This is a genomic window from Frankia sp. CcI49 (assembly GCF_001983215.1).
Lineage (GTDB): Bacteria > Actinomycetota > Actinomycetes > Frankiales > Frankiaceae > Parafrankia > Parafrankia irregularis.
The window spans coordinates 287,772-403,114 of the sequence record NZ_MOWP01000006.1 but is presented as its reverse complement, the minus strand read 5'-3'; the positions used below and the strand labels follow the sequence as shown (position 1 = coordinate 403,114).

The 115,343-nt window shown below is 71.6% G+C and carries 97 protein-coding genes (2 of these 97 cut by a window edge); 49 read left to right on the top strand and 48 right to left on the bottom strand.

Annotation, left to right across the window (positions count from 1 at the left end; all coding sequences use genetic code 11):
• The 7 genes from CcI49_RS05835 to CcI49_RS05805 form a co-directional block, all read right to left on the bottom strand.
• On the bottom strand, window positions 1-165 hold the 5' end (the start) of the coding sequence (locus CcI49_RS05835) for a hypothetical protein (RefSeq protein ID WP_076824805.1). 1,305 nt of this gene lie to the left of the window's left edge; only the first 165 of its 1,470 coding nucleotides appear in the window; it begins with the start codon at window positions 163-165; its stop codon lies beyond the left edge, outside the window.
• Between the two features lie 107 nt (window positions 166-272).
• Complete coding sequence (locus CcI49_RS05830; protein WP_076824803.1) at window positions 273-1,280, bottom strand: tetratricopeptide repeat protein; 1,008 nt, start codon at window positions 1,278-1,280, stop codon at window positions 273-275.
• On the bottom strand, window positions 1,261-3,762 hold the full coding sequence (locus tag CcI49_RS05825; protein ID WP_076824801.1) for an Hsp70 family protein: 2,502 nt from the start codon (window positions 3,760-3,762) through the stop codon (window positions 1,261-1,263). The genes CcI49_RS05830 and CcI49_RS05825 overlap by 20 nt, the downstream gene beginning before the upstream one ends.
• Entirely contained in the window at window positions 3,759-4,349 is a 591-nt protein-coding gene (locus CcI49_RS05820; RefSeq protein ID WP_076824799.1) for a hypothetical protein, read from the bottom strand. Before CcI49_RS05820 ends, CcI49_RS05825 begins: the two co-directional genes overlap by 4 nt.
• Window positions 4,342-5,967, bottom strand: coding sequence for a hypothetical protein (locus CcI49_RS05815; protein ID WP_076824797.1), 1,626 nt, complete (start codon window positions 5,965-5,967; stop codon window positions 4,342-4,344). Before CcI49_RS05815 ends, CcI49_RS05820 begins: the two co-directional genes overlap by 8 nt.
• Before the next feature lie 4 nt (window positions 5,968-5,971).
• Entirely contained in the window at window positions 5,972-7,051 is a 1,080-nt protein-coding gene (locus CcI49_RS05810) for a serine/threonine-protein kinase (RefSeq protein WP_054567703.1), read from the bottom strand.
• Window positions 7,052-7,268: 217 nt separating this feature from the next.
• Window positions 7,269-7,976 carry a hypothetical protein gene (locus CcI49_RS05805; protein WP_083473385.1) on the bottom strand — a complete coding sequence of 236 codons (708 nt, stop codon included), beginning with the start codon at window positions 7,974-7,976 and terminating at the stop codon, window positions 7,269-7,271.
• Between the two features lie 230 nt (window positions 7,977-8,206).
• Between CcI49_RS05805 and CcI49_RS05800 the strand changes: the two genes are divergently transcribed.
• A complete protein-coding gene (locus CcI49_RS05800) occupies window positions 8,207-10,102 on the top strand; it encodes a serine/threonine-protein kinase (protein WP_076824795.1) in 1,896 nt (631 codons plus the stop codon).
• Window positions 10,103-10,124: 22 nt separating this feature from the next.
• Here the strand turns inward: CcI49_RS05800 and CcI49_RS05795 are convergent, their stop codons facing one another.
• The 3 genes from CcI49_RS05795 to CcI49_RS05785 form a co-directional block, all read right to left on the bottom strand.
• Complete coding sequence (locus CcI49_RS05795; RefSeq protein ID WP_241839913.1) at window positions 10,125-11,123, bottom strand: NAD(P)-dependent oxidoreductase; 999 nt, start codon at window positions 11,121-11,123, stop codon at window positions 10,125-10,127.
• Between the two features lie 152 nt (window positions 11,124-11,275).
• On the bottom strand, window positions 11,276-11,533 hold the full coding sequence (locus CcI49_RS05790) for a phosphopantetheine-binding protein (protein WP_076824793.1): 258 nt from the start codon (window positions 11,531-11,533) through the stop codon (window positions 11,276-11,278).
• A 14-nt stretch (window positions 11,534-11,547) separates the two neighbouring features.
• Window positions 11,548-12,360: a ferritin-like domain-containing protein gene (locus CcI49_RS05785; protein ID WP_054567699.1), complete on the bottom strand. Its 813-nt coding sequence runs from the start codon at window positions 12,358-12,360 to the stop codon at window positions 11,548-11,550.
• 249 nt (window positions 12,361-12,609) lie between these two features.
• On the opposite strand from CcI49_RS05785, the gene CcI49_RS05775 reads away from it, so the two are divergent.
• The gene (locus CcI49_RS05775) at window positions 12,610-14,184 is read left to right on the top strand and encodes a long-chain fatty acid--CoA ligase (protein WP_076824789.1); all 1,575 of its coding nucleotides are present in this window, start codon (window positions 12,610-12,612) and stop codon (window positions 14,182-14,184) included.
• Between the two features lie 151 nt (window positions 14,185-14,335).
• Here the strand turns inward: CcI49_RS05775 and CcI49_RS05770 are convergent, their stop codons facing one another.
• Window positions 14,336-15,982: an esterase-like activity of phytase family protein gene (locus CcI49_RS05770; protein ID WP_054567697.1), complete on the bottom strand. Its 1,647-nt coding sequence runs from the start codon at window positions 15,980-15,982 to the stop codon at window positions 14,336-14,338.
• 748 nt (window positions 15,983-16,730) lie between these two features.
• Between CcI49_RS05770 and CcI49_RS05765 the strand changes: the two genes are divergently transcribed.
• The 5 genes from CcI49_RS05765 to CcI49_RS05745 all read left to right on the top strand — a co-directional run bounded on the left by CcI49_RS05765 (window position 16,731) and on the right by CcI49_RS05745 (window position 23,343).
• A complete protein-coding gene (locus CcI49_RS05765; protein ID WP_054567696.1) occupies window positions 16,731-18,080 on the top strand; it encodes an ABC transporter substrate-binding protein in 1,350 nt (449 codons plus the stop codon).
• A 345-nt stretch (window positions 18,081-18,425) separates the two neighbouring features.
• Window positions 18,426-20,366 carry a PhoX family phosphatase gene (locus CcI49_RS05760; protein WP_076824787.1) on the top strand — a complete coding sequence of 647 codons (1,941 nt, stop codon included), beginning with the start codon at window positions 18,426-18,428 and terminating at the stop codon, window positions 20,364-20,366.
• Between the two features lie 205 nt (window positions 20,367-20,571).
• Window positions 20,572-20,874 carry an antibiotic biosynthesis monooxygenase gene (locus CcI49_RS05755; protein ID WP_054567694.1) on the top strand — a complete coding sequence of 101 codons (303 nt, stop codon included), beginning with the start codon at window positions 20,572-20,574 and terminating at the stop codon, window positions 20,872-20,874.
• 63 nt (window positions 20,875-20,937) lie between these two features.
• Complete coding sequence (locus CcI49_RS05750; RefSeq protein WP_054567693.1) at window positions 20,938-21,690, top strand: AraC family transcriptional regulator; 753 nt, start codon at window positions 20,938-20,940, stop codon at window positions 21,688-21,690.
• 324 nt (window positions 21,691-22,014) lie between these two features.
• Window positions 22,015-23,343: a beta-ketoacyl-[acyl-carrier-protein] synthase family protein gene (locus tag CcI49_RS05745; protein ID WP_241839911.1), complete on the top strand. Its 1,329-nt coding sequence runs from the start codon at window positions 22,015-22,017 to the stop codon at window positions 23,341-23,343.
• A gap of 10 nt (window positions 23,344-23,353) precedes the next feature.
• Here CcI49_RS05745 and CcI49_RS05740 read toward each other — a convergent pair whose 3' ends face one another.
• The 5 genes from CcI49_RS05740 to CcI49_RS05720 form a co-directional block, all read right to left on the bottom strand.
• Window positions 23,354-24,085: a TetR/AcrR family transcriptional regulator C-terminal domain-containing protein gene (locus CcI49_RS05740; RefSeq protein WP_158230711.1), complete on the bottom strand. Its 732-nt coding sequence runs from the start codon at window positions 24,083-24,085 to the stop codon at window positions 23,354-23,356.
• A 73-nt stretch (window positions 24,086-24,158) separates the two neighbouring features.
• Window positions 24,159-25,166 (bottom strand): dipeptide/oligopeptide/nickel ABC transporter ATP-binding protein, encoded by a 1,008-nt coding sequence (locus CcI49_RS05735; protein WP_076824783.1) that lies wholly within the window; start codon window positions 25,164-25,166, stop codon window positions 24,159-24,161.
• Window positions 25,167-25,445: 279 nt separating this feature from the next.
• Window positions 25,446-26,213 (bottom strand): glucose 1-dehydrogenase, encoded by a 768-nt coding sequence (locus tag CcI49_RS05730; RefSeq protein ID WP_076824781.1) that lies wholly within the window; start codon window positions 26,211-26,213, stop codon window positions 25,446-25,448.
• 6 nt (window positions 26,214-26,219) lie between these two features.
• Complete coding sequence (locus tag CcI49_RS05725; protein ID WP_076824779.1) at window positions 26,220-27,251, bottom strand: phosphotransferase family protein; 1,032 nt, start codon at window positions 27,249-27,251, stop codon at window positions 26,220-26,222.
• Entirely contained in the window at window positions 27,248-28,519 is a 1,272-nt protein-coding gene (locus CcI49_RS05720; RefSeq protein WP_076824777.1) for an acyl-CoA dehydrogenase family protein, read from the bottom strand. Before CcI49_RS05720 ends, CcI49_RS05725 begins: the two co-directional genes overlap by 4 nt.
• 792 nt (window positions 28,520-29,311) lie before the next feature.
• Here CcI49_RS05720 and CcI49_RS05715 point away from each other — a divergent pair.
• From CcI49_RS05715 to CcI49_RS05705, 3 genes are all read left to right on the top strand, one after another.
• A complete protein-coding gene (locus tag CcI49_RS05715) occupies window positions 29,312-30,448 on the top strand; it encodes an AMP-binding protein (RefSeq protein ID WP_054567687.1) in 1,137 nt (378 codons plus the stop codon).
• Entirely contained in the window at window positions 30,448-31,863 is a 1,416-nt protein-coding gene (locus tag CcI49_RS05710; protein ID WP_054567686.1) for an aldehyde dehydrogenase family protein, read from the top strand. Before CcI49_RS05715 ends, CcI49_RS05710 begins: the two co-directional genes overlap by 1 nt.
• Window positions 31,864-32,201: 338 nt before the next feature.
• Complete coding sequence (locus CcI49_RS05705; RefSeq protein WP_006538301.1) at window positions 32,202-32,783, top strand: TetR/AcrR family transcriptional regulator; 582 nt, start codon at window positions 32,202-32,204, stop codon at window positions 32,781-32,783.
• Between the two features lie 185 nt (window positions 32,784-32,968).
• On the opposite strand, the gene CcI49_RS05700 is transcribed toward CcI49_RS05705, so the two are convergent.
• On the bottom strand, window positions 32,969-34,183 hold the full coding sequence (locus CcI49_RS05700) for a CoA transferase (protein ID WP_054567685.1): 1,215 nt from the start codon (window positions 34,181-34,183) through the stop codon (window positions 32,969-32,971).
• A gap of 244 nt (window positions 34,184-34,427) precedes the next feature.
• Here CcI49_RS05700 and CcI49_RS05695 point away from each other — a divergent pair, with 244 nt between their 5' ends.
• From CcI49_RS05695 to CcI49_RS05660, 8 genes are all read left to right on the top strand, one after another.
• Window positions 34,428-35,666 carry an acyl-CoA dehydrogenase family protein gene (locus CcI49_RS05695; protein ID WP_054567684.1) on the top strand — a complete coding sequence of 413 codons (1,239 nt, stop codon included), beginning with the start codon at window positions 34,428-34,430 and terminating at the stop codon, window positions 35,664-35,666.
• The gene (locus tag CcI49_RS05690) at window positions 35,663-36,943 is read left to right on the top strand and encodes an acyl-CoA dehydrogenase family protein (protein WP_076824775.1); all 1,281 of its coding nucleotides are present in this window, start codon (window positions 35,663-35,665) and stop codon (window positions 36,941-36,943) included. Before CcI49_RS05695 ends, CcI49_RS05690 begins: the two co-directional genes overlap by 4 nt.
• A 152-nt stretch (window positions 36,944-37,095) precedes the next feature.
• Window positions 37,096-38,322: a cytochrome P450 gene (locus CcI49_RS05685; RefSeq protein WP_054567682.1), complete on the top strand. Its 1,227-nt coding sequence runs from the start codon at window positions 37,096-37,098 to the stop codon at window positions 38,320-38,322.
• Between the two features lie 10 nt (window positions 38,323-38,332).
• Entirely contained in the window at window positions 38,333-38,749 is a 417-nt protein-coding gene (locus tag CcI49_RS05680) for a nuclear transport factor 2 family protein (protein ID WP_054567681.1), read from the top strand.
• Entirely contained in the window at window positions 38,749-39,150 is a 402-nt protein-coding gene (locus CcI49_RS05675) for a nuclear transport factor 2 family protein (protein WP_054567680.1), read from the top strand. Before CcI49_RS05680 ends, CcI49_RS05675 begins: the two co-directional genes overlap by 1 nt.
• 116 nt (window positions 39,151-39,266) lie before the next feature.
• Window positions 39,267-40,133 carry an LLM class flavin-dependent oxidoreductase gene (locus CcI49_RS05670; protein ID WP_054567928.1) on the top strand — a complete coding sequence of 289 codons (867 nt, stop codon included), beginning with the start codon at window positions 39,267-39,269 and terminating at the stop codon, window positions 40,131-40,133.
• A 6-nt stretch (window positions 40,134-40,139) separates the two neighbouring features.
• On the top strand, window positions 40,140-41,063 hold the full coding sequence (locus tag CcI49_RS05665; RefSeq protein WP_054567679.1) for a MaoC/PaaZ C-terminal domain-containing protein: 924 nt from the start codon (window positions 40,140-40,142) through the stop codon (window positions 41,061-41,063).
• Window positions 41,036-41,905: a hypothetical protein gene (locus CcI49_RS05660; protein WP_054567678.1), complete on the top strand. Its 870-nt coding sequence runs from the start codon at window positions 41,036-41,038 to the stop codon at window positions 41,903-41,905. The genes CcI49_RS05665 and CcI49_RS05660 overlap by 28 nt, the downstream gene beginning before the upstream one ends.
• A 113-nt stretch (window positions 41,906-42,018) precedes the next feature.
• Here CcI49_RS05660 and CcI49_RS05655 read toward each other — a convergent pair whose 3' ends face one another.
• From CcI49_RS05655 to CcI49_RS05635, 5 genes are all read right to left on the bottom strand, one after another.
• On the bottom strand, window positions 42,019-42,753 hold the full coding sequence (locus tag CcI49_RS05655; protein WP_054567677.1) for an ATP-binding cassette domain-containing protein: 735 nt from the start codon (window positions 42,751-42,753) through the stop codon (window positions 42,019-42,021).
• A complete protein-coding gene (locus CcI49_RS05650) occupies window positions 42,750-45,806 on the bottom strand; it encodes a branched-chain amino acid ABC transporter permease/ATP-binding protein (protein ID WP_054567676.1) in 3,057 nt (1,018 codons plus the stop codon). The genes CcI49_RS05655 and CcI49_RS05650 overlap by 4 nt, the downstream gene beginning before the upstream one ends.
• Window positions 45,807-45,962: 156 nt before the next feature.
• Window positions 45,963-47,246 carry an ABC transporter substrate-binding protein gene (locus tag CcI49_RS05645; RefSeq protein WP_076824773.1) on the bottom strand — a complete coding sequence of 428 codons (1,284 nt, stop codon included), beginning with the start codon at window positions 47,244-47,246 and terminating at the stop codon, window positions 45,963-45,965.
• Between the two features lie 837 nt (window positions 47,247-48,083).
• Window positions 48,084-49,106, bottom strand: a complete 1,023-nt coding sequence (locus tag CcI49_RS05640; RefSeq protein ID WP_076824771.1) for an aldo/keto reductase — start codon at window positions 49,104-49,106, stop codon at window positions 48,084-48,086.
• A gap of 126 nt (window positions 49,107-49,232) precedes the next feature.
• Entirely contained in the window at window positions 49,233-49,877 is a 645-nt protein-coding gene (locus tag CcI49_RS05635; protein ID WP_054567673.1) for a TetR/AcrR family transcriptional regulator, read from the bottom strand.
• Between the two features lie 201 nt (window positions 49,878-50,078).
• Here CcI49_RS05635 and CcI49_RS05630 point away from each other — a divergent pair, with 201 nt between their 5' ends.
• Window positions 50,079-50,930, top strand: coding sequence for a thioesterase family protein (locus CcI49_RS05630; RefSeq protein WP_083749325.1), 852 nt, complete (start codon window positions 50,079-50,081; stop codon window positions 50,928-50,930).
• 71 nt (window positions 50,931-51,001) lie between these two features.
• On the opposite strand, the gene CcI49_RS05625 is transcribed toward CcI49_RS05630, so the two are convergent.
• The 5 genes from CcI49_RS05625 to CcI49_RS05605 form a co-directional block, all read right to left on the bottom strand.
• A complete protein-coding gene (locus CcI49_RS05625; RefSeq protein ID WP_083749324.1) occupies window positions 51,002-52,801 on the bottom strand; it encodes a cholesterol oxidase substrate-binding domain-containing protein in 1,800 nt (599 codons plus the stop codon).
• Between the two features lie 286 nt (window positions 52,802-53,087).
• Window positions 53,088-53,891 (bottom strand): SGNH/GDSL hydrolase family protein, encoded by an 804-nt coding sequence (locus CcI49_RS05620; protein WP_076824768.1) that lies wholly within the window; start codon window positions 53,889-53,891, stop codon window positions 53,088-53,090.
• A 411-nt stretch (window positions 53,892-54,302) separates the two neighbouring features.
• Window positions 54,303-56,045: a hypothetical protein gene (locus CcI49_RS05615; RefSeq protein ID WP_241839910.1), complete on the bottom strand. Its 1,743-nt coding sequence runs from the start codon at window positions 56,043-56,045 to the stop codon at window positions 54,303-54,305.
• A 418-nt stretch (window positions 56,046-56,463) separates the two neighbouring features.
• Window positions 56,464-57,825, bottom strand: coding sequence for a histidine kinase dimerization/phospho-acceptor domain-containing protein (locus tag CcI49_RS05610; RefSeq protein WP_076824765.1), 1,362 nt, complete (start codon window positions 57,823-57,825; stop codon window positions 56,464-56,466).
• Window positions 57,822-58,478, bottom strand: coding sequence for a response regulator transcription factor (locus CcI49_RS05605; protein ID WP_054567667.1), 657 nt, complete (start codon window positions 58,476-58,478; stop codon window positions 57,822-57,824). Before CcI49_RS05605 ends, CcI49_RS05610 begins: the two co-directional genes overlap by 4 nt.
• Window positions 58,479-58,691: 213 nt before the next feature.
• Between CcI49_RS05605 and CcI49_RS05600 the strand changes: the two genes are divergently transcribed.
• The 3 genes from CcI49_RS05600 (at window position 58,692) to CcI49_RS05590 (ending at window position 61,868) form a co-directional block, all read left to right on the top strand.
• Entirely contained in the window at window positions 58,692-59,096 is a 405-nt protein-coding gene (locus CcI49_RS05600) for a nuclear transport factor 2 family protein (RefSeq protein ID WP_054567666.1), read from the top strand.
• 332 nt (window positions 59,097-59,428) lie between these two features.
• The gene (locus tag CcI49_RS05595; RefSeq protein WP_054567927.1) at window positions 59,429-60,640 is read left to right on the top strand and encodes an amidohydrolase family protein; all 1,212 of its coding nucleotides are present in this window, start codon (window positions 59,429-59,431) and stop codon (window positions 60,638-60,640) included.
• Between the two features lie 229 nt (window positions 60,641-60,869).
• Window positions 60,870-61,868: a 2-hydroxyacid dehydrogenase gene (locus tag CcI49_RS05590; protein ID WP_054567665.1), complete on the top strand. Its 999-nt coding sequence runs from the start codon at window positions 60,870-60,872 to the stop codon at window positions 61,866-61,868.
• Between the two features lie 118 nt (window positions 61,869-61,986).
• Here the strand turns inward: CcI49_RS05590 and CcI49_RS05585 are convergent, their stop codons facing one another.
• From CcI49_RS05585 to CcI49_RS05565, 4 genes are all read right to left on the bottom strand, one after another.
• Window positions 61,987-63,333 carry a maleylpyruvate isomerase N-terminal domain-containing protein gene (locus CcI49_RS05585; protein WP_076824762.1) on the bottom strand — a complete coding sequence of 449 codons (1,347 nt, stop codon included), beginning with the start codon at window positions 63,331-63,333 and terminating at the stop codon, window positions 61,987-61,989.
• On the bottom strand, window positions 63,330-63,962 hold the full coding sequence (locus CcI49_RS05580) for a sigma-70 family RNA polymerase sigma factor (protein WP_235498027.1): 633 nt from the start codon (window positions 63,960-63,962) through the stop codon (window positions 63,330-63,332). Before CcI49_RS05580 ends, CcI49_RS05585 begins: the two co-directional genes overlap by 4 nt.
• A 67-nt stretch (window positions 63,963-64,029) precedes the next feature.
• Window positions 64,030-65,760 (bottom strand): high frequency lysogenization protein HflD, encoded by a 1,731-nt coding sequence (locus tag CcI49_RS05575; RefSeq protein WP_083749322.1) that lies wholly within the window; start codon window positions 65,758-65,760, stop codon window positions 64,030-64,032.
• A complete protein-coding gene (locus tag CcI49_RS05565) occupies window positions 65,757-67,157 on the bottom strand; it encodes a tetratricopeptide repeat protein (protein ID WP_076824758.1) in 1,401 nt (466 codons plus the stop codon). The genes CcI49_RS05575 and CcI49_RS05565 overlap by 4 nt, the downstream gene beginning before the upstream one ends.
• 270 nt (window positions 67,158-67,427) lie before the next feature.
• Between CcI49_RS05565 and CcI49_RS05560 the strand changes: the two genes are divergently transcribed.
• From CcI49_RS05560 to CcI49_RS05550, 3 genes are all read left to right on the top strand, one after another.
• The gene (locus CcI49_RS05560) at window positions 67,428-68,888 is read left to right on the top strand and encodes a DUF4331 domain-containing protein (protein ID WP_054567661.1); all 1,461 of its coding nucleotides are present in this window, start codon (window positions 67,428-67,430) and stop codon (window positions 68,886-68,888) included.
• A gap of 14 nt (window positions 68,889-68,902) precedes the next feature.
• Window positions 68,903-69,334 carry a hypothetical protein gene (locus CcI49_RS05555; RefSeq protein ID WP_076824756.1) on the top strand — a complete coding sequence of 144 codons (432 nt, stop codon included), beginning with the start codon at window positions 68,903-68,905 and terminating at the stop codon, window positions 69,332-69,334.
• A gap of 303 nt (window positions 69,335-69,637) precedes the next feature.
• Entirely contained in the window at window positions 69,638-70,099 is a 462-nt protein-coding gene (locus tag CcI49_RS05550; RefSeq protein ID WP_235498025.1) for a hypothetical protein, read from the top strand.
• Window positions 70,100-70,129: 30 nt separating this feature from the next.
• Here the strand turns inward: CcI49_RS05550 and CcI49_RS05545 are convergent, their stop codons facing one another.
• Together CcI49_RS05545 and CcI49_RS05540 are read right to left on the bottom strand one after the other, a co-directional pair.
• Window positions 70,130-70,798, bottom strand: coding sequence for a histidine phosphatase family protein (locus CcI49_RS05545; protein WP_076824754.1), 669 nt, complete (start codon window positions 70,796-70,798; stop codon window positions 70,130-70,132).
• 111 nt (window positions 70,799-70,909) lie between these two features.
• Entirely contained in the window at window positions 70,910-71,431 is a 522-nt protein-coding gene (locus tag CcI49_RS05540; protein WP_054567658.1) for a helix-turn-helix domain-containing protein, read from the bottom strand.
• A gap of 54 nt (window positions 71,432-71,485) precedes the next feature.
• Here CcI49_RS05540 and CcI49_RS05535 point away from each other — a divergent pair, with 54 nt between their 5' ends.
• The 7 genes from CcI49_RS05535 to CcI49_RS05505 all read left to right on the top strand — a co-directional run bounded on the left by CcI49_RS05535 (window position 71,486) and on the right by CcI49_RS05505 (window position 81,994).
• Complete coding sequence (locus CcI49_RS05535; RefSeq protein ID WP_076824751.1) at window positions 71,486-72,922, top strand: MFS transporter; 1,437 nt, start codon at window positions 71,486-71,488, stop codon at window positions 72,920-72,922.
• A 152-nt stretch (window positions 72,923-73,074) separates the two neighbouring features.
• Window positions 73,075-74,799 carry an amidohydrolase family protein gene (locus CcI49_RS05530; RefSeq protein ID WP_076824749.1) on the top strand — a complete coding sequence of 575 codons (1,725 nt, stop codon included), beginning with the start codon at window positions 73,075-73,077 and terminating at the stop codon, window positions 74,797-74,799.
• A 16-nt stretch (window positions 74,800-74,815) separates the two neighbouring features.
• Window positions 74,816-76,042: an amidohydrolase family protein gene (locus CcI49_RS05525; RefSeq protein WP_076824747.1), complete on the top strand. Its 1,227-nt coding sequence runs from the start codon at window positions 74,816-74,818 to the stop codon at window positions 76,040-76,042.
• Between the two features lie 151 nt (window positions 76,043-76,193).
• The gene (locus tag CcI49_RS05520) at window positions 76,194-76,625 is read left to right on the top strand and encodes a GNAT family N-acetyltransferase (RefSeq protein WP_076824744.1); all 432 of its coding nucleotides are present in this window, start codon (window positions 76,194-76,196) and stop codon (window positions 76,623-76,625) included.
• A 368-nt stretch (window positions 76,626-76,993) separates the two neighbouring features.
• Entirely contained in the window at window positions 76,994-78,301 is a 1,308-nt protein-coding gene (locus tag CcI49_RS05515) for an ABC transporter substrate-binding protein (RefSeq protein ID WP_054567654.1), read from the top strand.
• A 37-nt stretch (window positions 78,302-78,338) separates the two neighbouring features.
• Window positions 78,339-81,275, top strand: coding sequence for a branched-chain amino acid ABC transporter permease/ATP-binding protein (locus tag CcI49_RS05510; RefSeq protein WP_076824742.1), 2,937 nt, complete (start codon window positions 78,339-78,341; stop codon window positions 81,273-81,275).
• 5 nt (window positions 81,276-81,280) lie between these two features.
• Complete coding sequence (locus CcI49_RS05505; RefSeq protein ID WP_054567923.1) at window positions 81,281-81,994, top strand: ATP-binding cassette domain-containing protein; 714 nt, start codon at window positions 81,281-81,283, stop codon at window positions 81,992-81,994.
• Between the two features lie 88 nt (window positions 81,995-82,082).
• Here CcI49_RS05505 and CcI49_RS05500 read toward each other — a convergent pair whose 3' ends face one another.
• Complete coding sequence (locus CcI49_RS05500; RefSeq protein ID WP_054567652.1) at window positions 82,083-82,571, bottom strand: SRPBCC family protein; 489 nt, start codon at window positions 82,569-82,571, stop codon at window positions 82,083-82,085.
• A gap of 156 nt (window positions 82,572-82,727) precedes the next feature.
• Window positions 82,728-83,327 (bottom strand): TetR family transcriptional regulator, encoded by a 600-nt coding sequence (locus CcI49_RS05495; protein WP_076824740.1) that lies wholly within the window; start codon window positions 83,325-83,327, stop codon window positions 82,728-82,730.
• 240 nt (window positions 83,328-83,567) lie between these two features.
• Between CcI49_RS05495 and CcI49_RS05490 the strand changes: the two genes are divergently transcribed.
• On the top strand, window positions 83,568-84,392 hold the full coding sequence (locus tag CcI49_RS05490) for a hotdog domain-containing protein (RefSeq protein ID WP_054567650.1): 825 nt from the start codon (window positions 83,568-83,570) through the stop codon (window positions 84,390-84,392).
• 71 nt (window positions 84,393-84,463) lie between these two features.
• Here the strand turns inward: CcI49_RS05490 and CcI49_RS05485 are convergent, their stop codons facing one another.
• On the bottom strand, window positions 84,464-85,612 hold the full coding sequence (locus tag CcI49_RS05485) for a CapA family protein (protein WP_241839909.1): 1,149 nt from the start codon (window positions 85,610-85,612) through the stop codon (window positions 84,464-84,466).
• 572 nt (window positions 85,613-86,184) lie between these two features.
• Between CcI49_RS05485 and CcI49_RS05480 the strand changes: the two genes are divergently transcribed.
• Both CcI49_RS05480 and CcI49_RS05475 read left to right on the top strand, forming a co-directional pair.
• The gene (locus CcI49_RS05480; protein ID WP_076824738.1) at window positions 86,185-86,940 is read left to right on the top strand and encodes an NPP1 family protein; all 756 of its coding nucleotides are present in this window, start codon (window positions 86,185-86,187) and stop codon (window positions 86,938-86,940) included.
• A gap of 34 nt (window positions 86,941-86,974) precedes the next feature.
• Window positions 86,975-87,640 carry a Maf family protein gene (locus tag CcI49_RS05475; protein ID WP_076824736.1) on the top strand — a complete coding sequence of 222 codons (666 nt, stop codon included), beginning with the start codon at window positions 86,975-86,977 and terminating at the stop codon, window positions 87,638-87,640.
• A 77-nt stretch (window positions 87,641-87,717) separates the two neighbouring features.
• On the opposite strand, the gene CcI49_RS05470 is transcribed toward CcI49_RS05475, so the two are convergent.
• The 4 genes from CcI49_RS05470 to CcI49_RS05455 all read right to left on the bottom strand — a co-directional run bounded on the left by CcI49_RS05470 (window position 87,718) and on the right by CcI49_RS05455 (window position 92,180).
• Entirely contained in the window at window positions 87,718-88,989 is a 1,272-nt protein-coding gene (locus tag CcI49_RS05470) for a patatin-like phospholipase family protein (protein WP_076824734.1), read from the bottom strand.
• Window positions 88,990-89,242: 253 nt separating this feature from the next.
• On the bottom strand, window positions 89,243-89,611 hold the full coding sequence (locus tag CcI49_RS05465; RefSeq protein ID WP_054567922.1) for an FKBP-type peptidyl-prolyl cis-trans isomerase: 369 nt from the start codon (window positions 89,609-89,611) through the stop codon (window positions 89,243-89,245).
• A 10-nt stretch (window positions 89,612-89,621) separates the two neighbouring features.
• A complete protein-coding gene (locus CcI49_RS05460) occupies window positions 89,622-90,362 on the bottom strand; it encodes an HAD family phosphatase (protein WP_235498023.1) in 741 nt (246 codons plus the stop codon).
• A gap of 216 nt (window positions 90,363-90,578) precedes the next feature.
• Window positions 90,579-92,180, bottom strand: coding sequence for a helix-turn-helix domain-containing protein (locus tag CcI49_RS05455; RefSeq protein WP_076824732.1), 1,602 nt, complete (start codon window positions 92,178-92,180; stop codon window positions 90,579-90,581).
• A gap of 596 nt (window positions 92,181-92,776) precedes the next feature.
• Here CcI49_RS05455 and CcI49_RS05450 point away from each other — a divergent pair.
• Entirely contained in the window at window positions 92,777-93,886 is a 1,110-nt protein-coding gene (locus CcI49_RS05450; protein ID WP_076824730.1) for a winged helix DNA-binding domain-containing protein, read from the top strand.
• Window positions 93,887-93,906: 20 nt separating this feature from the next.
• Here CcI49_RS05450 and CcI49_RS05445 read toward each other — a convergent pair whose 3' ends face one another.
• The 5 genes from CcI49_RS05445 to CcI49_RS05425 are packed head-to-tail and all read right to left on the bottom strand — an operon-like array spanning window position 93,907 to window position 99,940.
• On the bottom strand, window positions 93,907-94,410 hold the full coding sequence (locus CcI49_RS05445; protein ID WP_076824728.1) for an SRPBCC family protein: 504 nt from the start codon (window positions 94,408-94,410) through the stop codon (window positions 93,907-93,909).
• Window positions 94,411-94,464: 54 nt separating this feature from the next.
• Window positions 94,465-95,904 (bottom strand): FAD-dependent oxidoreductase, encoded by a 1,440-nt coding sequence (locus CcI49_RS05440; RefSeq protein WP_076824725.1) that lies wholly within the window; start codon window positions 95,902-95,904, stop codon window positions 94,465-94,467.
• Window positions 95,901-96,950 (bottom strand): PfkB family carbohydrate kinase, encoded by a 1,050-nt coding sequence (locus tag CcI49_RS05435; protein ID WP_076824723.1) that lies wholly within the window; start codon window positions 96,948-96,950, stop codon window positions 95,901-95,903. Before CcI49_RS05435 ends, CcI49_RS05440 begins: the two co-directional genes overlap by 4 nt.
• Window positions 96,947-97,672: a class II aldolase/adducin family protein gene (locus CcI49_RS05430; protein WP_076824721.1), complete on the bottom strand. Its 726-nt coding sequence runs from the start codon at window positions 97,670-97,672 to the stop codon at window positions 96,947-96,949. Before CcI49_RS05430 ends, CcI49_RS05435 begins: the two co-directional genes overlap by 4 nt.
• Window positions 97,673-99,940, bottom strand: a complete 2,268-nt coding sequence (locus tag CcI49_RS05425) for an MFS transporter (RefSeq protein ID WP_076824720.1) — start codon at window positions 99,938-99,940, stop codon at window positions 97,673-97,675.
• Window positions 99,941-100,110: 170 nt separating this feature from the next.
• Between CcI49_RS05425 and CcI49_RS05420 the strand changes: the two genes are divergently transcribed.
• The 9 genes from CcI49_RS05420 to CcI49_RS05380 all read left to right on the top strand — a co-directional run bounded on the left by CcI49_RS05420 (window position 100,111) and on the right by CcI49_RS05380 (window position 107,549).
• Window positions 100,111-100,803: a TetR/AcrR family transcriptional regulator gene (locus CcI49_RS05420; RefSeq protein WP_054567642.1), complete on the top strand. Its 693-nt coding sequence runs from the start codon at window positions 100,111-100,113 to the stop codon at window positions 100,801-100,803.
• Between the two features lie 144 nt (window positions 100,804-100,947).
• Entirely contained in the window at window positions 100,948-101,535 is a 588-nt protein-coding gene (locus tag CcI49_RS05415) for a DUF6529 family protein (protein ID WP_054567641.1), read from the top strand.
• Window positions 101,536-101,552: 17 nt separating this feature from the next.
• Window positions 101,553-101,999 carry a Rieske (2Fe-2S) protein gene (locus CcI49_RS05410; protein ID WP_054567640.1) on the top strand — a complete coding sequence of 149 codons (447 nt, stop codon included), beginning with the start codon at window positions 101,553-101,555 and terminating at the stop codon, window positions 101,997-101,999.
• 14 nt (window positions 102,000-102,013) lie between these two features.
• The gene (locus CcI49_RS05405; RefSeq protein ID WP_076824718.1) at window positions 102,014-102,634 is read left to right on the top strand and encodes an FHA domain-containing protein; all 621 of its coding nucleotides are present in this window, start codon (window positions 102,014-102,016) and stop codon (window positions 102,632-102,634) included.
• 130 nt (window positions 102,635-102,764) lie between these two features.
• A complete protein-coding gene (locus CcI49_RS05400; RefSeq protein ID WP_076824717.1) occupies window positions 102,765-104,003 on the top strand; it encodes an MFS transporter in 1,239 nt (412 codons plus the stop codon).
• A 248-nt stretch (window positions 104,004-104,251) separates the two neighbouring features.
• Complete coding sequence (locus tag CcI49_RS42445; RefSeq protein ID WP_198955452.1) at window positions 104,252-104,926, top strand: DUF2510 domain-containing protein; 675 nt, start codon at window positions 104,252-104,254, stop codon at window positions 104,924-104,926.
• A gap of 69 nt (window positions 104,927-104,995) precedes the next feature.
• Window positions 104,996-105,820, top strand: coding sequence for an MBL fold metallo-hydrolase (locus CcI49_RS05390; RefSeq protein ID WP_076824713.1), 825 nt, complete (start codon window positions 104,996-104,998; stop codon window positions 105,818-105,820).
• A gap of 59 nt (window positions 105,821-105,879) precedes the next feature.
• The gene (locus tag CcI49_RS05385) at window positions 105,880-106,464 is read left to right on the top strand and encodes a GNAT family protein (RefSeq protein WP_116437337.1); all 585 of its coding nucleotides are present in this window, start codon (window positions 105,880-105,882) and stop codon (window positions 106,462-106,464) included.
• 176 nt (window positions 106,465-106,640) lie between these two features.
• The gene (locus tag CcI49_RS05380; RefSeq protein ID WP_076824711.1) at window positions 106,641-107,549 is read left to right on the top strand and encodes a nuclease-related domain-containing protein; all 909 of its coding nucleotides are present in this window, start codon (window positions 106,641-106,643) and stop codon (window positions 107,547-107,549) included.
• Between the two features lie 83 nt (window positions 107,550-107,632).
• On the opposite strand, the gene CcI49_RS05375 is transcribed toward CcI49_RS05380, so the two are convergent.
• Window positions 107,633-108,586, bottom strand: coding sequence for a TauD/TfdA family dioxygenase (locus CcI49_RS05375; protein WP_076824709.1), 954 nt, complete (start codon window positions 108,584-108,586; stop codon window positions 107,633-107,635).
• 404 nt (window positions 108,587-108,990) lie between these two features.
• Between CcI49_RS05375 and CcI49_RS05365 the strand changes: the two genes are divergently transcribed.
• The 4 genes from CcI49_RS05365 to CcI49_RS05350 all read left to right on the top strand — a co-directional run bounded on the left by CcI49_RS05365 (window position 108,991) and on the right by CcI49_RS05350 (window position 114,406).
• Window positions 108,991-110,577: an ABC transporter substrate-binding protein gene (locus CcI49_RS05365; RefSeq protein WP_076824704.1), complete on the top strand. Its 1,587-nt coding sequence runs from the start codon at window positions 108,991-108,993 to the stop codon at window positions 110,575-110,577.
• Window positions 110,578-110,664: 87 nt separating this feature from the next.
• Window positions 110,665-111,624, top strand: a complete 960-nt coding sequence (locus tag CcI49_RS05360; protein ID WP_076824701.1) for an ABC transporter permease — start codon at window positions 110,665-110,667, stop codon at window positions 111,622-111,624.
• Window positions 111,621-112,598: an ABC transporter permease gene (locus tag CcI49_RS05355; RefSeq protein WP_083749319.1), complete on the top strand. Its 978-nt coding sequence runs from the start codon at window positions 111,621-111,623 to the stop codon at window positions 112,596-112,598. The genes CcI49_RS05360 and CcI49_RS05355 overlap by 4 nt, the downstream gene beginning before the upstream one ends.
• A 59-nt stretch (window positions 112,599-112,657) precedes the next feature.
• Complete coding sequence (locus tag CcI49_RS05350; protein ID WP_076824958.1) at window positions 112,658-114,406, top strand: ABC transporter ATP-binding protein; 1,749 nt, start codon at window positions 112,658-112,660, stop codon at window positions 114,404-114,406.
• Between the two features lie 16 nt (window positions 114,407-114,422).
• Here the strand turns inward: CcI49_RS05350 and CcI49_RS05345 are convergent, their stop codons facing one another.
• Both CcI49_RS05345 and CcI49_RS44075 read right to left on the bottom strand, forming a co-directional pair.
• On the bottom strand, window positions 114,423-114,983 hold the full coding sequence (locus CcI49_RS05345; RefSeq protein ID WP_054567630.1) for a sigma-70 family RNA polymerase sigma factor: 561 nt from the start codon (window positions 114,981-114,983) through the stop codon (window positions 114,423-114,425).
• A 191-nt stretch (window positions 114,984-115,174) separates the two neighbouring features.
• Window positions 115,175-115,343 carry the 3' end of a right-handed parallel beta-helix repeat-containing protein gene (locus CcI49_RS44075; RefSeq protein ID WP_083749318.1) on the bottom strand. The gene runs 2,717 nt beyond the window's last position, so the window shows 169 of its 2,886 coding nt (coding positions 2,718-2,886); its start codon lies beyond the right edge, outside the window; the stop codon is at window positions 115,175-115,177.

The window sequence follows — 115,343 nt, the reverse complement described above, 5'->3', positions numbered from 1 at the left end:
CAGCTCGGCCGTGACCAGCGTGGTGACGACGGCGAGGTTCCGGCGGCCCAGCATCAGGTAACCACCGCCGAGCAGCGCCGCATTGGCCAGCGCCACGGCGACCGGGTCGTGGGACCTTTCCGCCGGGGCCGGCGCCGGGGCGGGCGTCGGCTTGGCCTGAGGCATGGGTGGACGTCCTTTCTGTGTTTCTGTGCTCGTCGGTGTCTGCTGCTCGTCGGTGTCTGCTGTGCTTCGGTGTCTCGTGATCTCCGGCGTCGGGGGCCGCTGTCGCCTCAGGCCGGTGGGGTGATGCGCAGGATCACCGTTCGGTTGCGGGGATCACCGGTGGCGCCGTCGGCGTAGGGCGCGACCGCGGTGTCCGCCGCGGAGATCGTGAGGGCGGCGGCCGGGACGCCGGACTCGCGCAGGGCCAGCGCGGCGGCGGTGGCGCGAGCCCGCCGCAGCGCGGCGTTGTCGGCGAACGGGCCGCCGGCGCGGACCGGCAGGCCGTCGCTCTGCCCGACGATCTCGACGCCGACGCCGGGTATGGCCGCGAGTCGCGCCCCCAGCCCGGTGAGTGCGGTGCGGCCCTGCGGCCCGAGGCTGTCGCCGGCGGTGAAAAGCGGGTCGTGGAAGACGACGGCCACCTGGCTGCCTGCCCTGATGACGTCGGCCTCGGGGCCGGTGAGGCTCGCGGCCAGCTCTCCCACCGGGCCCATCGGCGCGCCGCCCGTCACGGTGGTGCCGGCTATCGGCACCGGGGCGGGCACGGCCGCGGCCGTGGAGTCCGCGGCGGGTGCGGAGTCGTTCTGCTCGTGGCTGAGCCACCGGCCGCCGCCGAAGGCGAGCACGACCAGCAGCCCGGCGGCGACGCCGTCGCGCAGCCGGTTGCCGCCGCGGCGGCCGCGCAGCCGTTCCAGGCGGTGCAGCCCCGCGACCGCGCCGCCGGCCGTGCCGTCCAGGGCGAGCGCGGCCCGCCAGTGGCGTTCGGCGTCGTCGAAGCGGCCCTGCTGCGCGTGGATCCGCGCGAGCAGGTCGTGTTCCGCCGCGGTGTGGTCACGACCGGCGGCCAGCTCCGTCAGGAGCCGTACGGCGTCGGCGTACCGGCCGGATCGCGCCAGCGCGGCTGCCTGCCCCCGCATGATCTCGCCGAGGAGAGCGGCCGGTTCCGCGACGCTCAGGCCCGCGGCGGCACCATCGAGGGCCACGGCACGGGGGGCCGCGGCACCGGGGGCCACGTCGGTGGTGATGACGTCGGTGGTGATGGCATCGGCGGGCACGTCAGCGGCTCTTGTAGACATTGCTGAAGTCCTCGCTCTCGGATCCCCGGTCGGTGTCCGGAAGCAGCTCGAGGAGCTGGCGGATCACCGCCCGGAGCCGTTCGGTGTCGTTGGCGTCGACGGCGCGCTGCCCCTCGGTGATCAGGCGGTTGGCCAGTGCCTGGTCGCGCAGCTGGGCGCGTCGTTCGACCAGCTGGGAGAACCTGGCCATCACCACGGCGCCCGTCTTGCGGTCGACCATGATGGCCAGGTGGGCGGTCAGCTCGTCGACGAGGATCCGAAGGTGGGCGGCGTCCCGTCCGTCCAGCGCGCGGCGCACCTCGGCGGCGATCCGCTCGTGCCGCTTGCGGTCCTTGGCGTCGCCGTACTCCTCGATCAGGCCGGGAGCGTCGGCCAGCACCCGGTTCGCCAGCTCCACCAGGGACGGCCACTCCAGCGCGTGCTCGACGTCGTCGAGCTTCGCCCGAAGATCCAGCATGCGCTTGCCGGCGGTGCTCGCCGCGTCCGTGTCGCCGTGCTCGGTGGACGCCACGTCGTTCTCGATCTGGTCGACGACCTGCTCGTCGTCCAGTGCGTCAAGGATGGCCTGTGCTGCCGGGTCGCCGGTGCGCCGGGCGTCGGAGCGCAGGTCGGCCAGCCGGCGCCGCTCGGCCTCCAGYGCGCGGCGAAGCTCGGCCGGGTCCGGGGCGCGCTCGGTGGTCAGGTCGTGGACCGTCTCGAAGTCCTCCTCGAGGATCGGGACGAAGGCCCTGGTGGTCACGAGCCGGGACCCGTCGATCTCGATATCCACCTCGATCTCGCTGTTGGGCGGGATGTCCCGCGCCACCTCGGCGGCGAGGATCTCCAGGGAGCCCACCTGCCGGTTGCGGTCGGCCCGGGCGTGCTCTCCCTCCAGGATCGGGATCCGCAGCAGCCCACCCGACTGGCCGCGGACCAGCCGTACGGTGCTGCGCAGGATCTCGTGGCCGCGGGCCGGGATCCGGGTGCCCTTCTCCAGCAGCCAGGCGACCTCGTTGCCGGACAGACCCACCCCGATCGAGTGGGTGAGGGTGGCGGCCGGCGCGACGACACCGAGGGTGTAGGTCAGCTCCGAGGGCTGGATCCGCTCCCCGCCGCCGGTCGGGCTCTCCAGCACGATGCTGTAGACGTTGCGGCGCTCGGGCTCGGCGCGCAGCGTGGTGACGAACGAGCCGGCGGCCGGAAGTGTGATCTTCCCGCTGCGCCACGGCGGGCGGGCGTCGGCGTTGACGAGCTCGATGGTGAAGCCCTCCAGGCTCCGCCCGGCCGGCCCCCGGACGACCCCGCCCACCAGCGGCGTCGGGTCGGAGCCGATCGGCTTGTACTCGAGGTCGACGGTGAAGGAGACGTCGGGGCGGGTCGGCCCGACCGGCAGGCGCTGGGTTCCGGCGAAGATGGCCGCCCCGCGGGCCACCACGGTCATCGGGTCCTGGCTGACGTCCAGCTCGATGCCGAGGCCCTCGGCGAGGCGCCGACGCAGGTACGGCATGAGGGTGGGGCCGCCGACGAGCAGCACCCGGTCGATCTTCTCCGGCGCGAGCTGGCTCTCGGCCAGCGCGGCGTGGCAGATGTTGACCGCACGGGCGACGAAGGGCTCGGTCAGCGCCTCGACCTCCGCGGCCTGCAGCTCGTGGACGAACTCGACCGGGTTCCCGTCCGCGTCGGTGCACAGCGGCGGCTCGCTGATGTCGATCAGTGCCGTGGGTGACGAGGAGAGCTCGATCTTCGCGTTCTCCGCCGCCGCCTTCAGCTTCGCGATCGCCTGGGCCCAGGCCGGCTCACCGCGGCCGAAGCCGGGCAGCGAGTGCTGGCGCAGCAGTGCCGGAATCAGCAGCTGCTCGACGATGGCCCAGTCGATGAGCTTCCCGCCGAGGAAGTTGTCGCCGCGGTGGTTGACGATGTCGAACTCGCCGTCGCGGATATGCACGATGGACGCGTCGAACGTGCCGCCGCCCAGGTCGAAGACGAGCCGGTAGATGTTGTCCTCGTCGCGCTGGAAGCTGTAGGCGAGGGCGGCCGCGGTCGGTTCCTGCAACAGCGGTGACAGCTCCAGGCCGGCCGCCTCGGCGGCCCGCCGGGTGGCGTCGGTCTGGTTCAGCTCGAACGCGGCCGGCACGGTGATGACCGCGGCCCGGATCTCCTCGCCCAGCTGCTGTGTCACGTTCGCCCGCAGCGCGCGCAGCACATGCGCGGAAAGCTCCTCCGGGCTCAGCGCGAGGCCGCTGTTGGCGAAGCTCTTCGCCTGGTCACGCAGCCCCATCCGCAGCTTGAACTCGGCGGCGGCGTTCGCCGGGTCGGACTCGACGCGCTCACGTGCCCGGGCACCCACATGAATGCGCCCGGTGCGGTCGGCGAACACCGCCGACGGTGTCGTGTCATGACCGAAGGCGTTCTTGACGATGCGGGCGTCGGTGCCGTCCAGGACCGCGATCGCGCTGTTGGTGGTGCCCAGGTCTATGCCGAAGTCCATCGTCGAGCGCGTCATCGTTCCTCCGGTCCGCTGGAAGGTTCCTCAACAGGGGTGCCGACGACGACCTCACCGGTCTGCACCCGCTGGCCGTGCAGATAGACGCTGGGCCGCAGGGTTTCCAGGACGGTCTCGCCGGTCAGCCCGGTGGTCCGCTGGAACTCCAGGACCTGCAGGTCGAGCCCGGAGTCGTACGGGATGCGGTCGTGGTCCTGGACCTCGACACCCGCCGCGCCGAGGGTGCTCCACAGGGAGTCGAGCTGCCGTTGCAGCCGGCGGGTGTCCCCCGACCGGGCCCCCGCCGCACCGGCACCGGCACCGGCACCGGTCGCGGCCGGGGTCGCGTCGAGACGGCGGCGCAGCCGCCACAGCCCGGTGGCGAGCTCGGCCACGGCCGACGATCGCAGCGTGCCCGCGGCAGCCGCATTCTCCGACTGCGCCACGGCGGGTGGCTCCGGTGCCGGTTGCTCGGCGGACGCGGGTCCGTCCTGCAGGGAAGCCCACAGGGCGTCGGCCCATTTCTCCGGAATCGACGGCGGGGCGATGCGGAAGGCACGCGGATGGCGCCACTGGCGCAGACCGTCGGGCCACCGGCTGTCAGACATTGCCAATCCCCAGAGGTTTCTCGCCGCGGTTCCAGCCGCGGGCAGTCAGGTCCTTCAGGACGGGAAAGGAGTCCAGCCGCGCCTTCTCCCGGCGCCCGGCGGGCGCGACCGCGGCGAGCACGTCGACGAGGAGCGCGGCGAAGGCGGCGAACACGGCGAGGGCGATGAAGCCGCCGCCGGAGCCGGGGAACAGCATGGTGGGAATGCTGATCGCGACCAGGAGGTAGAGGGCGCAGCGCAGCACGGCCGCACCCTGCCGACGCGAGGTCCGGCTCTCGCAGGACGAGCAGCGCGGCACCGTGACCTTCGTGTTGCGCCAGCTCACCCGGGGATAGGTCCGGGTGATGTCGCCGTGCATCCAGATCTCCATCGCCGCGGAGACGCCCGGCTCCTCCTCGCAGAACCAGCACGTGAACGACTGCGTGGCCGCCTCCAGGATCCGGCGGTTCTCAGCCAGCCGTTCCCGGACCGTCTCCGACGCCGCGACCCCCTCGGCGCGGACGGTCGCTGCGGACATCCGCTGCTGCTCGCGGACAGAGCTCTCCGTCGGGGGCTCCGGCCGGTCCCGGGCCTGGTCGAACGCGAGCAGACAGGTCAGGGTCTCGACGGCCACCCGGTCGCGGGTGCGTACCCGTGTCGACTCGTCGGCGGGCAGCAGCAGGTCCAGGCGCTCGAGCGTGCCCGTGGACTCGGTGAGGATGCGCTCCGCCTGCGCCAGGCCCTCCTTGCGGGTGCCGTTGGCCACCCCCACGGCGCTGTCGCACAGCCGATCGATCTCGTCAGCCCACGGTGCGCCGGCCGTGCGCAGGGCGGCGCCCAGGGTCTCCTCGGCGTCGCTTCCCAGCCGCGCGCCGCGCATGGCCGTCAACTGCCGCTCGGCCCGGTCACGCTCGCCGGCGGCGATGGCCTCCGCCGCCAGCCCGGCACCGATCGACAGCAGCGCGGCGGGCAGCCCGGTGCGGATGGTGTCGGCCAGGTCAGCGTCGAGCCGGGCGTCCGCGGCGCGGCGGATACGCTCCTCAAGACCGCTCCATACCTGGTGGTCGCGCAGGACGTCCCCCCAGCGGCGGTAGACCAGGACCCAGTCCGGTGGTTCCGAGCCCGGGGTCAGCTCGGCGTCCAGCGCCTGCAGGTGACCGAGCACCGCGACGTTGTGCAGCGCGTTCGCGGCGTCCGGCGCGGGTACCTGTCGGTCACTGTTCTCGGCCATGGCGGCCCACAACCTGGCCGCCGCCTGAGTGTCACCGGCGGCCAGGGCGGCCAGCGCCGGGTCCTCGCCGGTGTCGGCGCCGCGGCTGTCGTCGCCGCCGCCGGAGCTGCTGCCGCCGCCGACCGGCCAGAACCAGAAGAACTCGTCGACAAGCCGCTGGCGCGGATCAGCGAGCCGGTCGAGAGCGGCCCGGATGTCCGCACTGGACGGCTCGGGCCGCAACGGCAGAAGGTCCGGTACCGGCAGCGGTGCCCCGGTCTTCTCCAGGATGGCGAGCATGTCCGACTGCCGTCTGATGTCGCGGGCCGTGGCCGACAGCGGGACGCCGGTGAGGCGGAACGCGTTCTGGCGGTAGAGCTGGGCGGACACCCGCCGCAGCGGGGCGAGGTCGGTGCCGTGCGTGGTCAAGGCGTCAGCCCCCTGTGTTCTTGCCGGCGGCGATCTCCCCGGCCGGCCCCGGTTCCCGCCCGCGTTGCCGCGGCCGGTCTGTGCGTGGTGTGTCCGCGCGTCGGCTGTCGCGTCCGGTGCCCGTGGGTCCGGTGCCCGTGGGTCCGGTGCCTGTGGGTCCGGTGTCCGCGGGAGGCGGGTCCTGGGGCGGCACATGCCGAGGTGGCCCGTCCTGGTGGGGCGGGTTCTGGCGCGCTGGCCAGGCCTCGAGGTCGGCGAGCATCTCGGCCGCGGACGGGTAGCGCGTCGCGGTGTCGAAGGACAGCGCCCGGACGATGATCGCGTTGAGCAGGTCGTCGACCGCGTACCGCACCTGGTTCGGCGGCACGAGCGCCGTGGTGTCCCAGGCGGCCGTGATCGGATCGCCGGCGGCGCGCCGCGGGTAGGGGAACTCGTCGGTCAGCAGCAGGTAGAACACCGCGCCGAGGGCCCAGACATCGCCCGGCACCGACGCCAGATGGGGGTGCAGCAGTGTTTCCGGCGCCATGAACGCGATGGTTCCCTGCGAGCTGGCCAGCAGTGTCAGCGCGCTGACCTTCCGGGCGAGCCCGAAATCGCTGATCCGGGCCCGGGGCCCGTCCCGGTCGTAGCCGACCAGAATGTTCTGCGGGGTGATGTCGCGGTGGACGATCGGTGGTGATTCCCGATGGGCGACCGCCAGCCCACGGGCGACCTGGCGCATGACGTCGACCGCGACGGGAATGGGCACGAACGCGTCACCGAACGACTGCCGGAAACCGGTCAGTGTGCCGCCGTTGACATATTCCATGGTGAAGTACGCATGGCCGCCGCTGTCCGCCTCGACGGTGTTCGCCTCAAAGACACGAACGATGTTCGGGTGACCCAGCCTGGAGAGCAGCATTGCCTCACCGAGTGCGTCCCGCACCTGCTCCGCGGACATTCCCTCCTGCCGGAACACCTTCATCGCCTGCCGGCCCAGATACCGGTGCTCGACCCGGTAGACCTCGGCGAAGGCGCCGCGGCCCAGCAGTCGTTCGACGGTGTAGGTATCGCGTATCACCTGCCCGACGCTTAACAGGGCCATACCGCTGTGACCTCCGAGGGCACCACCACGGGTGTTCTTTTCGGCAGGTCGGCGTCGACCGCCGACTCCGGAGAACCTAGATGACGAGCCTGCGGCCGGGTAGTGGAGCGCTACACCCCATGGCCGCACCGGGTCCGGGGGTGGGTCCGTGGGCCTGTCCGTACCCTGCGGGCGGCCGCGTGGACGGGTTCGCCCGGCGTGCGGCCGGCGCTCCTGGCTACTGCTGGGCGGGCGGGCCGAGGTCGTCCTCGGTGACCACCCGGTTGAGGATCATCCAGTGCGCCAGAGACTCCCAGTCCGTCAGCTCGGGGACGCCGCGTCGGCTCAGCTCCTGCCGGATGTCGGTGATGACGTTGCGCACATACCTTGGGCTCAGGTTCAGCCGTGCCCCGATCTCCTGGTAGGTGGCCGGGCGGGCGTCGCTTCCGCAGCGGGTCAGCAGCGGCCGGCACAGCTCGACGATGATGTCCCGCTGCGCCGGGGTGAGCTGCAGTGGCCCGCCGATCGTCGCTCGGCTTTCGGAAAGCGTGCTGGCGCCGAAGAACCGGCGGTCATAGGTGACGGCGGAGGCGTCGACATGGATGGTGGCGGTCGCCCCACCCTGTCGGGCCAGGACGATGTCGAACTCGGAGAACGGCAGGGATGTGACCGCCGCGCCGGGTTCGATGACCCTGTCCGCCCCGACGGGCGGGCGCAGCGAGAACGGCTTGGACTGGGACTTGTTGTACACCAGGACGCAGTCGTCGAGAACCCGCAGCGAGGCCATGTGCCGTGACAGGTAGATGTCATCCGGCAGCTTGATGGTGCAGGCGCTGCTGCGCCCGACCGTGATTTCCGCGCCGCGGCCGGCCCGCCACCGGGTCCCGCCATGTTCGAGTACGACGACGGGCCCTGGCAGCGAACTGCCCATGGCGGCGTTGCTCACCTGCGCGCTCCTGGTCCTCGCCCGGCGGATTCAAATGAAGGAACCGGACCGACTCTAGTCGCCCGCTCGGCCACCCGTCATTGTAACGGGGGCGGTCGACGTGCGTCAGGGTTAGAAGTACCGTGGTCGGCCGGAGTTGCACCCGGACTTTAGGCGGAAAGACAGGCGCTCCGTGGGCCGCGGGTGGGAYGACTGCCGCATGATGTGCTTGTGATGCTCTGGGGCGTTCGATGATGATCGACCGGGCACGGGTGGCCGCTGCCGTGCCCAACTACGTTCTCGGCGAGGATCTCGGTGCGGGCGCGTTCGGGCTGGTGCTGAGGGCGGAGCACCGTCGGATGCGTCGCCCGAGTGCGATCAAGGTGATGCGGGCCCGCGACGCCGGCGGCGAGTGGATCGACTTCGCGGCCGAGGCCCGGCTGCTGGGCAGCCTTGATCATCCGCATGTGGTCCGGGTGTATGACTACGTCGAGGATGACGACCTCCGCCTCGTGGTGATGGAGCTGCTGGGCGGGGGCACGCTGAGCCGGCGCCGCAGCCGGCTGACCCCGGAGCAGGCGTGTGCGGTGGGCCTGGCGGTGGCCGCCGCGCTGAGCCACACCCACGACCACAACGTGCTGCACCGCGATGTCAAGGGCGACAACATCCTGTTCGCCGCGGACGGGACGGTGAAGGTGGTCGACTTCGGCATCGCGCGGGTGTTCGAGGGCGCGGCGACCACCGCCAGCAAGGTTGTCGGCACACCGATGAACATGGCTCCCGAACAGATCGAACGTGGGCGCCTGGGCCCGGCGACCGACCTGTACGCGCTGGGCAGCGTCCTCTACCGGCTGCTGACCGGGCGCCCTCCGTTCGACCCCCGGCAGCCGCTGCACGTCCTGTGGCACCAGCAGCTGTCGGCGCCACCCCCGCCCATGCCGGGGGTGGCCGGGCCGGTCGCCGAGGTCGTCCTGCACGCGCTGGCGAAGGATCCGGCCGCCCGGCCGCCGGACGCCGTCACGTTCGCCACCGCGCTCGCCCACGCCGCGACCGAGGCCTATGGCGCGGGCTGGACCGTGCGGGCCGGCCTGCCGCTGCACCTCGACGACGCCGTCCGCCGCGCGGCGGAGGGGACCTCGCTCGGTGGCATGCGAGCCCCTGGCGCCGTGATCCCCGATGCCGTGATCCCCGAGGCCGTGATCCCTGCGGGGGACGAGCCCCCGGCCGGTAGTGCCGTCGCCATCGGTGGCGCCGTCGCCGCTGGTGACCGTGCCCGCCGTGAGTCCGCTGCTGACGGCGCCGACAGTGATCACGGTGATGACGGTGGTGAGGACCGCGGTGTCGGCGCGACGCGGAAGCTGGCACAGGGCGGGAAGCCGGACCTGTGGGACGGTGCGGAGCCCACCGCCCAGGGGCTCGCCCGGCTGAGGGGGGCCCTCGGCCCGGACCATCCGGACACCCTGGCGGCGGCGAACAGCCTCGCCGTTCGGCTCAGCGCCCGGGGCGACCACCGGGCCGCCCGCGCGCTGGACGAGGACACGCTGGCGCGGCGCGGCCGGGTGCTGGGGCCCGACCACCCCGACACCCTCACCTCGGCCCACAACCTCGCGGTCGACCTCGCCGAGGTCGGCGACCAGGCCGCCGCCCGCGACCTGTATCGCGAGGCGCTTGCCCGGCGCCGCCGGGTGCTCGGGCCCGACCACCCGGACACCCTGGGCACGGCGAACAACCTCGGCATCGTGCTGGGCGCCCTCGGGGACCACCTGGCGGCCTGCGAGCTGGGGGAGGACACCCTCATCCGGCGGCGCCGGGTGCTGGGGGAAAGCCATCCCGACAGCCTGACCTCGGCGTACAACCTCGCTGTCCGGCTCAGCGCCCTCGGGGATCACGAAGCGGCCTGCGAGCTGGGGGAGGACACCTTCACCCGGCGCGTCGCGGTGCTGGGCCCAGGCCACCCGGACACGGTGAGGTCGGCCTACAACCTGGCTGTCTACCTGGGCAGGCTCGGCCGCTACCCGCGGGCACGGGAGATCGGCGCGGACGTCCTGACCAGCCGGCTGCGCGCGCTCGGCCCAGAGCATCCCGAGACCCGCGAGGTCGAGGAGGCGCTGCAGTGGTGGGTCGATCAGGAGGCCGCCGGCGGGTGACGCGGACGACTCCCCCGGAGGCTCAGTAGCCGGCGGTGATGTCGACGAGGCCGTGCAACGGCTCGCCCGCGCGCCAGCGGCGGAGGTTGTCTGAGAAAACATCAAGGCCACGGCTGAAGCCACCGGGAGCCGACCAGGACACGTGCGGCATGATCCGCACCCGCGGGTCGTGGCGCAGCGGGTGGTCGGCCGGCAGCGGCTCCGGGTCGGTGACGTCCAGGCTGGCGCGGGAGACGACCCCGCTCGCCAGCGCCCGGACCAGCGCGTCGGTGTCGACGATCCGCCCCCGGGCGATGTTCACCAGATGCAGGCCGGGCTTCGCGAGGGCGAACGCGGCGTCATCGAGCAGCCGGTTCGTCTGCGGGGTCAGCGCGGCGGCGACCACCAGGTGGTCGGCCTGCCCGAGCAGCTCGGCGAGCGTGTGCACGACCGTCACGCCCGGGACGTCGGAAGGGCGGCCGCTGCGCCGCAGTGCCAGCAGACGGGTCCCGAAGCCGGCCAGGCGGGGTGCCAGTGCCTTGGCGATCGACCCGAAGCCGAGCAGCCCGACGGTGCGGCCAGCCAGCGTGCCCAGCGGCTCGGTGATGTACGGGTCGTTCGTCTCGGCCTCCCAGATGTCCGGGAAGCGCTTCTCGGCGGCGAGGAGCAGGCCGACCGTCATCTCCGCGATCGCGACGCTGTTCGCGCCTCGGCCGCAGGTCACCGTGCGGCCGGCCAGCCGGTCGATGGGGAACCCGTCGACGCCCGTCGATACGAAATGCACCCATTCCGCGCGTTCGACGGCATCCAGCGCGGCCGGCGACGGCGAGTTGTTCAGCGACCAGGGCATGACCAGCGACATCAGCGGCGCGGCCGGTGTGGCGGGCAGGGGGTCGCCGCCCAGGACGTCGAGAACCTCGATGTCGGTGCCGAGCGCCGTGCGCAGCTGGTCGACGAGCGGTTGCGGCAGCAGCGCCGCGACCACGGCGGCCGCGGCCGGCGGCCGGTCGTCGAGGGGCAGGGCGGGGGACGTCTGGGGCACGAAAACACCCAAACACGCTGGCCGCGTGGGAGCCAACGCCGGTATCGCGTGATCTTCTTCACTTTTCTATCGATAAAATGAAGAAAGCCCACGCCGTGCCGTGCGGACCGCACGGCACGGCGTGAGGCGGCCGGGTGTTGGGCGGCCGGGTGTCAGACGGTGGCCGTGGCGACCGTCGCGAGCACGATGCGGACGACGTCGTTGATGGAGGCGAGGGTGAAGACGTCCTCGTCCTCGATCTCGATGTCGTAGGCGCGCTCGATGCGGGAGATCATGACGAGGACCTTCATCGAGTCCGCGCCCTCGGCGTTGCGAAGATCAAGGTCTGGGGTGAGCGTGTCGGCCGGCATCCCGAGCTCGCGGGCGACGATGTCCGTGACGGTGCTCAGAACCTCGGATTCGGACGGCATGATCGTCGCTCCGTTCAGACCGAGAGCTCGGCCATGGCGTGGCGGATGGTCGAGTTGCGGGTGAGGTCCCGGCCCACCGCCGTGCCGAGCATGCGCCGAAGCTTCGCCTGCAGCTTCTCCTGCGCGTCGGGCGGGGAGATCCGCAGGAACACGTCGATCACGTCGTCGACGGTCTCGTGGTCACGCATCTCCTCGACGCGCTGGTGCTTGTAGACGCCGACCGGGTGGTTCAGCCGCGGGCTGGTCACGTAGAAGTGGATCCTCTCCAGGACCGACTTCAGCTCCTCCGGGTGCTGGGCGAGGCGGCGCTTCAGGTAGAAGAGGAACTCGCGGGCGTGGCCCGCCTCGTCGCGGCTGGCGTTCAGGAAGAGGCCGGCGAGGACGGGCTCCTGCACCCATTCCGCCAGTGCCCGGTAGGCCGTGTTGACGATGATCTCCGAGATGACGTTGGTGGTCAGCGTCGCGCTCGGCGTGATCCCGGCCTCGTACGGCTCGCGCAGCGCCTCGATCTTGTCCTGGTCGATGTGGACACCTACGGCCTTGAGCCAGGCGCGGAACGCGTAGTGGTGCTGCAGCTCCTGGTAGGCCCAGATGGCCACGAAGGCCGAGCAGTCGTAGTCGTCGTGGAACTCGCTGAGGAAGCCGTGCAGCCCGGGAAGGGACGTCGCCTCACCCACGACGACGCCCTTGACGAGGGCCAGGTAAGCCGGCTGGACGAGCTCCTGGTCGATGTTCTCGAGCCCCAGCTCGCAAACCTTCCACTGGAGCCGTTCGTAGTGTTCGAAGACCTCGAAGCTGTGGGACTTCTCGGACGTGGCGGTCGGCATGGATGAACCCTTCGGCGAGCTTCCGCGCGAGCCCCGCGCGGGTTCACCATGGAATGCGCGTCCGATCATCACAACCCTGGATTCGATCTCCCAATCGGCTGATCCGCCTGCGGGGCGGTATCCGCGCGGTGTCACGGACAGCCGCCGCGGTGGCATCGTAGGACCGGATACGGACAACACCGACCACTGATCCGTCCGCTGGTGCGGGCCGTGGTTGATCGAGACCGGCGAGAGGGCGAGGACGAGGACATGGCGAACCTGGCGCAGCTGCTGGAGGACACGGCCGCGACCTACCCGGACCGGGAGGCGCTCGTCCTCGGCCCCGCCCGCGTCACCTATGCCCAGCTGGACGCCGCCGCCAGCCAGGTCGCGAACCTGCTGGTGGCCACCGGGATCCAGCCCGGCGACAAGGTCGCGCTCAGCTGCGTGAACGTGCCGCACTTCACGATCGTCTACTTCGGCATCCTCAAGGCGGGTGCGGCGGTCGTGCCCCTCAACGTGCTGCTGCGGAGCCGGGAGATCGCCTACCACCTCGACGATTCCGACGCCCGCGCGTACTTCTGCTTCCAGGGCACTCCCGAGCTGCCCATCGCCGACGAAGGATATGCCGGGTTCGTCGAGACGCCCGGCTGTGAGCACTTCTTCGTCATCACGCTCGACCCGGCCGCCGCCTCGCCGGTGCGGGGAACACCGCAGCGCCCGGTGCGGACCCTCGGGCAGGCCGTCGCCGACCAGCCGGCGACGTTCCGCAGCGTCGAGACCGCGGATGACGACACCGCCGTCATCCTCTACACCTCGGGCACCACCGGCCAGCCCAAGGGAGCGGAGCTGCGCCACCGCAACATGCGTGACAACGCGCTGGTCGCCCGGGATGTGTTCCAGTGTGATCCCGCCCGCCCCGACACCTACCTGTGCGTGCTGCCGCTGTTCCACTCGTTCGGCCAGACGGTCACCCAGAACAGCGCGATCGCGTTCGGGGGGCGCTGCGTGCTGATGCCTCGGTTCGAGCCGGGCGCGGCGATCCAGACCATGCTGGACGAGCGGGTCACCGTCTTCGCCGGGGTTCCGACGATGTACTGGAGCCTGCTCGACGCGCTTGCGCGGGACCCGTCGATCGACGTCGGGACACTGGCCGGCAACCTGCGCATCGCCATCTCCGGTGGCGCGGCACTGCCGGTCGAGGTGCACCGGCAGTTCGAGAAGCAGTTCGGCGTCACGATCATGGAGGGCTACGGGCTGTCCGAGACGTCCCCGGTCGCCGCGTTCTCGCTGTACGGCCAGCCGCCGCGGGTGGGCTCCATAGGCGTTCCGGTCCGCGGGATCGAGATGAGGCTGCTCGACCCGGCGAGCTGGGACGAGATCACCGAGCCCGAGGGCATCGGCGAGGTCGCCATCCGCGGGCACAACGTGATGAAGGGGTACTACAAGCGGCCCGAGGCGACCGAGCAGGCGCTGCGGGACGGCTGGTTCCGCACCGGTGACCTCGCCCGCAGGGACGCCGACGGCTGGTACTACATCGTCGACCGGTCGAAGGACRTGATCCTGCGCAACGGGTTCAACGTCTATCCGCGTGAGGTCGAGGAGGTCCTGCTGACCCATCCCGACGTCTCGCTCGCGGCGGTCATCGGCATCCCGCATCCGAGTCACGGCGAGGAGATCAAGGCGGTCGTCATCCGCGAGAAGGGCGCCACCGTCGACGCCGAGGAACTGATCGCGTGGGCGAAGGAGCAGATGGCCGGCTACAAGTACCCGCGTGTCGTGGAGTTCGTGGACGCGTTGCCCATGACCGCGACCGGCAAGATCCTCAAGCGCGAGCTCTCCTGAACGATCAGCGCGGGACGCCACGCCTGCGCGCAGGCGCGTGGGAGCGCAACCGGGTGGGAGCGCAACCGGGTGGGAGCGCAACCGGGTGGGAGCGGAGGCAGGTGGGAGCGGAGGCCAGGCGCGGGGCGCAGGGCGCCTGACCTCCGCTGGATCAGTGCCGGCCGCCGTTGCGGACGGTGATGGTGACGGTCGCGGTGCTGGTGCCGGCGGGGAGCCTGGTCGTGTCGACCACCAGGAACGCCCCGTCGTCCTGCTGGCCGTTCGGCAGGATCTTGGCCTTCAGCTGGAACGGCGCCGCCGTGTTCGTCACGCCGTTGATGCCGAAGTCGTTGTCGTTGGTGATGACGAGCGTCCGCCCGCCGTCGGTCGTCGCGACGCCCTCGACCTTGTCGTGGCCGAAGAAGCCACCGGTCGGGTCGAGGGTGCTGACCAGGCCCGCGACGTCCACATCCAGCTTCTTGCCAACCGGGCGGATGCCGGCCGCGGCCAGCGTCGCCGTCGCGGTCGCGGTGTCGGAGCTGCCGACCGTGGCCTCGATGGTCTTCTGGGCGCTGCCCAGCAGCAGGCCGCCCTTGGCCGCGGTGTACACCGCGCCCGGCACCGACGCCTGCGGGCCGACGTCGGTCGCGCCGTCCAGGTCGATCGCGAAGATCTTCTTGACCGCACCGGGCTCGAAGACGCCGTCCCGCTCGGTGACCAGGAACCTCGAGTTGCCGACCGCGGTGATCTCACTGACCGCGCCGACGTTGCGCACCGGGTCGTCCAGCAGGTACAGGTACTCGTGGGTGGCCCTCGTCCGCAGGTTGTAGGTGACGATGCGCAGGGTCGTCACGGTCGCCGGCTTCGGCGTCAGGTCCTTCTGCGCCAGCGCGGACTGCATCATCCCGACGAGCGTCGTGCCGTCCGGGGTGATGGTCAGGCCCTCCATTCCCCGGTTCGGCATCCGGTTGGCGAGCTCCGCGGGCAGCGCGCCGTTGAAGGGGGAGAGGCGCTCGATCGCCTTGCCGTCACGGTCGAAGTGCGTGATGTACGGCCCGTACTCGTCGGAGACCCAGAACGTGCCGTCGCGCAGCGCGACCAGGCCCTCGGGGTCGTAGCCGTTCGGATCGGCGGTGAGCACGTTCCCGTTCAGGTCGAGGATCGTCTCGCCGGTGCTCGCCTCGGTGCTGACCCGCCCGTTGTAGGGCGTGCCGTCGGCGGCGCGCAGCGTGATGGTCCGCTCCAGCACCGCCCTGCCGTCGACGAGCCTGAACTTCCCGATCTTCGGGGCGAAGGACGGCAGCGGCTCGATCTTCACCCCGCCCGGGCCGTCGACGTTCGGGCCGCGGTCGGTCAGGCCGTAGAACTCGTTCCTGGAGCCGGGCACGGGGTACACGGACGACCCGTAGGCGCCGCCTTTGATGGTGACACCGCCGATGGTGGCGAGCGGGGCGACCTGTGTCTGGTAGACGCTCACCGCGTCACTGACGGTGTAGCTGAAGCTGTCGGTGCCGGTGAAGCCGGCCTTCGGCGTGTAGCTGAAGGAGCCGTCCGCGGCGAGACTCAGCGTTCCGTTCGTGGGCGCGGTGTTCGAAACCAGGGTGGCGGGCTCGCCGCTGTCGTTACGAAGGATGCCCCCGGCACGTACCGAGAGCGTCTTTCCGGCCGACACGCTGTAGGTGTCGTTACGAGCCTGCAGCCTTTCGCCGGGACGCGATCCGCCCCCGCCGGCCTGGGCGGCGCCGGCGGCGGCACCGGCGCCGAGCAGTGCGACAGCCAGCGCGCCAGCTGTCACGCTGGTCCGGCTCGGTCGATTCATATGTTCCCCCCTTGTGGGTCGCGGGCCCGATGGCACGCGCCGTAGAGCTTCTGCCGCCGTGATGGACGCCGGGCATCCCGCAAATGGACCATCCGTAAACCGCGCCTGACATGTCGATGATCGGCAACGGGTCTGACCTGCGGTGATTCATCTGTTCCGGCGCGCCCGCGGTGATGCTCCGGTGGCGCTCCGATGCGTTCGGGGTGCGGTTCGGCGGGGCCTCGGGGAGGAGTGGGCGTGACGTCGGCCCGGAGGTGCGCTGCGCGGCCGTGCCGGTCGGTTGCGGCCGGTGTGGCGGTGCGCCGGTGCTCCGGTGGCGCGGTGAGGATCCTCGCGGCCTTCCCAGTGGCCGCAGGGAGTCCGCCGGTACCTCTAGATGATTAAGTGTTACTTGCGTCTCATCTAATCCCTCTATAGCCTAAAGCAGTCGACTTGTAGGACTGGTGGGGGTGCGTGCGGGGCAGGCCGTGATCCATTTCCCGCATGATTCCGGCGCGTGACCAGGGGAGCTGTCCCTCGCCTGTCCGTCGTGAACCTCGGGATTCGGGTGTGGAGCCTGCGGCGAGTGAAGTCCGGTTCCGGTCGATGTGCCTGACCGAGCATCGACCCCACTCCGCACGGGTCGCCTCCACCCGGAAATGCGGGCCGGTCGTCGGGCCGGTCGTGCAGTATACGTCGTGACAAATCCATGGGCTGGTTGCGCTCGGCCGCACTGCTTTCGAGCGCCTGGAACCGAAGGACTGACCACGTGCCTGTGAAGAGGCTTGAACTCCACTTAGGGCGGCTGGTGGCACTGGTCGCCGCGCTGGGCGTCCTGCTCGTCGCATGCTCCAATTCGTCGGGATCGGACTCGACGGAGAACAAGGGCGGCAGCGGCGGAGCGGTGGTCTCGAACAGTGCGCCCGGGGTGACCGCGGACGCGATCAACTTCTCCATGCTTGCCACCAAGAGCAACAACCCGACCGGCGCCTGCATCTACGACTGCTACGCCCAGGGTATCGAGGCCTATTTCGCCTTCCGGAACAGCGAGGGCGGGGTTCACGGCCGCAAGCTCGCGCTGACCGAGAAGATCGATGACCAGCTCGGCCAGAACAAGCAGGGCGCACTTAAGATCATCAACGACAACAACACCTTCGGCACCTTCAGCGCCGCCCAGCTTCCCCTGGGATGGGGTGACCTGGCGGAGGCCGGTGTTCCGCAGTACGTGTGGGCCATCCAGCCGGCGGCCATGGCCGGCCACGACGACATCTGGGGTAACGCGGGCATCATCTGCCTGGACTGCACGGCACGCTACTACCCGTACGCCGCCACGCTGGTCGGCGCGAAGAAGATCGCGGCGCTGGGCTACGGAGTCTCGGACAGCTCGAAGCGGTGCACCCAGTCGGTGCGCGACTCGATCGAGCTCTACAAGGCGGACACCGGGCAGGAAGTCGTCTACTACAACGAGGGCCTGGCGTTCGGCCTGCCGAACGGCGTCGGCCCCGAGGTGTCGGCGATAAAGCGCGCCGGGGCCGATATGGTCATCACCTGTTTCGACCTGAACGGTCAGAAGACTCTYGCCCAGGAACTGCAGCGCCAGGGCCTCGCGGACGTCAAGCTCCTGCACCCGAACTCCTACGACCAGAAGTTCGTGGAGGAGGCCGGTGACCTGTTCGAGGGCGACATCGTGCAGGTGCAGTTCCGCCCCTTCGAGGCGGACGCCGGTGACAGCGGCCTCGGCGACTTCAAGAAGTGGATGGAGAAGACCGGCGCGGAGATCTCCGAGGTCGCGATGATCGGCTGGATCGACGCCGACATCGCCTACCAGGGAATCCTCAAGGCCGGCCCGTCCTTCACTCGCCAGAGCGTGATCGACGCGACGAACAAGATCACCGACTACACCGCCGACGGCCTGATCGCGCCCATCGACTGGACCCGGATGCACGAGAGTGCGACCCAGGAGGATCCGACGACGCACGGCGCCAAGCAGGAATGCACGAGTTTCGTCCAGATCAAGGGCGGGAAGTTCCAGATGGTCGGTGCGACGAAGGAGAAGCCCTGGGTCTGCTGGTCCAACGCGAACCGCGACTGGGCCGAGCCGACGAAGACCTCCTTCTGAGATCCGCGGAGTAGTTCCCGTCAGACGGGTTCCTCCCCTGCGCCACGGGCTGGCCGGCAGCGTTGCCGGCCAGCCCGTCCGCGTCTGGGTCGTCGGTGAGCACTTCCCGATGTCGCCGGCGGCGGTCTGGTCCGCCAGGCACCCGCCCGGTCGGCACTCCTCGCGGATCGTGCCGCGACCGGGAAGTAGACCGTGCGCGATCCGACCTGTTTTCGACCAGAATGATCTGTGGACCCCTCAACGTTGGCCTGCGGTTCACCCGCGGTTCGTTCACAGGTTCTTCACAGCAACACGGGGGCTTATTAGCGTCGGCGGAGAGCGAGGAAGACTCACGACGGAGGAATTGTGCGCGACACTGACGACGCCGCTTCAAACCCCACCGATAACCCGAGCCTTTCCGACATCATCGCCACCCGGCTGAACCGTCGGACGCTTGTCGGTGGCGGAATCGCGGCGGTAACCGCGGGATTTCTCGGCGTGGCCGGCGCGGGTGCCGCCGGCGCGAGCGGTCCGGCCGCGGGCCGGCCCGGCGGTGGCAGTGGCGGCAGCGGCCACGGGAGTTCCAGGCTGTTGGGCTTCGCCGAGGTACCGATCAGCACGGCCGACGCCGTCGTGGTGCCGGAGGGCTACACCGTCCAGGTGCTCATTCCCTGGGGAACGCCACTCGCCAAAAACGGCCCGGCCTGGAAGAAGGACGGCTCGAACAGCGCTGCCGACCAGGCGCTCCAGGTCGGAATGCACCATGATGGAATGCATTTCTTCCCGACCGGCCGCGGTTCCGACGCGAACCGTGAGGGCCTGCTGGTCGTGAACCACGAGTATGTCGACCAGAAGCTGCTTTTCCCGGACGGTGACGCGCTGCTCACCCCGGAGAAGGTCGCCAAGGCGCTCGCCGCGCACGGCGTCAGCGTGATCGCCATCCGCCAGCAGGGCGGGAAGTGGACCAACGTCGACTCCCGTTACAACCGTCGGGTCACCGGTGCCACGCCGGTCACCTTCTCCGGCCCGGTCACGCTGCGGCACGCCGAGCTGGCGTCGAACAACGCCGCCCTCGGCACGCTGAACAACTGTGCCAACGGCTACACCCCGTGGGGCACCTACCTCACCTGTGAGGAGAACTGGAACAGCTACTTCGGAACCACCGACACCACCTGGGCGCCGAGCGCGGCCCAGTCCCGGTACGGCGTGAGCGCGGCCGGCGGTGGCTACAAGTGGCACACCGCGGACGCCCGTTTCGACGTGGCGAAGAACCCGAAGGAGCTCAACCGCTTCGGCTGGGTCGTCGAGATCGACCCGTTCGCCCCGAAGTCCACCCCGGTGAAGCGCACGGCGCTCGGGCGCATCAAGCACGAGGGCGCGACCGTCGTCGAGCACGACGAGCGGATCGTCGTCTACACCGGGGATGACGAGAACGGCGAGTACCTCTACAAGTTCGTCGGCTCGCAGTCGTGGAAGAAGCTGCGCCGTGAGGGCCGGAGCCCGCTCGACCACGGCACGCTGTACGTCGCCACGTTCGCGGACAACGGCACGGGCACCTGGGTGCCGCTGGTGTTCGGCCAGGGCAGGCTCACCGCCGCGGCCGGCTTCACCGACCAGGCGGACGTCCTGCTGCGCACCCGCCAGGCGGCGGACGCGGTGGGCGCGACCAAGCTCGACCGGCCCGAATGGGTCACGGTGCACCCGAAGACCGGCGACGTCTTCGTCAGCCTCACCAACGGGTCGTCCGGCTCGACGGCCGTGAACCCGCGCAAGACCAACATCTACGGGCACATCCTGYGCTTCCGTGAGAAGAAGGGCAACTGCACCGAGCTGTCCTTCACCTGGGACATCGCGTTCTACGCCGGTGACCCGTCCTACCTGCCCGAGGGCGAGTTCGTGCCGGCGAACCAGCCGCTGTTCGGCTCCCCGGACGGTCTGTGGGTCGACCCGGACGGCCGGCTGTGGATCGAGACCGACGTCTCGAACAGCTCGCAGAACCTCGCCACCCGCAAGTACGACCACATCGGCAACAACCAGATGCTCGCCGCCGACCCCGGTACGGGCGAGATCCGCCGGTTCCTCACCGGCCCGCGCGGCAGCGAGATCACCGGCATCACCGCGACGCCCGACGGGACGTCGCTGTTCGTCAACATCCAGCACCCGGGTGAGGCCACCGCGTTCTTCGGTGAGCCGACGCCGGCGGACCCGCGTGCGGTCAGCAACTGGCCGGACTTCGACCCGGCCGGCCGCCCCCGCGCGGCGACCGTCGTCATCCGCCGCAAGGACGGCAGGAAGATCGGTTCCTGATCGCCTGAACCGTACTCCGCGCTCAGCACTCCCGCAGGCCCACCGGTCGGTTGTCCGTCCGGTGGGCCTGTTGCTGTCGGACACCCGCCCGGCTGACCGACCGGAGCGTGAACGCGTCCGTTGGGCGGAGGCCGGCAGCGATGGCGGCGGCCGAGAATCGGTTTCGCACACCCGCGGTATCGCCGCCCGGATCAGGAGGACATCCATGTTCATCGCCATCGTCGACTTCAGTACGTCCGTGGATGACCGCCCGGCCGCTCTCGCCGAGCTCGATCACGAGCGGGATGAGGTTCGCGCAATGCCTGGCAACCTGAGCTTCCGGGTGCATGCGTCGCGTGCGGACGAGAACCAGATCACGATCGTGCACGAATGGGATGGGGCGGAGTCGTTCGCGGCCTATCTGGAGTCCGCGTCGTTCGCGCGCATGGGCAACGCGCTACGGCCCATGATGACCGCCGCGCCGGTGAGTCGTCGTTTCGACGCGCGGCTGTTGGAGACGGTCGCCTGACGCGCCCGCCGCCACCGGCGGTTTCCTACGATCAGGCAATGGCAGGCTTCCGGTGACCCGCGAGTGACCCGCGAGGCCTACAGCTTTGTGCGGACGTTCCGGCCGGAGCCGGCGCGTGAGCTCCGGGTGGACCGTCACTATCTGCTCTGCGCCTCCGCCGGCGCCCTGCGGCTCGAGGCGGGTGACCAGTCGTGGCTGCTGCCACCCGCCCGGGCCGCGCTGATCGAGGCGGGGCAGCCGATCACGGTCAGCATCCCGCAGCCGGTCACCAGTGCCTCGGTGCTGTTCGACCGGGGATTCGTCCCGGCACCGGCGGCGCCGCTGGCGGTGTTCGATCTCAGCCCACTGGCGCGGGCGCTCGTCGCCGAGTGCGGTGCCTGGGGCGAGGGCGACGAGCCGCTCGCCGACTACCCCCGGGCGCTGTTCGCGGCGCTCGCCGCGGTGACCTGGCGGCTCGCCACCCAGCCGAGCCCGATGGTCGTGCCGGCCGGGCGTTCGCCGGAGGTACGGCGGGCCCTGCGCCTGACCGGGGAGCGCCTGGCCGACGAGGTGCGTTTCGAGGACGTGGCGCACGAGGTCGGTCTCACCCCGAGGTCGCTGGCCCGGAGGTTCGAGACCGAGATCGGCATGAGCTGGCGCGCGGTGCTCCGGCGGCTTCGGGTGATCCGTGCGATCGAACGGCTTGCCGCCGACGACACCTCGGTCACGGCGATCGGCCTCGGCGTGGGCTACGCGTCGCTCTCGGCGTTCAACGCCGCCTTCCGGGAACTGACCGGCCTCACCCCGACCCAGTACCGGGCCACCTTCCGGCCCTGAACCGAACCGGCCCTGAAGCGAACCGGCTGCGGGCGCCCGGGCCCGTTTCGCGCGTGCCGGTCGGATCGCCCGTTCGAAACATCGAATCGATGGCGGGTAGTAAGGCCGGCCCGCGGATGGAACCGGTGCCCGGCTCCTATTCTGGGCTCTGGTCGGTCAGCGCATTCGTGGGACGGTCTCCGCCGGGCCGGGCCTGGATTCCGGTGGACGGCATTTCCTGACCGAACGCGGACAGCTCGGATCGGCTGGCGTTCCGCCGCGACCGTCGCGGCGCGGGAATGCCCGGATGCGAAACGGTCCGAACGCGGGGAAGGAAACCCGGAGATGACGTCCTACAGCCCGCAGGAAATGACGAGCTCCGACGAATCCGACTACTCCCACGACACTGATTACTCCAACGGCACCGACGGCACCGGGCACCGCGGCCGTGGTGGCGGGGGGCGACAGGTGGTCGTCACCGGGGTCGGGCTGACGACGCCGCTCGGCGGTGACGTGGCCGACTCGTGGGCGGGGGTGCTCGCCGGGCGCAGCGGCGTGCTGGCGCTGACCGTGCCGTGGGCGAGCGAGCTGCCGGTCCGGATCGCCGCGCCGGTCGCCGTCGAGCCTCCGCTTGCCCGGGTCGAGGCCCGCAGCCTGGACCGCGGCCAGCAGCTGGCCGTCGTCGCGGCCCGTGAGGCCTGGGCGGACGCGGGCGATCCGGCACTCGAGCCGGAGCGGCTCGCGGTCGTGATCGGCTCCGGGGTCGGGGGCGTCACCACCCTGCTCTCCCAGAGCGACATCTTCCGCGACCGCGGGCACCGACGGGTCTCCCCGTTCCTGGTTCCGATGATCATGCCGAACGGGCCGGCGTCCGCGGTCGGCCTGGCACTCGGTGCCCGGGCGGGCGTGCACGCGCCGGTCAGCGCCTGCGCGTCCGGTGCCGAGGCGATCGCCTACGGGCTGGACCTCATCCAGCTCGGCCGGGCGGACGTCGTCGTCGCCGGAGGCACCGAGGCGGCGGTCCACCCGCTGCCGCTGACCGGGTTCGCCCAGATGCAGGCGCTGTCGCGGCGCAACGACGATCCGGGGTCGGCGTCACGGCCGTTCGACAAGTCCCGGGACGGCTTCGTACTCGGCGAGGGCGCGGGTGTGCTCGTGCTCGAGGCCGCCGAGCACGCCGCCGCGCGGGGAGCGAGGGTCCTCGCGACCCTCGGCGGTGCCGGTATCAGCTCCGACGCGCATCACGTCGCCGCCCCCGACCCGACCGGCGCCGGTGCCGCCCGGGCCATCCGGCACGCCCTGACCGCCGCCGGGATCGGCCCGGAGGACGTGGTCCACGTGAACGCGCACGCGTCGGCGACACCGGCCGGCGACGTGGCGGAGAGCCGTGGGCTGCGCGCCGCCCTCGGCCCGGCGCTCGACGGCGTCGCGGTGACCTCGACGAAGTCGATGACCGGTCACCTGCTCGGTGCTTCCGGTGCCGTCGAGGCGGTGTTCGCGGTCCTGTCGCTGCGGGACGGGCTCGCCCCGGCCACCCGCAACCTCACCTCGCTGGACGACGAGATCCATCTCGACGTCGTCGCCGTCGACAACCGGCCGCTGCGCCCCGGCGCCGTGCTCTCGACGTCCTTCGGCTTCGGTGGCCACGACGTGTGCCTGGTGTTCCTCCGCTGACCGCGGTGCGTCACCGCCCGCCCGACCGGTGACCTGGCCGGTCCGGCGGGTCGTGGCGGTCGCGGAGATACTGCAGGCCGGCCACGACGAAGTCCAGCTCCAGCTCGAAGGGCTGCGGGACGCCGTCGCGCAGGACCCGGCGCAGGTGCGGCACCTGCTCGGCGGGGAGCTCCGCGAGGGCGCGGCGGACCTCGGTGACCGTCGGATGTTCCCCGAAGTGCCTGGCGACCAGGATGTCCTTGGCGTTGGCGAAGACCATCCGGGTCACCAGGTTGAGGGCGATCATGGCGTCGCCCTCGTCGAAGCCGCCGTCGACGAGTCTGTCGACCAACGCCTCGGCCGGCATCAGGACGCCGGCCCCCGGCAGCCGGGTGATCAGCAGCGACAGCGAGGCCTCACGCAGCAGCACGCGCCGGACGCCCCGTGCGTAGACGCGGACGGCGTCACGCCAGTCGCCTGTGGGCAGGGCCAGGTGCTCGAGCTCGTTCGCCAGGGTCCGGGCGGTGATGAGCTCGAGGAGCTCCTCGCGGCCGGACACGTAGTAGCTGACGGCCTTGCGGTCCACTCCGAGCCGGTCCGCGACGGCCTGGATGGTCACGTTCGCGGGGGTGAGGGCGGCGGCCGCGTCCACGACCATCTGCCGGCTGATCCGTGCCGGTCGACCGGCACGGCGCCGGGAGCTCCCCTCCACGGCCGCCGGGATGACGTTCCGCGACCCGGAGCTGGTGCTGTCGGCCGTCACGATTCTCCCAGGCTGTTCGTTCGAGGGGGCGAGGCGCCCCGTGTGCTCGGTGGGCATGGCGGCCCGGGTGCCTCTAAGGCCTCCGGCGACGGCTGCGGCCGTCGGGCCGGCGACTCTGGGGAGGCCTCGTCCGCCGCGCGCCCGGCCGGTTCCCACCAGCGCCGCCGCCACTGGCTCGGCCGCCGCCGCTGGCACCGCTACCTGCGCTGCCGCTGCCGCTGCCAGCGTGCCGACGCCGCCGTCCCGTGGCCTGCTGGAACTGCTGCCAGCGCGCCGCCTGATGCGAGGCCGGCGCGAACTGGATCGGATCGGGCCCGGGCTCGGGCTCGGGCCACCGCCACTCGCATCCGAACCGGGGGGCGGGGATGTCACGGCCGCCCTCGCCGCGTTCGGTGATCCGCCCCTGCTCCAGGAAGGCGATGCGATGCGAGATGCGGCGCACCGCGGCGAGATCGGGGGAGAAGAAGACGTAGGCGGTCCCGGTGGACTCCTGGACCTTCATGAGCAGTTCGAGCAGGGCGTGCCCGGCGCGCGGGTCGAGGGCCGAGAGCGGGTCATCACAGATGATCAGCTCTGGCGAGAGCGTCAGAGCGCGGGCGATCGCGATGCGCTGGCGTTGGTCGCCGCTGAGCTGGCCGGGTAACCGCTGGCCGGCACCGGCCGGGAGGCCGACCTGGTTGAGCAGCTCCCGGACCCGCCGGGCCGCCGCGCCGGCCGGCACATGCTCGGCACGCAGCGGTTCGGTGAGCGCCGCCTCGACCGTGGCCGCGGGGTCGAGCGAGCCGTGCGCGTCCCGGAACACCGCCTGGATCTTCTCGTCGAGGCGGCGCCGCTGAGGGTGCGAGAGCGCCACGATGTCGCGGCCCTTGAAACGGATGGAGCCGGAGGCGACCGGGGCCTGCCCGAGCACCGCGCGGCCGAGGGTGGTCTTGCCAGCTCCGTGGCCGCCGACGATCCCGAGGCATTCGCCTGGCTGGACCGCGATCGAGACGCCCCGCAGCACCGCTGCTGCCGGGCCGCCGCGATGCTCTTCGGCCGGGTACTCGACGACGAGGTTCTCGATATCGAGCAGTGCGCTCATCCTTCGGCCTTTCAAGGACGCGGGTCCGCGACTGTCGTGGTGGTCTGTCGGGCATGCTGGTGGCCGGTGCCACGGTGGTGCCCGGAGGCTTCGCCGGGATGTTGCCTATTTTTTCCCGTCCGGGAAAAAGTAGAGGACCGGTCGTCGAGGGTCAAGCCCGTCCAGAATCGACGATCGCCGCGGCTCGGTGCGGCCGCGGCGATCGTCGGATGCCCCTCCCCAAGGGGCGTCGTGCTCATCCCCAAGGGGCGTCGTGCTCATCCCCAAGGGGCGTCGTGCTCAGTGACCGGACATGCCTCCGTCGACCGCGAGGGTCGTGCCGGTGATGTAGGAGGCGCCCGGCCCGGCCAGGAAGACCACGGCCGCGTCCAGCTCGCGCTGCTCGCCGAGACGGCCCAGCGGGGTCGTGTTCGTGATGAACGTCATCAGCTGGTCGCGGGGGATCTCGTCCGTCATCTCGCTGGCGAAGTAGCCGGGGGCGATGGCGTTGACCCGGATGCCGCGGCGGCCCGACCACTGCTGGGACAGGTCGCGGGTCAGCCCGATCAGCCCGGCCTTGCTCGCGGAGTAGGCCGCCTGCGGCGCGTACGACTTGACCAGGCCGAGAACACTCGCGATGTTGACGATGCTCGACCCCGGCTTCATGACCCGGGCGCAGGCCTGTGCCGCCCAGTAGGCGCCGTTGAGGTTGATGTCGAGCACCCGGCGGAACTCGTCGGGCTGCTCGCGCAGCGCCGGCACCGCGGTACCGAAGCCGGCGTTGTTGATCAGGATGTCGATCCGGCCGAACTCGGCCGTCGCGGCCTCGGCCATCGCGGTGCACTGCTCCGGGCTGGACACGTCGGTGGCGACGGGGAGCGCCCGCCGGCCGGTCTCCCGCACCGACTTCGCCACCACCTCCAGCCGGTCGGCGCGGCGGGCGGCGAGCACGATGTCGGCGCCGGCCTCGGCCAGCGCGCGGGCGAACCCGGCGCCCAGTCCGGAGCTCGCGCCGGTGACGACGGCCACCCGGCCATCCAACCGGAACAGATCAAGGATTTCGCTCATCGCTCTCTATCGCCTCTCCAGATTGCCACTCAGGGCCCGCAGCCCGGCGGCGGCCAGCGGGGCCGTGGCCGCACCGGCGCCCTCGAAGCCCTCACCTCGGGTCACCCCGGCCAGGAACCGCGCGTAGATGCCCTCGGCGATCACAGCCACCTTGAAATAGCCCAGCGCAAGATAGAACGGGAAGTCGCTCAGATCACGGCCGGTCGACTCGGCGTACCGGCGCGCGGTCGCCTCGGTACCCGGCAGGCGCGGGCTCGTCGACGCCGCCGACCCGGCCAGCACGTGGGCGAAGGCCGGATCCGAGTAGACGATGTGCACGCCCAGGTCGGCGAGCGGGTCGCCGAGCGTGGACATCTCCCAGTCGACGACCGCCCGGATGATCCCGGGGTCCTCCGGGGCCAGGATCACGTTGTCGATGCGGAAGTCGCCGTGCACGATCGACGCGTCGCCCTCCGCCGGCTGGGCGGCGGCGAGCCCGGCGTGCAGGGCGTCGATGTCGGGCAGGTCCCGGGTGTGCACCCGCTGCCACTGGTCGTACCACCGCCGGATCTGGCGTCCCACATAGCCCTGCGGGCGGCCGAAGTCGCCGAGGCCGACCTTCTCCGGTGCGAGGGCGTGCAGTCGGGCCAGGACGTCCACCAGCGCGTGCGCGCAGCGGTCGATGTCGTCCTGCGCCAGCGCGTGCAGCTGCTCCTCGGTGCGGATGACCGGGCCGGCCACATGCTCGACCAGCGAGAACGGAGCACCGATCACCGTGCCGGAGTCGTGGGCGATCGCCCGCGCCACCGGCACCTCGCTGTCGGAGAGAGCCTCGACCACCCGGTGCTCGCGCAGCACATCGTGCGCCGACGGGGTGAGTCCGCCGAGTGGCGGACGGCGCAGCACCCACCGGCCCTGTCCGTCCGTCAGCAGGTAGGTCAGGTTCGACCGGCCGCCCGCGAGCAGGGTGGCGGTGAGCCCGCCTGCGAATCCGGGTACCCGCTCGACGAAGAACCGCTCGAGCGCAGGCAGGTCCAGGCCTTCGATCGGGGTGCTCACTGGGCCGGCGCCCCAGCCGGCGCCTCGGCCTGGGTGGCTGCCTTGCCCTGCGCGGCTGTCGGGGCCTGCGCGCCTGCCTCGGCCTGCGCGGTCGTGTGCCGCCGCAGCGTGCGCCGCGCGATCGCCCAGCGATGCGTCTCCGACGGGCCGTCGTAGATGCGGAAGGGGCGCACCTCCCGCAGGAACCGGCTCAGCGCGATGTCGCCGGAGACACCGAGCGCCCCGCAGATCTGCAGGGAACGGTCGACGACCCGCCACACCGCCTCGGCGCAGAAGGTCTTGGCGATCGCGGTGGACTGCCCGCCCGAGCGGCCCTGGTCGAGCTCCCAGCAGGCCTGCAGGATGAGGCCGCGGGACGCGGCGATGTCGATCTCGCTGTCGGCGATCGCCTGCTGGGTCATGCCGAGGTCGCCGAGTCGGGAGCCGAACAGCTCGCGCTCGGCGGCGCGGCGCACGGCGAGGTCCTGGGCGTGACGGGCGATGCCGAGCCAGCGCATGCAGTGCGTCATCCGGGCCGGGCCGAGCCGGACCTGGGCGTACTGGAAGCCCTGGTCCACCGCGCCGAGAACGGCCTCGTCGGGCACCTCGCAGTTCTCGAAGACCATCTCGACGTGCCCGCCGAACAGGCTCTCGTCCAGCGTCTCGATGTGGCGCACGATCTTCATGCCCGGGTTGTCGGCGCCGACGAGGAACATGGTCGCGCCGCCGGCGTCCCCGGGCGTGCCGGAGGTGCGGGCCATGCAGATCGCGAAGCCGGCGCCGTCGGCGCCGGTGATGAACCACTTGTGCCCCTGGATGCGCCAGCCGCCGTCGATCCGCTCCGCGCGGGTGGCCAGGGCCCGGGGGTCCGACCCGGCGCCGGGGGCGGGCTCGGTCATCGCGAAGCAGGAGCGGATCTCGCCGGTGGCCAGCGGGCGCAGGTAGCGCTCCTTCTGCTCCTCGGTGGCGACCGCCTCCAGCAGGTGCATGTTGCCCTCGTCGGGGGCGGCGATGTTCAGCGCCAACGGGCCGAGCAGCGAGTACCCGGCCTCCTCGAACACCGCGGCCCGGCCGCGCATGTCCAGTCCGTGGCCGCCGTACTCGGCGCTGACGTGCGGGGCGAACACGCCCGCGGCGCGGGCGGCGTCCTGCAGCTCGCGGCGCAGGGCCTCCGAGGGCACCGCGGAACGGTTCCGCTCCTCGGCCGGGAGCACCACCTCGCGGACGAACTGGGCGGTGCGCCGGGCCAGGTCGGCGACGTGGGGCGGATGGGCGAGATCGACAGCCATCGGACCTCCAGGGTCTGGTCGGTGGGTATCCCGGCAGGCCTGTCTGGCAGCCGACCGTCGGTCGTCAGACAGGCCGTCGCCATCGCCACCGCGTTCATGGTCGGCGGGAAGCGTTGGCTAACAGCTATTAGCTGGATCGTAGCGGTGATCTTGTACCTGCTGCAAGACATGCGGACTGCGAGGTGGGATGACCATTGCGGCCCAGACGGATCAGGCTATTGGGTGTTAGCGGGAGGCTGCGTGGCCCCGCTCGGCCTGGCCAGCTCAACCCAACTCGACCCAGCCCAGCCAGCCAGCCCAGCCCAGCCCAGCCCAGCTCAGCCCAGCCCGGCTCGGCTCGGCTCGGCCAAGCTTTCACCAGCTCGGCCCGGGGTCGGCCCGCTCGCGTGGGCCTGGGTGGCCAGGGCGTGCCCCCTGCCCTTGTCTCTGCCGCCGAGCGGGCCTGGCGCCGAGTCGCCTGGCATGGCACGGTCGAGCGCGCTCGATGCCTGCCGACCCGGCCGTCACGCCAAAAGATGCGCGGGTCCGGTCGCGGCTTGTTACGCTGGGGAATCTCGCATTCTCGCCCCGGCCGATTCCTTCCGTGAATGCGGCCCGGTGATTCGCCCGGATTGCGGTGATGTGGCAGCCGGCGACGGGGGGTGTGTCCGCGGCCGTTGTCAAGGTTCCCGGGGTGCGAACGGCTTCATGTGATCGGTCTATTGGATTTCCGGCGCCGGGGTGGCGGGGATTTCGAACACGGAGAGGATTGGTCGTGCCGAGGTTCACGACCGCATGCAGCGGAGGCCACAAATGTTTCCCGCCATTCTCGACCTCACCTCGACACAATTAGCGGCCGCCGAACCCGACGAATACATCCGGGCCCTGATGCGGTGGCATTTCGGAGAGGAGACCGGCAGCCCCTTCTGGCTGCGCCGGGCCCGGTCGCTGGACTTCGACCCGATCGCCGATGTCCGCACCTACGCGGACCTGTCCCTCTTCCCGAACGTCGTCGACGAGTTCCGCGAGGTCGCGGTGGAGGACCTGGTCCCGCGCGGCCTGCGCGGTGAGGACCGGGCCGTCGCCGGCGTCTTCGAGAGCGGCGGGACGACCGGGGCTCCGAAGAGGTTCGTGATGTTCGAGCGCTGGGCCGAGTTCGCGCTGGGCTGGGACGAGTTCCACTACTCCGGCCTCGGAACGGCGAACCTGCTGGCGGTCGCGCCGAGCGGGCCGCACATGTTCGGGGACTTCGCGCAGCGCCGGGCCCGCCGCCAGAACGGCCTGAAGTTCACCGTCGACCTCGACCCCCGCTGGATCAAGCAGCTCATCGCCCGGGGCGCCATGGACGAGGTCGAACGCTACACCGAGCACCTCGTCGACCAGGCGGCGCACATCATGACGACCCAGTCCGTCGGCATTCTCGTCACGACCCCGCCGCTGCTCGAACGGATCGCCCGCCGCGAGGAACTGGTCGAGCGGATCCGCAAGGACGTCCGGTTCATCTGCTGGAGCGGCGCGCACATGGACGCCGACTCGCGGGACATCTTCCGCCGGGAGATCTTCCCCGGCATCCCGCTCAAGGGCCTGTACGGGAGCACCACCGTCCTCGGCATGTCGCGTGAGCGCCCGTGGCAGGACGCGGATGACCCGGACGGTCCGGTTGGCCCGGACCTCGCGGCGGAGCTGGACGCCCCGGCCGTGTTCGACCCGCCGAGCCCCTACATCACCTTCCAGGTGGTGGATCCCGAGACCCGTGCCGAGGTCGCCGTCGGCGAACGCGGCCAGGTCGTGATGAACCACCTCACCAGGTACGCGCTCATCCCCAACAACCTCGAGCGTGACCTGGCGCGGCGGGTCGAGCCGCTGCCGGGCACGCTCGGCTGCGCCGTGTCCGATGTGGCCCCCGTGTCGACCTTCGGCAGCCAGACCGTCATCGAGGGGGTCTACTGATGGGAGCCGTACCCGCCGGCGAGCCGGTGTACATCGACGCGCTCGGCCCCACCGGCCCGGAGCCCTTCCGCTCCCGGGAACGCCGGCCTCTGACCACCCTGGCCGGCGAGCCCGTCGGCGAGATCAGCCAGGTACCGGCGTTGTACGTGCGCCGGGCGATCAGTGCCATGCGCGCCGCCCCGACCACACCGGCCGCCCAGCGGTTCGCCGCGCTGGACAAGGCCGCCGACCTGTTCGAGGGCGCCGCGGTGGCGGGGCTCCATCCCGACGACTACGCCCACCTCGTGTCGCGGGCGTCGGGCGTACCGCTCGGTGTGGTCCGCGCGTCCATCGCCTGGGTCGCGGACGTCCTGCGGACCCAGCGCCGCACGGTGGAGCTGGCGATGCCACGGGGAGTGGTCGCCGACTGGCGGGACCCGGCCACCACGGCGGGCGCGGCGGTCTGGACGCGCCGTGGGGAGGTCTTCGCGGTCCATGCCGCCGGCAACACCCCGGCGGTGCACGGGCTGTGGCCCGAGGCGCTCGCGCTCGGCTACAAGGTGGCGCTGCGGCCGTCGACCCGCGAGCCGTTCACCGCGTTCCGGCTGGTGAGCGCGCTGCGCGACGCCGGGATCCCGCCGGCGACGCTGACCCTGCTGCCCACCGACCACGCCGTCGCGGACGTCATCATCGCGGAGGCCGACCAGGCGATCGTCTACGGCGGGCAGGACGTCGTCGCGAAGTACGAGGCGAACCCGCGCGTCCTCACCCAGGGCCCGGGCCGCTCGAAGATCCTCGTCACCGCCGACGTCGACTGGCGTGAGAAGATCGACATCATCGCCGGTTCCGTCAGCCATCTCGGCGGCACCGCGTGCACCTGCGCCACCGCCGTCCTCGTCGAGGGCGACCCGGAGCCGCTCGCACGGGCGCTCGCCGACCGGCTGAGCCTGATCCCCAGCCTGCCACCGGAGCACCCCGACGCGACCCTGACCGTGCAGCCGACCGACGTGTCCGCCGGGATCGACCGCTACCTGCACACCGTCGCCGGGGACGCCCGGGCGCTGCTCGGCGGCGACACGATCGTGGATGAGCTTCCGTCCGGTGGCTCGGTCCTGCGACCGGCGGTGCACCTCGTCGCATCGAGCACGGCTCCGCAGCTGGGAGTCGAGCTGCCGTTTCCGTGCGTCTGGGTCGGGCCCTGGCACGAGCGGGACGGCATCGCCCCGCTGCGCGACTCCCTCGTCCTCACCGCGATGACGACGCGGGAGACGCTCATCGAAGCGCTGCTGAACGAGCCCTCGATCACGAACCTCTACCTCGGCGACAATCCCACGACGTGGCTGCGCCCGGGAATCCCCCACGACGGCTACCTCGGGGAGTTCCTCATGCGCACCAAGGCGATGATCCGCTCCGTGCCGGCGGCCGGCAGCCCCTGAGTGAGGCGGGCCGGTGGGTTCCGGCGGCCGCGGGACTCCGCGACCTCGCCCCCCACCGGCTCGCTCCGCCGTACCCACCGGGCCCGCTGCTTCGGCCCGCCCTGTCCGGCCCGCCCTGTCCGGCGCACCCTGTCCGGCGCATCCCGTCCGGCGCACCTACACCTCAACCGGCCCGCCTCGCCGGGACGCATCCGTCGCCGAGCCACCGCATCGGCCATCCCGCTAACGACTGTTAGTCCCGCCAGCGGACACTTCCATCCTGGCCGCAGGGAACTCGCGTATCATCCGGCTGAGTCGCAGTCGAGATCGGCTATCAGTTGTTAGCTAGCGGGGGAGATGTGGTCCGGGCCAGTTCGCCGCGTTCCGCGGAGATCCGCGCCGCCGCCCTCGACCTGTTCACCCGCCTCGGCTACGAGGCGACCACGATGGCCGACCTCGGCGCCGCCGTGGGCATGCGCGGGCCCAGCCTCTACAAGCACGTGGCGTCCAAGCAGGACGTGCTGGTGGAGATCATGACAGGAACCATGGAGGCGCTGCTCGCGGCGCACCGGTCCGCGGTGGCCAGCACCGACGACCCGGTGGAGCGGCTGCGGCGGGCGACCGAGGCCCACGTGCGCTACCACGCCCGGCACCGCCAGGAGGCGTTCGTCGGCAACCGCGAGCTGCGCAGCCTCGTCCAGCCGCACCGCGACCGGGTGCTGGGCCTGCGCGCCGAGTACGAGCGGTGCTTCCGGGAGCTGATCGAGGCGGGGGCGCAGGCCGGGCACTTCACGGTCGGCTCCGCGTCGCTGGCCTCGTTCGCCATCCTCGACCTGGGGATGGGCCTCGCCGCCTGGTACCGCGAGGACGGTGAGCTGACGGAGGACGCCGTCGTCTGGCAGTACAGCCAGTTCGCCCTGCGCATCGTGGGCCTGCGGTAGCCCACTCATGCCAATAGGTGCAAATGGGGCATGGGGTCGCATCGTGATCCGCAAGAATTGAGGATTGCGGTCGTTGAAGACAAGCAGCCGAAATCCTCAATTCTTGCGCGAAAGCAGCGGCGGTGACGGAAGCCCGAAGCCCGGGATTCCGCGGTTGTCGCCGCCTCCCGAGATTGCGCCGGTGGCTACGCGACGACGCCCTTGATCTTCAGGTTGAGGATCTCGTCCCAGTCGAGGCCGAGGCTCTGCAGGATCTCGTCGCCGTGCTCGTTCAGGTCGGGGGCGCGGCCGGCGGGCGCGGGCTGCTCGTCGTACTGCACCGGGGCCGCCACCAGCCGGAACGGCGTGCCGGCCGAGGTCTGGACGTCCTGCAGGTAGCCGTTGTCGGTCGCCTGCGGGTCCGTCGTGATCTCCAGCGTGGTCTGGGAGACCGCCCACTGGCCGCTGAAGTCGCGCAGCGTCTCGCGCCACTGCTCCAGCGTCCGCTGGGCGAACACCTCGGCGAGGATGTCGAAGGCCGCGTCGGTGTTCGCGCTGATCGCCGCGTGGTCGACGAAACGGGGGTCGGTGACCAGGTCGGGGCGGCCCACCAGCGTGCAGAGCTCCGGCCAGTAGCGGGCGGCCTGCAGGCAGGAGAAGACCAGGAACCGGTCGTCGCCGGTCCGGTAGGTCCCGACCAGCGGGTTGCCGGATCGGCCGGTCGGCGGCTGCCCGAGGGGGCGCTGGAGCTGGTCGGCGAGTGCGATGCCCTGCCCCATCGACCACATGCCCGCCCCCAGCAGGGAGACGTCGACGATCGTCGCCTCTCCGGTGCGCTCCCGGTGGAACAGAGCGCCCATGAGGCCGCCGGCGATGGTCATCGCGCCGATCGAGTCACCGAAGCCGGGGGCGGGTGGGAAGCGGATCTGCTCGTCGCCCGCGTTCATCAGGGCGGCGGCGATGCCGGCGCGGGCCCAGAAGGCCAGGAAGTCGTACGAACCGCGGTCGGCGTCCGCGCCGCGCTCGCCCTGGCCCGTCCCGCGGGCGTAGATGATGTTCGGGTTGTGGGCGCGGATGTGCTCCACGTCGATCTTCAGCTTCGCCCGTACCCTGGGTAGCTTGTTGGTCAGGAAGATGTCGCAGGTCGCGGCGAGGCGGTAGAGGATGTCGAGCCCATCGTCGCTGGTCAGGTCCAGTGCGAGGCTCTTCTTGTGCCGGTTGGAGTGCTCGAGCAGCACGTGGACCGAGCCGGAGACGGGGCTGGTGCCGGTCGAGGCCAGGCCGCGCATCGCGTCGCCGCGCTCGACGTGCTCGATCTTGATGACCTCGGCGCCCCAGTCGGCCAGCAGCGCCGACGCCGCGGGGACGAAGGTGTGCTCCGCCACCTCGAGGACACGAACACCTTTCATCACTGCGGTCATTTCGGTGCTTCCTCCGACGGTGGACGCTCTGTGCCGGCGAAGTGTCCTGTGCCGACGATGTGGTCTATGCTCACGATGTCCATGTTGACGTCGACATCGATTTTTAGACCCTAGCCGGACGGTGGCGCGGCTGGCAAGATCCGACGATTCTGGACGATGTTCGCCGCTGCTGCCAGGGGGCGACCCCGCGGCCGCGTACCCGGCAGGCTCGCCGTCGCCGAGATGACCCACCCGGAGGGCATGGATGGAAGTGGGACTCAGTGCTGACCAGGAGCTTCTGGTCAGCACGACCCGGAAGTACCTGCGGGCCAGCGTGCCCCCCGAGGTGCTGCGCGAGCTGCGCGACAGCCCCGTCGGCTACCAGCCGGACTTCTGGCGGACCGGCGCCGAGCTGGGCTGGACGTCGCTGCTCGTCGCCGAGGAGCGCGGCGGCGGCAGCGTCAGCGGCGCGGGGCTGCGTGATCTCGCCCTGGTCGCCTACGAGTTCGGCCGCCACGCCGCCCCCGGCCCGCTGCTGACGTCCAACGTTGTCGCGGCGGCCCTGTCGGGCGCGTTGTCGGCGGCCGGCGGCGAGGCGGGCGACGATGTGGCCGGTGGTGTGCTCGAGCGGATCTGTGCGGGGGAGGCGGTCGCGGCCTGGTGCTTCGGCGAGCCGGTGCCGCACGACGGGCTGGGCCAGGTCACCGCGACGGCCCTCGCCGCCGGCTCCGACCTGGTGCTCTCCGGGGTGAAGGCGCCGGTGGAGCACGGCGCCCAGGCGGACTACTTCCTGGTCACGGCACGCGGGGCCGACGGCGGCCTGGCGCAGCTGCTCGTGCCCGCCGACGCGCCCGGTGTGACGGTGACACCGCTGCGCACGCTCGACCTGACCCGCCGGTTCGCGCGGGTGGAGTTCTCCGACGTCCGGCTGCCCGCGGCGGCACTCGTCGGTGACCTGGGCGGGGCGGCCGCGGCCGTCGAGCGGCAGCTGTCGATCGCGCTGGTCATCCAGACCGCCGAGATGGTCGGGGCGATGGACCGGGCGTTCGAGCTGACGGTCGCCTGGGCGGCGGACCGCTACTCGTTCGGCCGGCCACTGGCCTCCTACCAGGCGCTGAAGCACCGCTTCGCCGACCTGAAGATGTGGCTGGAAGCCAGCCACGCCCTCGCCGACGCCGCGGCCGTCGCCGTGCAGGACGACGACGAGCGGGCGGCGGAGCTGGCCAGCGTGGCGAAGGCGTACATCGGGCACTACGGCCCCGAGCTCTGCCAGGACTGCGTCCAGCTGCATGGTGGTATCGGTGTGACCTTCGAGCACGACCTGCACCTCTACCTGCGGCGCACCGTCGTCGGCAGCGCGCTGCTGGGCACGCCGCGCGAACATCGGCTACGGATCGCCGGCATCCTCGAAGGACGGGGCGGCGACGCCGGCGCCGGCAAGACAGGCGCGGGAGAGTCAGGCACGGGTGAGGCCGGCGACGGCGCGCGGGAGGCGGCGGCGTGAGCAGCGACGAGATCGAGTCGGTCGAGGACTTCCGCCTGCGGGCACGCACCTGGCTGCGGGAGCACATGCCGCGCCTCGAAGTGGGCGGCGGCCGGCGGCTCGTTGTGCGGCCCGACGAGGAGGAGCTCGCCGAGGTCGCCGAGGACCGCCGCCTGCAGCGGCTGCTCTTCGACGGCGGTTTCGCCGGGCTGTGCTTCCCGAAGGAGTACGGCGGCCAGGGCCTCACCCCCGCACATGCCGAGGCGTTCAACGCCGAGCTCGTGGGCTACCGGTATCCATCGCGGCTGCAGGTGCCGACCATGACGCCGTGCGCGGCGGTGATCGCGGAGTTCGGGACCGAGGAGCAGAAGCGCCGGCACCTGCCCGCGATCCTGCGCGGCGAGGAGCTGTGGATGCAGTTCCTGTCCGAGCCCGGGGCGGGGTCGGACGTCGCCGGGGCGAAGACGAGTGCCGTGCGCGAGGGCGACGAGTGGGTGCTCAACGGCTCCAAGATCTGGACGACGGGCGCCTGGTGGTCGGACTGGGGGCTGTGCCTGGCGCGCACGAACTGGGATGTGCCCAAGCACCGTGGGCTCACCGTGTTCATGCTGCCGATCCACCAGGAGGGCGTCGAGGTCTCCCGGATCGAGATGCTCGACGGCAACAAGGAGTTCTGCCAGGAGTTCCTGACCGACGTCCGGGTGCCTGACAGTGCCCGGATCGGTGCCGTCGACGACGGCTGGACGGTGGCGACCCGCTGGCTGTTCTACGAGCGGTCGTTCAGCTCGTCCCCGTTCGCGTTGCGGCCCGCCGGTGACGTGGAGACGTTCGGCGACCCGGGCACCGGCCTGCTGCAGATCGCCGAGCGGGCCGGGCGCCTGCACGACCCGGCGGCGCGCGAGCTGGTGGGGGAGGCGCACATGCTCCGGACGGCGATGCGTGAGCTCGACGGACGCCTGCACGCCCTCATCGCGACGGGCCGGTCCTCGGACCAGATCGCCGCGGTCGGCCGGCTCATGCACGGCGTCACGATGGGCCGGCTGGCGACGATCGGGTTCGAGCTGGCCGGCGCGAGCGCGGTGGCCGCCGGCGACGACGAGCAGGCCGGCGCGCTGGGGACGAGCTATCTGCTGCGCCAGATCGGCTCGATCGGCGGCGGGACCACGGAGATCGCCCGCAACGTGATCAGCGAGCGGGTGCTGGGGATGCCGCGGGAGCTGGCCCTGGACCGCAACGTGCCGTACCGGGAGGTGCGCACGGCGCCCTCCTCGGGAGGCGGGACGGCGTCCCGCTCCTGACTGCCGCTGGCCGCACCCGCCCGCACCCCTGTTGTTGAACTCGACATCGATGTTAATGTCCGAGGTGAGGCGCAGCCGGGAGCGGGCGGGCCGGGAGTCGAGGGGTGCTGCCGTGGTCAGCTGGCCCGGTAGAGGATTGCGAAGGGACCAGCATGGACATCGCGGCCGCGGCCAGTGTCTTCACCGATCCACGGGCGTACGCGGATGACGCGCGGTTCCACGCGGCCGCCGCGCTGCTGCGGCGGGAGTCGCCGGTGCACCTCGTCGAGCACGAGAAGTTCCACCCGTTCTACGCGATCACCAAGCACGAGGACGTCATGTCCATCTCGCGGGCGTCCGACATCTGGCTGAACGCCCCCCGCCCGGCGCTCGGCCCCAAGTCGAAGGACGCCGACCGGGAGAACATCCCGATCCGCTCCCTGGTCCAGATGGACGACCCGGACCACACCGTCTACCGCCACGTGAGCGCGGACTGGTTCAAGCCGGCCGGTGTTCGCCGGCTGCGCGACCGCATCGCGGCGCTGGCGAAGCGGTATGTCGACCACATGGCCGACCTGGGCGGTGAATGCGACTTCTTCGTCGACGTCACCTCGCACTATCCGCTTTATGTGATCCTCTCGCTGCTCGGCCTGCCCGAGGAGGACTTCCCGCGGATGCTGAAGCTCACCCAGGAGCTTTTCGGCGCCGACGACGAGGAACTCGCCCGTGACGGCGACAAGCACGCCCAGATGGCCGCGCTGATCGATTTCTTCAACTACTTCCAGGCGCTGATCGCCGAACGCCGCAAGAACCCGACCGACGACCTCGGCTCGGTCATCGCGAACGCGATGATCCGTGACGTGCAGATCGGTGAGCTGGAAGCCGCCGGCTACTACACCCTGATCGCGACGGCGGGGCACGACACCACCAGCGCGGCGCTCGCCGGCGGGCTGCACGCCATGCTGGAGAACCCCGAGCAGTGGCAGCGCCTGGCCGCGGACCCGTCGCTGGTGCCGACCGCGGTCGACGAGGCCATCCGCTGGGTCTCGCCGGTCAAGCAGTTCATGCGCACCACCACCGAGGACACGGTGGTTCGTGGTGTGCCCATCGCCGCCGGCGAATCGGTGCTGCTCTCCTACCCCTCGGCCAACCGCGACGAGGACGTCTTCGACAACCCGAACACCTTCGACGTCGGCCGGTCCCCGAACCGCCACGTCGCCTTCGGTTTCGGCGCGCACTACTGCCTGGGCACCCACCTGGCCCGGCTGGAGGGCCAGGCGCTCTACGCCGAGCTGAGATCGCGAGTGCGCTCGATCGAGCTCGCCGGGACGCCGGAATACATGGAGGCGTTGTTCGTCGGCGGGCCGAAGCGCGTTCCCATCCGCTACGAGATGGCCTGACCGGACTGACATGAGCGAATTTCCCGGGAACATGGCCGCCTTTGTGGACCAGCTCGCGGTCCAGTCCGTACTGGCCCGCTACTGCCACCGCTGCGACGACGGCGACTTCGCCGGCCTCGTCGACCTGTTCACCCCGGACGGCGTCTTCACCTACGGCGACCGGACGGCGCACGGCCGCGCCGAGCTGCTCGCGTTCTTCCAGGGCACCCAGGGGCGGCCCGACCAGCGCGGCAAACACCTGACGTTCAACCTGGACGTCCGCCCGGACGGAGACACCGCCCGCAGCGTCTCGGACTACGTCTTCCTGCGCACCAGCGCGGACGGCCCGGTCCTCAGGCTCGCCGGGCGATACCACGACGAGCTGCGCCGGGTCGACGGCCAGTGGCGCATCGCCCGGCGAGACGTGATCAACCTGGAGGTGCCCTGATGCTTCCCTCTCCGGCGGACCAGGTGGCCATCGGCGACCTGCTGGCCCGGTACTGCCTGACCCTCGACCTCGACGACGTCGAGGGCTGGGTCGCGCTGTTCACCGGGGACGCCAGCTACCAGGTGTACGGGCGTTCCTTCGACGGCCACGCGGGGCTGCGCAAGATGATGGGCGCGGCACCGGGCGGGCTGCACCTCGGCGGCCCGCCCGTCATCGAGATGGACGGTGCCGACACCGCACGCACCCGGCGCAACCTGCTGTTCATCGACCGCACGGACGGAGTGTCGCGCAGCGCGGTGTACACCGACGAGCTCGTCCGCACGGCCGAGGGCTGGCGGATCAGGAACACCCGATGCCAGTTCATCACCGCGGACGGCCTCGCCGACCGGCCAGCCCGCTGAACCACGGGCCCGCGCGGCGGGTCATGGAGCACAGTGTGGAGCGGTGACAGGTCCTCGCCGAGTCCGTGGCCGCAGCCCGGCACCGGTCGGCGGCGGACGACGGAGAGGGGTTTCCTGTGCAGTTCCACCTGTACCTGCCGCAGATGCGGTTAAGTCCCGCCCAGCTGGTCGAGCGCGCCCGGGCGGCCGAGGCCGCCGGCTTCGACGGCATCGCCGGGATGGACCACATGGCGCCACCGCTCGCGGAGAACCAGCCGATGTTCTCCGCGTCCGTCACGAACACCTGGCTGGCGGCACACACGACCCGGATGACCGTCGGATCGCTGGTGCTGTGCGACGTCTTCCGCAACCCGGCGCTGCTCGCCCAGGAGTCCGTGTCACTCGACCACCTCTCGGGCGGGCGTTACGAGCTCGGCCTCGGGACGGGCTCGGTTCCCGGCGAGATCACCTCCTACGGCCTGGCGCTGCCCGAGGGCCGGCTGCGGGTGCGGCGGCTGCGCGAGACGCTGGAGATCCTGCGCGCGCTGTGGACCGGTGAACCGGTCGACTACGACGGGGAGTTCTTCCAGCTGCGCGGCGCCCGGCAGGCGCCGACGCCGCTGGGGAGCATCCCGATCCAGATCGGGGGCGCCGGCCCGAAGACGATGGAGCTGGTCGCCGCGCACGCGGACTGGTGGAACGTCCACATCGGGATCCTCGACAAGCTCGACGAGATGCGTCCACGCGCCGGGCGGGCCCGGGTGTCGATCCAGGAGCGGGTCGCGTTCGTCCCGTCGGAGGACCAGCGTGCGTCGGTGGCGGAGCTGGCACGGCGGCGCTTCGGCCGGACCGGCGTGGTCGTGGGCGACGCCGAACAGCTCGTCGAGCATTTCGGCACGCTCGCCGAACGCGGGATCGAGCGCTCCTACACCTGGTTCTGCGACTTCGCGCAGCCGGAGACACTCGCCGCGTTCGGCGAGTCCGTCATCGCGAAGCTGCGCTGACCGCCGGTGAACCTCGACGCGATCGGAACGGTCGCCGGCCCGGTGGAACGGAGCTGGTCCGCCAGGGACACCATGCTCTACGCGGTCGGGGTGGGCGCCGGGTACCCCGACCCCGGCGAGGAGCTCGCCTTCACCACCGAGAACTCCGCCGGCGTCGAACCGCGGGTGCTGCCGACCTTCGCGCTGCTGTTCACCGCGGAGGGCCCGCTGGACCTGGGCGTGGTCGGGCCGCACGACCCGGGAATGGTCGTGCACGGCGAACAGCGCATCGAGTGGTTCGGGCCGCTGCGACCGGACGGGCGGGTGCTGCTCACCGGGCGGATCGTCGACATCCTCGACAAGCGGTCCGGCGCCCTCGTGGTGACCGAGACGACGGCGAGTGATCCCGAGTCGGGCACCGCCGTCGTGCGCACCCGCACCGGGGTCTTCATCCGCGGCGCCGGCGGCTTCGGCACCCGGACGACCGCCGCCGTGCCGGCCGCACCGGCTGTGCCTGTCACGCCGGATGCGCCTGTCACGCCGGCTGTGCCGCCCGGGCGGGCGCCGGATCACTCGGTGACCTACCGGACCCTGCCCAACCAGGCCCTCCTCTACCGGCTCTCGGGTGACCGCAACCCGCTGCACTCCGATCCGGTGTTCGCGGCCGGCCGCGGCTACGACCGGCCCATCCTGCATGGCCTGTGCACCTACGGATTCACCTGCCGGGCTCTGCTGCACGCGCTCTGCGGCTCCGACCCGAGCCGGCTCCGCTCCATGTACGGCCGGTTCAGCCGGCCCGTCCTCCCCGGCCAGGCGCTCACGATCGACATCTGGGTCGACGGCCCCGATGCCGACGGCGGCCCGGCCACCTCGGCCACCTTCCGGACCAGCGCGGACGGAGTGCCCGTCCTGGAGCGCGGCCGGTGCACGTTCACCGCGGCCGGCGCATGACGGCGCCCGGGCTGACCGGAGCCGAGGCGACGGCGCCGCGCTCGTCGGCGCTGGCGGACCTCGGAATCCTGATCGAGGAGCAGGGCGCGGTCCTGAAGGCCACCATGCCCGCGGTGGCGAACCTGGCGGTGCCCGGCACGACCGCGATGCGGATCTGCGCGCTCTGCGCGCTGGCCGACACCCAGCTGGGCCTGCTTGCGGTGCGGGAGCTCGGCCCCCGCGTCCCGGTGACACTCGCTCTCGACGTCCACCTGTTCCAGCCGGTGCCGATCTCGCCGCCGGCGCGTGCCGAGGGTCCGGCTGGCGCGGCGGGTCCGGCGAGCATGGTGCACGCGACCGGACGGGTGGTGAAGACCGGGCGGGCCGTGCTCGTGACCGCCATCGAGTTCGCCGACGACACCGGCCGCCCCCTGGGCGTCGGGACGGCGCTGTTCATGGCGGCGCCGGACCCGATGCTGCTGATGCCACCAGGCATGCGCCCCCTCGACCTGTTCGCCACGGCGAGTGGGGAGCTGGCTGCGCCGTACGCGGAGCGGCTTGGCTGCCGGCGGGTCGGGGCGGGGGTGGCGTCCCTGCCGTTCACCGACGACGTCGTGAACGCCTCGGGGACGCTCAACGGCGGCATCCTGCCGCTCGCTGTCGAGGAGGCGGTGCTGTCAGCGGCACCCGGGTCGTACCTGACCTCGCTGAGCCTGCAGTACCTTCGCCCGGTGCGCCGCGGCCCGGCGGTGGCGCGGGCCGAGGTCCGCGGCGACGTCGGCACCGTCGAGGTGCACGACGCCGGCACCGGCGCGCTCGCGGTCGTCGCGACGGCACGGACGGCGCCCGCACCCTCTCGCTGACCTCCTCGGACGCGGCCGGCGCCTCCGCGCCGGCATCCGAGGAACGACCACGCGGGTAGCCGGCCGTCCCGGAAGTCAGGACCGGGACGGCCGGCGGCGCCGCGACCGTGGCGTCAGGACGCGGCGGTCGCCGCGACCTCCTCCTGATGAATGCCGAGGTAGGCGCCTTCCAGCAGTTCGGGGGAGGCGGCCAGTTCCTTGGCTGCTCCCCGCAGCACGATGCGGCCGCGGTTGAGCACGGCGGCGCTGTCGGCGACCTCGAGGGCCAGGTTGACGTGCTGCTCGACGAGGATGACCGCGCACTTGTGGTCGGCGGCGATGGCGCTGACGGTCTTGAACAGATCCTCGACGATCAGGGGCGCGAGGCCCATGCTGAGTTCGTCGATGAGCAGCACCTGGGGCTGCTGGACGAGGGCTCGCGCCATCACCAGCATCTGCTGCTCACCGCCGGAGAGGGCCCCCGCGGGCAGGTTCCACCGCTTCTCGAGCGCCGGGAAGGTCTCGAGAAGGCTCTTCGGTTTCGGGCCGTTGCGGCGGGCCGCGACCCGGATGTTCTCCTCGACGGTGAGGGTGGTGAACAGGGCGCGGTTGTCGGGGACGAGAACCACGCCGGCCGCGTTCGCGGCGGCCGGCCGGCCGTTGCGCAGCCGGGTCCCGTCAACGCTGATGGTGCCGGCCTGGGCCGGCAGCAGGCCGGCCAGGGTCAGCAGCAGCGTGGTCTTGCCGGCGCCGTTCGGTCCGAGCAGGGCCAGCACGCTGCCGGCGTCGACGGTGAGATCGACGTTGCGGAACGCGGTGGCGCTGCCGCGGCCGCCGCTGAGGTCGGTGCATTCCAGCCGGGTGCTCACTTCGTCACCGCCGAAGAGGTCGTCACGGTCGCGGGGGTGGTCGTGGCCGCGGCAGCTGCCGCGGACGCTGTCAGCGGCTCGGCGATCGCCGGTGCCGCCGGGTCCTCCGAGGCTGCCGGGTCGGCGGGTGCCGCCGCCTCCACTGGTGTCGCCGGTTCGGCCGCTGCCGCCGGGTCGGCCGCGGGTGCCGGGTCGGTCGGTGCCGTGTCCGTCGCCGCTGCCTCGTCCGCCAGGGCGTCGTGCACGGAGCCGAGGTAGGCGTCGGCGACGGCGCGGTTCGCGCGGATCGCCGCCGGGTCCCCCTCGGCGATGACCTTGCCGAAGTCGAGGACGTAGATGTAGTCGCACACGGACAGCACGAGCGAGACGTCGTGGTCCACGAGGATCACGCCGACTCCGGTGGCGCTGATGGAGCGGATGCGTTCGCCGAGCCAGACCGACTCGGTGGTGTCCAGGCCGGCGGCGGGTTCGTCCAGGAGCAGGGCCTTCGGCCCGGTGGCGCACGCCCGGGCGATCGAGACCAGCTGTCGTTCGCCCTGGCTGAGCTCGCCGGCGTGCCGGCCGGCCCGGTCGGCGAGTCCGACCAGGTCGAGCGCGGACGCCAGGGCGCGGTGGCGTTCGTCGCCGCTGGCGCCGAACAGGGCCGCGCTGACGTTCTCCTCGACGGTGAGGTCGTCGTACAGCTCGAGGGACTGGAACGTGCGGGCCAGGCCGCGGCGCACCCGGCTGTGCGTGGGCAGCCCCTCGATGTGGGTGCCGGCGAGCCGGACGGTGCCGTCGGCCCGGGTGAAACCGGTCGTCGCGTCGATCACGCTGGTCTTGCCCGCGCCGTTCGGCCCGATGAGGCCGACGATCTGGCCGGCGTCCACCCGCATCGAGACCTCGGACACCGCGGTCACACCGCCGTAGCGGACCGTCAGCCCGTCGATCTCGAGCACCGTTCCCGCCGGTGCCACCTGCGTGGTCGGCTTCGCCGGGTCGGCCTCCGCGGCCGCGTCGGGCTTGGCGAGCCCCGCCAGCACCACCGTCTCGGCGGAGGGCTCGGCCGTTTCGGCCGGTGTGCTCAGTGCGCCCGCTGCCGGCGCCGCGACCTGCTTCGCGGGGCTCTTGCCGGCGCGGCGGTGGCGTAGTCGGTCCAGTCGGTCGGCGAGGTCGTGACCACCGCTGGCGAATCCTTCGGGGTGGCCGATGAGGGCGACGAGCAGGAGGACGCCGGTGATGACGGGGAACCAGTCACCGAGGTGGACCCAGCGGTCCATCGCGATGAAGGTGATGCCGGTCGAGGCCATCACACCGGCGAGGATGCCGCCGTAGACCGAGGTGACGCCGGCGAGGTAGGCGGTGGAGAGCAGGGAGAGCCCACCGAGCGCGGTGAACGAGGCGAAGGTGACGGTGTTGAGTCGGTAGGCCAGCAGGCTGCCGCCGAGGCCGGCGATGAACGACGCGATCGCGAAGCTGGCGACCTTCACCGCGACGACGTTGATTCCGATGCCGGCGGCTGACTGCTCGTTGGCCCGGACGGCGAGCATGGCCGAGCCGAGTGCGCTGGTCCGGAGCTTGGCGACGCCGAAGGCCACCGCGACCAGCACGGCCAGGCACAGCAGGCCGAAGGGAAGGCGTGGGAAGGCGTGGCCGGTGCCGACGCTGAGGTCGAGGCCGAACAGCTTCGGCTGGGTGACCTGGGCGCCGTCGCTGTCGACGATGTCGGTGTTGCGGAACCACACGGCCTCGATCGTGTAGGCCAGCGCGAGGGTGACGATGCCGAGCGTCAGGCCTTTGAGTCGCAGGGCGGGCAGCCCGATCACCACACCGAGGACGGTGGCCGCGAGGGCGGCGAGCAGCGGCGCGAACGGGAACGGGACGTGCCAGCTCTGGGTCAGGCCGCTCAGCGTGAACGCGGCACTGCCGGCGAGCGCCAGCTGGGCGAGTGAGACCTGGCCGGCGTAGCCCGTCACGACGACGAGCGACAGGCCGATGATAGCGGCGATGAAGGTGCCGATGACCGCGGCCCGCCAGGTTCCGGTGGTGACCAGCAGGCCGAGCACACCGAGGGCGGTGCCGGACAGTGTCGGCAGCGTCAGGGACCGCGGCCGGGGCGCCCGGCCCAGCGGCTGGCGGAGCAGGCCGCCGCGGACCGTCAGGCCTCGTCCGGTGATCAGGAGGGCGACCAGGATGACCACCAGCGGGATGAGCTCCGACGAGCCGGTCTTCGGCAGCCAGGAGACGTCCTCGGAGACCAGGGACTGGGCTTCGGCCTGGAGCATGCCGATCACGATGCCGGCCGCGACCGTCGGGATGAGGTTCTTGAACCCGCCGACCACGGCGGCGGCCAGCGCCGGCACGACGAACAGCGTGTACGTGGTCGGGGACAGTGGGCTCAGCGGCGCGATGAGGATGCCGGCGGCACCGGCGGTCACCCCGCTGATCATCCAGTTGAACAGGGCGATCCGGTCCGGTGAGACGCCGCTGACGTAGGCGCCGGTCTGGGACTCCGCGACCGCCCTGGTGAGCAGGCCGAAGCGGGTGAAGCGGTAGACCGCGGTCAGCACCAGGGTCAGGACCACCACGGCGACGACCAGGTAGAAGCGGTCCGACAGGAGCTTCGCGTCGCCGAACTCCCATCGCTCCGCGGGGAAGATCGCGCTGACGCTGACGGGAGAGGTACCGAGCCGGATCGCCATCGTCGACTGGATGACGACCAGGACGCCGAGGGAGGCCACCGCCCGGGCGAGTGGGGGTGCCTCACGCAACGGCCGGAAGACCGCCAGGTACAGGATCGCACCCAGCAGGGCCCCGAGCAGCAGGGAGAGCGCGGCCGCCGGGGCCAGCGGCCAGGATCCGCCGATGTCGACCGACTCGGGCAGACCGGGTAACAGGACGAGGAGCTGCCCGTCCCGTAAGAAGGCGTAGGAGTAGGCGACGTAGAGCGCCACGGCTCCGGTCGCGAAGTTGATGACTCCCGAGCTCCGATAGGTGAGCACGAGGGCCAGGCCCAACGCCGCGTACACCCCGCCGTTTCCCAGGCCGAGAAGCAGCGAACCTATATGTTCCATCACGATCTCCCGGCATCTTCCGGATCAGTTCTGCGAGCCGTCAGGCTGGTACGGCCCCGCCCACGTGTCAAACGCCTGACGGAGCGGTCGAACCGGCCGTCGAGGATGCTCCTCGACGGCCGGTTCGTTTGCTGGATCATCTCATCGGTTCGAGATCTAGGAGTTTCCTCGCACCGTGTACGCCGTCGGCTCACCCTTGCCGTCGAGCTCGGTCGTCAGCCCACCCTGCACGCAGGCGGCCGGGGTTTCCGGGTAGGCCTTGCCGTCGCAGTGGAACTTCAGTCCGCCGGCGCCCGGCAGCTCCTTCTCCGGCATCGCCTTGATGGCCGCGGTGACCGTCGCCGGGGTGATCTCACCGGTGATGTCCTCGAGGGACGCCGCAAGGCCGGCGAACGTCACGAACATGCCCCGGCCCGCGGACGAGTCGGGCTCGATGTCCTTCCCGTAGGTCTCGACCACCGAGTTGTAGAGAAGGCTGGACGGATCGTCTCCGCCGACCGGGACGGAGGCACCGATGGTCATCCCCTCCAGCGCGTCTCCCGGCACCGCCTTGCGGGTGGCGTCGGTGATGCACTGCGAGATGGCGCTGACCTTGCCGTCGTACCCGACGGACCGCAGACCGTTGATCGCGCTGATGCAGAACGAGTCGTTGCCGATGATGAACACCAGCCCGGACTTGTTGCTCACGACGCTCTGCATCTGCGGCGTCATGTCGGCGGTGCCCGGAGCGATGCGGATCAGCTGGTACTCGAGACCCGCCTTCTTCATCAGGCCGGGTGCGACCTCCTCCGCGCTGTGCAGCGCGGCCGGCACGTCGATGACCACCGTCGTGACCTTCTTGATGCCCTCGTCCTTCGCCAGGCTGATGGGCAGGTTCAGCACCGCGAAGTTCGGGTCGCCCACGGTGAAGCTGGTGGGGTCGGACAGGATCGACGGGCTGCCGGCGCCGAAGAACATCGTCGGGATGTCCGCGTCGGACAACGGCTTCCAGACAGCCTCGGCGACGGCGGACTCGCCGACCGCGACCGCGACGACGTTCTTCTCGACCAGCTGGTTGCCGCAGTCGGTGCCCTTGGCCGGGTCCGCCTGGGTCTCGCAGGTCACCACCTCGACGGGCCGGCCGCCGATGCCCCCGCGGTGCTCGTTCAGGTACTTGGCGGTGGCGTCCGCGACGGCGAACTGCACGGAGTTGTCGATTCCGGCGGACTTGCCGTCCGAGACGATGCCGATCTTGACGGGCTCGCCCGCGGCCTTGTCGACCGGGCCGAGCGCACCCGCGGCCGCGCTCGCGTCCGCCGGGCTGGGCGTGGCCTCATCGTCCGAGCTGCAGGCGGCGACAAACAGGAGCGCGGCTAAGGGCGCGGCTAAGCCCGCCCGCACCAACCGCCGCCGCGCCGGTCTCGGTGTCGGCCGGCCGCCGGGGGCCACCGTGTGCTGCATATACGTCTCCTCAAAGTCGTCGGAACCGCCGCACCATGGAGCATGAAAAATACATACCTGTGGGGGACCGGCCGGTCTCACAAGCCCGCATTCAGATTGGCTGAACATTGTCCGGGGCGAAGGTGGGCACATGCTCCCAACTTTTGACGTGGGCGTCAACGTGTCGGTCGCTCGCGACGAATACCCAGGTGTCGGACCCGCCCTGGGTGCCTCCGGCAGAGGTCCCGATCGCCTCCATCGGCCCGTAACACCCCGCCCAGGGCTGCCGAGACGGTATCTACACCGGTGGTGTCGACATGGCCGGTCGGGCCGACATCGAGACTTTGCGCGATGAACCCGCCCCCGGTGTGGAACGGGTTTCAGGACTTCCGGCGGGCCGAGGCCTCCCGGCCCAAGAGCGCTTTCCTGTTTTTGGCGGATGCACAGATTTTTGGCGTACGCACGGTCGCGTCCGGGTGCGAAAGACCGGCACCTTTGTGCTCCGGCACAAGGTCCGTCCGCCGTATCCGCCCCCGCCGCGGTTCGCGCGGATCCGCGGATGCACGTGTCACGAGGAGGTCCGGCGAACACGCGGGCACGGCGCGCGGGCGCGGGTGCGGGTGCGGTGCGCGGGCGCGGTGCGTGGGAGGGGAACGCGGGGCGCGGGTGTGGCGTGCAGAGCGCGAGTGACGGCCCGCGTCCTGCCGGGGGGACCTCGGTACCACCGCTGTCCGCCCCGGCAGGAGCACTGCATACCGGCAGGCGTCGCTCTACCGGCAGGCGTCGCTCATCAGCCGCGACGCGGCTCGGTGTCGGTCACATCGGTGTCGGCCAGCGGACTCCGGCCGACGGTGCCGGTCAGCGGCGGCGCAGCGCGGAGTCGGCGAGGGCCGGCGGGACGTAGCCGGCGTCCTCCGGGTTGACGTTGACGCCGGGCGGGACGATCTCGTCGATCCGGTCCAGGGTCGCGGTGTCCAGGGTGATGTCGGCCGCGGTGAGCTGGCTTTCCAGGTGATCCATCGTGCGCGGGCCGATGATCGCCRAGGTCGCCGCCGGATGGCGCAGCACGAACGCCAGCGCCAGCTCGATCAGGCTGATGCCGACCTCGGCGGCGAGGTCCCCGAAGGCGATCGCGGCCTCGACCTTGCGCTGGTTCGCCGGGACGGACAGATCGAACCGGCCCGGCACCCGCGCTGTCCGCGTGCTGGTGACCTCACCGCCGTCGCGGGTGTAGCGCCCGGAGAGGAAGCCGCCGGCGAGCGGGCTCCACGGCAGCACCCCGAGCCCGTACCGCTGCGCCACCGGCAGCAGGTCGGCCTCGATGCCGCGCACCAGCAGCGAGTACGGCGGCTGCTCGGTGACGAACCGCTCGCGGTTGCGGCGCTCGGCGACCCACTGCGCCTCGACGACCTCGTGCGCGGGGAACGTCGAGCTGCCGAAGTAGCGGATCTTGCCGGCGCGGACCAGGTCGGTCAGCGCGCTGAGCGTCTCGTCGATGTCGGTCGACGGGTCGGGGCGGTGCACCTGGTAGAGGTCGATCCAGTCGGTGCCGAGGCGCCGCAGGCTGTTCTCCACCTCGGTGACGATCCAGCGCCGCGACAGCCCGCGCTGGTTGGTGTCCGGCCCCATCGGCATGAACAGCTTGGTCGCGAGCACCACGTCGTCGCGGCGACCGGCGAGTGCCTTGCCGACGATCTGCTCCGACTCGCCGTTCGAGTAGATGTCGGCGGTGTCGATGAAGTTGACCCCGGCGTCCAGCGCCCGGTGGATGATCTTTGTGGAATCGTCATGGTCCTGGTTGCCCCAGGCGCCGAACATCATCGCGCCCAGGCAGAGCGGGGAGACCCGCACGCCGGTGCGGCCAAGTACTCGGTAGTCCATGTCGACGAGCTTTCGCCGTTGATCAACAGGGCGCAATCCCTCTGGTGAAAATTTCACCATGTCGATCGGGAAGTGACGGTTGTTGGAGTTGGTCGCCTTCCGACCCCGCTCGGCGATTCCGCCGAGCTACGGGGCGGCGTTCGGAGTGACCGTGCCGAGCAGGTGGTCGAGGTGATCGAGGATGCCTGCGCGCACGTCCCGGTAGGGCTCGATGCCGCCGGCGGCCCGGCAGAGCAGGACCGCGCCCTCGACCGCCGCCACGGTCATCGCGGCGAAGCGGACGGCACGCGCGGCGTCCACCCCATCGCTGGTGAGGCAGCCGGCGATCGCCGCCCGCCACCGGTCGAAGGCGTCGTTGGCGACAGCGCGCAGCATGCCGTCGGTGTCCTCGGCGCTCAGGGCGACCGCGGCCACCGGGCACCCGGCCGGCCCACCGCCGCCGATCAGGATCTGCTCGGCGAGGTCGAGCACGGCGCGGACGGCGTCGCCGGGCGCGGCGTCGGCGCAGGCGGCCTCGATGCGCTGTGCGACCCGGTCACCAGCCCAGCGCGCGGCGTCCACCCCGATCTGGGTCTTGCCGCCGGGGAAGTGGTGGTAGATCGCACCACGGGCGGCGTGGGCGCGGGCCACGACATCCCGGCACCCGGTGCCGTCGTAGCCGCGTTCGCGGAACAGCTCCGCCGCCGCCACGACCATCCGCGCCCTGGTGTCCCGGCGGCCGGCGGGAGGTGCGCCGCCGCTGCCGACCGGCTTCCCCGTGCGGTCTGCCATCCGTTCCGTCCTCTCCGGTCCGCGAGCGTGCGGCTGGCTGGGCCTGGTCGACGCCGACGATCCGTCGCCTCTCGCGGGTGCCCGGCGGCGCACTGGCGCCGCTCCAGCTTGACTAGGACAGGCGTCCTCGACAAGCTCTAGGACAACTGTCCTAGAATCTGCTTCGTCCTCATCGGACGGACGGGGCTATCGAGGTGATCCGTGAACACGTCGGACCAGGCCTTCTTCCTCCCCGTCGGCACGGTGCCCGCCGGAGCCGGCGCCGGCTCCGCCGACGCGGCGGTCCTGCGCGCGACCCCCACGAGCCATGGCCCCTGGTCGGAGCGGCAGCAGCACGGCGGGGCGACCAGCGCCGTGCTCACCCGGGCCCTCGAACAGGCGGCGGACGAGGCCGGCCTGGTGGGCGGCCACCTGGCCAGGATCGCGGTCGACTTCCTGGCACCCGTCCCCGTCGGGGACGTCCAGGTCAAGGCGGCAGTGGTTCGGCCCGGCCGGAAGGTGGCGCTGCTGCGGGCCGAGGTGGGCGACGGTGAGCGGACCTGGGCGAGCGCCCAGGCCTGGTGGCGACGGGTCGCCCCGGGAACCGTGCCGGATCTCGGCCTCACCCAGCTCGAGCCCCTGCCGGCACCCGAGACGGTGCATTCGGCCATCCCGGACAGTGACATCGCCCGGTTCCTCGCCCGCGGCTACATCGCCGCCGTGGACTGGCGCCCCGTGGACGGGCACGTCGTCGAACCCGGCCCGTGCACGGTCTGGGCTCGTCCGCAGGTCCCGCTGGTGGCCGGGGAGACCATCAGCCCGACCCAGCTGACGATGCTCCTCGCTGACGCGGGCAGCGGGGTGAGCGCCGTGCTCGACCCCCGAACCCACCTGTTCACGAACGTCGACCTCGTCGCCAGCCTGCTGCGCCAGCCCGAGGGCGAGTGGATCAGCATGCGCGCGACGACCATGGTCGACAACGCCGGCGGCGGCACCACCACGACCGTGCTCGGAGACGTGAAAGGAACGTTCGGCCAGACGCTGCACACCCTGTTCGTCGCACCGCACGGCTGAGTACGCCGCACCGTGCGGCCGACGGCCGGATCGCACGGCTGGCTCCCTACCGCACGGCCGGCGTCTTCCCGCTATGGGACGAGGGCGTCGAGCAGGGGGGTGGTGAAGATGCGGTGTGGGTCGAAGGAGTTGAGCGTGCTGCGGGCGGTGTCCCAGTTGTCGGCGGCGGGCTGGCCGGCGCGGTAGGCGTTGGGGATGGTCGTGCCGATCGTCGGGCCGTCGGCCCAGGCGGCCGTGGTGGTGTAGGCCCAGCCCTTCGACCATTCGGGGCGCACGGCGGCGTAGTTCCCGCTGAAGTTGCCGAAGATCCAGGCCTCGACCTCGCGGAAGAACTGGTTTGAGTACGGCGTGCCGGGCACCGTGAGAATGTCGAGCCAGACAGCCACATCCCAGTCGGAGTGGTCCGGCCGTGGCCGGACCGCGGACAGCTGTGGTGAACCGGCCGAGGTGACCCCGACATCGCCGGTGGCGTCCAGCCCGGTGACCCGGATCTCCACCGGGCCGTTCATGGGATAACGCCCCTGATCCTGGTAGGCCGTGAGCCGGGACCGGTAGTACGTACAGAACTCGTTGACCACCCGCTGGATGTTCGCGCGGCTGGTGAGAATGGCGTAGCCGTTCGCGGTGACCCGCAGCGTCGTCGGGCGCACGTACAACAGCAGGTTCTTCGACCAGCCCCAGATGTCATAGGTCGCGGTCGTGATGAGGCCGGTGCCGACGAGCGCGATCTGGGTCTGCCCGAACGTCGGCGTGAGTGACCCGTTTCCGGCGATGATCTGCGCGATCAGGTCGGTGGCCTGCTTCGGCAGGTTGTCGGAGAACCCGTAGTTGTACGGGCTGTTCACCGTACGGGAAAGCAGCGGCCGGGACGGGCTGCGGCTCCAGACCTTGAGCCACGGATTGTCGGTGAACGGGAACCAGATGGCCTCGACCCGGCCGGCGCTCTCCGCGTAGCTGGCGAACGTCCGCGTCGCCCCGGAGCCGGGAGCGGCGAACAGCTGCGTCCACGGAATGTCGAACCAGCTCTGGCAGCGTAACCGCTGGTTGGCGCCGACCTGCAGCACGACCTCGGTGAGGAACGCCCGGCCAAGGTGGGTGAGGAACGCCTTCGACGCCGCCTCGGAGCGGCTGAAGGTGCGCAGCGCGTACGCGTTCGCCGACGAATCCCAGACGACCGCGGTGAACGAGACGATCAGATTGCTCAGCGAGCCGTAGGTCGTGCCCGCCACCGGGGTCTCGCCGGTGGCCGGAATGGCTGTGCCATGGCCACCGATGGCCAGCACGCCGCCGACGGTCAGATCTCCGGGCGCGGGGGTGGCGGTCAGGCCGTAGCCGGCGGTCTCCAGCCGGGTGAGCAGGGTTTCCATGGTCACACCGGTCTGGGTGCGCACAGTGGCGGGGGAACCGGCGGCGACGGTGACGGCGGTGAGATGCTCGGTGGTGTCCACGAGGACGACACCGGCTCCCTGCGAGCCGGCGGGCAGGGTCAGCGGCGACCAGTTGTGGCCGCTGCCCCGGGCGCGGATGCGGTAGCCGTTGGCATGGGCCCAGTTGGCGATCGTGACGACGTCCGCCGGGGAGGCCGGTGCCGCGGTCCACACGTCATCGACGGCGATCTCGCCGGACCAGTTCTCGTAGGCCTGCCGGTAAAGCGGTATCGCGGCGGGGAAGTTCGGCGGGGTCGGGGTCGCCGCGGCGGCGGCGGAGATCCGGGACAGCGGTGTCCAACCCGCGAGGCCGGCCGCCGCGGCGGCGAGCACCGACCGGCGCGACGTCTTCCTGGCCCGCGGGGCTGCCGCGGGCTCCGCCGCCGGCCCGAATTCGGCCACGTGGTCCTCATGGTCCTCGTGCGCAACATGACGCGATTCCATCGCAGGCTCCCTTTGCATGCGGACGAAATGAGGCGTGCCGGTGGGCCGACACGCCGTCCGAATATCTGCTGGCCATGGGAAATGGTCGCGTTGCCAGTGTTCCGAGTGTAAGGAATGTGGTCAAAGGAAACCAGGGCGAAGTGGTGGGTGAGGGTAAATCGACGGCCGCCCGCAGCGGTGTTTCGGTGGTGACCGATCCGGCCGAATTCTTAGCTTGATGTGGAGTGGCAGTAAATGTCTGGTATGCCTGGCTCCGGGCTGGGGAACGGGTTCGCTGCGGCTGTGCTCAGCCGATGAGGGAACGGACCAGCGGGGTGTAGCCGCTGGCGTAGCCCGCACGGGTGGGGTGGTAGGACTCGCCGAGGGCCGAAATCACCAGACCGTTGGTGAAAGGCGTGCTGGCGCATACATCGTGCCCGGCCCAGGCGGGATTCGGGTTTCCGTAGACGAACCCGGCGGCCTGGGCCCGGTCCGCCAGGACTGCGTCGAGGTTGTCCACCAGGTTGTTGAGGGCGGCCTGCTTCGCAACGGTCACCCCGGGCRCCGCGGAGCACGTACGGTCCGCGAACGGCCGTGGATATCCGAGCACGACGACGGTGGCGGACGGCGCCTTCGACCTGATGGCCGCGAACGTGGTGTCGAGCTTCGCCGGAAGTTCGCCGGTGATCCGTGCGTTCGAGGTGTCGACCGTGGACGTGCAGTCGGAAAGCGTGCAGCTGCGCACCAGGTCGCCGAACCCGATGTCGTTTCCGCCGATGGTGATGGTGACGTACTTCGTCTCCGGGGTGAGGGCGTTCACCTGTGAGTCGGTCACGTCCGAGGTGACCGCCCCGCCACACGCGGCGAGGGTGAGCTCGGTGCCGGGCCGCTGACTGGCGACGAGATAGGGGTAGGAATAGGTGCTGCGGGCGCAGTCGGCGTCGAGATCGCTGCTTCCCGCTCCACTGCCCGAGGAGTAGGAGTCCCCGAGGGCCACGTACCGGTCAGGCGTCGCGGCCTGTGCGGGAGCGGTGCTCACGGACCCCGAGAACGCCGCGACGAGGGTGGTGACGGCGGGCGCGAGCACACGACGACGAAAGAAGTTCTCCACGTCTTTCCCTTCGTCCTGGTGATGCCTGGTGGAGCCTGGCGAAAGGAAAATCAGGTGTGCAGGCGCGGGGAGAGGCCCTCGGCGCGAGACCGATGGCCCCGGACCGGCTGTTGTCAGCCCCCGCGGTGGCGGCGTCGAGGCGCCGGTCGGCCGTCTGTTCCGGAGCACGCGACCAGCCCGCTCCGACCGACGGCTCGCCCGGTAGATCGTATGCGAGCGCCATGCCTGCCGGGCCGGTGCCGACGCCGCCGGTCTGATCTTGCCGTGATCGGGCACCACGGCGCGCCGTCGCCGCCGTCGCCGCGGTCGGTGACCCGGCCGGCGGCGCGCCGGTGCCGTGGCGTACCGGCCGCCCACCGGCGCGACGGCGGGGGAGAGGCCCGCCGCCGCGCCTCGTGGTGGGGCCGCCGGCTACGTGCGGTTCGCCGGCTGCCGGTAGGCCTTGCCGTCGATGGTGGTCGTCAGGGTGCCGGTCGCCTCGAAGATGTTGGTCAGGACGTCGATCGTCAGGTGGAACCCGTCCGGGCTGCTCTTCTTCGTGTTCGTCGTCGTGGTCCCGTCCTTCGCCCGGACGGTCTGGGTCAGGTCGGAGAACCAGTCGACCTTCGACGTCGTCAGTGCCGGCACGGTCACCGTCACCTTCTCGGTGCCGTTGAGGGTGCTGACACCGTCGTCGGTGAAGTCGGTGTAGGCCACGGCGACGGTCTCGACCGCGACCTTGTCGGCGCTCTCGGTGACCTCGACCTTCGCCGAGCCGCCCCTGGCGCCGGTGACGGTGTAGGTGCCCGCCGGCACGTGCGGCCGGCTCGGGATCGCGCTGCCCGGGACGTACTTCACGCCCCACGGGACGTCGTCCGGGATCGGCGCCACCTTCGGTGCCGGCGCGGGTTCGCGGCTGGTCAGCTCGGCGATCATCATCCGGTACGTGCGGCCGCCCTGCGCGGTGGACGTCTCGCACGGCAGCGGGTTCTCGCCGCCGCAGGCGGGGGAGGTGGCCAGCGCCTGCCAGTAGACGATGGCCGTGCCGTCGGGTGACCACCTCGGGTCGGCCATGCCGTTCCAGTTCGGGTCGTTGACGCTGCCCGGGCTGCCGTCGCCCGCGGCGTTGATCCGCTGGCCCTGGTAGTCGCCGCGGTCGCCGTAGCGGTCGATGAGGATCGGCTGGAAGAACCGCCGCATCCCGTTGTTGCGGGTCGACGAGGTCGCGCTGGTGGTGACCATGTCGGTGATCGGGGGGACGTCCCGCATGGCCGCCAGGAACATCTGCCGGTCGGAGCCGCGGGTGTCCATCGCGACCGTCCAGTTACCGTCGGGGGAGAGGTCGACCGGGTCGACGTACTCCGGGTTCGCGGTCAGGCGGCGTACCTTGCCCGTGGTCAGGTCGGCGGCGAAGACATCGATGTTGGACGACTCCTCGGGATACCCGATGTAGGTGACCTCCTTCCCGTCGGCGCTGAAACCGCGCAGCTCGCCCACGGACAGCGCGTCGCGGTCGTAGACCAGCGCGGCCGGGTCCGAGGCGTCGACGGACATCGGCTGCGTGTCGGCCGGGTCGAAAAGCCGGGTCACGTTGACGACGTCGTAGCGCGGCGCCAGCGGTGTGCCGGTGGTCGGGGCCGGGTCGAACTCCAGCCGCCCCAGGTAGGCGAACTGGCCGAACCGGCCGTTGCCGATCGTGAAGCTGCTGAACCCGAGGTGGACGTCGTCCGGGTGGATGCGCAGCTCGCGCAGGCTGCCGCCCTTGCCGGAGCCGTCCGCGGTGTTCTCCCACCGGATCGGGTAGATGTGGGTCTCGGCCGGGGTGCACGCCTCGTCGGCGAGCGGATGCTCCCCGCAGTCGAGGATGTTGGTGCCGAACAGCACGCGCTTTCCGTCGCGGAAGGGCTGCGGGTAGTCCATCGCCTGGTTGGTGCTCACCGCGTTCGCCGCCGGCACACCGCAGGTGAGGCATTTCCAGGCGTCACCGCCCGCGAAGGTCTTCCCGTCCGTCCGCACGATGATCAGCTGGCCGCCGCTGTAGACGCTGGCGGGATCGGGCGCGGCGGGCGCGCCGGCGAAGGTGACCCGGGCGGTGACGCTCTTCCCGTCCGGCAGATAGCCGCCGGACTGGAAGCCGCCGCGCCCGGAGAGACAGCCCGTGTGATGCGGGTTCACGGCTGCCGTGCAGGCGCCCGGATCATCGCTGGGCGCGACCGGTGGAAGCGGCAGTTCGCGTACCGAAATCGGCTCGTCCCTGGGCGGAGCGGGAATCCCGCCGGTCGCGTTCCCGGTGGCGGCCGGTTTTCCCGGCTGGTCCGGCTTCGAATCCGAGCAGGCTGGAACGGCCAGCAGGATCGCGGCCAGCCCCAGTGGTAACCACCGCGACCATCGCCTTCGTGGTCCCGGTGATATGGACGTCGCTTTCGGCATCGGTGCGCTCCCTGGAGATAACGCCCTGCGCACCCGGGGAGTCACGGCGGGGATGGCCCACGGACTCCGATGTCGCCAACGCGAGTGGTACGGCCCCCGCCGTCCTCCAGCCGGTCTGGCAGGACTACTGGACGGAATCGGCGGAAACCTACCGAGCGCCGCGTTAGCTGGGCGTTAGCTCGCCGCTCGCCGCGTGGCCGGCCATGGCGAGGGTGGACGGCCGGGCGCTGGCAGCGGACGGGAGCCGGACGAGGGCCGTCACCTCGCCGGGGCCGCGGCTCCAGGTGATGGTCCCGCCGTGTGCCTGCAGGACCGCGTTGACGATGGACAGCCCCGTACCCGCCGGCCCGGGCGCGGCAGCCGGCTCCACGGCGGGGAGGGCAACCGGCGTGCTTGCGCCGTCCAGGGTGGGCCCGGCGTCCAGGGTGGGTTCGCCGTCCTGGGTGGGTGCGGCGACCGAGTTGGCGATGCGAAGGCACACGACGGCGGAGTCGGGACCGCCGGTGMCGGTGCCGGTATCGGGGGCGGCCGCGCCGATGCCGGAGTCCGTGGACTGTGCGCTGTGCGCTGTGCCGACGCTGACCCGGACCCAGCCGTCGGGCCGGTTGTGCCGCGCGCTGTTGTCGAGCAGGTTGCGCACGAGGCTTTCCAGCAGCGCACGGTCGCATTCGACGGCCGCGCTGTGCAGGTCGACGTCCAGGCGCAGCCGGGAGAAGACCGGCGCCTCCACGACCCGGCCCAGGACGTTGCCGACCAGCTCGTCGAGCGCGAACCGTGACGTCTCCAGCGCCTGCGGGTCGGTGCGGGAGAGCACGAGCAGCCGTGACACGAGCCGTTCGCCGCGGTCGACGGCGTCGGAGACGGCCCGCAGCCGGGCGGTGACGTCGGGGTCGGCCGTGTCGTCGAGCAGCATCGCGATCTCGGTCCTGCTGGTGGCCAGCGGTGTGCGCAGCTCATGGGCGACCTGGGAGGCGAACCGGCGTTGCGCGTCGAACGCGACCGCGAGCCGGTCGAGCATCGCGTCGAAGGTGTCGGCCAGCTCCTTGATCTCGTCGTTCGGGCCGGTGGCCGCCACCCTGTCCCCGAGGTCCGACGCGGATGCCGACCGGGCGCGGGCGGTCATCGTCCGGATCGGCCGCAGGATGCCGCCGGCCAGCGCCCAGGCCGCCCCCACCGCGCCGACGAGCACCACCAGCAGGCCCACGAACGACCAGCGCCGCGCGCTCGAGAGTGCCTCGTCGAGCGGGCGCTGTTGGATCGCGCGGCCCACGTCACCGACGGTCCGGCCATCCGGCAGGGGCTGTTCGTCGAACCGGGAGGCGAAAAGGTCCTCGGGATGCTGGCGAATGTACTCGACCACGGTGGGCCGCGAAATGTTCAGTTCCTCCAGCAGGGAACTGTTGAACGAGTACACCGACGGATACCTGACGTTTCTCAGTACGATCGTGTTGACCACCAACGTGAAGGATCCGGCGACGACCAGCGCGATCGAGATCATGACGGTGATACGAATTCTGAACGTCATGAGAGGTGGTACCCCGCTGCCGGAATGGTCATGACGACGGGCGGATCCCCGAGTTTCCGGCGCAGGGTCAGGATGGTGACGCGGACCGCGTTGCTGAACGCGTCGAGCCGGTCGTCCCACACGCTCTCCATCAGCTGCTCCGCGCTGAGCACGGCGCCGTCGGCGAGCATCAGCGTCTCGAGCAGTGCGAACTCGCGGTTTGTCAGCCGCAGGTCGCGGTCCCCGCGCAGAGCTGTTCGCCGGGCGGAGTCCAGGGTGATGTCCCGCCATCGCAGCACCGGTGGTGCGGCACGGTGGGCGCGTCGGCCGAGTGCCCGGATCCGCGCCACCAGCTCCCGCATGTCGAACGGCTTCGGGAGATAGTCATCCGCCCCGAGCATGAGCCCCTCGACCCGCTCGGAGACGTCGTCCGACGCCGTCAGCATGAGGATGCGCGCCGGCCGCCGCTCACCCACGATCCGCTCGCAGACGGTGTCGCCGGGCAGACCGGGGAGGTTGCGGTCGAGAACCACGATCTCGTAGTCGACGAGCGCGATCCGGTCGAGCGCGCCCTCGCCGTCATGGACCACGTCGACGGCGAAACGCTCCCGCCGCAGGCCGCGCGCGACCGCGTCGGCCAGCGGCGCGTCGTCCTCCACGAGCAGTAACCGCATCGTCCCTCCCTGACCTGGCCTCCGTCCGCGTCGCCGTCCCGCGATGCTGCGGATGCTGCGATGGTGCCAGGGCCGACCGTGCCCGGCGCCGATGGGCCGGGCCAGTTCGTGCGCCCATGTCCGTGATGGGCGATCCTGCTCGGTGCCCGGCGCGGCCAGGGGAGGCGATCCGACGGCTCTCCGTGGCCTGTGCCCCCCGACGGAGAGGTGCCCATGGACGACATCGAACAGATCAGGCAGCTCAAGGCCCGGTACTGCCGATTGCTCGACACGAAGAGCTGGGACGAGTTCCGCGCGCTGTTCACCGACGACGCGGTGCTGGACTCGACCGACTCCGGCGGTGACGTCATCACCGGTGCCGACGCGTTCCTGGAGTTCCTGCGGCCGGCGCTGTCGGAGAGTGTGACCGTGCACCACTGCCACACCCCGGAGATCGCGGTGACCGCGCCGTCCACGGCGACCGGCATCTGGGCGATGGAGGACCGCATCCGCTTCCCGGACGGCTCCGAGCTGATCGGCTTCGGGCACTACCACGAGACGTACGAGAAGGCCGACGGAGCCTGGCGGATCAGGTCGCAGAAGCTGACCCGCCTGCGGATGGACTTCACGAAGCCCTGACTCGCCGCGGACCGGGAAGCGGCCGACTCGCCGCGGACCGGGCAGTACCRCCGGAACCCGGGCGACCCGGTGACGGGCCGGGCCCGGGTGGCCCGGTGACCGCCGGCGACGGGGCGCTCGGGCGGCGCTGCTGCCCGGGTGGCCGGGCGCCCCGCCGAGGTAGGACTTTCGTCCGGTGCCAAGGTGTGAAAATCTGATGCTCTCAAGCTGAGAACCTGGTTTCTGCTGGCGGTGGCGCTGTGGCGCGGCCGCGGATCGGCCGGCGACGAGGCGCGACGGCGCTGCGACGAGGCAGCACCGCGACGACGAGGCACTGCGACGAGGAGGACGCGATGTTGACGCTCAAGGCCGCTGGCCTGCTCGATGTCGACACCGGGGAGATCATCCGGCCCGGGATCGTGAAGATCGAGGGCGAGCGGATCGTCGGCCTCGGCGGCAGGCCGGAGGGCGAGGTCCTGGACCTCGGTGACCTGACCCTGCTGCCCGGCCTGATGGACATGGAGCTCAACCTGCTGATGGGCGGGCCTGGCGAGCACCAGCTCACCAGCCAGACGCGGGACGACCCGCCGACCCGGATGATGCGGGCCACCCAGAACGCCCGCCGCACCCTGCGGGCCGGCTTCACCACGGTCCGCAACCTGGGCCTGTTCTGCAAGACCGGCGGCTACCTGCTCGACGTGGCGCTGAAGAACGCGATCGATGTCGGCTGGATCGACGGCCCGCGCATCGTCCCCGCCGGCCACGCCATCACGCCGACCGGTGGCCACCTCGACCCGACGATGTTCGGCAAGTTCGCGCCGCACATTCTGCAGCTGAGCGTCGAGGAGGGCCTGGCGAACGGGGTGGAGGAGGTCCGCAAGGCGGTCCGCCACCAGATCAAGCACGGCGCCGAGGTCATCAAGATGTGCGGTTCCGGTGGGGCGATGTCCCACTCGGGACCATCCGGCGCCCGGCACTACTCCGACGAGGAGGTGCGGGCGATCACCGACGAGGCGCACCGGCGTGGGCTGCGGGTCGCGGCGCACACCCACGGCTCGGTCGCCGTCCGCCAGATGGTCGAGTGCGGCGTCGACTGCATCGAGCACGCCTTCATGATCGACGATGACACGATCAACCTGCTGGTCAAGGAGGGCACCTGGGTCGTCGCGACGCAGGCGCTGATCGACGGCATGCCGGTGCTGCAGAGCGCGGAGCCGGAGATCCAGGCCAAAGCGGCGCTCATCTTCCCGAAGGCCAAGATCTCGATCCGCAACGCGATCGAGGCCGGGGTGAAGATCGCGGTCGGCAGTGACGCGCCGGCGATCCCGCACGGGAAGAACGCCCTGGAGCTGGTCGCGCTGGTCGACCGCGGGATGACCCCGCTGCAGGCGATCCAGGCGGCGACGATCGTGGGCGCGGACCTGATCGACGTCACCGACCGCGGGCGCCTGGCCGAGGGCCTGCTCGCGGACATCATCGGCGTGGCGGGCAACCCGCTGGAGGACATCAACGTGTTCCGGCGCGTGCCGTTCGTGATGAAGGGTGGCAAGCAGTTCATCTATTAAAGGGAGCTACCGGGTCGTCGTAGGGCAGGCTCGGTGCCGGCAGCCGCCAGCGGGTGAGCACTCCCATCTCGCCCGTCACGGACCGTCCGCCGGCCCGTCCCGCTGACCCGTCACCGGGTCGCCACCCGCCGCACAGCCGCCGCCGTCGAGTTGGCCGAACCCGCCTGGACTAGGGTTCGCTGCGGACGAAGGAAGCTGTGGCGGCGGGTGGACAAAGGCGGGATGCCAGGTGCGGGTGGCGGTCTTCTCGGCCAAGGACTACGACCGCCGTTTCCTCGGCGCGGCCCGGCCGGCGGGCATCGACCTGGACTTTCTCGAACACCGCCTCACCGCTCGGACAGCCGGCCTCGCTCGGGGGTTCGACGCGGTCTGCGTGTTCGTCGAGGACGACGTCTCGGCCCCGGTGCTCGACGCGCTGGCCGCGGGCGGAATCCGGCTGGTCGTGCTGCGGTCGGCCGGCTATGACAACGTGGACCTCGCCCGTGCCGGGGCGGTCGGTATCACCGTCGCGCGGGTTCCCGCCTACAGCCCGCACGCGGTGGCGGAACACGCGGTCGCGCTCATCCTGGCCCTGAACCGGCACCTGTGCCGGGCCTACAACCGGGTCCGGGAGTACAACTTCGCGCTGACCGGCCTGCTCGGCTTCGACCTGCACGGCCGCACCGTCGGTGTGGTCGGCACCGGCGAGATCGGCACGGTCTTCACCCGCATCATGACCGGCTTCGGGTGCCGCGTGCTCGCGCACGACCTCCGGGTGAACCCGGTCTGCGCCGAGCTGGGAGCCGAGTACGTCGACCTCGACCGGCTGCTGGCCGACGCGGACATCATCTCGCTGCACTGCCCGCTCACCCAGGACACCCACCACCTCCTGGACTCCGCCGCGCTGGCGCGGACGAAACAGGGCGTGATGGTGATCAACACCAGTCGCGGCGCGCTGCTCGACACCGGCGCGGTCATCGCGGCCCTCAAGAAGGGTCGGATCGGCGCACTCGGCATCGACGTCTACGAGGAGGAGAGCGCGCTGTTCTTCGAGGACCGCTCCGAGCACGGAGCGTTCGACGACGACGTGTTCGCGCGGCTGCTCACCTTTCCGAACGTACTGGTGACCGGCCATCAGGGCTTCTTCACTGTGGACGCCCTCACCCGCATCGCCGAGGTGACGATGGCCAATCTCAGCGGTTTCGCCGGCGGCACCGGCCCTGTACACCCGGTGACCGCCGTCGGCTGACCCGAGCCGTCCCGTTCGGGACCAGTCCTCGGATCGGAGGCGTCTCGGATCGGAGGCGTCTCGGATCAGGGCGCCGTCCCAGACCGGGTGGCGGTCCCAGATGGGGAGGCGGCCCGGATCAGGGGCGGGCGAGGCTGGGAGCCAGCGCGAGCAGGCCGGCGGCGAGCCGCTCGTCGCCCTCGACCCGGGCGGTGACCGCGCTCGCGGGCCTGCGATCGCCGACGAGCAGGCAGAACTCGACGATCTCGACGGTCAGGGTGCCCGAGGCCGGGCGCGGATCGGCTGGTACCGCGCGCGGATCGGATCGGGCCGGGTGTACCTGTGCGCCGTCCGGCCCGAGTGACCAGGTGCCACCGCCTGGCCCCGTCAACGTCACCGTGAGCGTCCCTTCCGGCGCGGGCGCGGTCGCTGCGGCTGTCGCGGCTGCCCAGGGCACGGACAGCAGACGCAGGGCGAGATCGGCCATCGCGTGCAGGTCGTCCGCGCCGGGGTTCGGCACCGTGATTCCCGCAGCCGTGGCGATGTCCCGCGTGTGAATCCACGTCTCGAACGCGCGGGAGGTCAGATGATCGCCGGGCGCGGCCGTCCAGCCATCGACCGTCACGGTGAGGGGTGCCTGGCTCCGTTCGGCCCGTTCGGCGGCGGCGCAGAGCTGTTCCGCCTGCTCGTACCAGCGTCGCCGCACCTCCTCGACCGGCCAGTCCCGAGCGGCGTCCAGGACGATGCCGGTCCGGGTCAGGGCGTCCTCCTGCACGTCCTGCGCGTTTGCGTCCTCCTCGACCTGTTCGTCCCTGCCGCCTGCGGCGTCGTGTGCCCCGGTGGGGGCGGGTCGGGCGCCAGCGGAGATGAGGGCGGGCAGCAGCAGGCCGTCGACGGCGTAGAGGTGCAGGACGAGCTCACGGACCGACCATCCGCACGCGGTGGGCAGGTGCCAGTGCTTCGCCTCGAGCTCGATCAGCAGCCGGTCCAGCGCGCCGACCCGGTTGCCATAGCAGGGGACGCCCGCGGCGCCTGCCAGCCCCGGCCGGTGCCGCGGCGATGCCGAGGCCGTTCCCGGCATACGCGCACCCGGCGCCGCCCGGCGGGCCCCGGGCGCGGCCGGGCGGACCGCGAGCGCCGCGGTGAGGATGGCGGTGAGCGAGCCGGGGCCGTCGGCCGGCCGGGCGAGGTGGCCCTCCGACGCGCCCGGCAGCCCCGGGGCCCGCGGTGCCGGGGCCTGCCGTGCCGGGGCCGGTCGTACCGTGCTCTGCCGTACCGGGGCCTGCTGAACCGGGGCCTGCTGTACCGGAGTCTGCGGGGCTCCCGGGAGGAGGGCCGCGGCGTCGGTGGAGCAGGCCGTGCAGCTGCCGAGGTGCTTCTCGACGGCGTCGGCCTCGGCCGGGGTGCAGCTGCCCAGCAGGTAGGCGCCCAACAGCTCACCCACACAGGTGCCGGACGTCCGCGCGACCGGCGGTTCGATCGTCACGGTGCTACTCCCTGATGGGCGAGGGTACGGGCGAGGGTGGCGAGAGCGGCGCGCATCCGCGACTTCGCGGTTCCCTCGGGGATCGCGAGCTTGGTCGCGATGTCACGGTAGGTCAGCTCTGTGTAGTACGCCAGCTCCACGACCTCACGCTGTTTCGGTGGCAGCGCGGCCACGGCGGCCCGCACCGCGTCCGTGTCCTCGCGAGCGAGCAGGTCGTCGCCGGGCACGGCCTCGTCGACGTGCTGGACGAGGCCACGGGCGACCCGTTCGGTGGTGCGCCGAGAGGACTCCCGGCGCACCCAGTCGACGGCCCGCCGGTGTGCCAGCACGGAAAGCCAGGTGCGCAGCTCACCCCGGTTCGGATCGAACCGGAGCGGATGCTGCCAGAAGGTGACCAGCACCTCCTGCAGGACGTCTCGGGCGGCGTCGGCGTCACCGGTCACCCGTACGGCGACCGCGAGCAGGTAGTGGGCATGCCGCTGGTGCACCTCGGCGAGCGCGGCCGGATCACCGGAGACCACCCGACCGTGCAGGTCGACGATGTCGTGGTCGGAGTGGCGAGTGGGCGTGGGCGCCGAGCCCCTGTGCGGCCGGTCGGCCGCCCTGTCCGGGCTGTGCACGATGGGCATGGTAGCGCACACACTCCGCATCATCCGGTCCCGCTCGCCCGATCTCGTCGCTCGCCGTACCCTCTGGTCACGAGATGACCTGGACGCTGGCGCGCAGGGCCACTGTCGCGCCGACGACGACGATCAGTGCCGCGCTCACCACCGGCGCCCAGTACAGGCCCGCGGCAAGCCCCGGGGCCGCGGCGCGCACCCGGTGCAGCAGGGGGACGAGCGTGCGGTCGAGCAGGAAACCCGCCCCGATCAGGGTCAGCGCCATGCCCGCGCCGTAGGCGAGGACGAGCAGGAGCCCGAACCACGCCCGTCCCAGCGCGACCGCACCGAGCAGTACGACGATCGCCGACGGCGTCGGCACCATCCCGCCGGCGAATCCGGCGGCGAGCAGGCTCCGCAGCTGTGACCCGTCGGCCGCCGGATGTGGATGTGTATGCCAGCGCCCCCCGTGCCCGTGCCCGTGCCCGTGCCCGTGCGTGTGCGTGTGTCCGTGTCCGTGCGTGTGCCCGTGTCCGTTCGCACCGCTGTGGCTGTGGCTGTGGCGATGGTGGGTGTGGGCGGGGGCCAGGGCCTGGAGGTCCAGACCCGCCACCGACGGGCTGAGCAGCCCGGATGCGCCGGCGAGCCTCGATCGCAGCAGGCTCGCGCCGATCCCGGCTATCAGCAGGCCGCTCGCGACGCCGAGCCAGGGATATATCCGCTCCGGAGCGAAGCCACTCGACGCCGACAGCACGATCGCGAGGATCAGCACACCGCAGGTGTGGGTGAGCGTCACCGCCGTCGCGGTGGCGGCCAGCTGCCGCCCGGTCACCGAGCCTCCGATGATCCGGGCCGCCATGACCGTCTTGCCGTGCCCCGGGGCGAACGCATGGGCGGTGCCCAGGACGAATGCGGAGAGCAGAGCGAGCAGGCCCACCCCGACAGTGAGCGAATCCCGCCTGACCAGGCCGTCGACCCAGCCCGTGAGGCCGTCCCCGCCCTGTGCCCGCCGGGCCTGTGCGGCCGCACCGGTTCCGGCCGCACCGGTTCCGGGTGTGCCGGTTCCCTGCGCACCGGCGCCGGCCGCGGGGCCCGTCAGCGGGTCCGTTGCCGCGGGCCCGCCGGGACGCACGGTCAGCGTGGCGCTGGTGACGTCCGACGGCCCGCGCAGAGGATCGTCCGGGTATCGGGTGAGCAGATCGGTGGGCGAGCGGTCGGGCACGTCCGAGGCGAGCAGCGTCGTGCCGTCCCCGACGGCGACCGTCTCCCGCCACCCGATCCGGTCGGTGTAGGCGGCCAGCCGGTACTGCACCGCGCCTACCGGACCACCGGTCTGGGCGGAGAACCGGCAGACCAGTCGCATCGTCGTCAGCCCGCCGGACCCGGGCGGGAACGTCACCGAGCCGCCGGCGCCGACGAGCGGGGTGACCTGGCTGTCCAGCACGAGCCTGGTCTGCCTGGACGTCCGGGCGCATTCGGCCTCCTGCCAGCGTGCGGGGCCCAGTGCGTCCACATCGGGCCGCAGCTGCGCGGTCGGGATCTCGGCGAAGTCGACGATCACGTCGACGTGGACCGTCTCGACGCCGACCCGCAGCACACTGGCGCTGTTGACCGTGAAGTTGCCCAGCGGATGCGCGGACGCGGCGCCGCCGCCCGCCAGCACCAGCGCGACCACAGCCGTGGCGAGGGCGGCCGCCCGGCGCGGCCAGGTCCAGGCCCAGGCCCGGACCCAGGCCCAGGTCCGGGTCCGGGTCCGGGTCCGGGAACGGGGATGGGGATGGGGATGGGGACGGATCCAGGTCCGGGTCGGGGCCTCGGCGCGGGTCATCGGGTGCCGCCTTCGAGGGAGGTGAGCAGGGTGCGTGCCCGGGGCACGTGCAGCGGCGAGAAATGCGGGTCGGTCTCCAGCGCCGTGCGCAGGTCGCTGATCGCGGCTTCGGTCCGCCCGAGCGCCGCCCACACGACGCCACGGTGGTAGAGGAACAGCGCCCGACGCAGGCCGAGTCCGAGCGCCGAGTCCGCGCTGGCCAGGGCCTCGTCGTCCCGCCCGAGCCGGTGCAGCACCCAGCCGCGGGCGTCGTCGACGAACACACCGGCCCGTCGCGGCGTCGTGCCAAGCCCCGTGTCGGGCCCGGTGCTGGGGGCCGGTGGCGCCAGCGCCGTCCACGCGGTGGCCGGCTCGCCGTGGTCGGCCTCGAACAGGGCCAGCTCGACGTCCACCTCGACGCCCTGGGCGCGAAGCAGCGCCGCGGTCGAGCGCACCAGGTCGTACTGGCGGCGCGCCTCGTCCATCCGGCCGACCGCTTCGAGTAGCTCGCCGTGCTCGGCGACGATCCACGGCTGCGGGCTGCGGGTGGTGGCGACGCGGTAGTCGGCCAGCGCGGTCTCGATCTCACCGCGGGCGGCCGCGACCCGGGCACGGCCGACGAGGAGCTGCACCGACGACGGGTCCTGGACGAGCCCGCGCCGGTAGGCGTCGGCCGCGCCGTCGAGATCGCCGCGGTTGCGGGCCAGCTCTCCGAGGTGGAAGTAGGCGAACGCGGCGTCGGCGGGGGATGTCGCGTCGGCGATGACCCGCCGCAGCGTCTCCGCCGCGGGCTCCGGCTGCCCGCGCAGCTCGTACGCGTAGGCGACCCGGGCCAGCGAGGCCACATCGGGACGCAGATCGACCGCGGTCTGTGCCGCCGGCCAGGCCTCGGGGTAGCGCCCGAGCTCGACGAGGGCGTCGAACCGCACCCCGTGAGCTGTCGCGTTGAACGGATTGACGGCGATGGCGGCGTCCGCYGCGCGCAGCGCGCCGAGGAAGTCGTGACGCGCGGCGGCGAGCGCGGCCCGCCCGGTGAGCGCGGTGTCGTTGCCCTCGGGCCGCAGTGCCAGCGAGCGGGCGAAGGCGCTCTCGGCCCGCGGGTAGGACGTCGGGTCGCCGGTGCGTCGGGCCAGCTCGACGTAGGCGAGGCCGAGCTCGGCCCAGGCCGGCCAGTCGCCGGGCACCCGGCCCAGCCGGTCCTGCAAGCGTGCGACGGAGGCGTCCTGCGCACCTGTCACCGCTCGGGCTGTCCCGGGTGCCCCGGCTGCTCGGGGATTCGGCGGTGCGGAGCCGGTGCCTTCGCCCGCCTGGGTGCCCGCCGTCCCGTCGATCGCTGTCAGGGCCCCCGCCGTCAGGACGACCGCCGTCAGGACGACCGCCGTCAGGACGACCGCACAGACCACGCCGGTGGGCGTCAACGCCCTGCTCGGCCCCGCCCTTTTCGCAGCCCTTGTTCCGCGCCACCACCACATGGCCGTCCTCCCCGCGTCCGCGTCCGCCGTCCAGGCGCCCGGCGGTACAGCCAGGCGTCCAGCAGCGGTTCGGCGCCGTCAGGCCCGCGGACCGGTGCGGGCGGCGACCAAAAACGTCGGGTAGCCGACACGATCCGCGCGGTCTTCACCGCCGAACCACCGGCGTTGATCGGACCGGCGCTCAGGACCGGTCCCGCGATCCCCCAGGGGGGAAGCATGAGCAGGCAGAAGGCTGCCCGCGCCGGCGCAGGTGTCCGCCATCCGCGGCGGGCGCGGCTGTTCCGGCGGCGCGGTGGCGTCGTCGGCGTGGCCGCGCTCGTCGTCGGCGCCACGGCCGCCGCGCTGGTGGTCCCACCGATCGCCGCCGAGGCGTCGAGCCACCGGGAGGCCCCGCTGATCAGCGGCGACCCGGCGGTCGACAACACCGACACCTACGCCTTCGTCAGCCCCGACGACCCGAACACGGTGACGCTCGTCGCCAACTGGCTGCCCTTCCAGGAACCGGCTGGCGGGCCGAACTTCTACCCGTTCTCCACCGACGCCCGGTACGACATCAACATCGACAACAACGGTGACGCGAAGCCCGACATCACCTACCGCTGGACCTTCGCCAGCAGCTACCGCAACCAGAACACGTTCCTCTACAACACCGGGCCGGTGACCTCCCTCGACGACCCGGACCTGAACTTCCGCCAGACCTACCGACTGGAACGGATCAGCGACGGGAAGTCCACGGTGGTCGCCGACAAGGTGCCGGTCGCGCCGTCGTACGTCGGCAACGCGTCGATGCCGGACTACCTTGCGCTGCGCACGGCGTCGCTCACCCAGATACCGGGCGGCGGCAAGACGTTCGCCGGGCAGGCCGACGACCCGTTCTTCCTGGACCTGAGGGTGTTCGACCTGCTGTACGGGGGCGATCTCTCCGAGGTCGGCCAGGACAGCCTCGCCGGGTTCAACGTGAACTCGATCGTGCTGCAGGTGCCGAAGGCCGATCTCGCGCTCAGGGGCGACCCGGCGCGGAACCCGGTGATCGGGGTGTGGAGCAGCACCCAGCGGCGCAGCGCCGCCTTGTACGGGCCGACCGACGGCTCCGGCCAGCAGCTGTCCTTCGGCGGCTGGTCGCAGGTCTCGCGGCTCGGCGCGCCGCTGGTCAACGAGGTGGTCGTGCCGCTGGGGCAGAAGGACCGGTTCAACGCCTCCACCCCGGCCCGCGACGCCCAGTTCCTGAAGTTCGTCACCGACCCCGAGCTGCCGAAGCTCATCCAGGCGATCTACAAGATCCCCGCGCCACCGACGCCGCGCAAGGATCTGGTCGCGGTCTTCCTGACCGGTGTCAGCAAGGACAACCTCGGTGTCGACCTGAACGCTCACGCGCTGAACGCCGATGCCGACCGGGCGAAGATCGCACCGTCGGAACAGCTGCGGCTGAACATGTCCATCCCGCCGACCGCGACACCGAACCGGCTTGGCGTCCTCGGCGGTGACACGGCCGGCTACCCGAACGGCCGCCGGCTCGGTGACGACGTCGTCGACATCTCGCTGCAGGCCGTGGAAGGCGCCCTGCTGCCGAAGCCGCCGGCCGCGGTCACCGGCCTCGGTGACGGTGTCGACGGGCCCGACGTGCGCTTCCGGGGCTGGTTCCCCTATGTCGGCCTGCCCACCTCGGGCTCGAGCTGACGGGCGGCGACGACATGCGCGCAACCCTGCGCGGCGGCCACCGCGGCGGCCACGCATCCTTACTCGCCGCCGCCCTCGCTCTCGGCGTCGTCGTCGCCGGAACGACGGCCTGCTCGGATGACGGCCCACCGCCGCTGCCCGAGGCCGGTGCGTTCGCCGCCGGCGTCTGCCGGGACCTGGCTCCGGACCTGATCGAGACGCTGCGGCTCACCCGGTCGGCGCCAGGCGCCGCGGACGGGGTCGCGACGCTCGCCCGTGACCTCGTCCCGTCCCAGGAGAGGCTCTACAACCAGATCGGGGCCGCGGGGGAGTACGCCCGCGATCTGGAGCGGGTCACCACAGCGGTCGGTTTCCTTCGGCTGCGGGTGGACGCCGGAACCTACGAACCAGCCCTGCTCACGGAGGTGACGACGAGCACCCGGCAGCTGGTGGAGCGCTGTACCTGACCGGCKATCACGGGCACTCGGCAGAGCCACTGGTTCCCCGTCCCGCCGCAGCGCGGTGCGGGGAACCAGCCGAGCCGAGGCCCTGGGAACACCGGCCAGGGCGCCGGCGTGTTGTCGAGAAGCGGACAGAAGGCGTGCAAATCCGGCATCCATCCCGTGGTGGTCGCTAGGGTCGTCACTGTGAGTGGTCGGGGATTTCTTGGTCTGTCCAGCAGGCTTGGCCTGGCGGTAGTCGCGTGTGTCGCCTTCGCGGGATGCTCCGGGGAATCCGACCGGGAAACCGCGCCGGACTCCCGCGCGACGGTGTCGAACACGCCCGGCGCGAACGCGACCGGCGAGGCGGCGCCAACGCCGTCGCCGCAGGCTTTTCCACCGTCACCACTGCCGACCACGGCCTACCCGCCGTTGCCCGGCTTCGGTACGGCGCACGATTTCGGCAGCGTGACGGCTGTCTCCGGCACCGACGCCGCCGGTGGTGCCACGCTGACTCTCGACCGGTTGGCCTACATCCACTGCACACCGCAGCCCAACCAGCTGGAGGAGTGCCTCGACGGTTACCGCGTCGAGCCGGTGGACGCGGGCCGGCGCCAGTACCCGGTGGCATCGACCGTCAAGGTCACCCTGGTCGTGCAACCCGAGATGTACCGGGACGGCACGCTCGCCGACCTGCGGACGTTCGTCGCCGAACGGCCGTCCAACCTGATGCTCCTGCGGCTCGACGAGGCGGGCCGGGTCGTCGCCGTCGGCCAGCCCTGGGTGCCCTGACCTGGCCGAGGGCCGAGTACCCGCCGGCGCTCAGCTGCGGAGCTCCCTGCTGGGACGGATCAGGTGGAAGCCGCTGACAGCTCCGTGCAGAACGAGCGACCACCTGGTGTCCCCGGCCGAGGACCACCGAAGGGACCACCAGGTCAGCGAGGCGTGAGCGACGGAGAATCCGAACGGCATGCGCACGCCTGACGGGATACCCAGGCGGAACCGATGGGCCGCCTCCACCGTCTCGCCGTGTGCGATGACGAGGACGCGCTGGCCCTCGTGCCGGCTGACCATCTCCTGCAGGCAACCGCCGGCCCGGGCAAGGAACTGGCCCCAGCTCTCCGACCCCGGGGCGAAGGGTTCCTCGGGCCGGTCGGAGGGATGGCCGCCGAACTCGGCGATGATGTCGGCCCACGGTCGGCCGTCCGCCTCGCCGTGATCGGGCCCCGCCAGCCGTGGCTCGATCCGCACCGGCAGTGTGAGCTCGTCGCTGACGGCCTGCGCGGTCTCCCGGACCCGCAACCGGGGTGATGCGTAGAGAACGTCGATGGGGCGGTCGTCGTGCAGGGGCCGCAGGGCCCTGGCGAGGTCCGCCGCCTGGGCGTGGCCGCGCTGTGTCAGGCCGGTGCAGCCCAGGTCGCCGCCGGCGATCCAGGCGATGTTGCAGTGCGCCTCGCCGTGCCGCACCAGCATCAGATCCGTGTCGGGCACGCCATGCGCTCCTGAAGGCTGCGTCCTGAAAGCTGAGTTCTGAAGGCTGCTCTGAAGGCTGCGGTGACCTCGCGCCCGGACCCTCCGGCCGACGCGACCTGGCTCCTGATCTTATCGGTCGGTGACCGGGCTCGCCGCCGTTTCGGTACCGGCCGTGGCGCGGCGGGTCGAGGCAATGATGCCGTCGTGGTCGCCGGGGCCGGCGATCGCGCGAACATCCCGCAGGCCGACCGGCTCCCCGCACTGTGAGCAGGTCAGGGCGGTGTGCATGATCTCCCCGCAGCCGGTGTGCCGCAGCTGCAGTGGCGGGCCGTCGGGTGCGGCGTAGCGGTCGCCCCACTCCCGCATGGCGGTCAGGACGGGCCACAGCGCGCGGCCCTTGTCGGTCAGCCGGTAGTCGTACCGCACCGGATGGTCCTGGTAGGGCACCCGGGCCAGCACCCCTGCCTCGACGAGCCCCGCGAGGCGTTGGTTGAGCACGTTGCGGGAGATCCCGAGCCGCCGTTGGAACTCGTCGAAGCGGGTCACGCCGAGGAAGGCGTCCCGGACGATCAGCATCGTCCACCACTCGCCGATGACCTCGAGGCACTGCGCGACGGAGCAGTGCATGTCGGCGAAGCTCTTGCGCTCCATGTCCTCACGCTAGTGGGTTGCTTGATAGAACTGCAAACCCCTACGGTGAGTCCTATGACAGAACTCATGGTGGGGCGGCGGCGCGGCGCGTCGCCGGGCCGGATCGCTCCTCGCCGGGGCGCCGCGGCGTCCGGGCTCGAGGTGCTGCTGATCGTGTGCGCCGGCGTGGTCCTGGTGAACCTCGACCTGTTCGTGGTCAATGTGGCCCTGCCGCAGATCGCCCGCGACCTCGGTGAACGGGACCTCGGCACGCTGTCCTGGGTGCTGAACGGGTACGCCGTGGTCTACGCGGCGCTGCTGGTCTTCTTCGGCCGCCTCGCCGACCGGTACCGGCGCGACCTCGGTTTCCTGCTCGGCGTCGCGGTGTTCACGGTGGCCTCCGCCGCCTGCGCCGCGGCCACCAGCGTCGCGATGCTGATCGGTTTCCGGCTGCTGCAGGCCGTCGGCGCCGCGCTGGTCACCCCGACCTCGCTGGGCCTGGTGCTCGCGGCCCATTCCGCCGAGCGCCGCCAGGGCGCGGTGCGCGCCTGGACCGCCATCGGCGGCATGGCGGCGGCGGTCGGCCCGGTGGTCGGCGGCCTGCTCGTCGCCGCGAGCTGGCGCTGGACGTTCCTGGTGAACATCCCGATCGGCGTCGCGGCCCTCGCGGTCGGCTACCGCAGGCTTCCGCACCTGGCCGGCCAGCCGACGGAACGCCCCGACGCGCTCGGCGTGCTGCTGGCGACGGGGGGAGTGGGGCTGCTGACCGCCGGGCTCGTGCGCGGCGGTGACTGGGGCTGGTCGTCGCCGCCGCTGCTCGCCACCCTGCTCGGCGGCGCGGTGCTGGTGGCGCTGTTCGCGGCGCACTGCGCGGTGAGCCGGAACCCGCTGGTCGCGCCGGCGCTGTTCACGAATCGAGCCTTCACCGGTGCATCGGCGGTGGCGGTTCTGTTCTCGGCGTCCTTCGCCGGGATGCTGCTGTCGATCGTGCTCTGGGTGCAGGGGTACTGGGGCTGGTCGGCGCTGCGCGCCGGCCTGGCGATCGCTCCGGGGCCGCTGATGGTCCCGCTGGTGTCCTTCGGTGTCGCCGGTGCCCTGATCGCGCGCTACGGGCCGGCGGTCGTCATGGCTGCCGGCAGCGCCGTGTTCGGCGCGGGACTGGCCTGGTGGGCGCTGGCGATCACCGTTGAGTCGAACTACGTCTCCGGCATGCTGGGAGGCATGATCCTCACCGGGGTCGGCGTCGGCCTGACGCTGCCGACCCTGATGGCCGCCGCGGCCGCGTCGCTGCCTCCGCAGGCGTTCGCGACCGGGTCCGCCGTCGTCAACATGATCCGCCAGATCGGTTTCGTGCTGGGAGTGGCCGTCGTCATCGCCGTGATCGGTGGGTCGTCGGCGGGCGCGGGCGTGCCGCTGGGCGTCTTCCGGAACGCGTGGTGGGTGACCGCCGGGCTCGCGTTCGCCGGCATCGTTCCCACGGTCCTGCTGGCGCGCGTTCGTCCGCGACCATAGCGCCACCATCCGCGCCAGTATTGACACTGATGAGTGCCACATACGACACTCCTCGATGCCCATTGTGTCGGGTGTCACGGAAGGTGGCAGCGGGTTGGTGTTGCCTCCGGCTCGGCCCGGGCGAGATCGCATCCGAGGGAGGCGCTGAGGCAATGTCCTTATACGATCTTGTGATCAAGGGCGGGACCGTCATCGACGGCCTGCAGACCCCGCGTTACCGGGCTGATGTCGCCATCAGGGGCGGCCAGGTCGTGCAGATCGGCCGGGTGAGCGCGTCGGACGGTGCCGAGGTCGTCGACGCGTCCGGCAAGGTCGTGGCGCCCGGGTTCGTCGACCTGCACACCCACTATGACAGCCAGGTCTTCTGGGACCCGTGGTGCACGATGTCCGGCTGGCACGGCGTGACGAGCGTCGTGATCGGCAACTGCGGCTTCGGGTTCGCGCCCTGCAGGCCGGCCGACCGCGAGCGGGCGATGCTGAGCCTGTCGCGCAACGAGGCCGTCCCGATGGAGACGATGCGGGTCGGGATGCCGTGGGACTGGGAGACCTTCCCCGAGTTCCTCGACAGCATCGACCGCACGCCCAAGGGCGTGAACGTGATGTCGTTCGTGCCGCTGTCGCCGCTCTACGGCTACGTCGTCGGCCTGGACGAGGCCAAGTCCCGGACGGTGACCGACGAGGAGCTGGCCCGCATGTGCGCGCTGCTCGTCCAGGCGATGGAGGCCGGCGCCTGCGGCCTGAGCGCCCAGATCCTCGGCGACGTCGGCAACGTCCAGCTCGACTACGACGGCACGCCGATGGTCACCGACCTGATGAGCGAGCGGGACATTCGCGCGTTCTGCCAGGCGCTGGGCTCGCTGGGCCGCGGCGTCGCCCAGGTCACCTCCCCGCTGGAGACGGCGGCCTTCATGGCCCGCGAGAGCGGTCGGCCGATCATCTGGAACGCGTTGCTCGCCGATGGTGCCCTCAACCAGCACGGCGGCCAGATGATCACGCACCGGGACGCGCTGAAGCGCCTCGCCGAGCTCAACGAGGACGAGGGTGTGCGCGTCTTCGCGCAGGCCCTGACCACCAACTTCGCCTCCGAGTTCACGTTCGAGGAGTACAACCTCGCCGACGCCATCCCCTGCTGGAAGGAGGCGCTGCTCGGCACGGTCGAGGAGAAGCGGGCCAAGCTGGCCGACCCGGTCCGCCGCGCGGCGATGAAGGAGGTCCACGAGCAGCGGGGCGGCCTGTTCGGCGCCGGCTACCCGCTCGACGACATCAAGGTGCACTGGATCTCCAGCGACGTCACCCGTGCCCGCTACCTCAAGGACACCTACGAGGGCTACACCATCGGCGAGATCGCCACCCGGGAGGGCAAGCACCCGATCGACGCCATGCTCGACGTCGCCGTCGCCGGTGAGCTGCGGGTCGGGTTCGCGACGCCGCTGCTGGAGACGCCGCCCGAGTCCATGCGGGAGATCGCCAACGCGCCGGTCGCGCTGCCCGGCGTCAGCGACGGCGGCGCGCACACGAAGTTCGTCACCACCGCGCGCTACCCCAGCGAGCTGCTCGGTCTGTGGGTGCGCGAGCACGGGATCATGTCGCTGGAGCAGGCGCACTGGCGGCTGTCCGCCTACCCGGCCGCCGCCGCCGGGCTGAAGGGCCGGGGCTTCCTCGCCGAGGGGGCGCCGGCGGACGTGATCGTCTACGACCCGCAGACCGTGGACAGCCTGCCCGCCGAGCGGGTGTGGGACTACCCGGCCGGCGAATGGCGCCTCATCCAGAAGGCCGTCGGCTACGACCGGATCATCGTCAACGGAAAGACGACGTTCGTCGACGGTGAATGCACCCAGGAAACACCGGGCCGGCTGCTCCGTCACGGCACGGACTGAAAGCGGGATGACAGTCATGTCAGCTGGCACCGGCTCATCGGGTATCGACACGGTTTTCGACGCCGACAACCACTACTGGGAGTCGAGCGACGCCTTCACCCGCCACCGCGACCCGCGGTTCGCCGACCGTGGYCTACGTGTGGTCGAGATCGACGGCATCCCACGCTATTTTCTCGGTGATCGCGCGCACCCCATCCTGCCCGGCCCGGGAGACGCGCATCCTCGGCCGCGCCCGGGCGCGTTGTTCGACTACTTCAGCGGGCGTTCGGACAAGGGCTCGATCGGCCACGAGCTTTCCTGCGAGGTGCCGGCCGAGCATCCGGAGTGGTTCGACCGTGACGCCAGGCTGGCCTGCATGGACGCCCAGGGCGTCGAGGCGGTCTGGATGTTCCCGTCGCACGCCGTGTGCATCGAGGGGCCGATGCAGCCGGACATCGAGGGTGCGCTGGAGGTGCTGCGCGCCTTCAACCGCTGGGTTGACGACGACTGGGGCTTCGCATACACGAACCGGATCTTCGGCGCGCCCTTCCTGTCGCTGTCCGATCCGGATGGCGCCGTCGCCGAGCTGGAATGGGCGCTGGAACGCGGCGCGCGGGTGGTCAGCATTCGCAACGGCCCGGCCTTCACCCCGGACGGCACGATCTCGCCGGCGGATCCCGTCTTCGACCCGTTCTGGGCCCGGGTGCAGGAGGCGGGCATCGTCGTAGCGCCGCACCTCGGCTATGACGAGGGCTATCGCGAGGTGGAGATGGCCGTCGCGCGGGCCTGGGGCTACCGGGCCGCCGAGCGAACCGGGGACACCAACGCGCTCACCGTGAGCGAGCCGTTCGTGCAGATGCTGATGAAGCACCGTCTCGTGCACGACTTCGCCGCGGCACTGGTCACCCATGGGCTTTTCGAGCGCCATCCCGGGCTTCGTTTCGCCTTCATCGAAAGCGGCGGAACCTGGGTGGGCCCGCTGCTGCACGGGCTGGAACTGCTCGCCGCGCAGCACCCCGGTACGTTCCGCACCTCGCCGGTCGACCAGTTCATCGAGCACTGCTGGGTCGCTCCGTTCGTGGAGGACCGGGTCGAGGATCTGGCCGCCCACCTTCCGGTCGAGCGGATCCTGTTCGGCTCGGACTGGCCGCATGCCGAGGGCCTGCGCGAGCCCAGGGACTTCCTCGCCGGACTGGCCGGGTTCTCTCCGCAGGCGCAGCGGCGAATCATGGTGGACAACGCCCGCGAGCTGACCTTGCCCTGAGCCTGCGTGAACGTCACCGGACGGTCGTCGCGTCGCGCCCGCAGGCGCGCCCGGGCCGGTGTTCCCCGGATGCGCGGCGGCCGGCCGCCGCGCATCCGCGCGACCTACGCTGCTGGATGGGACCGAATCGCGTTCAGGACGGGTGGGATCGGTGAGGATAGAACCGGCGGACGATGCCATGTTCCGTGAACGCGATGCCTGGAGTTATGACCCGCCCTACGACTTCTATGACAGCGACGGACTGCCGGTGAAGAATCCGGAGCTGTTCTTCGCCGTGCGCGAGGAGCGGGGAGGCCTCGCCGGCTTCTACTTCTTCGAGCCGTGCGGCGACGCGTTGTTCTATGGGCTCGGCCTGCGGCCGGACCTCACCGGTCGCGGGCTTGGTGAGCGGTTCGTCCGTGCTGGGCTGGCGTTCGCCCAGCCCATCCACGGCCGGCGCCGCGTCGTGCTCCACGTCGCGGCCTTCAACGAACGCGCCGTCCGCGTGTACCGGCGCGTCGGTTTCGCCGAGACGGGTCGGCATACCGAGGCCTTCGACGGTTACGGGTCCGTCGAGTTCGTCGACATGGAGAAGCCTGGCTGATCACCCGCCGGGCTCGGGGCTGCGCCGGGCAGGGCTGTCGCCGGGCGGGGGTGACCCGCCCGGCGTGAACGGCCTGGGGTGAACGACCGGGGTCCGTCGCATCCCTGGATTGCTCATGGGCAAAAAGTCAATATCGAACTCGATATTGACTTTGATGAAACCCGCTGTCACGATCGGTCTCCCAGGCGGCGGGGACGACGTTCGATGTCGCTGACCTGGGTCTTCTGGAGATCCGAGGCCGGCCACGCGGCTGTGTCGACGCCGGTGTCGATGCGTGGGCCGAGTGCATCCCGACGTCCCGACGTCCCGACCGACCCTGCGCATCTCGACCGACTGCGCGCAATTCGACCGACAGTGGAGTGGCGACCATGCAGCGAACCCAGCACCCGTCCGAACCGAGCCCGCGTCGGCGGCGCCGAAGCCGTGGGGTCCACGCACGGGGGGCCGTCGCGGCCCTGTCGGCCCTGACGCTGCTGCTGGTCGCCGGCTGCGGCGGCGGCGACAGCGACAAGCCCGCCGCTGCCGACACCGCCGGCAGCAGCACCGCCGCCGGGTTACTCGGGCCGGTGGATCCGGCCTCCGGCGCACCGGTGCGCATCGGGCTCATCTCCGACGGCAAGGGCCCCGTCTCCGACCTGTCCATCGAAGGCGCCGTCGCCAACGCGACCGTGAAGTACCTCAACGAGCACCGAGGCGGGCTCGCCGGCCGGCCGATCGAGCTCGTCGAGTGCGACGCGCTGGCCGACCCGGCCAAGGGCACCGACTGCGCGAACCGGATGGTCGAGGAGGACGTCGCCGCCGTGCTGGTCGGCTCCTCGTCCGTCGCCGAGGCCATCTGGGAGCCCCTGCACGAGGCCCGCATGCCGGTGATGCTCGCCTACGCGGCCGGAGCACCGCTCAAGGACACCGAGTCGACGTTCGCGCTGACCGACACGTCCTACACGATCAACGCGCTCGTCCAGCTGGCGAAGAGCCAGGGCGTGAAGAAGGTGACGATCGTCGCCATCGACGTGCCGTCCACGATGGTCGTCCTGCGCGCGTCCGAGCCGAAGTTCAATGCCGTGGGCATCGAGTTGGAGTCCGTCCCGGTCCCGCCGGGAACCGCCGACATGACACCCCAGATGCAGGGCGTCGCCGACGGCAAGCCCGGGCTCGTGCAGATCGTCGGGAACGACGCGTTCTGCATCGCGGCGCTGAACGGCCTGCGTGCGGTCGCCTACGACGGAGCCATCACCCCGATCTCCAACTGCATGTCCGACAAGACCCGTAAGGCCGTGCCGGGCGACTTCCTCGAGGGCGCGGTCGTCCCGGCGATGGCGCCGATCGGAGCCGACAACCCGTCCACCCAGCTGTACAACACGGTCGCGACGACCTACGGCAAGGGCATCGACACCGGACGCATCGCCGGGATGAACATGTTCATGGAGGTCGCCGCGTTCGAGGCCGCGGCCGACGGCGTCACCGGCGACATCACCGGCGAGTCGATCATCAAGGCCATCCGGGCGATGCCGGAGACGGAGCTGCCCGCCGGCGGCGGCCTGAAGTTCCGGTGCAACAGCAAGGCCTTCCCCTCGCTGCCCGCGGTGTGCGTGCGCGGCTGGTTGACCACGACGCTGGACGGCTCGGGCAACGCCACCGAGTACAGGTCCGTCAACGCCACGCCGATCGAGAGCTGAGCCGACCCGCGCCCAGGACGCCGATCAGGAGATCGCCATGGATCATCTCGGTTCACTGCTGCTCGGGCTCGGTAACGGAGGGGTGTACGCGGCGCTCGCCCTGGCGCTGGTCCTCACCTACCGCAGCTCCGGGGTCATCAACTTCGCGACCGGGGCGGTGGCCTCCTACGTCGCCTACTCGTACGCGGCCCTGCGGGACGGGCAGCTGCTGGTGCTGCTGCCCGGCCTGCCGACGTACGCCGAACTGGGCGGGCCGCTGGGGCTGGCCCCGGCGCTGGTGATCGCGCTGCTCATCGGCGGGCTGCTGGGCGCGGTGCTCTACGTGCTGGTGTTCCGGCCGCTGCGGGAGGCGCCGCCGCTGGCCCGGGCGGTGGCCTCGCTCGGCGTCCTGGTGGTCCTCCAGTCGCTGCTGGCGATCCGGGTCGGCACCGCGCCGGTGTCGGTGGGCAACATCTTCCCGTCCGAGCGGTGGGAGATCGGGTCGCTGCTGATCCTGTCCGACCGGCTGTACCTCGCGGTGACGGTGGTGGCGCTCGCCGTCGTCCTGTGGGCTGCCTTTCGCTTCACCCGGTTCGGCCTGCTGACCAGGGCCGCCGCTGAGTCGCAGACCGGTGCGTTCGTCAGCGGGGTGAAGCCGGACCAGCTGGCACTGTACAACTGGATGATCAGCGGTGTGGTCGCCGGAGCCGCCGGGATCCTGATCGCCCCGCTGAGCCCGCTGGCACCGAGCACGTACACCCTGTTCGTCGTGCCGGCACTGGCGGCGGCCGTGGTCGGCGGCTTCCAGAACCTGCTGCCCACGGTGGCCGCCGGGCTGGCGGTGGGGATGCTGCAGTCCGAGGCGACCAGTCTGGCCGGCGACCACTCCTGGCTGCCGAGGACCGGCTCCTCGGAGCTGGTGCCGCTGATCGTGATCATGGTGGCGTTGCTGGCCACCGGCCGGGCGATGCCGATCCGCGGCGGGCTCGTCCGCCAGTCGCTCGGCCGGGCACCACGGCCACGCTCGCTGACCATGCCCACCGTGGTCGGCACCGCGATCGCGGTGGTCGCGCTGCTGGCGACCGACGGCACCTGGCGGGCCGCGGTGATCGGCACCTTCATCGCCGCGATCATCGGCCTGTCACTGGTCGTGGTGACCGGCTACGCCGGGCAGGTCTCCCTCGCCCAGCTGGCGCTCGCCGGCGCCGCCGCGTTCACGCTGTCCGGGCTGACCCAGAGCTGGCATGTGCCGTTCCCGTTCGCGCCGCTGCTCGCGGCCCTGTTCGCGGCGGGGCTCGGCGTCGTCATCGGGCTGCCGGCGCTGCGGCTGCGCGGGCTGACCCTGGGCATCGTCACGCTCGCACTGGCCTACGCGATGGAGGCCGTCTGGTTCCGCAACACCGACATCGTCGACGCCGAGGGCGCCCGGGTCACCCAGCCGTCGCTGTTCGGCCTCGACCTCGGGATCGGCAGTGGGAAGGCCTTCCCACGGATCGAGTTCGGCCTGCTGTGCCTGGCCGTGCTGGTGGCGGTCTGCTGGGGCGTGGCCAGGCTGCGGATGAGCGCGCTCGGCTCGGCCATGCTCGCCGTGCGTGCCAACGAGCGCTCCGCGGCGGGAATCGGCGTGAACGTGGTGCGGATCAAGGTGATCAGCTTCGCGCTGGCCTCCTTCATCGCCGGTCTCGGCGGTGCGCTGCTGGCCTACCGCCGCGGCGTCGTCACCTACGACTCGTTCACCGCGATCGGCGGCCTGACCCTGCTGGCCACCGCCTACCTGGCCGGTGTCACGTCGGTCTACGGCGGGATCACCGCGGGCATCACCGCCGGGACGGGCATCGTCTTCATCGCGTTCGACCGGTGGGTGCACGTCGGGGACTGGTTCTCCGTGCTGTCCGGGCTGGCCGTGATCGCCGTCCTCATCGGTCACCCCGAAGGCGTCGCCAGCGGCGGCCACGACCTCGCCGACCGTCTCGCCGAACGCCGCGCCCGGCGCCGGCCGGACGGCAGCCCGCCGACGGCGCAGACGGCTGTGACGCCGGGGACGCCGGCTGCGTCCGTGACATCTCCGGCGTCCGAGGAGACCACTTCGACGACAACTGCGGAGCCGGAGACAACCGCGGAGCCGGAGACAGCGGTCCGCCGGGACACACGGCCGCTGCTCGTCGACGGCCTGACCGTCCGCTACGGCGGGATGACGGCGGTGTCGGACGTCTCGATGCGCGTCGAACCGGGGAAGATCGTCGGACTGATCGGCCCCAACGGCGCGGGCAAGACCAGCGTCATCGACGCCATCACCGGCTTCACCCGGGCCACCGGAACCGTCCGACTGGGTGAGGCGCGCCTCGATACCGAGCCGACCCATCGCAGGATCCATCAGGGCCTCGGACGCACCTTCCAGTCCCTGGAGCTCCACGACGACCTGACCGTCGCCGAGAACGTCAGCGCCGCCCTGTACGGCGTCCGCGGTGATCGGCGCCATCGCGCCCTGGCGGACGCGCTCGCCCTGGTCGGCCTCACGGACCGGGCGCAGCGCCCGGCCGGCGAGCTCAGCCACGGTGAACGACAGCTCGTGTCGATCGCCCGGGCCTGCGCGGCGCAGCCCGAGGTCCTGCTGCTCGACGAGCCGGCCGCCGGCCTCGACACGACCGAGTCGGCCTGGCTCGGCGCGAAGGTCCGCTCCATCGCCCGGACCGGTGTCGGCGTGCTCCTCGTCGACCACGACGTGGCCCTGGTGCTCGGCGTCTGCGACCACATCTACGTGCTCGACTTCGGGAAGGTCATCGCCGAGGGCGACCCGGCGGCGATCCGCGCCGACCGGGCCGTCGCCGACGCCTACCTCGGCACCGTCCACGACTCGGACGCACCGGACGCGCCGGACGCACGGGACGCGTCCGTCGCGTCGACCACAGCCGGGCCGGCCGCGGCAGACGGCGCGGACGGATCGGGCGGGCCTGCCGGGCCGGCGGAGGCCGAGGCCGCGGCGGTGGGGCGGTGACCACGATGCTCAGCTGTTCCGGGCTTGCCGGTGGCCGCGGCGCGACCACCGTGTTCCGCGACATCGACCTCACCGTGGACGCGGGCTCCGTGCTCGCCCTGCTCGGGCCGAACGGTGCCGGCAAGACGACGCTGCTGCTGACCCTGGCCGGCCTGCTGCCGGTCAAGGGCGGCACGGTCAGCCTCGACGGCAGGCCGCTGCGCGGTGGGCGGCCGAACGTCGCCAACGCGGCCGGTGTCGTGCTCGTCCCGGACAACCGATGCCTGTTCAACACGCTGACCGTCGAGGAGAACCTCCGCGTCGCGGCACGCCGCGGCGGGCCCGAACCGAGGGCGATGCTGGAGATCTTCCCGGACCTCGAGAAACGCTGGAGCATCCCGGCGGGGGCGCTTTCCGGCGGCGAGCAGCAGATGCTGGCACTGGCGCGGGCGTTGATCCAGCAGCCGAAGGTCCTGCTCGTGGACGAGCTCAGCATGGGTCTGGCGCCGCTGGTCGTCGCGGCCCTGTTCCGGACCGTCCAGCGGATCGCCGACGAGCACGGCTGCGCGGTGCTGCTCGTCGAGCAGCATGTCGACCTCGCGCTCGGCGTCGCGACCCAGGCGGCCGTCCTGCGCCGGGGCGAGGTCGTGCTCAGCGGCCCGGCGGCGGAGCTGGCCGGGGACTCGGGGCGCCTCGAACAGGCCTACTTCGGGGCCCCCGAGCCGGAGCCCAGCCGGTGAGCGGGCCGGGCTGCCGGGGCGTTGTCAGGCTGAGCTGGCGATGAGGGTGCTGCGCTGACGACGAAGTGGAGAGCCGTCCGGGTGCGGGTCAGCCCGCCGACTGCGGACGGCTCTCCACCGTGCGCGCCAGAATGCCCAGGGTCGCGCGCAGCGCCGCCTCCGGGATGACCGGAAAGATGCCGGCTCCCCGGTAGGCGTCGTCGATCTGGCTCCAGTCGTAGTAGGAGGTCACCGCCGTCCCGATTTCGCTGGGAGCCAGCCGGTAGCCGTAGAGGTGGCGAATCGGCGGGTCGATCAGCCCGCTGATCGTCCATTCGATCAGGGCGTCCCGCTCGAACCGGGTGATCGTCACCGTGACGTCGTACTTTCCGAGCGGATAGTCGTTGAGGGATTCCCGGTCCATGTGGACGACGAAGTGGTCGCCGACCCCCGCCACCGGGTCGCCGTCCGCCGACTGCAGCATGCCCGAGCTGTCGATCGCGACATGCCCCCGCGGATCGCACAGCACGGAGAAGACCTGCGCGGGTGATGCGGCGATCTGGCGCGTCACCTCGAAACGTTCGGTTTCCTCGCTCATTTTCTCCTCGTCACTCCTGGTCGATGCACAGCGGCCGGGCGCGGTCCGCTACCACGGATATACCGGGAATCCCGGCCACGCGCCGAACCGGTGTCTGGTTACCTGTCACCTGCCGCATGATCAGGCGGTGAGCCGGCGTCGAGCGGTGGGCCGGCGTCAGGCGGTGAGCTGGCGGAGCGTGGTGAGGATGGCCTCGTAGGCCAGCGCGCTCGCGGTCTGCCAGTCCCGCCGGGCGTCGGTGACGACAGCAGCCGTGAAATGCGAGCTGAGATGGGCGCTGACGGTCGTGACCAGCTTCGCGGGCGGATCCTGGTCGCCGCCGCTCGCCTGCCAGAGCGTCTGGGTGATCTCGCTGATCCGGGAGTGCCACTGGTGGAGCAGGTCGGCCTGCACGGCCGCGAGGTCCGGTGGCAGTTCGGACCGCGACGCCAGCTCCCAGTAGCCGGGGCCGATCGAGTCGTTCATCCGGTGGGCCGCCTCGCAGGTCGCTCGCAGCCAGTGCTCGGTGCCCCCCTCGTATGCGGGCAGCTCCCGCAGGTAGGCGTCCATCGCCGTGCGGAAGCCGCTGGCGATGAGCTTCTCGCGGGTGCCGAAGAGACGGAACAGGGTGCGGCGGCTGACGCCGGAGGCCTCGGCCAGCTGGTCCATCGTCGCGTCGAGACTGTTCTCGATGACGAAGCGCCGGGCAGCCGTGAGCACGTGGTCAAGCGCGGCCTGCCGCTTGGCCTCGGCGAGCGGCCGTTCAGTCACGGTCATTCACCCACGCTAGCCCCCGACACTTATCGGTGCCATTGCTGGCACTGCTGAATGTCAAGATTTGTTGTGCCGTTTGGCCGTGTTGCCGGGCCGCGTGGGCACCTTCTCGCGGTCGGTCCCGCCTGCGGGGCCCGGTCGCCCACCGAAGGGTCGCTTGCGGGTGAGCAGCGGCGGGTGCGACGGTGGGCGGAGCAAGCGGCTGTCGATCGGCCGCCTTTCACGGCCTGCGGGGGAATCGCCATGACATCGACTGCGCCCGCAGGGCCCGCTGACCCGGCGCCCGACGAGGCCGGCACCGGGACGGACGCCGGGCCGCGGCGCCACATCGTCGCAGAGCTCGGCATGCAGACGTCCGGTGAGGGCACGACGCGGCGCGGCCAGGCGGAGGTCAGGCCCGAGGTGTGCCTGCCGGGAACCTCGCTGCTGCGGACGTCCGTGCTCGCGACCTGGGCGGACGTCCTGGCCGGCGCGGTGGCCGCGCAGGCGAGGTACCCACGCATCTCGGTCACGCTGGAGCTGGAGGTGCAGGTCCGTCGCACGCCGCGGGTCGGTGACCGGGTGGAGGCCGTGGCCACCGCGATCAAGATCGGCCAGACCGTGACGGTGTGCGAGACCCGCTTCTTCGACGGTCGCACCGGGGAGCTGGCGGCGCTGTCGTACGCGTCGTTCGTCGTCTCACCGAACCCGGCGCACGTCTTCCCGGCCGGATTCCCGAAACTGAGCCCGGCCAGCACCGTGCTGACCGAGCCGCTCGCCGACCGTGTCGGCCGCACGGTCACCAAGCCCGGCGAGATCGAGATGCCGCGCCGGCTGGACGGACTGAACTCCTCGGGCGCGATCCAGGGCGGCCTGGTGGCCTTCGCCGCCGAGGAGGCGGTGCTGTCGCTGCTCGACGAGCCGGCGGACCTGCTCTCCCTGAACGTCCGCTACCTGCGCCCGATCTCCACCGGGCCGGCGCGCGCCACCGCCCATCTCCACGGCGGTTTCGCCGATGTGGAGATCATCGACGCCGGGACGGGCAAGCTCACCACCCTCGTGACCGCCCGGCTGCCCACCCCGGACTGACCGACCCCGGACCGGCCGACCCGGACCGGCCCGGCACCGCTGTTCGGCTTCCGGGCTCGGGCCCGTCTGGTTCACGGTCGGAGTTCCGGTGGCGATGTCCGCAGCCGCAGTTCGAGCCGGTCGATCAGGGGGTCTCGCGGTGGCCCCGCGAACCGGGTGCCGAAGCCGCCGCTGATCCGCTCGAGGAGCGTACGAAGCCAGACGGTATCCGCGTGCTCCGCGTACTCCAGGCGCATCCGCCGCGCACGCAGGGGAACAATCCGCAGCCCTGCCAGGCCCGCGTCGCCCGCGTCGCCCGCGTCGACGTCGAAGGAGACGAAATAGGCCAGCCGCAGATCGTCCCGGTACTGCTCGTAACCCGTGATGCCCTCGTAGTCGTTGACGAAGTCGCCGCAGCCGTAGAGGACGAGCCTGTCCCGGTACACCTCGACCGGACGCGGATGGTGCGACGAATGCCCGTGCACGATGTCCACACCGCCGTCGATCAGCCGGTGCGCGAAGGCGATCTGCTCGTCACTCACACCGTAGCCCCAGTTGGATCCCCAGTGGATGGACGCGACCACGAGGTCGGTGGGGTGTTTCACCCGCCGGACGCGGGCGGTGACCTCGGCCGCGGCGGCCTCGGAAAAGTCGGGGACGACGTCGACACCGGGCCGGGCCGCTGTCGCGGCCCACGTCGGCGGAACGCCGCTGGAGGGCGTGCCGAAGGAGAAGACCACCACCCGCCGGCCCGCGCCGATCCCCACCGCGGCGGGGCGGTGTGCCTCGTCGAGACGGACTCCGGCTCCCGCCACTGTCAGCCCGGTCGCGGACAGCGCGTCGAGGGTCTCGACGAGTCCCGCCCGGCCGAAGTCGAGCACATGGTTGTTCGCCAGCGCGCACACGTCAGGCCGGGCAGCGGCCAGGCAGGGCAGGTTCGCCGGGTTCATTCGATAGTGGACCAGCTTGCTCGGGTCCGCGTCGTCGCACCGGGTGATGCTCGTTTCGAGGTTCACCACCCGAACGTCGGGCCGGACCTCGTCGAACACGGACAGCGCCTCGCCCCAGGGCCAGGCGAAGCCGACCGGACGGGTGACCGGGCCGTTCGCCGCCTCCGCCATTCCCACATAGGTGCGGGCATCACGGACCAACGGCTCTGAAAGGCGCGGGTCGCCGGGATGCGGCAGGATCTGGTCCACGCCGCGGCCGAGCATCACGTCGCCGCACAGAAACAACGTCACCCGCCGTCGTCGGCGGGTCTGCCGTGGAGACACGGTCAACACCTCACCTGGCCACATCGTCCGTGACCTTCGACCGAACGAATTTCAGTTTTCGGAGCAAGGCGCAAAAATGCGATGCCGGCCTGCCTTCTCCCGCGATTTCCACCCGGTCCGGCTGGGAAGGGAATCGCCCGTTCCCTCACGGTAGCCGCGCCGGGCCACCGGTGCTCGCCCGCGGGCGGCCGGGCGGTCCCATGCGGTGACGGTCACGTGGTGGCCGGCCCGGCGGCTGCCCGGCCGTGGCATCGGCCGCGATGACGCCTCCGCCAGCTCATCGGTAATCTTCCGTACGCGATTCGTTCCCGTGTTCTTCGGCTGGTGTCGGTGGCCTGGCCATGAATTCGATGCCGTGCCGGCCGGGAAAGCGGATCGAGGCTCTCCCACAGTGCTCCGACCTGCGGCCTTCCAATATTCTCCCGCGCTTCATCGTGGCGAAATGTTTTGCGTCTCCGGCGGCTGATGGTTGATCAGAGAATGGGTGCCGCACGCCTACCCGACCGCCTGACCCGTGCCGCGGTCGACCAGGAGGAGAAGTGTCGAGAAAGAGAAGGCGGCTGAGGATCACGTTTGTCCTCGGCTGCGCCGCCGCGCTGGTGGGCTTCCTCGGTGGTGTCGCGCTGGCGGCCCCGCCGGCGGCGCTGCCTGCCAATGCCGATTCCTTCGAGCAGACCTTCCAGCCGGCTTACGACTATGACACCGACGGCTGCTACTCAACCCCCGCGATCGGTCCGACCGGAGTGCTCAACGGCGGGCTCAACCCGTCGGGTGCGCTCAACGGGCAGTGCCACGACACGAGTGACCTCGACAACACCAACGGCTATTCGCGGTACAAGTGCAACAACGGCTGGTGTGCGATCATCTACGGGCTCTACTTCGAGAAGGACCAGGCCACCGTCGGGGGCCACCGGCACGACTGGGAACACGTCGTCGTGTGGGTGCAGAACAACCAGGCGCTGTATGTCTCCACCTCGGCACACGGCAACTTCAACATCTACCCGAGCAGCCAGATCCGCTGGGAGGGTACGCACCCGAAGATCGTCTATCACAAGGACGGTCTGAGCACGCACTGCTTCCGTCCCGCGAACTCGGGCGACGAGCCGCCGGAGAACGCCTATCACACCTGGCAGTATCCCGACCTGGTCGGCTGGAACGGCTACCCGGCCGGCATCCGTGACACCCTGTCCGGGGCCAACTGGGGCAGCGCCGTGTTCGGCCTGAAGGACGGCAACTTCAACAACCACCTCGCGTTGGCGAAGCCGGCAGGAATAGCCTTCGACCCGAACGCCTGACCGTTTCGCGGCCCGAGGCGGGGCGGCCGGTAGCGTGGGCGCCGTGGCTGGCTACCGGATCATCCTTGCCTCGGGATCGCCGCGCCGTCGCGAGATCATGACGAGGATGGGGCTCGCCTTCACCGTCGTCACCAGCGGCGTGGACGAGACGGTCGAGAGCTATGACGATCCGCCGGACTTCGCCCTTCAGCTTGCGCGCCGCAAGGCACTGGCAGTCGCAGCTACCGGGCCAGTCGCAGCTACCGGGGCAGCCGCGGGTACGGAGGCGGGCTTCGCGCGGGACGCGCTGGTCATCGGCTGCGACACGATCGTCGAGCTCGACGGGAACATCCTCGGCAAGCCGACGGACGAGCAGGACGCCACGCGGATGCTACGAGCCCTGCGCGGCCGCATGCACCGGGTCATCACGGCCGTGGTGGTGGTGCACGGTGAGTCCGGCACCGACCTGGGCCGGAGCACGACCACCGCGGTGACCATGCGCGACTTCGGCGACGACGAGCTTGCTGCCTACGTCGCCTCCGGCGAGCCCTTCGACAAGGCGGGCAGCTACGCGATCCAGGGCGCCGGCGGTGCGTTGGTGGCGCACTACGACGGTGCCTACGACAACGTCGTCGGCCTCCCCGCGGATGTCGTCGTCGCACTGCTGCGCGACGCCACTGCCGCCGCCTCGTCACACCGGCGCTCAGCTGGCCGAAGGTAGGCACCGGCGGCACCTTCTGAAGCGGCAGGCCGGGGAACCTTCCGGCCGGCTCTCCACGCCCTCCGGGGAGAGCAGTGCTATTCCGGCGACTTCTTCGTGCCGCTGGTGCTTCTGGTGCTTCGCGTGCCTGTTGTGCCGGGTCCGGCGGAAGCGCGTTTACCGTCTGTGCGGCGGGTCTGGGCGGCGGGTTTGGCACCGGCGGCGGACGTCGTCGGGTGGGCCGACGTCGCGGAGCGTGGAGCCTTCGCGGCGGCGGCGGCTTTCGCGGCTGTGGATTCCTTCGCGGTGAGGGAGGCCGTCGCCGCTGCTGACCTGGCGGCGTCCGCCGCGGCCGCGGCCTCCTGCCCGCGCAGGGCGGGATCCAGGAGGAACGCGGCGGCGGCCGCCTGGCCGCGGTGGAGCAGCATCTGCCGCCCGGCCGCGCTGAGCCCGAAGTCGGTGATGCCGACACCCGAGGTATCGATCTCCATCGTCCGGTAGCGCACCCCGAACCGGTCCATGTGGGTCTGGTCGTGCCCGACGAGGGCGGTGGCGACGACGGCCTTCAGCAGATCCAGGGGCGCCGGGGTCGGGAGAAGGCGCAACAGCGGCGAAAGGTCCCCGAGCCCTCCGGGCAGGTCGGGGAACAGGCTGACACCGATGGTGGGCCAGCGGGCGGGCTGCCCGTCCGTCCGGTCGAAGATGTCGATGGGGAAGTTCGACAGCACGCCGCCGTCCACGATCGTGGACGTGGTGCCCTCCAGCGGATTGTGCAGGGTGCACGGTTCGAAGTAGAACGGGATCGACGCCGACATCCGCACGGCGTCGGCGACGAGCTGGGTGTCCGGGTCGAGCCCGAGGCGGGGGTAGTCCCACGGCAGGCGCAGCAGGCGGCCGTGGGTGACGTCGGTGGCCATCACCACCAGCCGGTAGCGGTGTTCGGCCGGCAGGTTCGGGTCGGCACCGGAATCGCGTCGGCGCAACTGGCCGAACGTGGTCACCCCGAGCCGGTCGAGCTCCTGGTACATCCAGCCGTGCAGGTAGTCGCCCTGGTAGGCCCCGCTGCGAGTGGCGAGGCCCAGGCTCTCGCTGATGCCCGGCAGCCAGGGCGGCATCCGGTCGGGGACCCGGGCGAGGTCCAGCCGGTCGATGGCGGACCGCAGGCCCGCGCTGTCCGCCCCGGCGGCGACGAGTGCGGCCCCCACGGCACCGACGGAGGTACCGGCCGCCCGTTCGAACGTGTAGCCGGCTTCGAGCAGGTGCATCACCGCCCCGGCCGTCGCCAGGCCTTTCACCCCGCCGCCCTCGAGGACGAGATCGGCTCGGAGCGCCGCCTGCGAGGGCGACGACGACCGCGATGCACTGGGCACGTCCGGCCAGCCTCCCTCGAGTCGCTCCCGCCGGGCGGCGGGGCGACGGCCGCGGCTGGCCGGCCGGTGCCGTCCGGGGGCGTTCGGCGGCAGTCGGACGGCTGCCGTTTCCCGCTCCCGCGGACGATGTCGCCCCCGGGCTCCCGAGGCAAGGCGTGGCCCGTTCCCGCGTTTGCGCCACGCACCCGCGCAACGGTGTGCGGCCTGGACGGAACCCGGCGAGAACGGGCCGGCGGGACGAATGCCCGGCGCGTCAGTTGACGCTGAGCAGGTCCACCACGAAGACGAGGGTCTCGTTCGGCTTGATCTGGCCGCCGGCGCCCCGGGCGCCGTAACCGAGGTGCGGGGGAATGACGAGCTGGCGCCGGCCGCCGACCTTCATTCCCTGCACGCCCTGATCCCAGCCGGAGATCACCTGGCCGGCACCGAGCCGGAAGCGGAAGGGCTGACCGCGGTTGTACGAGGCGTCGAACTCCTCACCCGAGCTGTGCGCGACGCCGACGTAGTGGACGGAGACCGTCTGCCCCGCGGTGGCCTCGGCGCCGGTGCCCTCGGTGATGTCCTGGACGACCAGGTCGGTCGGCGGGGTCGGGTCGACGAAATCGATTTCGGGCTTCTCCATAAGCCCCACCCTAGTGAGCGGCCCGACGTTCACCCGCCACCGAGGTCGGCGGTGCGGTCGGCGCGGCCCGCGGTGCGGTCGGTGCGGCGGGCGGGAGGCCGAGCACGCGCCGCAGATGCGGGGCGGTGAGATCCCCGACGGTGAGGTGGGAGGCCAGGACGAGCTGCGGGCGCCCGGGCACGCCGATGACGAACATGCCGGCGGCGCGGGCGGCGTCGACCCCGGGAGGTGAGTCCTCGATGGCGATGCTGCGTGCCGGCGGGGCGCCGAGCGCGGCGCAGGCCCGCAGATAGATGTCGGGATGGGGTTTGGGCTGGTCGGTGTCCTCCCCGCCGAGGACGGCGGTGAAGGCGTCGGTCAGGCCGGCGCCGGCCAGATGCTGGTGGACGAGGTCGCGGGGGGCACTGGAGGCGACGGCCAGTGGGTAGCCGAGCGCGGCGAGCTCGCGAACCAGGTGGACGGCACCCAGGCGGGCGGGCGCGCCGGCGGCGAGCTCGGCGGTGACGAGGTCGAGGATGTCGCCGATCAGCCTGCTGCCGTGGTGGTCGGGGAAACCGAGCGCGGCGGTGAGGACGCGGCCGACGACGGGCAGCGGCTGGCCGATGAGGGTGTCGTGATGGTCGGGGGTGAAGACGCGGTCGTGGTGGCCGAACAGGGTGGAATAGGCCCGGTGCCAGCAGATCTCGCTGTCGACCAGGGTTCCGTCGCAGTCGAACACGACGGCGGACGGCGGCTGTGTCGGTGGCGTCAACGCGCTCTCCTCCATGCCGGTTGGTGCGGGGCCAGTGGGTGCTGGGCCGGGTCGGTACTGGGCCGGTCGGTGCGGGGCCGGTGGGTGCCGGCTGGACGGACGCCGCGGGCGCCGTCCCCGCGGACCGTAGCCGGAGGGTCCGACATTCCCGGGAAACCGGCAAGGCCGCCGACGGGTGCGCCGCGCCGTGGCACGTCGCCGGATCGGCGTCCCGGTTCAGGGCACCGACCAGAGCCGGGTGGTGCGGTCGATGCCCGCGCTGGCGAGCGTGTGGCCGTCGGGAGCGAACCGCACCGACAGCACCCAGCCGTTGTGGCCGGTCAGCGGATGGCCCAGCGGCTTCGGGCGGGCTGGGTCGGAGACGTCCCACAGTCGGATCGCCGCGTCGAAGCCTCCGGTGGCCAGGGTCCGGCCGTCGGGGGAGTAGGCGAGGGACCAGATCCGGTTGGTGTGCCCGCGCAGCGGACCGGCGAGCAGGCGCGGCCGCGCGGCGTCGTCGAGGTTCCACAGCTGGACGGAGCCGTCGGCCTCGCCGACGGCGAGCACCCGGCTGGCCGCGGCGGGTGGCCGGCCGTCGGCGGTGCGCGCCGGGCCGTCGCTGGTGGGCGCGGGCCTGCGTGGAGCGAACGCCACGGCGTAGGCGGGTGTGGGCGTCGCGGGCCCCGGCGGCAGCCTGCGCGGCGCGTGCCGGTCGGAGACATCCCAGAGCAGGATCGTGTCGCCGTTGCCGCCACCGGCCAGGATCCGGTCGTCGGGGGAGAAGGCCACCGAGGTGACATACGTGGTGTCACCGGAGAGCTGGGCGGTCTGGCTTGGACTGCCGCTGCCCGCCAGGTCCCACAGCCGGATCGTCCGGTCGTCGCTGCCGGTGGCGAGGGTGCGCCCGTCGGTGGAGAACACCACCGACCAGACGGGTTTCGTGTGCCCGGCGAGCGCCTGCCCCGCCGATGCCGGCTTCCTGCGGTCGGTGACGTCCCAGAGCCACACGTTGCCCTGCCAGTCGCCGCCCGCGAGGGTCCGCCCGTCGGGGGAGAAGGCGACCGTGGTGACACCCGCCTGTGGCCCGGTCAGTTCCAGCGCGAGGCGCCGGGGCGACGCCCGGTCGGTGACGTCCCACAGCGTCACCTGGCCGTCCCGGTTGCTGGTGGCCATCAGCTGCCCGTCCGCGGTGAACACCGCGGACAACGCCCAGTCGCCGCCCGCGGTGAGCGGACGCCCGAGCTGCTGTGCGGCCGGCCCGGCCACCGCTGCGTCCTGGTCGGGCAGGGCCGTCACCACCACGGCGGCGCCGGCTGCGCCGAGGAACAGCAGGACGGCCGCGAGCACGGCACCACGTCGTCGACGCCGCGGGCCCGGCCCGAGCCCCAGCACCGTCCGCAGGCTCCGGCGACCGTGGCCCGCCGGCGGACCGGACGCCCCAGGTGTGGCCGCCCCGTGCGCGGGTGCCTCGGGCGCGGGCGGTTCGGGCGCGGGCGGTTCGGGCGCGGGCGGTTCGGGCGGATTCCCGGCGGGCCGCTCCGGGGCGCTCGCGGGCTGGCCGTCATCCAGCGGAGCGTCGGCCGGCCCGGTGCCTGAAGGAGGCGCTTTGACGCCTTCCCAGAGCCGGAACAGCCGAGCGATCTCCTCGTTGTCCGCACCGCACAACCGTGCGATGCGTTCCAGCGTTCCGAACTCCACCGGAATCGTCCGGCCGGTGCAGTAGCGGTGCACGGTGGACTTGCTCGCGTTGACCCTCCGGCCGATCCATTCGTAGTTGTGGCCGCTGCGCTGCTTCAGCTCCGACAGGAGTGCACCCAGCTCCTCGGAGTGTTTTGCCATCCGGACTGGCCCCCCAGCAAACGCGCACGGTGTCTAACGGTGGACATTCTGTTACCGCCGGGTCGCGTCAGTGACGGACCACGTCCCACATCGCCAAGATTACCGCAGGTCAGCGCGGGTCGGCCGTCCCATCTCGCTGCTCCTCCCCGGACGCGTTGTCAGGTGCGCCGCGCGGCTGACAGAATTTCGGGCGGGCACCGGTGGCCAGCGCATCCGAGGGTGTCCCGAAGGAATTCCAGAACGTGTGATGTGAAGTGTGGGAAATTCACCTCGGCCGGTGGAGGAATTGGCGCGAGGAAATTTGGCACCGGCGGGTGCGAAGAAGTCGAGAAAGCATACCGTGAAATGCTTCGCGCCAGGCACCGGCCGAGCGGAGCCGCGGCGGTGGCCACCTCACCTGGATGGCCGGCGCACGCCCGGCGCGACCGTCCGGCCGGGTACACCGCGCCCGGGTGCCGGGTGCCGGGTGCCGGGTGCCAGGTGCCCCAGGCCTGTGGTCATGCCATCGGGGGGTAGCATGACCGCGGACCCGGGGCACCCGGACCGTCGCCTCGCGGGAGCCGAACTTGTCGGCGGTGCCTCCTATCGTGGCGGGCATGGTCGATGAGGTGGCACGGGCGGAGGTGCTGGCGTTCCGGGCGCACGCCCAGCAGCTGGATGGCGCGGCGGCCGCGCCGGGCGGCGCGGCCGTGCTCGACTTCGGCGTTCAGGACACCGGGCCCGACGGTGGGCGGTGGGCGCTGGCGATCCGAGGTGCCGGGGCCACTGCCGGCCCCGGCCCCGGTGGCGGTGAGCTGGCGACGGTGTGGACACTGCGCGGCGCGCCGCATCTCTACCGTCGAGAGGATCTGCCCACCGTGGCCGCGGCCACCGCGCCGTACTCGGAGGCCGACGCCGCGAAACGGATCTTCGATGCGGCGCGGCCGCTGCGCGCCGCCGGCATCAGTCCGCTCGTCGCGTTGGACTCCGTCGCGGCGGCGATGCGCGGGCTGGTCACCGGTCCGATGACCAAAGGCGAGGTGTCGGCTCGGCTGGCTGAGCTGATGGGCCCGCCGTACCTGCGTTTCTGCCGGCCCTGTCAGGCCACCCACCTGTACGAGCAGCCGTTCCGGCTCGCGGCGCTGCGTGCGGGCCTGGAGCTTGTGCCCGGTACATCGCCGCCGGTGCTGCGGCCGATCCCCGGGCTCATCGCGGCTGCCACGGTGCCCGCGCGGTTCGACGTGATCCGGGGCTATCTGCGTTTTCTGGGCCCGGCGGCACCGAAGCAGGTGGCGGAGTTCCTCGACGCTCCGGTGAAGGAGATCCGAGCCCGCTGGCCCGCCGACGCCGTCGAGGTGTGCGTCGAGGGCGAGGCCCGGTGGATCCTCGCCGAGGACAGGGATCGCCTGGGGCACGGTGCTGTCACCTCGACCCGGCTGCTGGGGCCCTATGACCTGTTCCTGCAGGCTCGGGACAGGGCGTTGCTCGTCGGCGACCAGGCACGGGCGAAGGCCCTGTGGCCGGTGCTCGGCCGGCCCGGCGCCGTGCTCGTCGGCGGAGAGGTCGCCGGCCTGTGGCGCCCGCGGCAGACCGCCGGGAAGCTGCGGCTGAACCTGACGATGTGGCGCCCGCTCACCCAGGCCCTGCGCGCCTCGATCGACGCTCAGGCCGAGCGGCTCGCCGCCTTCCGGCAGGTGCGGCTCGTCGGTGTGGAGGCCGTGGACTGATCAGCCGTCGTGCCCACTGATCAGCCGTCGTGCCCTGCGGGCTCGTCGCCCTCGGCGATGATCAGGTCCTCCAGGGCGCGCATGGACGTCTGGAACGAACGGCGCAGGCCGGGCTGTTGCAGGCGGTCGATGAGCCGGCCGATCGGGCCGAGGCCAGGCCGGTAGCGCACCGTGTATGTCAGCCTGGTGCCCAGGCCGTCGCCGACCGGGACGGGCTCGACGTCGAACACGTTGGTCATGTCGTGCATCGGGGCGAAACCGGTGCCGGTGTCGACCCGCCGCCGGGGTGGGTCGAGCTCGCGGACCGTCCAGGTCGATCGGGTCGTCAGCGGGCCGACGGTGCGGTTGCGTTCGGAGTAGGTGCGCCCGACCGTCGCCTCGCCGTGGTGGTCGGTGACCTCCAGAACTCCGGCGACCCATTCCGCGTACCGGCCGGTGGCGCTGAGGACCTCCCAGACCCGCTCCGCCGGAACGGCGAGCACGGCCGTCTCGCTGACCTCACTGACCTCGCTCGCCTCACTCATCTCGTTGCTCCTCGCGGTTGCCGGGCGGTTGGCGGTGTGGCACCTGATCCTTGGTCAGTCCGTGGCGGCGAGGATCGCCTGGGCGGTGTCCCGGCCCGAGCGCACCGCGCCGTCCATGTAGCCGTTCCAGTAGTCGGCGTGTTCGGCACCGGCGAAGTGGACCCGGCCGAACGGCCGGTCCCGCCAGGGCCCGAACGCGGTCAGCACCCCCGGGGCGGCGACCGCGGTGGGGCCGCCGAGGGTCCACGGCTCGGCCGTCCAGTCCTGCTCGAAGTAGGACCGGGGCCGCAGCGCCCGCCGGCCGACGACCTGCGCGAACGCGCGCAGCACGGCGCCGCGGCGCTCGCGGGCCGGGCGGTGCGCCCACGCCCGCCACTGCGGGCCGCCGAGAAACCCCATCAGCACCCCCGGGCCGCCGCCCTCGCCGCCGCCGTCGCCGGGCGGGGAGTTGTCGAACATCGAGCAGACCGTCGACCCGGCGCGGAACACCCCCTGGCCGCTGAGTCCGTCGGCCCGCCAGAACGGCTCGTCGTACACGGCCTCGCACTTCGCCAGCGCTCCGAAGGACAGCCGTTGGAACAGGGCGTCCTGCTGCGGTGGCAGCCGCGGGGACCAGGCGAGCCGCGAGGCGAGCACCGGCGGGGTCGCGACCACGGCGTGCCGAGCCGTCCACGTGCCGCGCTCCGAGCGCACGGTGACCGACCGGTCGCCCTGCTCGATGCCACGTACCGGTGTGCCGAGCTGCACCCGCCCGTCGAGCCGTTCGGCCAGGCGCAGCGCCAGCAGCTGGGAGCCGCCGTGGAAGCGCAGCTCCTGGGCGCCGCCCGCCCCGGCGATGCCCCGGTCGATCGTGCCGGGGTGCCGCTCGTCGCCCATGCCGGCGATGTAGTGGAGGCTGAACAGCAGCGATGCCTCGGCCGCCGTCCCGCCGTACGCCGAGCCGAGGAAGACGTCGACCAGTTCCAGCCCGCCGGTGCCGGCCGTGACCCGCCGCAGCCAGGTCGCGAAGGTCATCGCGTCGAAGCGTCGGGCGTGCCGGGCCGTCCACGGCGCGTCGATCGGAACCGTGCGGGCCAGCTGGTTCATCCGGGCCATCGCGAGCCCCAGGCCGGGCAGCGCCAGCGGGTCCGGCGGGATGTCGCCGCCGAACCGGCGAGCCCGGCCACGGTGGACGTACACGCTGGCCCCGTGGGCGTAGGCGGGGAACGTCGCGACGCCGAGATCGGCGGCCAGGCCCAGCACCTGGTTCTGGGTGGGCCCGACGAACTGCCCGCCGGCCTCGACGACCTGCCCGTCGCCGAGATCGTGGTTGAGCAGGCGCCCGCCGACCCGGTCACGGGCCTCCAGCACGACGACGTCGCGGCCCGCGGCCCTCAGCGCGTCCGCCGCCGTCAGCCCGGCGAGGCCGGCGCCGATCACGGCGACGTCGACCCTTCTCGGCAGGGTGACCGGAGTCCCGCCCACGGCGGTCCCGGCGGTGGTACCGCTGCTCATGGCCGCACCGCGTCCGCACCGCCCGAAAGCGCTGCACCGTCGGGCAGCGCCGTACCGTCGGGCAGCGCCGTACCGTCGGGCAGCGCCGCGGTGGCGGCGGTCGCGGCGAACTCCTCGACGGTGCGCAGGTCGAAGTCGCCGTGGTCGGTGCCGAGACCGGCCGCGGTGAACGCCGCGCTCGCGCAGCCGAGCACGGCGGCCTCCCGCGGCGCCCGGCCGAGCGCGAGCGCGCGCAGGAAGCCGGCGGAGAACGAGTCGCCGCAGCCGGACGTGTCGACGACGTCGACCGCGAACGCGGGGACGCGGTGCACCTCGTCGGCGGTGACGACGACGGCTCCGGCGGCACCCGCGGTGGCCGCCACGCAGCCCACGCCGCGGGCGAGCAGCGCCCGGCAGGCGGCGACGAGATCGGGCTCGCCGGTCCAGCCGAGGACCTGCTCGTCGTTGGGCAGCAGGTAGTCGACGTGCCCAAGAGCGCCCGCGATCCAGTCGAGCATGCCGGGGTCGGCGGGAGCGAGCGAGTCCAGCGAGGTCGTGACGCCGTGCTCGCGGGCGAAGGCGAGGATCCGGCCGGCGGCCTCCCCACCCATGAACTCCGGCCCGCCCAGATGCAGGTGGGTGGCGGCGGCGATGGCGTCCCACGGCGCGTCGTCCGGGCCGTATGTGCCGTTGGCGCCGATCACATGGAAGGCCGGTCGCGATCCGTCGGGGCGGATCGGCAGCACGCTGGCGGACGTCTGCGCCCCGTCGCGCCGCACGATCAGCGACGTGTCCACCCCGGCACGGCCCAGCAGGGCGAGCAACTGGTCCCCGACCGGGTCGGTGCCGACGGCACCGGCGCTGCGCACCCGCGCTCCCAGCCGGGCGAGCACCAGCGCGGTGCCCCCGGCGGGGCCGGCGGCGGACACCCTGATCTGGTCGACCAGCAGCCCGTCCTGCCCGGCGGGAATGCCCTCGACCGGGCGCACGAGCGTGTCGAGCACATGTGCGCCGAGCGCCACGACGTTCATCTCGCCCGGTGCGTCCAGCTCGGATGTCGCGGTCATCGGGATGGACGCTCCTCGGCTGCGGTGGGACGTGCTGCGGTGGGATGTGCGGATCGGCTGGTGCCTGCGGATCGGGTGGTGCCGTAGCCGCGCTGCGTCGCGGCGTTGACCACCGCCAGCTGCGCGTCGGTGCCCAGGGCCTTCGGGGTGCCGATCGCCGCGGCGCGCCAGTACAGCTCGCAGGCCCACTCGAGCAGCTCGGTCTGCTCGACGGCGCCCTGCAGAGTGGCGGCATGGGTGACCGCGCCGTGATTGGCCATCAGCGCGGCGGCCCGTCCGTCCAGAGCCGCCAGCACGGCCTCGGCCAGCTCCGGCGTGCCGAACGTGGCGTAGGGCGCCACCCGCACGCTGCCACCGAGCAGCAGCATCTGGTAATGCACGCAGGGGACCTCGTCGACGACCAGGCCGACGGCAGTGCTGAGCGGCGCGTGGGTGTGCACGACGGCGCCGGGGTCGTAGCGGCGGTAGATGCCCAGGTGCAGGGCGAGCTCCGAGGTCGGGGCCAGGCCGCCGTGCACGATCCGGCCCTCGAGGTCGACGACGGTGACCTGCTCGGGGGTCAGCTCCTCGAACCGGGCCCCGGTCGCGGTGATCGCGACCTGCCGCGCGCCGACGCGCATGCTCACGTTGCCCGCGGTGCCGACGACCAGGCCGCGGGCGGCCAGGCTCCGGCAGGACGCCGCGATCTCGGCCCGGGCGGCCTCGACAGCCGTCGACGACATCTACCCCTCCTCCTGCGGCTGCTCCGCGGGCGGATTCATAGCCGTCGTCGGTGTGGCGGGGGTGGCGACCGGCGCCGCGGTGGTCGCCGTGCTCGCGGTGGCCGGGGAGGAAGCCACGGTGGCTGGGGAGGCCGCGGTGGCGGTGAGGCGGGCGAGCTCGCTGTCGACGACTGCCTGGTGCTCGGCGGCGATCCGGCGCGCGGTCCGCGGCCGCCAGGCCCCGACCATCAGGAAGATCATCGGAATGAACACGACCTCGCCGGCGACCGCGATCCAGAAGTAGGTCTGCCACTGGCCCGGTGCGTCCTCGGCGGCCTGCTGCACCCGCGGGCCCTGCTTCTCGAGGTAGCGCAGGACGTCCTGCACCGTCGGGTTCTCCAGCACGGTGCCGTACTCGTCGAGGAAGGCGAGGTCGGCGGCGGGCACCGCCGAAAGCGCCGTCAGATCGTCGGCGGACTTCAGCACCGCGACGCCGTCGGAGACCAGGAAGCGCAGGTCGTCGCCGGGCAGTGCGAGCAGGGCGGTCAGCTGGGTCTGCGCCTGCTCCGAGGTGAGGCGCAGGCCGGTGGTGAGCTGGTCGGCGGCCTTCGCCCGTACGGCTGGGTCGTTGGTGCCGTTGGTGCCGTTGGTGCCGGCGGGGTCGGCGACCAGTGCCTGGCGGGTCGCCGGGTCGAGTGCCCGCAGCGCGGCGGTCTCGTCGACGTGCGACTCGCTGAGGAGTACCGCGCGGACCACATCGTCGACGCTGCGCCCGGACAGCTCGCCGACGGCGCCGGCCTGGACCATCAGATCGTCCGGCTTCGCCGTGAGCGCCTCCTGGGTGGCCCGGCTCAGCGCGCCCGCCGTCGTGATCTCCGCCTGATAACGCTCGGCCAGCGTCTGCGCCCGGTCGACGATGCCGGGATCGGCGGCGACGGCCTTGACCACGGCGTTCTGTGCCGCGTCCAGGCGTGGGTCGGTGCCCGCCACGATCGCCTGCACCGCCGGTCCGTCCTGTACCAGCGGGTTGACCGTGGTGACGACATACGGGAGCAGGAACGTCGACAGGGTCACCACGGTGCGGATCGTCAGCCCCCACACCGACAGGCCGGTCGCGGTGAGCGCCGGGTTGCGCCGCTCCACCGTCTCGGTGAACCCGGCCATCCACGGCCCGAACGCCAGCCCCAGCGAAAGCCCGAGCGGCACGAGGATCGCGACGAACGTGTAGTAGCTCGTCCCCGACTGCCCGGTGCGGTCGATCAGCAGCAGCGTGGTGACGATCGCGCCGAGGGCCCCGACGAGCATGAACGGCTTGCGCACACCGAGCCGGTCCGAGCACAGGCCGATCAGGATCAGCGCCACGGTCTGGGTTCCCCACATCCAGTTCCCGAGCGCGTTGGCCTGCGAGGTGGAGAAGCCGAAGACGGTCTGGAAGAAGATCGGGAAGAAGCCGACCGCGACGAAGTAGATGAACAGGAACACGCTGATCGCGATCGCCGAGCCGACGATGTCGACGTGCAGCATCTGGCGGTAGGGGCGGCGCAGCGCCGCGTCGACGTCCAGCCCGCGGGCCCGCGCCTCGACCAGCGCGCGGTCGCGCTCAGTGACGAGCACCTGATCGCGCAGCGCCGGCGCGAGCTCCCGCAGGAACAGCAGCGACAGGACGAACACGCCGAGCCCGACGAGCCCGGCGATGACGTACTGGTTCTGCCAGTCGTGGATCTCGTCGGCGGTGTTGCTCACCACGGCGCTGGTGACGAGGCTGCCGGCGACGGGGCCGATCGTCCAGAACCCCATCGCGGTGGCGCGCCCCACCTGGGGGCTGAAGTCCCGGACGAGGGCGGCCGTCGCGACGAGCACGGTGCCCTCGAACGCGCCGAGCAGGGTGTAGCAGACCGCGACCGCCCACGCGCCGCTGGCGAGAGGGAAACCGACCAGGCAGGTCAGCGCGCACAGCAGCACCCCGACGGTCACCACGTTCGCCCGCCCGTAGCGGTCACAGACCCCGGCGGCGACCGACGTCAGCGCGCTCGCGAGCGCCGAGACGACGTTGATGTTGACGAAGAAGCGGAACGACATCCCGGTGCTCTGCAGCACCTGCTCGCTGACGCCGCTGATCAGGTAGTACTGGTAATAGAACAAGATCGTCGTGAGGACGGCGATCGACAGGTAGGTCAGCCGGGCCCGCGGGGCGGGGAAGTGGGCCAGCTCGCGCCGCCACAGGCGGGCGACCCCGATGGCCGGGTCGTCGGAGCGGGGCGACCGGCCGGTGTACGTCGCAGTGCTCATCGCGCGTCCTGTCGGTGGTGGTCCGTCCCGGGCTGGGCCTCGCCGGAACGATGCGCGGGACATTAACCTGAAAGTGATTCACCTTCAAGTACGTCATTCGGTGCTACCGGGACATCGGTCGCGACCGGACACACAGAACACGCGACAGGACATCAGGAGGCGACACGGCGATGACGGCACCCGACGGCGAGGCCCTCGCCACGGCACGGCTCCCCTCGCTGCGCACGACACCGCAGCAGGCCCGCGGCCGGGCGAAACTGGCCCGGATGCTCGCCGCCGCCGACCAGATCATGGCGACCGAAGGCGCCGACGCGGTCACCACGACCAGGCTCGCCGCCGAGGCCGGCATCTCCGTCGGCACCGTGTACCGCTACCTGCCGCACCGCGGTGCCGTCATCGAGGCGCTGGCCCAGCACTACCTCGGCCTGCTCGAAGCCCAGCTCGAAGCCCTGATCGGCGCGTTCGAAGCTGGTGAGTGGGGGCGGGCGGACCTCGTCGGTGACGCCGTCGACGCCTTCGCCGACTTCTACCGCACCCATCCGGGGTTCCGTGCCCTGTGGTTCGGCCGGCACCTGACCGCCGAGACCCGCGATCTCGACCGCGCGCACAAGCAGGCCATGGCCAGCCGGCTCGCCGTCCTCGTCGCGCAGGTGACCGGCCTCGACGGCGACGACCTGCCACGGGTGAGCCAGGTGCTGCAGCTGGCGACCGACGCGGTCATCCAGGAGGCGTTCCGGGCCGACCCGAACGGGGACGAGGAGCTGCTCCGTGCGCTGAAGACCATGCTGCGCGGCTATGTCGCGGAACTGCGGGCGGGGTCCGGACGCCGCCGGTCCGCACACCAACCCGACCGCGCTGGGTGATCTTCCGGGGCCTCGCCGAGGTCACCGGCGCCGCGGCACCTTTCTTTCCCTACGTTTGCCTGTCGTTCGATTGACGCTCCTGCGTTCGAGTTGGTCTTCTCCTGCATAGTTCGCCGAACAAGTTCCTTTTCTGAAGGGGGGCGGATGGAGCTCGGCGTCAAGACCGACGGCTCACGCTCAGCGGAGAACACGCGCTCGGCCGGGGCCGGGTTCGCCGTGGCCCTGCTGGCAGGCGCGGCGGTCGCGCTCTCGTTGGGCGTGTACGCGAAGGCCCACGACCCGGCGGCGCGTCCGTTGTTCACACTCGGCTTCTCCGGAATGCTTCCGATGAAGGCCTGGCTCACCACCGCCGCGGCGGTGCTGCTCCTCGTGCAGCTCACGACCGCACTGTGGATGTGGGGGCGGCTTCCCGGCGCTGGCAGCGCTCCGGCCTGGGCGGCCCCGACGCACCGGTGGAGCGGCACCCTGGCCTTCGTGCTCACGCTCCCCGTCGCGCTGCACTGCATCTGGGCGCTCGGGTTCGCCAGCGACGAGACCCGCACACTCGTCCACAGCCTGGTCGGCTGTGGGTTCTACGGCGCCTACGCCGCGAAGATGCTGGGCCTGCGGACCCGGCGGCTGCCCGGCTGGGCCCTGCCGGTCCTCGGCTCCGCGGTTCTCCTGTGCCTGCTCGTGCTCTGGCTCAGCGCGTCCCTGTGGTTCTTCACCCGTCCCGACATCCCGAAGTTCTGAGAGAGGCCGACAGAGACATGGCACAGGAAGCAGCGACACGTCGTGCCGTGCTGCCCGGGCTCGCGGTGACCGTGGCCGCCGCCGCCGCAGGCTACGGGGTGACGGCGAACAGCAGCGCGGCGGACGCCAAGTCCGTGACCGCGGCGGCCAACGGCGGTGCGACCGCACCGGACACCCAGGGCCCACTCGCCCAGCTCGCCGACATACCCCAGAACGGAGGGCTGGTCCTGCGCGACGAGGGAATCGTCCTGACCAGGGACGGCGGGGACAACGTCCATGGGTTCTCCGCTGTCTGCACGCATCAGGGGTGCACGGTCTCCTCGGTCGACCAGGGGCAGATCATCTGCCCGTGCCACGGCAGCAGGTTCGACGCCTCCACGGGTCAGCCGGTTGCCGGCCCTGCCAAGAAGCAGTTGCCGCCGGTCAATGTGACCGTTCGTGACAGCGCTGTCTTCGGCGTGTGAGGGGAGACGGACACGTGAACCTGACCAGCATCCGGGTGACCACGCCCGCGGGCACGGTGGAACTGAGCCCGGACCGTTCGCATGTGATCGGCCGCGGTCGTGAGGCGGACGTCCCGTTGACCGACACCAAGGTCTCCCGCCGTCACGTCGAACTTGTCCCAGAGCCGGGCGGGTGGATCGCCCGCGACCTGAGCTCCAACGGAATCTGGCGGGACGGCACCCGGAGCCGACAGGTGGTCGTCCACGGCGAGGTCGTCCTTCACCTCGGCGGCAGCAACGGCCCGCGGATCGTGCTGTGGGCGGCGCAGCCGCAGCCTGATCCCGAGCCGCGCGGCGCTCGCCCGGCGCCGCCGACGAAGGACAACTCCGAGGCCCAGACCGTTCTCGCCGGCCCGGGCGCACGGATGGCGCCGCCACCCCCGGCGGTGCCCGCCGGTGCCTGGGGCGGAGCGTCCGCAGGGGCTCCCGGAGGCGTGGCCGGCCCGGCGGGCGCACCGCCGTCACAGCCGGCCGGTGCTCCCGCCGGAACCGGGACCCCGGCGCCCGCTCTGGCGGGTCTGATGCGGATGCTGCCGACGCTGATCTGGCTCGCGGCGGTCGGCTTCACCCTCGGAGCCCTGGTCGCGTTGTCCTGACCGGCGCGGTGATGTGACTTTCGCAGGCGTCCGGCCGGTCGGGCCGGGAACGCGGGATTCTCGGGAAGGATCTGGAGCACGGGCGGCCGTCCCCCGCCGCCGGCGGTGGTCGGCCGCGTGGAGGAGGACCGTGAACCCGTTCCGTTCGCTGCGCGTGCGCAATTTCCGGCTCTTCGTCGCCGGGCAGATCCTTTCTGTTGCCGGCACCTGGATGATGGTGGTTGCCCAGGACTGGCTGGTGCTAGACCTGACCGACGACTCGGCGAGTGCGCTGGCCGTCGTGACCGCGCTGCAGTTCACCCCGTCGCTGCTGCTGATGTTGGTCGGGGGCCGGCTCGCCGACCRCTACGACAAGCGGCTCCTGCTCACCGCGGCGAACGTCGCCTCCGGTGTGGTGGCGTCGGTGTTCGCGGTGCTGGTGCTCAGCGGCGGCGTGACCCTGTGGCAGATCCAGCTGTTCGCGCTGGCGCTGGGTGTGGTGAGCGCGGTGGAGACCCCGACCCGGATGGCGTTCATCAGCGAGCTGGTCGGGCCGGAGCTGCTGCCGAACGCGTCGGCGCTGAGCGCCGCGTACTTCAACGTCGCCCGGGTGGTGGGGCCGGCGCTGGCCGGTGCGTTGATCGCCGCCGTCGACGCCGGGCCGGTGATGCTCCTCAACGCGGTGAGCTACCTGGCGACCGTGGTCGGGCTGCGCATGATGCGTCCCGAGGAGCTGCGCCGGTCCGCACGCCCGGCGGCACGGGCCCGGATCATCGACGGGGTGCGCTACGTGCGGTCACGCGAGGACCTGCTGCTTCCGCTGGTGCTCGTCGGGGCGGTCGGCCTGTGTGCGATGAACTTCCAGCTCACGCTGCCCCTGCTGGCCAGGACGGTGTTCCACACGGACGCCGCCGCGTTCGGGCTGCTCACCACCGCCTTCGCCGGCGGGTCGCTGCTGGCGGCGCTGGTGACGACCGGGCGCCGCACCCGGCCGTCGGCGGAACTGGTCAACGGCGCGGCGCTCGGTCTCGGCGTGGTGATGACGCTGACCGGCTGGGCCCCGACGTTCGCGACCGCCGCCGTCGGCCTGTTCGCCACCGGGTTCGCGGTGATCTTCTTCGCGCAGGCGGCGAACCACCGGATCCAGCTCGGCAGCGACCCGGCGTTCCGTGGGCGGGTGATGTCGATCTACTCGACGATCATGATCGGTTCGACGCCGCTGGGCTCGCTGTTGGTCGGCGCGCTGGCCGAGGCGGTCAACGCGCGGGCCACGATGTGGTTCGGCGGAGCCGCCTCCCTGGTCGCGGTCGGCGCCGTCCACACGGCCGGCCGCCGTGCCCGCGACGGTCGTCCACTTCCCACCCCGGCCGAGCTCGCCCGGAACGCGTGAAGCCTCCCTTTCTCCGGACCCTCGCGTCTGCCGCACGCCGCACCGGCCGGTGTACCGCGGCGCCGTGTCGGGACGTCACCCTGCTGTTCTGATTGCTTTATCGCAATCTATGGATTGTCCGTAGTGGGTTTCGCGATCGAATCGTGATCGGTTGGATCCGGACACCCCATCCCAGGATGGGTTTTCGGGCTCGCGTCAGCCCTACACTCGGCCGCTATGTCGCCTCGCACGGTTGCGAACCGCGGCCGGTGACCGAACCAGGCGGCGGGCCTGCCGCACCTGGCTGGTATCCCGACCCGCAGGGGCGCTTCGTCCACCGCTATTTCGACGGCAGCGGGTGGACGGACCAGATCGACGACGGTCGCGGCTGGCACGGGCCGGAGTCCGGCTGGCCGACACAGCTCCGCCCGGGCCCCGGTCCCGGCGCGGGCGGGGGAGGGGGCGGGGGCGCCGGCGGTGGAGGGGACGGGCCGAGCACCGCCGGCGTCACGGTGGTGCTGCTCGGCGCCCTCACGATGATGCTCGGCCTGTTCTCCCTGCCCTGGCTCTCCGACGAGGGCGAGACGGCATCCCTTGAAGACATCCGTGTGCTCGTCGACCGATATGTGGAGGACGCGCCGGGAATCGTCGGGCCATACTTCGGCGTCGGCGCCTTCTTCGCCGCCTTCGGTGTCCCGATCGTGGCGCTGGCCGCCGTGTTCGCCCGCGGACCGCTGCGGCGGGCGTTGATGGTGATCACCGGCGTCGCGGGCGGCCTGGCCGTGGTCTGCCACCTTCTCGCCTGCCGTGATCTGGTCGACGGCCACGTCGAGGAGTACAGCGCCGGCCCGTGGGTGGCCGGGGCCGGGATGGTGATCACCGTGGTCGGTGCGTTGCTCCCGCGACCCCGGGCACCGCGGCTCGATCCGATCGGCCCCCGGTAGCGGGGGCCGAGGTGCGCGGGTAGCGTCCGGCCGGGTCGTGGGCCGCTCGCGAGTGGAGGACGATGCGCCATGGGCACAGAGGTCGACGAGATCGCCGATGGCGTCTACCGGATCTCCACCTTCTTCCCCGAGGTGGCCGGGCCGGCCGGGTTCACCTTCAACCAGTTCCTGATCGCCGCCGAGGAACCGCTGCTGTTCCACACCGGTATGCGCCAGCTGTTCCCGGAGGTCTCCGCCGCGGTGGCCCGGGTGGTGCCGGTCGAGCGGCTGCGCTGGATCGCCTTCGGCCACCTGGAGGCGGACGAGTCCGGCGCCATGAACGAGTTCCTGGCCGCGGCCCCCCGCGCCCAGGTCGCGCACGGCCAGCTGGGCTGCGAGATCTCGCTGCGTGACCTCGCGGACCGCCCGCCGCGCTCGCTCGCGCACGGGGAGGTCCTCGACCTCGGTGACCGGCAGGTGAGCCGCCGGGCCCGTCATTTCGACACGCCGCACGTACCGCACGGCTGGGACTCCCGGGTGTTGTTCGAGGAGACCACCCGGACGCTGTTCTGCGGGGATCTGTTCGCCCAGCTCGGCGACGGCCCCGCCGTCGCCGACGACGACCCGGCCGACCTGGTCGAACGCTGCCTGGACGCGGAAGCGGCCCTGCGGCAGACCTCCTGCCTGACGGCGGCGACGTCCACCCTGCGACTGCTCGCCGAGCTGGAGCCGCGAACACTCGCGGTCATGCACGGGACGTCGTGGCAGGGTGACGGCGCGGCGGCGCTGCGCAGGCTCGCCCTCGGTCTGGAGGAGCGGTTCAGTCCGGAGGCCGAGTTCGCCTGGCGGCCGAGCGTCCTCGCCGCGCCCGGCGGCACGGGGCATCCGCAGGCCGTCGACGCCGTCCGCCGTTAGATCCGCACGGCATGGTCGCCTCACCCGCACCGCGGTGACCGTTCTGCGACGGTAGGGCCGTGAGAACCCCGCATCCGCCGCAGCCCGGGTATCCGCTGCGCATCGCCGGCGCCGCTGTCACACTCCGCGAGTTCGACCGCGATGACACCGGGCGTGCCCACGACATCGTGGGCGATCCACGGGTCACCGACCAGCTCTCCTTCGACGCGAAGAGTCTCGAGGAGGCCGAATTCATGGTCGCCGGCATTGTTGAGCGCGCGCACCGGGAGCCACGGGCGGAGTTCTATCTCGCCGTCGATCACGGCGGTGCGTTGGTTGGTTTCGTGAGACTCGGTCTGGCGGGAGTTCACGCCGCCAAGCTCGGGTATGCGATTCGCGCCGACCAGTGGGGGCGTGGGCATGCCACCGACGCGGTCCGCACCGTTCTCGGCCTTGGCTTCGGCGTCCTGAATCTCCGTCGGATCAGTGCCGCGATCGGCCCCGACAACCTCGCGTCCGTCGCGGTTGTCGAGCGGCTGGGCTTCACCCGGGAGGGGCGGATCCGGGATCACGTTTTCACGAACGGTGCCTGGCGGGACAGCATCCTCTACTCGTTGCTTCAGCCTGAATGGGAGGCCGCGGCCCGCGGGTCGCGGCCGAGATGACAGGGAAGGCCGTGCTTCGGGTCAGCGCGAAAATCGGCGCTTCGGCACCTGCACCGGCTCCGGGAGGATAACGTGATGCGGCCGGACCGTTCATGGTTGTTGCGCGGATAGCCCCGGGTTGAATCAGACGGCGGAATTCGCGGCCCGTGTCGTGGGCTGTTGTTGGAGGGCGAAGCATGGACGAGCTGCTGGTGCGTCTGTGGAAACGGTACGGGCAGCACAGACTCTATGTGAATCGTCTGGACGGCACGAGCGTCGCCTGCTTCGACCATCTGACCGGTCAACTCACGATGCTGGCCGACGAGGTGGATCGTGACGCGGTGCTGGCGGTGCTCGAGGCCCACGGGGTGAGTGTGTCGGCGCCCGCGGCGCCCGTCACCGCCGTCACCGCCGTCACCCCCGTCACCCCTGTCGAGCCGGACGGCCTCGCCGACCCCGCGGCCGTGAACCTCCCGGCGGCGATGGCGCACCCGATGGACCTTGCGGCCCACCGTCCCGGCGAAGCGATCAGCGCGAAGCTTCGCGAGCTGCGGCCCGGGTTCTGGCGGGCGCTTGCGGACCGCCTGCTGCGGCGCGCCCGGCCGGAGACGGAAAGCTGGCGCACGGGGCTCGCCGGCGAGCAGATGGTGGCGGCGGAGCTGGCGCCGCTCACGGCCCGGGGCTGGCGGCTGCTGCATTCGATTCCGTTACCGCGCAACGTCGATATCGACCATCTTCTCATCGGCCCGGGTGGCGTCTTCACCATCAACACCAAATATCATCGCGGTCGCCGGATATGGGTGGGTGACGACGCGGTGCGGGTGGGTGACGGGTTTCATCCGTATGTGCTGAAAGCCAGGGCCGAGGCGGTGCGTGCGTCCGAGGCGCTGAGTCGCGCCTGCGGTTTCGGTGTCGGTGTCGCCGGAGTGCTGGCCTTCGTCGAGGCGGAGAGCCTGACGGTCGTTCCGTCGCTCACGGATGTCCTCGTGGCGCACCACGACGATCTGCGCCAGGCCTTTGACGGCGTCGCGGGCCAGTGGACGGCTGACGACGTCGAGCTGATATTTTCCGCCGCGCGTGACCGGTGTACCTGGCCGGTGGTCTGACCAGGCCCACCAGGCCAGGCGTAGCTGTCGGCTCGGCGTCGTTCGCGGGCTGGCGGCTCCAGCTGGTGAGGGCCGGGTGTGGGTCAGGCCGCGATGGGGGAGAAGTGTGAGGCGTCGCCCTTGAGCGGGCGGCTGGGCGTGCCGTCCACGCTGACCGGGATGTCGCCGGCGAGGGTGATGCGGTGCAGGCGGCGAGGCTGGTCGTCGTAGTCGGCGATCGCGTAGTGCTGGGTGGCCCGGTTGTCCCAGATGGCGATGTCGCCGTCGCGCCAGCTCCACTGGACGGTGTGCTCCAGCCGGATGACGTGCCGCTGGAGCAGGTTGAAGATGTCCTGCGAGTCGCGGGTGGACAGGCCGACGATCCGGCGGACGAAGTGGCCGAGCAGCAGGTTGCGCTCGCCGGTCACCGGGTGGACCCGCACGACGGGGTGCTCGGTCTCGTACTCGATGTGGCCGAACTCGGCCCGGTACGCCTCCTCCTTGACGTCGACGCCGCCGATCGCCTTCTCGGTGCGCTCGGCGGCGTAGTCGTAGAGGTTCGAGTGGACGGCCCACAGCCGGTCGGCGAGGGCCTGCAGCGCCGGATTGAGCGTGGCGTAGGCGTGGGCGGTGTTCGCCCAGGTCGTGGTGCCGCCGTAGGGCGGTAGCGTGACCGCCCGCAGCACGCTGGCGGACGGGATGCGGTCGACGAAGGTCACGTCGGTGTGCCAGGAGTTCGCCTTGCCCTCGGCCGCGTCGATCGGCAGGACCGAGTTGTCGGCCCCGGTGACGGTGGGGTGGGGCAGGGTCGGGGTGCCGAGGAGGCTGGCGAAGGCACGTTGGGTCGTGTCGTCCGCATGCTGCTGGCCGCGCAGGAAGACGACCTTGTGTTCGACGAGCGCACGGTTGATCTCGCTGACGGTCGCCGCGTCGAGGTCGCCGCCGATGCGGACACCGCCGAGGACGGCGCCGATGTTCGCCGAGACCCGGTCGACGGTGATCGAACGGTACCCGGTGACCGCGGCAGTCTCCCGGTACGCGCGCAGCTGTGTGGTCATCTCCGCTGGTCCTTCCTGATGGGATGCCCGGTCCTGGTTGGGGGGACGGTACCGAGCTAACAACCCCTTCTCGATCGGACTGATGGGTAAAGTGAAGTAGGCAACAAAGCGGTCATGCAGGTTGACTCTTCCGGTGCTGCGGCGTTTGTATGCCGGCGTGATCGATGTCGCCGATGCCGCGTGCTGGCCCGTGCCGCGGTGCTGTTGTCGGCGGCGCTGTCATCGGTGGGACCTCCGTCGATCCTGTCGGTAGGAGCACCACCGCCGCGAGCCTGATCGTGGGCCGCGCGGCACCCGGGCTGTCCGTCCTCCCGGCCCGTCTCGGTCGCGTCGCCTCGGGCTGAGCGGGCCTCCGCCTTCATGCTGGCTTGCTGCCCTGGCATCGTGACGAAAGATTCCCTACAATGTCGATGGAAAATAACGGCATCTCGCGTCGGTCCCTGCTGGCCGGCCTCGGGGCCGGCGGCGCACTGCTCCTCGCCGCCTGCTCGTCGGCGGTGGACGAGGCGGGCAGCGGCGCGAGCGCCGGTCCGACGCCCAAGGCCGGTGGCACCCTCAAAGCCGCGATTCCGGACGACCTGATCCCGAAGAACCTCTTCACCAACTCCAACACGGCGATCACCGCGCTGATCGGGCTGGTGTACGAGAGCCTGACCCGCTACCCCAACGACAGCATCGAGCCGAAGCCGCGGCTGGCGAAGTCGTGGACGGCGAGCGCCGACGGGCTCAGCCTCACCCTCCAGCTGCGCGACGACGTCGTGTTCCACAGCGGGCGGGCCTTCACCTCCAAGGACGTCGAGTTCTCGATCAAGGCGTACGCCGACGCGAGCTGGCACGCGCAGGGCCAGATGCAGAGCACCGCCCAGGCCGTCACCTCGGTCGACACCACCGACCCGCACCAGGCCGTGCTGCATTTCGCGCACCCGCTGGGCAACATCTTCGACCTGCTCGACACGGTGTTCATCATCGACAGCGAAAGCGTCGAGGACATCAAGACGGGCAAGGGATTCGTGGGCACCGGGCCGTTCACCTTCAAGTCCTGGACGCCGAACTCCTCGCTGGTCTTCGAGAAGAACCCGAAGTACTGGCAGCCGGGCCGCCCCTACCTCGACGGGGTCCGCATCGGCATCGTCCCCGACACCAACGCGATCGCCGCGCAGCTGAAGTCAGGCCAGATCGACTTCGCCGAGGGAGTCAGCCCGCGGGACACCGAGGAACTGGGCAAGGACACCAGGAAGTTCAGCAAGACCACGCTGGAGGGCGCCGAGCAGCAGATCTACGTGGGGACGAACGTGACCGCGCCCGCGCTCGGGGACGTCCGGCTGCGCCAGGCGATCGCATACGCGATCGACCGTGACCGGATCATCTCCGAGGTCTTCCGCGGCAACGGCTATGCGACGAACCTGCCGTGGCCGAAGTACTCGGTCGCCCACGACGCCGAGAAGAACAAGCGGTACGCGTACAACCCGGCCAGGGCGAAGGAGCTCGTCGCGCAGATCGGCACACTGCCGACGATTCCCTACACCTACAACACGGCCCTTCCCGTCTACGCGGCGACGGCCCAGATCGTCCAGGCGAACCTCGCCGCCGTCGGCATCAAGGTGGAGCTCGAGCCGGTCGACGCGGCGACCTTCGTCAAGCAGCTCATCGGCGCCGAGTTCAAGGGCCTGTGGACGACGTTCCACTCCTGGGCGCAGTACACGCCCTCGACCCTGGTTGTCAGCGCGTATCCGTTCAACGCCCTGCACAACGCCTCGCACTTCACCTCCGATGACTACACCGCCTCGTCGCAGGCCGCCTGGAAGCAGCCCGACGGCCGGTCGGACGCCGCCATCGCCGAATACGCCAAGGTCAGCGACGAGCTGCTCGAGGCGCTGTTCCTTGTCGAGATCGGCGTCATTCCCTTCCAGTGGGTGAGCTCCAGCCGGCTGTCCGGGCTTTCGTACACCAAGCGCTGGGAGCTCGACGTCACCAACGCCTACCTCGCCTGACCGGGCCGTATCCCCGACCCCGATCCGGATCCCGATCCGGATCAGCCTGGACCCGACCGGTACCGAATCGAGCCCCGGAGGCATTCGTTGTTGCGTTATCTCGTCCGGCGCGTGCCCTCGGCGGTGCTCGTGCTCTTCCTGGCGTCGGTGCTGATCTTCGCGATCATCCGGCTGATACCGGGGGATCCCGCGACCAGCCTCGCGGGATCCGACGCGAGCCCCGAGGCCGTCGCCGCCATCCGGCACGACCTCGGCCTCGACCAGTCGATGCCGTCCCAGTACCTGAGCTGGATCGGAAACGTGCTGACCTTCGATCTCGGCCAGTCCTACAGCGTCGGCGGCGAGATCACCTCGCTCGTCGCCGACGGCTTCGGTAACACCGTGATCCTCACGCTCAGCGCACTGCTGCTGGCGATTCTCATCGCGATCGTCGTGGGGCCGATCTGGGCGACCACACGAAACCGCTGGCTGGAAAGCGCGATCACGGTCGTGAACACGATCTCGGTGGCGCTGCCGACATTCGTCAGCGGTGTTCTGCTGGTGCTGCTGTTCACCGTGATCTTCCCGGTCCTGCCCAGCGCGGGCGTTCCGCCGGACGGGATGTTCGCCCGCCTGGACATCACGGCGCAGTACCTCGTGCTGCCCGCGCTCTGCCTGGCGCTGCCCGTGTCGGCGGTGCTGTCCCGTTTCCTCGCCGAGACGCTGCGGACGCAGCTGCGCCAGCCGTACATCCTCACCGCCACCGCGCTGGGCGTCCCGCGCCGGCGCCTGCTGCTGCGGTACGCGATGCGCAACGCGCTCCCGACCACCGTGACCGTGATCGGCCTGCAGGCCGGCAGCCTGCTCGGCGGCGCCGTGCTCGTCGAGGCGATCTTCGCCTGGCCCGGGATCGGCCAGCTCATCGAACAGGCGATCGGCCGGCGTGACTACCCGGTCGTCCAGGTGCTTCTGCTGCTGTCGGTCTTCATCTTCGTGGTCATCCAGCTGCTGACCGACCTCGTCCATGCCCTTCTCGACCCGCGCGTGCGCATCGGAGGTGCCCAGTGACCGACACGATCCAGACGCCCACCAGGCCCGCGGCGGACGCGCCCACGGACCCCGAGCAGCAACTCCCGACTGCACCCGCACCCGCACCCGCGCCCGCAGCGGCAGTGGCAGCGGCTGCGGCTGCGGCTGCGGCAGAGGACGTGGCGGTGGTCGCGGCCGTCCCGCGCCGCCGGCGGGTTCTCCTGCACGGGCGCGGCCTGTTCGGTCTGCTGCTGGTGGGCGCCATCCTGCTGCTCGGCCTGTTCGCCCCGGTCCTGACCCCCTACGGCCCGACCGAGCAGATCCCCGGTGCGAACCTCCTCCCAGCCAGCGGCAGGCACCCGTTCGGGACGGACGAGGTCAACCGGGACGTGCTGACCCGCGCCCTCTACGGCATCCGAGTGGACGTCCTGGTGGTGTTCGTCGCCGTTCCGCTCGGTGCGCTGCTCGGCACGGCCGCGGGCACGCTCGCGGCGCTGATCCGGCCGGCGGACGTCGCCGTGCAGCGCGTCTTCGACGTGATCCTGGCGTTCCCGCCGATCATTCTGGCGATCGGGGTGACCGCCATCCTGGGCGCCGGCATCACGCCGATCTTCGTGGTCGTCGTGGCCGTCGAGATCCCGTACTTCGGGCGGCTGCTGCGCTCGTCCATCCTGACGCTGCGGGAACTGCCGTTCGTGGAGGCCGCGGAGGCCATCGGCGCCTCGCGGTGGTGGATTCTGCGCAGGCACATCCTGCCGAACTCGGCCGAGCCACTGTTCGTCCAGCTCGCGCTGTCGATGTCGATCGCGGTGTTCCTGGAGAGCGCGATGAGCTTCCTCGGGATCGGTGTGCGCCCGCCGGAGCCGTCGCTGGGCACCATCATCGCCGACGCCGTGTCCGACCTGGACACGGCGCCCATGCAGGCGGTCGGACCGCTGCTGCTGGTCACCGGCTTCGTCCTCGGCTTCCAGCTGATCGCCCAGGCGGTCGGCGCACGCAGGCGCATCGGATGACGCGCCACCACGTCCCGCGTCCAACGGTCGGCACCGCAGACCCCGCACAGGAGAACGACGTGGCCACACCGATTCTGAGCGTCCGGGAACTCACCGTCGAGTTCCCCGCCGCCGTCGTCCACCCGCGCGCGGTCGACAACGTGTCCTTCGAGGTCGCGCCCGGGGAGATCGTCGCCCTGGTCGGCGAGTCCGGCTCGGGCAAGACACTGACGGCGAAGGCGGTGCTCGGCCTGCTCCCCGACACGGCCCGGGCCACCGGCAGCATCGATCTGGCCGGCCAGCAGGTGCTCGGCCTCGACGAGAAGGCACTGCGTTCGGTGCGTGGCAGCCGGGCGGCGATGGTCTTCCAGGAGCCCTCGACCGCGCTCAACCCGGTCGAGACCGTCGGCTGGCAGATCGGTGAGGCGCTGCGCGCGCATCGGAAGGTGAAGCGGGCCGACGCCCGGCGCCGTGCGGTGGAACTGCTGGAGCTCGTCGGCATTCCGGAGCCCCAGAAGCGGGTGGGCTACTACCCGCACCAGCTCTCGGGCGGCCAGAAGCAGCGGGTCGTGATCGCGCTCGCACTGGCCAACGAACCGGATCTGATCATCGCCGACGAGCCGACCACGGCGCTCGACGTCACCGTGCAGGCCGAGATCCTCGGCCTGCTGCATGATCTGCGTGACCGCCTCGGCCGGGCCGTTCTGATCATCACCCACAACATGGGTGTCGTCGCGGACCTCGCCGACCGGGTGGTCGTGCTGCGCTCCGGGCGGGTTGTCGAGACGAGCCCGGTCCTCGAGCTGTTCGCCCGGCCGCAGGCGGACTACACCCGCGAGCTGCTCGCGGCCGTCCCCCGCGTCCCCACGACCTCGAACGCGGACGGAGAGGCGTCCGGGGATGACGATTCGGCGCGGTCGCAGCCCGCGAAGCCGGAGGCCGCGGTGAAGCGGAGCGGTTCCGCGGAACCGCGGGGTGCGGTGAAGCCGCGCGGCGCCGCGGAACCGCAGGGTGCGGTGAGGCCGCCGGTGGTGGACTTCCGTGACGTCGTCGTCGAATACCCCGGGCGGCTGGGACGTCCGGCGTTCACCGCGGTCGACGGGGTCACGCTCTCCCTCGCGCCGGGCGAGGTGCTCGGCCTGGTCGGCGAGTCCGGCTCCGGCAAGACGACGCTCGGGCGCGTCGTCGTCGGCCTGCTCCGGCCGAAGGCGGGGCGGGCGGAGGTGCTCGGCGCCGACCTCGGGAAGCTGTCGGCGGGTGCGCTGCGTGAGGTGCGCGCGCGGATCGGGCTGGTGTTCCAGGACCCGGCGACCACCCTCGACCCGAGGCGCACCGTCGGCGACGCCGTCGGTGAGCCGCTGGAGGTGCACGGCCGGGCCCAGGGCCGGCAGGCCCGCGCGCGGGTGGCCGCGCTGCTGGAATCGGTGCAGCTGCCGGCGTCCTACGCCGACCGGCGCCCGGCCGAGCTCTCCGGCGGGCAGCGCCAGCGGGCCGGGCTCGCCCGCGCGCTCGCGCTGGACCCGCAGCTGCTCGTCGCCGACGAGCCGACGAGCGCCCTCGACGTCTCGGTGCAGGCCGCCGTGCTGCGGCTGTTCCGCGACCTGCAGGAGCAGTACGGCTTCGCCTGCCTTTTCATCAGCCACGACCTGGCGGTGGTCGATGAGGTCGCCGACCGGGTCGCGGTGCTCCGGCACGGCCGGGTGGTCGAGGTCGGCCCGGCGGCCGACGTCCTGCGCCGGCCGAGCGCCGACTACACCCGCCGCCTGGTCGACGCGATCCCCGTGCCCGATCCGGCCGTTCAGCGCGCGCGGCGGGCCCTCGCCGGCTGAAGGCACGCCACGGCGGTCAGTGGCCGTTGATCCCGCGCTGGTCGAGTGCTCGGCGCAGCGCCCGCACGGCCGTGTGGTGGCGGGACTTGACCGTTCCGAGAGGGACGTCCAGCAGGCTGGCGGTCTCCCACTGGGTGCGGTCGAACAGGTGCAGGTGGACGAGTGCCTCCCGGTGTGCGGCGGAGAGCGTCCGCAGTGCCTCGACCAGGTCCGTGCGCAGCAGCACGGCCTCCAGGCTGTCCTCCGCCAGCGGGTCGGTCATCCGGGCGCTGTCCTCGCCGAGCGCCTCGGACTCCCCGAGGCGTACGGCCTGGCGGCGGTGCCAGTCGACGGCGAGGTTGCGGGCCACTCGGAACAGCCAGGCGCGGGCGCTGCCGTGTGCGGAGAGCCCGTCGCGGTGCCGCCACGCCCGCAGGAACGTCTCCTGGACCAGGTCCTCGGCCCGGCCGGGATCCTCCGGACTGATCCGCCGGACATACCGGAGCAGGTCCGCGGAGTTCTCGTCGAAGAGGGTCCGGACGAACCGGGCCGCGGGCTCCCGGCCGGGTGACGCCGTGCCGCCGGACGGGCTCGCCATATTCCAGGCCCTCCTCGCCGGGGAAGGACATCACCGCCGGATGCTCGCGACCGGTCGTGTAGCCAGATTACCGTTTTCCGTGCAATTCGTCCCCCGGCGAAAGAGACGGCATCCTGTTTTTCTGGCGGGTGTCCTACGGTCATTTTCTGTTCAGAAGATATTTCCCGGCATGAATTCCTGGCGTGGTCCTTTCAGGTCTCCGTGCCATCGCTCGGCAGATCCACGGGATCCAACCGCAGCAGATCCTCCGTCGTCGGTGTGGCGAGCTCCGCGACGCGCTGAGCCTGGTTCTCCGTCATCCGCTGGAAAACCTGGCGGGCGAGCCGGCCGTTACCGAAACCACGGTTGCGGGGGAGCGCC

Excerpts from the sequence above, each read along its gene's own strand:
- CcI49_RS05830 (WP_076824803.1), bottom strand. The coding sequence starts at position 1,280 with ATGTCTACAAGAGCCGCTGACGTGCCCGCCGATGCCATCACCACCGAC.
- CcI49_RS05820 (WP_076824799.1), bottom strand. The coding sequence starts at position 4,349 with ATGTCTGACAGCCGGTGGCCCGACGGTCTGCGCCAGTGGCGCCATCCG.
- CcI49_RS05810 (WP_054567703.1), bottom strand. The coding sequence starts at position 7,051 with ATGGCCCTGTTAAGCGTCGGGCAGGTGATACGCGATACCTACACCGTC.
- CcI49_RS05800 (WP_076824795.1), top strand. The coding sequence starts at position 8,207 with ATGATGATCGACCGGGCACGGGTGGCCGCTGCCGTGCCCAACTACGTT.
- CcI49_RS05790 (WP_076824793.1), bottom strand. The coding sequence starts at position 11,533 with ATGCCGTCCGAATCCGAGGTTCTGAGCACCGTCACGGACATCGTCGCC.
- CcI49_RS05785 (WP_054567699.1), bottom strand. The coding sequence starts at position 12,360 with ATGCCGACCGCCACGTCCGAGAAGTCCCACAGCTTCGAGGTCTTCGAA.
- CcI49_RS05770 (WP_054567697.1), bottom strand. The coding sequence starts at position 15,982 with ATGAATCGACCGAGCCGGACCAGCGTGACAGCTGGCGCGCTGGCTGTC.
- CcI49_RS05755 (WP_054567694.1), top strand. The coding sequence starts at position 20,572 with ATGTTCATCGCCATCGTCGACTTCAGTACGTCCGTGGATGACCGCCCG.
- CcI49_RS05745 (WP_241839911.1), top strand. The coding sequence starts at position 22,015 with ATGACGTCCTACAGCCCGCAGGAAATGACGAGCTCCGACGAATCCGAC.
- CcI49_RS05735 (WP_076824783.1), bottom strand. The coding sequence starts at position 25,166 with ATGAGCGCACTGCTCGATATCGAGAACCTCGTCGTCGAGTACCCGGCC.
- CcI49_RS05730 (WP_076824781.1), bottom strand. The coding sequence starts at position 26,213 with ATGAGCGAAATCCTTGATCTGTTCCGGTTGGATGGCCGGGTGGCCGTC.
- CcI49_RS05720 (WP_076824777.1), bottom strand. The coding sequence starts at position 28,519 with ATGGCTGTCGATCTCGCCCATCCGCCCCACGTCGCCGACCTGGCCCGG.
- CcI49_RS05715 (WP_054567687.1), top strand. The coding sequence starts at position 29,312 with ATGTTTCCCGCCATTCTCGACCTCACCTCGACACAATTAGCGGCCGCC.
- CcI49_RS05710 (WP_054567686.1), top strand. The coding sequence starts at position 30,448 with ATGGGAGCCGTACCCGCCGGCGAGCCGGTGTACATCGACGCGCTCGGC.
- CcI49_RS05700 (WP_054567685.1), bottom strand. The coding sequence starts at position 34,183 with ATGACCGCAGTGATGAAAGGTGTTCGTGTCCTCGAGGTGGCGGAGCAC.
- CcI49_RS05695 (WP_054567684.1), top strand. The coding sequence starts at position 34,428 with ATGGAAGTGGGACTCAGTGCTGACCAGGAGCTTCTGGTCAGCACGACC.
- CcI49_RS05685 (WP_054567682.1), top strand. The coding sequence starts at position 37,096 with ATGGACATCGCGGCCGCGGCCAGTGTCTTCACCGATCCACGGGCGTAC.
- CcI49_RS05680 (WP_054567681.1), top strand. The coding sequence starts at position 38,333 with ATGAGCGAATTTCCCGGGAACATGGCCGCCTTTGTGGACCAGCTCGCG.
- CcI49_RS05675 (WP_054567680.1), top strand. The coding sequence starts at position 38,749 with ATGCTTCCCTCTCCGGCGGACCAGGTGGCCATCGGCGACCTGCTGGCC.
- CcI49_RS05650 (WP_054567676.1), bottom strand. The coding sequence starts at position 45,806 with ATGGAACATATAGGTTCGCTGCTTCTCGGCCTGGGAAACGGCGGGGTG.
- CcI49_RS05645 (WP_076824773.1), bottom strand. The coding sequence starts at position 47,246 with ATGCAGCACACGGTGGCCCCCGGCGGCCGGCCGACACCGAGACCGGCG.
- CcI49_RS05635 (WP_054567673.1), bottom strand. The coding sequence starts at position 49,877 with ATGGCAGACCGCACGGGGAAGCCGGTCGGCAGCGGCGGCGCACCTCCC.
- CcI49_RS05625 (WP_083749324.1), bottom strand. The coding sequence starts at position 52,801 with ATGGAATCGCGTCATGTTGCGCACGAGGACCATGAGGACCACGTGGCC.
- CcI49_RS05605 (WP_054567667.1), bottom strand. The coding sequence starts at position 58,478 with ATGCGGTTACTGCTCGTGGAGGACGACGCGCCGCTGGCCGACGCGGTC.
- CcI49_RS05600 (WP_054567666.1), top strand. The coding sequence starts at position 58,692 with ATGGACGACATCGAACAGATCAGGCAGCTCAAGGCCCGGTACTGCCGA.
- CcI49_RS05595 (WP_054567927.1), top strand. The coding sequence starts at position 59,429 with ATGTTGACGCTCAAGGCCGCTGGCCTGCTCGATGTCGACACCGGGGAG.
- CcI49_RS05580 (WP_235498027.1), bottom strand. The coding sequence starts at position 63,962 with ATGCCCATCGTGCACAGCCCGGACAGGGCGGCCGACCGGCCGCACAGG.
- CcI49_RS05575 (WP_083749322.1), bottom strand. The coding sequence starts at position 65,760 with ATGACCCGCGCCGAGGCCCCGACCCGGACCTGGATCCGTCCCCATCCC.
- CcI49_RS05560 (WP_054567661.1), top strand. The coding sequence starts at position 67,428 with ATGAGCAGGCAGAAGGCTGCCCGCGCCGGCGCAGGTGTCCGCCATCCG.
- CcI49_RS05555 (WP_076824756.1), top strand. The coding sequence starts at position 68,903 with ATGCGCGCAACCCTGCGCGGCGGCCACCGCGGCGGCCACGCATCCTTA.
- CcI49_RS05540 (WP_054567658.1), bottom strand. The coding sequence starts at position 71,431 with ATGGAGCGCAAGAGCTTCGCCGACATGCACTGCTCCGTCGCGCAGTGC.
- CcI49_RS05535 (WP_076824751.1), top strand. The coding sequence starts at position 71,486 with ATGACAGAACTCATGGTGGGGCGGCGGCGCGGCGCGTCGCCGGGCCGG.
- CcI49_RS05530 (WP_076824749.1), top strand. The coding sequence starts at position 73,075 with ATGTCCTTATACGATCTTGTGATCAAGGGCGGGACCGTCATCGACGGC.
- CcI49_RS05515 (WP_054567654.1), top strand. The coding sequence starts at position 76,994 with ATGCAGCGAACCCAGCACCCGTCCGAACCGAGCCCGCGTCGGCGGCGC.
- CcI49_RS05510 (WP_076824742.1), top strand. The coding sequence starts at position 78,339 with ATGGATCATCTCGGTTCACTGCTGCTCGGGCTCGGTAACGGAGGGGTG.
- CcI49_RS05505 (WP_054567923.1), top strand. The coding sequence starts at position 81,281 with ATGCTCAGCTGTTCCGGGCTTGCCGGTGGCCGCGGCGCGACCACCGTG.
- CcI49_RS05500 (WP_054567652.1), bottom strand. The coding sequence starts at position 82,571 with ATGAGCGAGGAAACCGAACGTTTCGAGGTGACGCGCCAGATCGCCGCA.
- CcI49_RS05495 (WP_076824740.1), bottom strand. The coding sequence starts at position 83,327 with ATGACCGTGACTGAACGGCCGCTCGCCGAGGCCAAGCGGCAGGCCGCG.
- CcI49_RS05490 (WP_054567650.1), top strand. The coding sequence starts at position 83,568 with ATGACATCGACTGCGCCCGCAGGGCCCGCTGACCCGGCGCCCGACGAG.
- CcI49_RS05465 (WP_054567922.1), bottom strand. The coding sequence starts at position 89,611 with ATGGAGAAGCCCGAAATCGATTTCGTCGACCCGACCCCGCCGACCGAC.
- CcI49_RS05455 (WP_076824732.1), bottom strand. The coding sequence starts at position 92,180 with ATGGCAAAACACTCCGAGGAGCTGGGTGCACTCCTGTCGGAGCTGAAG.
- CcI49_RS05450 (WP_076824730.1), top strand. The coding sequence starts at position 92,777 with ATGGTCGATGAGGTGGCACGGGCGGAGGTGCTGGCGTTCCGGGCGCAC.
- CcI49_RS05445 (WP_076824728.1), bottom strand. The coding sequence starts at position 94,410 with ATGAGTGAGGCGAGCGAGGTCAGTGAGGTCAGCGAGACGGCCGTGCTC.
- CcI49_RS05440 (WP_076824725.1), bottom strand. The coding sequence starts at position 95,904 with ATGAGCAGCGGTACCACCGCCGGGACCGCCGTGGGCGGGACTCCGGTC.
- CcI49_RS05435 (WP_076824723.1), bottom strand. The coding sequence starts at position 96,950 with ATGACCGCGACATCCGAGCTGGACGCACCGGGCGAGATGAACGTCGTG.
- CcI49_RS05430 (WP_076824721.1), bottom strand. The coding sequence starts at position 97,672 with ATGTCGTCGACGGCTGTCGAGGCCGCCCGGGCCGAGATCGCGGCGTCC.
- CcI49_RS05425 (WP_076824720.1), bottom strand. The coding sequence starts at position 99,940 with ATGAGCACTGCGACGTACACCGGCCGGTCGCCCCGCTCCGACGACCCG.
- CcI49_RS05420 (WP_054567642.1), top strand. The coding sequence starts at position 100,111 with ATGACGGCACCCGACGGCGAGGCCCTCGCCACGGCACGGCTCCCCTCG.
- CcI49_RS05415 (WP_054567641.1), top strand. The coding sequence starts at position 100,948 with ATGGAGCTCGGCGTCAAGACCGACGGCTCACGCTCAGCGGAGAACACG.
- CcI49_RS05410 (WP_054567640.1), top strand. The coding sequence starts at position 101,553 with ATGGCACAGGAAGCAGCGACACGTCGTGCCGTGCTGCCCGGGCTCGCG.
- CcI49_RS05390 (WP_076824713.1), top strand. The coding sequence starts at position 104,996 with ATGGGCACAGAGGTCGACGAGATCGCCGATGGCGTCTACCGGATCTCC.
- CcI49_RS05380 (WP_076824711.1), top strand. The coding sequence starts at position 106,641 with ATGGACGAGCTGCTGGTGCGTCTGTGGAAACGGTACGGGCAGCACAGA.
- CcI49_RS05375 (WP_076824709.1), bottom strand. The coding sequence starts at position 108,586 with ATGACCACACAGCTGCGCGCGTACCGGGAGACTGCCGCGGTCACCGGG.
- CcI49_RS05365 (WP_076824704.1), top strand. The coding sequence starts at position 108,991 with ATGTCGATGGAAAATAACGGCATCTCGCGTCGGTCCCTGCTGGCCGGC.
- CcI49_RS05345 (WP_054567630.1), bottom strand. The coding sequence starts at position 114,983 with ATGGCGAGCCCGTCCGGCGGCACGGCGTCACCCGGCCGGGAGCCCGCG.